Here is a 112775-nt window from a genome sequence, read left to right as displayed (position 1 = left end):
GGAGGTCCGTCGATGACCACGACCGTCGCACCCTCCCCACCGGCCGATACCGTGCGGGCGAGGCCGACCCGAAAGCGCTGGGAGCACCCAGCGTTGGCGGTGTTGCTGCTCGGCACGCTGATCGCCTATCTCATCAATCTGAGCGCCAACGGCTGGGCCAACGACTTCTATGCCGCTGCGGTACAGGCAGGTTCGCAATCGTGGGAGGCGTTCTTCTTCGGCTCCTCCGATGCCGCCAACTCGATCACCGTCGACAAACCACCCGCTTCGCTGTGGGTGATGGAGCTGTCGGTCCGGTTGTTCGGGCTCAACAGCTGGAGCATGCTGGTGCCGCAGGTGCTGCTCGGCGTCGCGAGCGTCGCACTGTTGTGGGCAACGGTCCGCAGGTCGTTCGGACCCGCGGCGGGGTTGATCGCGGGCACGGTGCTCGCGGTGACTCCCGTTGCGGTGCTGATGTTCCGGTTCAACAATCCCGACGCGCTGCTCGTCCTGCTGATGATCGCGGCCGCGTGGGCGATGACACGAGCGGTCGCGGACGGACGGTGGCGATGGTTGCTGCTCACCGGCGCGTTCATCGGATTCGGGTTCCTGGCCAAGCAGTTGCAGGTGCTGTTGGTGGTGCCACCGTTGGCCCTGATGTATCTGATCGCCGGACCCCCGAAGCTGGGAAAGCGGGTCGCGCAATTGTTCGCCGCCGGTGCCGCGATGGTGGCCGGCGCGGGTTGGTGGATAGCGGCGGTGGAGCTGTGGCCGTCGGATTCGCGGCCGTGGATCGGTGGGTCGCAGAACAATTCGATCATCGAGCTCACCCTCGGATACAACGGACTCGGCCGGTTGAACGGCAACGAGACCGGCAGTGTCGGACCCGGCGGGGAACTGCCCGCCGGCGGCAACGGGATGTGGGGAAGCACCGGGATCACCCGGATGTTCGAACCCGCGCAGGGCGGTCAGATCGCGTGGCTGATTCCGGCGGCGTTGCTCGCGCTCGTGATCGGGCTCGCCTTGCGCGCACGCGCGCCGCGCACCGATGCTCGACGGGCCGCGCTGATCCTCTGGGGCGGTTGGCTTCTCGTCACCGGACTGGTGTTCAGCTTCATGGCGGGGATCTTCCACCAGTACTACACGGTGGCCCTCGCGCCCGCCGTCGCGGCGCTGGTCGGGATCGGGGCCGTGCAGATCTGGGGTTCGCGTGATCGGCGGTGGGTGCGGTGCGCGGGCGCAGTGGCCATCGCGCTCACCACGGCGACCGCGTGGATGTTGTTGTCACGCAGCGCTTCCTTCCAGCCGTGGTTGCGCTGGGCGATCCTTGTCGTCGGTGTCATCGCCACCGTCGCGTTCGTGTTCCCGCCGGCTCGCAAGCAGTCGGTGATCGTGGCGCTCGCCGCGGCCTTCATCGGCCTCGCCGGGCCGATCGCCTACTCGGTCGACACCCTCGCGTCCGCGCATTCCGGTGCGATCCCCTCCGCCGGACCCAGTTCCGGCGGGATGCACGGAATGGGAGGACCCGGTATGCGTCCCGGTGGAGACGGCGGCAGGCCCGGCGCCGATGGATCCGCCAGGGACGGTGCCGCACCCGGCGGTGCGGCCACGGGTGCGCCGACCGGCACGCCGCCGGACGGTGGCGCGCAGGGGCAAGATGGCGCGGCTACGCCGAACGGTGCCGCGCAGGGTACGAACGGCGGTGACCAGCGCATGGGTGGCGCGGGTGGATTGCTGGGCGGATCGCGGCCGAGCGACCAGATCGTCACCCTGCTGGAGTCGAACGGCACCGACTACACCTGGGTCGCGGCGGCCGTCGGTTCCAACAGCGCCGCCGGGTATCAGCTGGCCACCGAACTGCCGGTGATGCCGGTCGGCGGGTTCAACGGCAGCGACCCGTCGCCCACCCTCGAACAGTTCCAGCAATACGTGGCCGACGGAAAGATCCACTACTTCGTCGGTGGTGGGCGCGGCGGTCCCGGCGGGAACAGCGCATCGACCAGCTCGGCGATCACCGCCTGGGTGACGGCCAACTACACCGCGACGACAGTCGACGGAGTAACCCTCTACGACCTCACCCAACCGAAGGCGTAGCTGTCTCGCCGTCAGGCCGGGGCCCGGCGGATCACCCCGATCCGCCGGACCCCGGCCTTCGTGTAGCCGCCCATATGTAGGGCCACCCTGTGTCCCATCGCCGCTACTCGACCCTACGTCGGTCGCGTCGGAGAGCGGGCGCAGCGGCCTTTGCGCGAGCCACCCGGGTGAGCAGTGTCAGCGAGCGGCGGGGACCGTGGCGGCGACCCACTCAGCGAAGGACGGACCGGCCAGGGTGGCGTGCGGGGACGGCAGGAGGGTGCCGTTCTCGAATTGCTCGCGGTCGGGGTTGGCGGAGTCGGAGGTTTCGATGATCTGCAACGAATCGCCGCGGGCCCCGACCAGGACAGTGGCCGCACCGGCCATGGTCTCCGGCTGCGGTCCTGCGATCTCCGGGAACGGAATGTCCTCGGCGGCAATCGGATTCGTGGCGAGATCGACCAGCGCCTCGGCTACTGTTCGAGCGGCGACCAGCTGGGTACGCATACCCGGAACGTAGGCGACGGAGCCTTGCGTACCCCACCCGACCATCACCTCGACGAGTTCGTGGAACTGCGCCGCACGCAGGATCTGCACCGGCAGCACACCTTTGAGAAGTTCCTGCTCGTGGGCGAGCTTGGCGGCGTTGTACCCGGCGAGCGAACCGTCGATCCCGATGATGGACACCACGACCAGCCGCTCGACCCCGGCCCGCTCCCCCGCCGCATGCAGGTTCCGCGCGGAAGCGGTGAAGAAGTCGGTCGCCACCTGCTGATCGGCCGAGGGCGTACTCGACGCGTCGATAACGATGTCGACCCCGGTCAACGCCGCGCCGAGACCCGCACCGGTCTCGATGTCGACACCGTCGGCGCGCGAGAAGGCGACAACGTCATACCCACGCTCGGCCAGCACATCCACCACGTGCCGACCCAGCCGCCCGGTTGCCCCCGCCACCGCGATCTTCTTCTGCTCCACCATGATCCACTCCTTCATCGCTTCTTGCGGGTTCACAGAGTCGACGAAGTAGGCGACCGGAGTGTGACATCACCTGGTCACGACGTCTCGAGACTCCCCCGAGGCGCGACCCAGCGGTGATTGAGGTCCACCACCGATGCGACCGTTTCGAAGTCGGAGTCGTAGTGGAACAGGACAAGGCGGTGTTCTATCGCCAACACCGAAGCGAGCAGGTCATGGATGCCGACCGCGCGGTGGCGGCCCGACCGCGCCAATTCGCGCTGGATAGCAAACGCGCTCTGCCAGTGTTCGTCGTTGGTCGGTAGATACTCGAACAGCGCGCGCCGATCCGATCGGAGCTGTTCGTATTCGACAGGATTGCGCGCGCTGTAGAGGATCTCGGCGTCGATAGCGGCACAGGTGGCGACCATTCCCGCGTCGATGAGCGGCACGAGGTGACCGGCAACCTCCGGACGAGGCATTCGCGCGAGTGCGCTGGTGTCGACCAGGTATCGCGCTGTCACCGCCATACGTCGTCGCGCCGATCCTTATCGGCCATCTCTGCCAGCCCCCCGTTGATGAGCCACTCGACATGACGGGCTCGGGCCGCGGTGACCGCTGCCGAGTGCAGGGCCGCGCGCACGGTATCGGAGACGCCGGTAGTCCCGAGCGCGTCCTGCGCGGACTCGAGTAGCTCGTCGTCGATCTCGATCAGGCGTTTGGTCATCGCACAGTCCCTCGATATATATTCCCCCATGCCCGAACTATATACCTCGAAACGACCAGGTCACAAGGGTTCAGTGGGACAGGTTCAGGGCGGTGTGGAGGGTGGCGGCCCACTGGTCGACGATCAGTTTGCGGCGAGCGGAGTCGTCGGTGAGGACGTCGGCGAGGCCGAGTCCGCGAGCCAGGTCGAGGGTGGCCTGGACGAGATGGTGGGTGACCGGGTCGGAGTCGTCGACGCCGAGGGCTTCGATGGCGCGGCGGTGGGAGATGCGGCCGAACCGGGCCTCGAGGGGCAGGATGCGTTCGCGCAGGGCCGGGTCGGCGGCGGCGTGGGTCCAGACCTGGAGCGCGGCTTTGAAGAACGGGGTGGTGTAGGACTCGACGAGCGCGGAGACGACGGCGCGCGTGCGGCCTTCACCCTGGGCGACCGCGTTCACCGTTTCGGCCTCGGCCTTGGCCTGGTCCATCCGGAACTCGAACATGAACTCGAGCGCGGCGGTGATCAGGTCCTCGCGGGTGGGGAAATGGTGCTGGGCGGCGCCGCGCGACACCCCGGCCCGCTCGGCGACCACCGACACGGTGGCGGCTGCCCAGCCGGTTTCGGCCAGGCAGTCGATGGTCGCCTCCAGCAGCCGCTGCCGGGTGGCCCGGCTGCGGTCCTGCTTGGGTTCGTGGGGTGTCGCCATCGGACTATTGTGCCCAGCTGGGCGGACGCTTCTGGAAGAAGGCCGTCATGCCCTCGATCACCTCGGGGGTGCCGAAGAAGCTCGCCGACCGCTCGGCCAGTGCTTCGGCCTCGGTGTCGAACGTAGCCAGCACCGCCGCGTTGACCAGTTTCTTGGACTCGGCCAGTCCCTGCGGCGACCCCTTGCGCAGCTCGCCACTCAGGCGTTTCACCTCGGCGGCGGCGTCCTGCGCGGCCACGGTGACCAGGCCGATCTCCTGCGCGGTCGCGGCGTCGAACTTCTCGCCGGTCAGGAAGTAGCGGCTCGCGGCCCGCTGGTCCAGGCGCGGCACCAGCGTGAGCGAGATCATGAACGGCGCCATCCCGATGCGCACCTCGGTGAGCGCGAAACTGCTGCCAGGCCCCGCCACGACCAGATCGCAGGCCCCGATGATGCCCATGCCGCCGGCCCGGACGTTGCCGTCGATCTGCGCGATCACCGGCTTGGGCGAGGCGAGGATGCCGCGCAGTACGTCGATCATCACGCGGGTGCGTTCGTCGGCGGCCACCGCCGGGTCGGCCGTGCTCGCCTCCTTGAGGTCGGCGCCCGCGCAGAAGGTGTCACCGGTGTGGGCGAGCACGATGCCGCGCACGGCGGGATCGGCGCCCGCGGCGTCGAATCCGGCGAGCAGCTCACGAACGAGCTTGGACGAGAGCGCATTGCGGTTGTGCGGGGAATCGAAGGTTAGCGTGGCGAACCCGTCGACGACCTCGTAGCGGACGAACGGTGTTTCCGTCGCGTCACTCATCGGGACTCCTGTTCATCCGGTAGGGGTGGTCGCCCCGCTTCCGGGGCGACCACCGTTGTGCCTAGTACGAGCGCGGCAGGCCGAGCGAATGCTGGGCGACGAAGTTCAGGATCATCTCCCGGCTGACCGGCGCGATGCGCGAGATACGCGCGGCCTGCAGCATGGCTGCCAGCCCGACCTCACGGGTCAGGCCCGAACCGCCGTGGGTCTGAATCGACTGGTCCAACGCTTTGATGCTGGCTTCCGCGGCCGCGTACTTGGCCATGTTGGCCGCCTCGGCGGCGCCGAACTCGTCGCCGGTGTCGTAGAGCGTCGCGGCCTTCTGCATCATCAGCTTGGCCAGTTCCAGCTCGATCTTCACCTGGGCCAGCGGATGCGAAATACCCTGGTGCGCACCGATGGCCGTCTTCCACACCGTGCGCTCCTTGGCATACTCCACGGCCCGGTCGATGGCGTAGCGGCCGAGGCCGACCGCCATCGCCGCGCCCATGATGCGCTCGGGATTCAGTCCGGCGAACAGCTGGGCGATGGCCGCGTCCTCGGAACCGACGAGGGCGTCGGCGGGCAGGCGCACGTCGTCGAAGAACAGCGTGAACTGGTTGTCCGGCTCGATCACGTCCATCTCCTGGACGTTCTTCACCAGGCCGGGCGCGTCCACCGGCACGATGAACAGCGCGGGCTTGAGCTTGCCGGTCTTGTGGTCCTCGGTCCGCGAGACCACCAGGATGGCCTCGGCCTGATCGACACCGGAGATGAAGATCTTGCGGCCGTTGAGGATCCAGTCGCCGCCGTCGCGGCGGGCGGTGGTGGTGATCTGGTGCGAGTTGGAGCCCGCGTCGGGTTCGGTGATCGCGAAGACCATCTTCGACGAGCCGTCGGCCAGCTTGGTCAGCCAGTTCTGCTTCTGCGCCTCGGTGCCGTACTTGGTGATGATGGTGCCGCAGATGGCAGGCGAGACGACCATCAGCAGCAGCCCGGCGCCCTGCGCCGCCAGCTCCTCCTGCACCAGCGCCAGCTCGTACATGCCCGCGCCACCGCCGCCGTACTCCTCGGGCAGGTTCACGCCGAGGAAGCCGAGCTTGCCCGCCTCGTCCCACAGCTCGGTGAGGGGCTCGTTCTTGCGCGAGAGCGGCAGCACGTAGTCGCGGTAGTTGTACTTGCTCGCCAGCGAGGCGACCGCCGCGCGCAGCGCCTTCTGCTCTTCGGTTTCGATGAAGCTCATGCCTCCACCTCGCTGACGCTCGGCTGCGGCATGCGCTCCGCGCGCTGGCACATGATTCTCTCGCTTCGCTCGTTCATGCCTGCTCCTGCTCTTCTTCCTCGACGACGGCGAGGACGGTTCCGACCTCGACCTGCTGGCCGACGGTCACGTTGAGTGCACTGAGAATGCCGGTCGCCGGGGCCGCGATGGTGTGTTCCATCTTCATCGCCTCCAGCCACAGAATGGGCTGCCCCTGCTTGACGTGGTCGCCTTCGGCGGCACCGAGGCGGATCACGCTGCCGGGCATCGGCGCGAGCAGCGAACCGGCGGCCACCTGCTCCGACGGGTCGGTGAAGCGGGGCAGCCTGCGCACGGCCACCGGGCCGAGCGGGGAGTCGACCGCGACATGATCGCCGTAGCGGGCGATCTCGAATTGCCTACGCACCGAACCACGTTCACCCGGCACACCGAGAATTACCCGATCGGGCGCGACCGAGATGAGCTCGAGACCGTCGTGGCCCTCGACCGCGACACCCGTGCGGGTGAAGCGGTAGCACACCTCGTGGGTGCCGGAGGTGCGGCTTTCGTAAGACTTGGTCTGCGGCAGCGAAGACAGGTTGCGCCAGCCACTCGGGGTGAGTCCGGCCAGGCGCGAGGTGCCCCGATTGGCAGCCGAATCGGCAAGCGCCGCAGCGACAATCGACAATGCCTCGTCGGCCTCCGATACCAGCGGCGCCGAGAGCACGGCCAGGTCGTGGGTGGCGAAGAAGGCGGTGTCGGTGTCGCCGGCGAGGAACGCCGGGTGCCGCAGCACGCGCACGAGCAGGTCACGGTTGGTGACAAGGCCGTGGATCTTGGCGCGCTGGAGCGCGGTGGCGAGCAGATGTGCCGCCTCAGCGCGGGTTTCGGCGTAGGAGATGACCTTGGCGAGCATCGGGTCGTAGTGGACGCCGACCACCGAGTCGTCGACGACACCGGTGTCCAGGCGCACGCCTGGCCGGTCGAGAACCGTGAACTCACCAGCGGTGAAGGGGATCTCGATCTTGTGCACCGGACCGCTCTGCGGCTGCCAGTCGTGCGCGGGGTCCTCCGCGTAGAGGCGCACCTCGATCGAGTGGCCACGCTGGGCGGGCTGGGTCGCGGGCAGTGGCAGACCCGACGCCACCTGCAACTGCAGGCGGACCAGGTCGAGGCCGGTGGTCTGCTCGGTGACCGGATGTTCCACCTGGAGACGGGTGTTCATCTCCAGGAAGAAGAAGTCACCCTTCTCGTCGGCCAGGAACTCGACGGTGCCCGCGCCTTCGTACCCGATCGCCTCGGCCGCCAGACGCGCCGCCTCGAACAGCCGATCGCGCATGCCGTCGATCTTCTCGACGAGCGGCGAGGGCGCTTCCTCGACGACCTTCTGATGACGACGCTGGATCGAGCACTCCCGCTCGCCGACAGCCCACGTCTTGCCGAAGGTGTCCGACATGACCTGGACTTCGATGTGCCTGCCGGTCTCGAGGTAGCGCTCGCAGAACACGGTCGGATCACCGAAGGCCGACTCGGCCTCGCGCCGAGCGCCCGCGATCTGATCCTGCAGTTCGCCCAGCTCGCGCACCACGCGCATACCGCGTCCACCACCACCGGCGGACGCCTTGATCAGCACGGGCAGGTGCGCGTCGGTGACCTCGGCCGGATCGAGCTCGGCGAGGACGGGGACACCGGCGGCGTCCATCATCTTCTTGGACTCGACCTTGGAGCCCATCTGCTCGATCGCCGCGACGGGCGGGCCGATCCAGACCAGACCCGCGTCGAGCACGGCGCGCGCGAATTCGGCGTTCTCGGAGAGGAATCCGTACCCGGGGTGGATCGCGTCGGCACCGGCCGACAGCGCGGCCTCGATGATCAGCTCGCCACGCAGATAGGTCTCGGCCGGAGTGTTGCCGGGCAGCCGGATGGCAGCATCGGCCTCGGAAACATGCGGTGCCGCGGCGTCGGCGTCGGAGTAGACCGCGGTGGTACCGATGCCCATCCGACGGCAGGTGGCGAACACGCGGCGCGCGATCTCACCACGATTGGCAACGAGGACATTCGTAATGGCCATGTTGTCGCGCCTCACATTCGGAAGACGCCGAAGCCCTCGGCGCCCTTGATCGGGGCTGTGTGAATGGCCGACAGAGCCATCCCCAGCACAGTGCGGGTGTCGCGGGGGTCGATGATGCCGTCGTCGAACAACCTGCCCGACAGGAACATCGGCATGGCCTCGGCCTCGATCTGCGCCTCGACCATCGCGGCGAGACCAGCGGCGGCCTCCTCGTCGAACGGCAGGCCCTTGGACTCGGCCGCGCCGCGCTGCACGATGGTGAGCACGCCGCCCAGCTGCGCCCCACCCATGACGGCGGATTTCGCACTCGGCCAGGCGAACAGGAAACGCGGGTTGAACGCGCGCCCGCACATGCCGTAGTGCCCGGCGCCGTAGGAGGCGCCGACCAGCAGCGAGATGTGCGGCACCGTGGAGTTGGCGACCGCGTTGATCATCATCGCGCCGTGCTTGATGATGCCGCCGTGCTCGTACTCCTTGCCGACCATGTAGCCGGTGGTGTTGTGCAGGAACAACAGTGGCGTGTTCTTCTTGTTGGCCAGCTGGATGAACTGGGTGGCCTTCTGCGATTCCTCGGAGAACAGCACGCCGCGCGCGTTGGCGAGGATGCCGATCGGGTAGCCGTTGATCTCGGCCCACCCGGTGACCAGGCTCGAGCCGTAGAGCGGCTTGAACTCGTCGAAGTCGGAACCGTCGACCACGCGGGCGATGACCTCGCGGGGATCGAACGGGATCTTCAGGTCCGAGGGCACGATGCCGAGCAGTTCCTCGGGATCGTAGATCGGCGAGATCACCTCCGCGCGCGGCTCCGGGCCCTGCTTCTTCCAGTTCAGGCGACGAACGATATTGCGGCCGAGGCGGATCGCGTCCTGCTCGTCGGCGGCCATGTAGTCGGCCAGACCGGAGGTGCGGGCGTGCATCTCGGCGCCGCCGAGGGTCTCGTCGTCGGAGTCCTCACCGGTGGCCATCTTCACCAGCGGCGGGCCCGCGAGGAAGACCTTCGCGGCTTCCTTGACCATCACCACGTAGTCGGACATGCCGGGGATATAGGCGCCACCGGCGGTGGAGTTGCCGAAAACCAAGGAGATGGTGGGGATCCCGGCCGCCGAGGCCTGGGTGAGGTCGCGGAACATCGCGCCACCCGGGATGAACACTTCCTTCTGCGTCGGCAGGTCCGCACCACCGGACTCGACCAGCGAGATCACCGGCAGACGATTCTCCCGGACGATGTCGTTGATGCGCAGTGTCTTACGCAGCGTCCACGGGTTCGACGTGCCGCCGCGCACCGTCGGGTCGGGCGCGACGATCATGCACTCGACACCCTCGACAAGGCCGATACCGGCGATCGTCGACGCGCCGACGTGGAAGTCGCTGCCCCACGCGGCGAGCGGGCACAGCTCGAGGAACGGCGAGTCCTCGTCGAGCAGCAGCTCGATGCGCTCACGGGCGGTCAGCTTGCCGCGCTTGTGGTGGCGGGCCACCTTCTCGGGGCCGCCCCCGGCGATGGCCTTGGCGAACTCCGCCTCGACCTCGGTGAGCTTGGTGGACATCGCCTCGGCCGCCGCGGTGTACTCGGGCGAGGCGGTGTCGATGAGGGAACGGAAGGTCGTCACGACTGGTACCCCAATACTTTCGACGCCAGCATGGTCAGGATCTCGTTGGTGCCGCCGCCGATGCCGATGATGCGCACATCGCGGTAGATGCGCTCGACCTCGGCCTCGCGCATGTAGCCCATCCCGCCGTGCAGCTGCACGGCCTGGTTGGCCACCCATTCGGCGGTCTCGACGGCGTTGTTCTTGGCGAAGCACACCTGAGCGATCAGGTTCTCCTCACCGGCGACGTAGCGCTCGACGAGCGCCCGGGTGTACGTGCGCGAGATATCCACGCGCTGCGCCATATCGGTGAGCGTCATCTGCACCTTCTGGCGGCTGATCAGCGGGCGGCCGAAGGTCTCGCGATCGCGGCACCACTGCACGGTGAGGTCGAGCGCGCGCTGGGCCAGCGAATACGCCTGCACCGCGAGGCCCACCCGCTCGCTGACGAACGCGGCGGCGATCTGCGCGAAGCCGCTGTTCTCGGCGCCGACCAGGTTCGACGCCGGAACCCGTACGTCCACGTACGACAGCTCGGCGGTATCCGAGGCCAGCCAGCCCATCTTCTCCAGCTTGCGGCTGACGGTGAAGCCCGGCGTGTCCTTCGGCACCACGATCAGCGAAACACCGGCCGCGCCGGGGCCGCCCGTGCGCACCGCGGTGACGACGAAGTCGGCACGGCAGCCCGAGGTGATGAAGGTCTTGGCGCCGTTGATGATGAAGTCCTCACCGTCGCGCACGGCCGTGGTGGTGAGGTGGCCGACATCGGAACCGCCGCCGGGTTCGGTGATGGCCAGCGAACCGATCAGGTCACCGGCCAGCGTCGGCTTGGCCCACTGGTCGATCTGGGCCTGGTTGCCCGAGGCGATCATGTGCGGCAGCGCGATTCCGCAGGTCAGCAGTGAGGCCCACAGCCCGCCGGACGCTCCGGCGACATGGATCTCCTCGCCCACGATCACCGAGTCGATGGCGTTGCCGCCCTCGCCACCCGCCGATTCCGGGTACTCGATGCCGAGCAGGCCGAGTTCGCCTGCCTTCTTGTGCAGCTCGCGCGGCAGTTCGCCGGCCCGCTCCCAGGCATCGAGGTCGGGCAGGATCTCCCGCTCGACGAACCCGCGCACGGTGGCGCGCAGCTCTTTTCGCTCCGGCGTTTCCCAAACTGAGGTCATGCGAACAGCTCCGTCGGCATATCGATGTGGCGGGAGCGCAGCCATTCGCCGAGCCCCTTGGCCTGCGGGTCGAAACGTGCCTGGTAGGCGACGCCCTTGCCGAGCAGGCCGGAAATGATGAAGTTGACCGCGCGCAGGTTGGGCAGCACGTGGCGGGTGACGGTCAGTTCGGCCGTCTCGGGGAGGAGTTCTCGCAGCTTCTCGACGGTGAGGGTGTGCACGAGCCAGCGCCACTGGTCGTCGGTGCGCACCCACACGCCGATATTGGCGTCACCGCCCTTGTCGCCGCTGCGGGCGAGCGCGATCGTGCCGAGCGGGACTCGACGGGTCTCGGTGGGCGGCAGGGGTGCGGGCAGTTCTGGTTCGGAAACAGGCTCGAGGACAACGGTTTCCGTGGCAGGGGCGATGTCGACGCGGGTACCGTCCGACAGCACGGCGAGATGCGGCACCTCGTGCGCGTCGACGAAGCCCGGGGTGAAGACACCGTAGGGCGAACCGTTTCCGGGCAGCGCGGTGAAGCTGGCGCCCGGGTAGCTCGCGAGCGCCAATTCCACAGCGACACTGGAGAACCCGCGACCGACCTTGTTCGGGTCGGCATCGCGCACCACACAGCGCAGGATCGCGCTGGCCTGCTCTTCGGTCTCGGCGTCGGGGCGATCGAGGCGAGCCAGGGTCCAGGTGAGCTCGGCGGGCTTGTCCGGCAGCCAGGATTCCAGCTGTCGTTGTGCCAGGGCGGCTTTGGCCTCGATATCGAGTCCGGTGAGGATGAACGACATCTCGTTGCGGAAGCCGCCGAGAGTGTTCAGCGAGACCTTGAGCTGTGGCGGCGGGGCCTCACCGGTGACGCCGCTGATCAACACCCGGTCCTTGCCCTCCTGGCTCAGCACGATGCTGTCCAGGCGGGTGGTGACATCGGGTCCGGCGTAGCGCGCGCTCTGGATCTCGTACATGAGCTGGGCTTCGACGGTGTCGACAGTGACCGCGCCACCGGTGCCGTCGTGCTTGGTGATCACGCAGGAGCCGTCGCGCCGGATCTCGGCGATCGGGAAGCCGGGGCGGCCGATGTCACCGAGTTCGGTGAAGAAGGCGAAGTTGCCGCCGGTGGCCTGAGTGCTGCACTCGATCACGTGGCCCGCGACCACGGCACCGGCGAGCGCGTCGTAATCGGTACGGGCCCAACCGAAGTGGGCCGCCGCCGGACCCACGATCACGGAGGCGTCGGTGACCCGGCCGGTGACGACGATGTCGGCGCCGGAGTTCAGGCACTCGACGATGCCCCACGCGCCGAGATAGGCGTTGGCGGTGAGCGGCTGACCCAGGTCGAGCTCGGCGGCCCGCGAGACCAGGTCGTCGCCTTCTACGTGCGCGATCTCGGCATCGAGCCCGAGCTCGGCGGCGACCTTGCGCAACTGCTCGGCCAGCCCGGCCGGATTCAGCCCGCCGGCATTGGTGACGATCTGGACGTTCTTCTCGAGCGCGAGCCCGAGACAGTCCTTGATCTGCTTGACGAAGGTCTTGGCGTAGCCGAGGCTCGGATCCTTCATCCGGTCGCGGCCCAGGATCAGCATGGTGAGTTCGGCGAGGTAGTCGCCGGTCAGCACGTCGAGCTGACCGCCTTCCAGCATCTCGCGCATGGCGCTGAGCCGGTCACCGTAGAACCCGGAACAATTCCCGATCCGGATCAGGTCCGGGTCAGCGGAGAGAGCACTCATGGCACCCAGGATCGCAGCGGTTCAGAAAAAAAGCAAGCATGCGTGCTTGTTAATTCCGTGCAATCGACCAGGCAAGATGGAACCCATGCTGTCCGTCCTCCTCTTCGCCCTCGCCGGATTCCTGCTCGGCGGCGCGTACACGACCTGGAAGAACAACCGCCCGGTGGCGATCGGTTTGATCGTCGCCGCTGTCCTCGCGGGCCTCGGCGCCGCGCTCTGGCTGGAATAGCAAGGCTTTCGCAAGATCAGGGCAAGGCAGGGGCTGTTGGCTTGCCGACATGTTCACTTGGTATGTCGGCCTGCTCGCGCTCAGCGGCCTCGCGATGATCATCATGGCCAACGTCGACAACGGCCGCAGCCAGCTCTCGCGCGCGCTCAACGCGGTGTTCGGCATCGCGTTCCTCGGATACGCGGGGTACTTGTGGTTCGTGTTCGAAGGCGGCGACTACCTGATCTTCTTCCACGCGTTCATCCTGCCGGTGCTGCTCATCATCGACTTCGTTCGTTCGACGAACTGGCAGGCGCTGACCACCAAGCCGACCCCGACCCAGCAGGCGTTCCGCGCCTACTGGAAGGAACAGGATCGGCTGGAGAAGCGCTCAGCCCGACGTGTGTAGCTTGAAGATCCTGACGTCTTCCGGGACGCCGTTCAGCGGCGCCGCCCAGAAGTTGCGCTTGTAGGGTTTGGCGACAACACCCAGCTCATCGAGGGTTTCCGGACGCAACGCGGCCAACGTGATGCTGGATATCATCGTGTTGCCGTTGCCGCCCGCCTCCATCATCCTGGCAGCGATATTGACGTCGACGCCGAGCCAGTCGCCGCCGATCTCCCGGGGCGAGCCGGTGTGCAGACCGACCCGCATCCGCGGGGTGTAGCCGTTGATCTCGACCCCGGCGAGATTGCGCCGGGCCGCCAGCGCGGCGCGCACGGCACGATCGGGCGAGGAGAACACCGCCATCAGACCGTCGCCCATCCGCTTGACCACCTGACCGCCACGCTCGACGATCGGCGGCTCGATGGCCTTGGCGACCTTGCGCAGCAGTTCCAGGGTGCGCTCGTCGCCCACCGACAGCGACCAGCTCGAGAACCCGACCAGGTCGGTGAACACGATGGTCACCTCCTCGGAGCCGCGCCCACGGCCGATCCGCTCCAGCCCCGCCTGCCACACCTGCAGGGCACCGAAACCGATTTCCCTGGCCGCGGTCGGGGCGCCGCCCGCGATCTTGTCCGCCGCCCGGGCCACCGCGCGCGCACCACCGGGTCCTGTCACCGACAGCGGGTCGCCGAAGGCCGGGTCGCCGGGCAGCTGTTGGCGTGCCCTGCGCAGGGCGCCGATCAGGTCCGCCCGCCGGTTGGCCGCTTGCAGCTTCGACGAGATCTGGGCGCGCTTGCGGCTCGCGCGCGCATCGGTGTCGGACTCGGCGGATTCACTCACGATCGGCTCCAACGGGATGGACACGTCCGCGGCGTCGCGCCGCCGCGGATTCACCCCGCCAGAAGGCGTTTCACTCACGCTCAAAGGTTAGCCGATCCGCCTCCCCGAGACTTCCAGCCAGACTCAGGCGCAGGGGGACGAGGTGACGCGGCCGACGGTTCCGCCCGTGGGGCACGTTCGCCCGTGCCAAGTGAGTTACCCATGTCTTCACTGAAGATGCGCGAGCCCCCGGCGTCCGGGCAGCGGACGCCGGGGGCTCATGCAGGGGCGACCTCCCGACAAGGTCGCGGCCCTCGCGGCCCGGGCGATTACGAGGGCGGCCCGGGCTGGCTTTATCAGGCGTCGCGGCGGTTGACCAGCACGAGCGCGCCGGCGAACACGATCGCCACGAACACGGCGAAGTAGATCAGGCTTCCCCACACGCCCCAGTGCCAGTCGCCTGCGTACTCCTCGACGCTCAGGAAACGGTTCGCGTTCTGGAAGGGCAGGAACGGCTTGACGGTGCGGCCGAAGCTGCCGAACGCGCCGAGCAGGTTCTCCAGCAGCAGCGACCACAGCACGATCAGCGAGATCGCCGCGGCCGACTGGCGCACCAGCACACCGACGCCGATGGCGAGCATGACGCACAGGAACGCGTAGATCGGCACGCTGTAGATGGCCCGCCAGTTGCCGTCGAGCACGAGACCGGGGGCGTCGTCACCGGTGATCAGCTTGGCCACGATGAACGCGATGAGCGCGAGCACACCGGTGAGCACGGCCGAGTAGAAGCCGACCAGCGCGGTCTTCGACAGCACGACCTTGGATCGGTTCGGGACCGCGAGGAAGCTGGAGCGGATGACGCCGAAGCGGTATTCGCTGGTCACCGTCAACGCGGCCATGATCATCAAGACCATGACGCCGAAACCGGCGACACCCGACACCGCCACGCTCGGGGTGAGCAACGGCGGGCCCTCGCCGGAATCCCCGGTGGAGTCGGCATTGGTGACCAAGGCGATCAGCACGGCGAGGCCGATGCCGAGCACCACCACGACCGCCGAGCACCACCAGGGCGAGCGGGTGGAGGTGAGTTTGATTCGTTCCGCTGCGAGCACGCCCATCAGAGCGCACCTCCCATCGCCTGTTGATCGAAGCTTTCACCGTGGTACTCCACGGCGCCGCCGGTCATCCGCATGAACGCTTCCTCGAGCGAGGCCTGCTGCGGTGCCAGCTCGTAGAGCGTGACGTTGTTCGTGCCCGCCACCTTGCCGACCTCGTCGGAAGTGACGCCCGCGACGATCAGCGCGGCATCGCCGTCTTCCTTCACGGTCATGCCGTGCGAGGTGAGCAGGCTGCGCAGCTGATCCAGCTGCGGGCTGCGCACGCGCACCGACTGCTCGGAGGCGCGGTCGATGAACTCCTGGGTGGTGCCGTCGAACATCAGCTGACCACGACCGATGACGATGAGCTGCTCGGCGGTCTGCGACATCTCCGAGAGCAGGTGGCTCGACACGAGCACCGTGCGGCCCTCGGCGGCCAGGCGCTGCATGAACCGGCGGATCCACAGGATGCCCTCCGGGTCGAGGCCGTTGACCGGCTCGTCGAACAGCAGCACCTTCGGGTCGCCGAGCAGCGCGCCCGCCAGGCCGAGACGCTGGGACATACCGAGCGAGAATCCGCCCGCGTTCTTGTTCGCCACCTCGGACAGGCCGACCAGGCGCAGGACCTCTTCGACCCGCGACTTCGGGATGTCGTTGGAGGCGGCCAGCCACTCCAGGTGGGCGCGCGCCGAGCGGTTCGGATGCACCCACTTGGCATCCAGCAGCGCGCCGACCTGCGTGAGCGGGCGTTCCAGCTGCTGGTACTGCTTGCCGTCGATGAGCGCGCTGCCCGCCGTCGGCTTGTCCAATCCGAGGATCATCCGCATGGTCGTCGATTTACCGGCACCGTTGGGTCCGAGGAACCCGGTCACCAGTCCTGGTCGGACGGTGAACGTGAGGTCCTGCACCGCGACGGTCTGGCCGAATTGCTTCGTCAGGCCCTTCAGCTCGATCATGCGCCCCAGCTTGCCTCACGATCGCCGTGCCGCGCGTCGCCGAGAAGTAGCGAGTCGGGTCATCCTCGAGGATGACCTTCGACCCTTAGACGGCTGGGGAAGAAGCCTGAGCCCAAAAACGCTTGGGGATACGGCCCGCCTGCCGGGCCAGATAGCCCGCACGCACCGCGGCCGACATGGCCGATGCCATGAGTTCGGGCTCTTTCGCCCTGGTCACGGCGGTAGCGAGCAGGACTGCCGAGCAACCGAGTTCCATGGCGAGAGCGGCGTCGCTGGCGGTGCCGATGCCGGCGTCGAGGATCACGGGGACCCCGGCGGCGGCGACGATCATCTCGATGTTGTGGGGGTTGCCGATACCCAGGCCCGTACCGATCGGGGAGCCGAGCGGCATCACGGCGGCACAGCCCGCTTCTTCGAGGCGGCGGGCGAGGATCGGGTCGTCGGTGGTGTACGGCAGGACCACGAAACCGTCGTCGACGAGCTTCTCGGCGGCGTCGAGGAGCTCGAACGGGTCCGGCAGCAGGGTGCGGTCGTCGGCGACCACCTCGAGCTTGACCCAGTTGGTGTCGAGCGCCTCGCGGGCCAGCTGGGCGGTGAGTACGGCTTCGGCGGCGGTGCGACAGCCCGCGGTGTTGGGCAGCAGGGTGATGTCGAGGCGCTTGAGCAGGTCGAGCACGCCGGTGCCGCCCGCGGCGTCGACCCGGCGCATGGCGACGGTGGTGAGCTCGGTGCCGGAGGCGATCAGTGCCTGTTCGAGGACGGCGAGGTTCTCGGCGCCCCCGGTGCCCATGATCAGGCGGGAGCCGAACTCCTTGTCGGCGATCCACAACGGCGACTCAGCCACCCTGCACCGCCGTGAGCACCTCGATGGTCCAGCCGCGCCCGACCGGCTCGTCCCAGCGCGACTTCGAGAAGACCGCGCCGTCGACCGCCAATGCCACACCCTGGCAGGGCAATTCGAGCTTGGTCAGCAGTTCGCGGACGCTGAGCGGCTCGGGGAACTCGTGGTCGACACCGTTGACGGTGACACCGATCGGGATGGTCGAGGTCATCGAACTCCTCCTTGCGACAGAGATGGCATCTGCGATGCCGGAAAACGTTGAGGTGCAGCGGCGTCGACGACCACGGGGGTCTCGCCGTCGAGCAGTGCGGGCACGACCGCCGCGGTGAGCGCGAGGGTGAGCATGCCGTTGCGGCCGTGACCGGTGGCGGCGACGACCCGGTCGTCGAGGTGGCCGAGCAGGGGCAGATTGTCGGGGGTGCCCGGCCGCGAGCCCGCGTTCGCTTCGGCCAGTTCGTATTCGGCGATGCCGGGCAGGATGGTTTCGGCGTCGGCGATCAGGTCACGGACACCGCCGACTGTGACGGTGGTGTCGAAGCCCGCTTCGTATTGTGTTGCACCGACGACGATTCCGTCTTCGCGGGGAACCAGGTAGACCTGCCTGCCGTGGACCCGGGCGCGGATCACCCTGGTCGGTGGCGGGCTGACGCCGGGCCTGCGACGCAACCGGAGGATTTCACCCTTCACCGGGCGCACCGGCAGGCCGGGCCAGAGCTCGGCGGAGCGGGCGCCCGCCGCGAGAACTATCCGATCATGCGGCAGATCATCCAGCGCGGCAACGGCTTCGGCACGGATCTCGACACCGGCTCCGGCGCAGGCGGATCGGAGCGCACGCAGTACGCGCCGATTGTCGATGGCGGGTTCGGTTTTCGCGTGCAGTCCGGCGCGGACGGTGCGCGCGAGCGCGGGTTCCAGTGCGCGGACACCCGCACGGTCGAGCACCCGCAGATCGTGACCGAAACCGGCCAGCCAGTCCGAGACGGTGCGCAGATCCGTGACATCGGCGCTGTCGAGGGCGACGGTGAGCGTCTCCCCGGCCACGAACATCGATTCACCCGAGACCGCTCGGAGCCGTTCGGCGAAAGCGGGCCACTGCGCCAGCGCGGCCGCGCCGAAGGCGAGCACCCTGTCCTCCCCCGGCCAGCCTTCCGACAGCGGAGCGAGCATCCCACCGGCCACGAAGGAGGCGCCGCGCGCGGGTTCGGGGTCGTAGACGGTGACCGTCCAGCCTGCCTCGGCGGCCCGCCATGCGACGGCAAGTCCGACGGCGCCGCCGCCAACGACCGCCAGAGTTCGCATCACGTTCCACCTGTCTTTTTCGCCTACCGCCCGCCACGGCGTTCGCACTCCAACGGTAGCGCGACTACCGTCGAGAACGTGCAGCCCTCCCATCCGAACCGTTCCGTCCCGCCAAGGGAGCGCCTGTCGAGTGCACTGCTGTATCTGTGCACCGATGCGCGGCGGGAAAAAGGCGATCTGTCCCGCTTCGTCGACGCGGCGCTGGCAGGCGGAGTCGACATCGTGCAGCTCAGGGACAAGGGATCGCCGGGCGAGGCCGAATTCGGGCCGCTCGAGGCTAAGGCCGAGCTCGGTGCGCTCGCCGAGATCAAGGCCGCGACCCGCCGCCACGGCGCCTTGCTCGCGGTGAACGATCGCGCCGATATCGCACTCGCGGCGGGCGCCGATGTGCTGCACCTCGGCCAGGGCGACCTGCCGCCGTCCTACGCGCGACGCGTCCTCGGCCCCGATGTGGTGATCGGCCGCTCCACCCACAACCGCAACCAGGCGAGCCTGGCCGCGATCGACGGCCACCTCGACTACTTCTGCACCGGCCCGATCTGGACCACGCCGACCAAGCCCGGTCGCCAGGCCGCGGGCGTCGACTTCGTCCGCTCGACCGCCGAGTCCCATCCCACACTCCCCTGGTTCGCCATCGGCGGCGTCGACGCGCAACGTCTCCCGGAGGTGCTGGCCGCCGGTGCCCGCCGCGTGGTCGTCGTCCGCGCGATCACCGAAGCCGCCGATCCGGAAGCCGCGGCTCGCGAACTGAAGCAAGCGCTCCTCGCCGCTGACTGAGCGCCACGACAGGCACTGCGGCCGTGTGCCGATGTGCGCGCAGCCTGGTCGACGAGGTGGCGCTCCGGACTCAGGCGAGAACGTCTGCCCTGGTGAGAATCGGGCCTTCGGTGGGCTCACCATCGACAACGACTTCGACGCCGGGGCCGTCGGCCCGCGCGTGCAGCCAGAAGAAGCCCTGGTCGGGCAGTTCGACTGTGCGGGGTAGCGCTTCCGCGAGCTCGGCGTCGGCCTCGAGGCGCACGCGCAACGGCACCGCGCGCAGTTCGATCCAGGCGACGGCGAAGCCGGGATGCAACGGCAGATCGGCGACCTCGTCCTCGGGGACCCAGGCCAGTTCGGCGCTCTCCTTGTTGGCGACCGTGGGCAGCGGCTTGTCGGCGTCGGCGATGACGGTGATGTAGGTCCAGCCGCTCGGGGCGGTCATGGTCAGGCGCTCGGCCCGGACCCGGAGGTCGGCGGCGGCGATGCCCGCTTCCTCCTCGGCCTCCCTGACCGCCGCGTGCTCGGGGGACTCGTGCGAGTCACGCGCCCCACCGGGCAGCGCCCAGGTGCCGCCCTGATGACTCCACGGCGCCCGGTGCTGCAACAGCACCGCGGACCCGCCACCGGGCAGCGGTGCGCGCAGCAGCAGACCCGCCGCACCGAATTTTCCCCAGTGCTTGGCCCCATCGGGGCCCTTGAACCAGCCGTCTCCGTCGCCGCGCATCCCATACTCTTTCCTCCGAGCAGCCGTACAGCAACCGCTGCGGGGGTGTGTGAGGGGCTGCGCTACCCGTAGGCCCACAATAAACTCCGCACAGGTAGGTGTGCACGGACAGCGCCGGGAGGTGAACGATGGTCGAACCGGGGAATCGCAATGCCTCGACGGAGGTGGCGGCCGTCCGTGTTCGCCCGTCATCGCAGGCCACGACGGGTGCGAAGCACTCCGAGACGGCCGGCGCGGCGCCGGTGACACCGCGCTGGGCGCCGCTGCGCCGACCGGCCGCGCCGGTCGACCGGCCGCCCGCGCCCGACGTCAGAGCGTTGCGCGCGCAGTTCCAGCCCGCCCGGTTGCGCAGCTTCGCGCACTCCTCGCCGGGACGGCTCGTCGCCGCCGGACTGGTCCTGATGGTGCTGTGCGTCACCGCGGGCGCGGTGACTTCGACGACCGTGAGCGAGCGTCAGCAAGCTCTCGGCGTCCTGCTCGACGACACCGAACCCGACGCGCATTCGGCCAACCACCTCTACACCTCGCTCTCCATCGCCGACGCCGCCGCGGGCACCGCGTTCATCGCGGGCGGACTCGAACCCCAAGCGGTGCGCGACAGATATACCCAGGCCATCGGTGAAGCCGCCGCCGAACTGGTGACCCAGGCCGGGCACGTCTCCGACGAAGAGGCAGCCGATCCCTCGGGCACCGACCGCCGCCTGCGCACCGGCATCGCGACCGGGCTGCCCGTCTACAGCGGGCTGATCGAGACCGCGCGGGTGAACAATCGCAACGGCTATCCCGTCGGCGCGGCTTATCTGAGCGAGGCATCACATCAGATGCAGACCGGACTGCTGCCGATGGCCGAGGAGCTGGAGGACCACCGCTTCGACGCGGTGACCGCCGCGCAGTACCGGCACGTGCAACCACCGTGGACGGCGATCGTGCTGCTGGTGGTGGCGCTCGGCGCACTGATCTGGGTGCAGGTCGAGCTGGCGCGGCGCTCGCGCCGATTCTTCAATATGGGCTTGCTGGTCGGCACCGGCGCGCTGGCGCTGACCCTGATCTGGACGGTGGCGGCCGGTTCGCTGTCCGCGGTGGCGATGATTCGCTGCCGGGACGAGGGCGCGGTGCCATCGGCGCGATTGGCCGAGAGCCGAATCCTCGTGCAGCAAGCCAGATCAGCGGAAATGGTGAAGCTGGTCCGCCGCGACGCGACCGGCGACTACGACCGCACCTTCGATACGAACGCCGCCCGGCTCAACGAGCTGCTCGCCGGTTACCCCGGGGACGCACCGGCCCGCGACGAGGTGGCGCACGCGCGCGCCGCGCTCACCCGCTGGCAGTCTGCCCATCAGCGGATGAACGACACCCTCGAGCGGGGCGATTTCGTGGGCGCGGCCACCGTCGCGACCGGTCCCAGCGCCGCAGATTCCGCCGCCCAGGTCGACGCACTCGACCGGGCACTGGACAAGGCGGGCGCGGTGACGCGAGACACCCTGCGCGCCAAGGTCTCGCAAGCGATCGACGTGCTGTCGTTCCTCGCCCCCGGCGCGTTCGTGCTCGGCATCGCGGCGGCGGCATGCGTCGCGCTCGGGCTGTGGCCGCGACTGCGGGAGTACCGATGAGGCGCGGCCGGGTTGTCGCGGCGCTGATGCTGGCCGGACTGCTCGCAGGCTGCTCCGAGGGCACCCCCACGCCCGCTGAGCGGGGTGTCTATTCCGAGCCGCCGTTGCCCGCCAAGGCCATTCCGATCGGCACCGACACCCCGGTGCCTCCCACCGGCGGCGAACAGTGCGGCGATCCGACCGCGAGTCTGCGACCGAGCACCGCCGCGGGCCCGACGATCGATGCCATTCGCGCGCGCGGCAGGCTCGTCGTGGGCCTCGACGCGGGCAGCAACCTGTTCAGCTTCCGCGATCCGCTCACCGGTCGCATCGTCGGGTTCGACGCCGACATCGCCCGCGAGATCGCCCGCGACCTGCTCGGCAATCCTGATCTGATCGAATACCGCAGTCTCGCTTCGGAAGAGCGCGAGCGGGCACTGCAGGATCACACGGTCGACCTGATCGCGAAGACGATGACGATCACCTGCGAGCGACGTCAGCGGGTGGCGTTCTCGACGGTGTACCTGCGGGCCGACCAGCGGGTGCTCGCGGTGAAGGGTTCGGGCATCGACGGGCTGGCCGATCTGGCGGGCAAGCGGGTGTGCGTGGTGCGCGGCACCACCTCGCTCGACCACATCCGCCGCGACCAGCCTGCTGCCACGATCCTGACGGTGCCGACCTGGGCCGACTGCCTGGTGGTGCTGCAACAACGCCAGGTCGACGCCGTGAGCACCGACGACTCGATCCTGGCGGGCCTGGCCGCCCAGGACCCCTATACCGAAGTGGTGGGCGGGAGCATCAGCGCCGAGCCGTACGGCATCGGGATCCCCAAGGGCGACGACGACCTGGTGCGTTTCGTCAACTCCACCCTGGACCGCATCCGCAACGACGGCACCTGGACCCGCATCCACCGCCGCTGGCTCGCGACGCTCGGCGAGACGCCGAGCCCGCCCGCACCGAAGTACCAGGACTGACGGCCATGAGCACGAACCCGACCGATGACGGAACAGGGCAATCGACATCCCACGCCGCTGCGCCGGATGACCAGGAACGGCGCGAGCCGACCCAGCTGACCCAGCGCCACCGTCCGGGCACCCTGCCCGGCGGATGGACGCTGCCCGGCGACGACGAGACACGGCCACTGCCCAAGCTCACCGCCGAGGCGGCCGCGGAGTTCGCGGGCAAGCAAGCGAGCAGCCGCGACCAGACCCCGGCGACCGACGCCACCCCGCGTGCCGAGGAGTCCGGCGCCGACCCGCGATCGGGCCACGTTCCCCCTGCCGACTCGGGAACGTCGCAGGACCACCTCGCTACGCAGCGGGCGAGCAGACCCGCGCCGACGGCACACGAATCCGCCGTGTATGTCCCGACCGAAGCGACGCAACGCGCCCCCGAGGCCACGCCGAACGCGGCGGCCGAGGACGCACAGCGCACCCGCGAGACCGCGCCCTACGCGGCGACCGAAATGGCCCATCGCCCCGCCGAAACCGCGCCCTACGCGGCGACCGAAGCGGCACAGCGGGTTCCGGTGAACGCCCCGCACGCGGCGACCGAGGCAGCCCAGCGCGACGATCAGACCGGCGAACGAGCGTCCGATCCCTGGCCGTCTGCGCCACAGACCGGGGTGAGTACCGCGCGGTCGGGGCGCAGTGTGCGGACCGCGCGGTCACGGCCGACGCGGCGGCTCGGCGCCGGGCTGGTGCCGATTCCGACGGTCACCCCGGCGGACCCGCGCGACGCCGTGCTGGCCGATCCGATGGTCTCGGAAGGCCGCCGGTTCTGTTGGCGCTGCGGCAATCCGGTCGGGCGGTCGACGCCGGCGCGAGCCGCTTCGACCAGCGGGGAATGCGAAACCTGCGGGGCAGCTTACGATTTCCGGCCGTCGCTGCACGAGGGCGATATGGTCGCCGGGCAGTACGAGATCCAGGGGTGCATCGCGCACGGCGGTCTCGGCTGGATCTATCTGGCCATCGACCGCAATGTGAGCGATCGGTGGGTGGTACTCAAGGGCCTGCTGCACGCGGGTGACGCCGAGGCGCAGGCCGTCGCGGTGGCCGAGCGCCAGTTCCTGGCCGAGGTGGCGCACCCGAGCATCGTCAAGATCCACAACTTCGTCGAGCACACCGCGGGTGACGGGTCCATCGGCTACATCGTGATGGAGTACGTGGGCGGGCATTCGCTGCGCGACATTCTCGATGCCAGGCCACGGGGCGAGCAGATGCCGCTGGCCGAGGCCATCGCGTATGTGCTGGAAATCCTGCCCGCGCTGGAACATCTGCATTCGATCGGCCTCACCTACAACGACCTCAAGCCCGACAACGTGATGGTCACCGAGGACCAGGTGAAGCTCATCGACCTCGGCGCGGTCGCCACCATCGACGCCTATGGGAACCTGTACGGCACCAAGGGTTTCCAGGCGCCCGAGATCGCCCGCACCGGGCCGACGCCCGCCTCCGACGTCTACACCGTGGGCCGGACGATCGCCGCGCTCACGCTGGCGCTGCCCAGCGAACACGGCCGCTACCTCGACGGCATCCCCGACCCTGCCGACGAACCGCTGCTGGCCCGCTACGAGTTCTTCCACCGATTCCTGCTCACCGCCACCGATCCCGATCCGGCACAGCGCTTTCCGTCGGCGCGGGCGATGTCGGCGCAGCTGGCCGGTGTGTTGCGCGAGATCCTCGCCTACGACACCGGCACGGAACATCCACAGCTGTCCACAGTGTTCAGTCCACAGCGCACCAGCTTCGGGACCGAGGAACTGATCAGCCAGACCGACGCCTATCTCGACGGTGTCGGTCGCTCGCCGCTGCTGGATTCCCGCGATGTGGTGGCCGCACTGCCGATTCCGCTGATCGACCCCGCCGACCCGTCGGCGCCGCTGCTGGCCGCCACCGCCAACCCCGAACCGGAGCGGGTGCTCGAGGCGCTGCACGACTCCCGCGAGCGGGCCGAGGCCGATCCGGACAACGCACCCGAGACCCTGGCGGGCGAATTGCTCTTCGCCGAGGCGCGAGCGCGGCTGGAACTGGGCGAGTCGGCGGCGGTGTTGCACATGCTCGATCGGGTGCCCAGCGAATCCGATTGGCGCACCGACTGGTTCACCGGTCAGGCACATCTGCTCGAACTCGACTACGAGGCCGCCTTCGCGTCGTTCGAGGCGGTGTTGCGGGTGCTGCCGGGCGAGATCGCGCCGAAGCTGGCGTTGGCCGCCACCGCGGAACTCATTCTGCAACACTGGGATTCCGACGCCCCCGAACAGTGGCGAAGCTTCGCCGAACGTTATTACGACACCGTCTGGCGCACCGACAGGGCCGTGGTGAGCGCGGCATTCGGCCTGGCCAGACAGCTGGCGGTGGCCGGGCGAGTCGGCGAAGCGGTCCACGCCCTCGACGATGTGCCCGCCGCGTCCCGCCACTTCACCACCGCTCAGACCACGGCGATCCTGTTGCTGCTCACCAGCTCTCCCGTCGCCGAACTCGACGAGCAGATCCTGCGGCTGGCCGCCTCGCGCGCCCAGTCCATCCCAGCAGGCGAGCACCGCGCCACCCTGATGCGCACGCTGGTCCAGGGCTCGGCATTGGCCTGGCTACAGGCGGGGAACACACCGAAACGTAAGGACGCCAAGCTGTTCGGCCGCGCCTTCACCGAACGCGAACTGCGCGACGGCACCGAATCCGGTCTGCGCTCGCTCGCCCGCAACGCCCCGGACCGGACGCACCGCTACGCCCTCGTCGATCTGGCGAACTCGCTACGACCCAAATCCTGGTTCTGAGCTCAGTGCCCGCCGACCAGCTCGTGGGCCGCGCGGGCAATGGCCAGTTCTTCGTTGGTGGGTACCACCAGCACGGTCACCGGGGCGGACTCCGGCGAAATGCGGCGGATGCCCGGCGCTCTCTTCTCATTGCGGGCCGGGTCGATGTCGATGCCCAGCGCCTGTAGACCCGCCAGCGCGTCGGCGCGCACCGCCGAGCTGTTCTCCCCCACACCGGCGGTGAAGATGATGGTGTCGACGGTGCCGAGTTCCACCAGGTAGGCGCCGAGATAGCGGCGCAAGCGGTGGATGTAGACGTCGTAGGCGAGCTTCGCCTGGGTGTCGCCGCCGTCGATGAGCTGCTGCAATTCGCGGAAGTCGTTGACCCCACTCATGCCTTTGAGGCCGGAACTGCGGTTGAGCAGTTGCTCCACCTGACTCACGTCCAGATCGGCCGCCCGCATGAGATACGGCGTGACGCCGGGATCCAGATCGCCCGGCCTGGTTCCCATCACCAGACCTTCGAGTGGGGTCATCCCCATGGTGGTGTCGATCGCGACGCCCCCTCGGATCGAGGAAGCCGACGCCCCGTTCCCCAGGTGGAAGACGATCTGGTTCAGCTCTTCGGTCGGTTTCCCCAGGTACTCCGCGGCCTTCTCCGACACGTACTGGTGCGAGGTCCCGTGGAAGCCGTACTTGCGAATACCGTGGGCCGCGGCGAGTTTCGCGTCGATCGCGTAGGTCTTGGCGGCGTCGGGCAAGGTGTGGAAGAACCCCGTGTCGAAGACCGCGACCTCGGGAATGCCGGGCAGCAGCTCCCGCGTCGACTCGATACCGACCACGTTGGCGGGATTGTGCAGCGGCGCGAGCACCGACAGTTCGTCGATCGCGTGCAGCACATCGTCGGTGATCAGGGTCGGTTCCCAGAACACCTCGCCGCCGTGCACCACCCGGTGCCCGACCGCGCCGATGCCGATCGTGGTCAGGTCGAGGCCGGTCTCGCGGAACATCTCGAACGCCCGCAGCAGACCGGCTCTGTGGTCGGGTATCGCCCCGTCGTATTCGAGTTCGGCCGTCCCCGCCACGTGCACGATCCTGCCGCCGTGCGACTCGCCGATCTTCTCGACCAGGCCGGATGCCAGCACCTGCGCCGAAACAGCATGCAGCAGTTGATACTTGATCGACGAGGAGCCACTGTTCAGCACCAGCACAAGGTCACTCACTTGCCATCCCCCTGAGCCTGGATGGCGGTGATCGCCACCGTGTTGACGATGTCGGCGACCAGCGCGCCGCGCGAAAGATCGTTCACCGGCTTGCGCAGACCCTGCAACACCGGCCCGATCGCGACCGCGCCCGCGCTGCGCTGCACCGCCTTGTAGGTGTTGTTGCCGGTATTGAGGTCGGGGAAGACGAAAACCGTGGCCTTGCCCGCTACTTCGGAATCCGGCAGCTTGGCGCTCGCGACGGCGGGCTCGATCGCCGCGTCGTACTGGATCGGGCCTTCCACCGGCAGTTCCGGCGCACGCTCACGCACGAGTTCGGTGGCCGCGCGGACCTTGTCGACGTCGGCGCCGGTGCCGGACGCACCGGTCGAGTACGACAGCATCGCCACCCGGGGGTCGATCCCGAACCGGGCCGCCGTGCCCGCCGAGGACACCGCGATATCGGCCAGCTGTTCCGAGGTCGGATCGGGAACCACCGCGCAATCGCCATAGGCGAGAACACGATCGGCCAAGCACATCAGGAACACGCTCGACACCGTGGAGACGCCGGGCACCGTCTTGATGATCTCGAACGAGGGGCGGATCGTGTGCGCGGTGGTGTGCGCGGCGCCGGAGACCATGCCGTCGGCGATCCCCTTGTAGACCATCATGGTGCCGAAATACGAGATGTCGGACATGGTTTCGCGCGCCCGCTCGAGCGTCATGCCCTTGTGCTTGCGCAATTCGGTGTACTCGGCGGCGAACTCGTCGAGGTAGCCCGAGGTGCGCGGCGCCATCACCTGGGCGTCGGCGATATCGACACCCAGCTCGGCGGCGCGGGCCCGTACCGAGGTCTCGTCACCGAGGATGGTGAGGTCGGCGATCTTGCGCTGCAGCACTCGACCGGCCGCACGAATGATGCGGTCGTCATCGCCCTCGGGCAGCACGATGCGTTTGCGGTCGGCGCGGGCGCGTTCGATCAGCCGGTATTCGAACATCTGCGGTGTCACGACAGTCGAGGACGGAACCTGGATGCGCCGCAACAGCTCCGGCGCGTCGACCCGCTGCTCCATCAGCGCGAGCGCGGTGTCGACCTTGCGCGGGCTGCCCGCCCACATCCGGCCGCGGGTGCCGTGCACGGCACTGGCGGTGTCGTAGGTACCCAGCTCGGTGGCCAGGATCGGCAGCCGGGGGTGCAGGCCCTCCATCAGCCGCGCGATGGCCGGATGCGGGCGAAGACCGCCGTTCATGATCACGCCCGCCAGCGACGGGAAGCCTTCTGCCTCATGGGCGTTCACCAGGCTGAGCAGCACGTCGGAGCGGTCGCCCGGGGCGATCACCACCACACCGTCGGAGAGCCGCTCCAGGATGTGTTCGGCGGTCATCCCGCCGACCATGATGCGCAGCGCCTCACGCTGCAGCAATTCCGGGTCGCCACTGTAGATTTCGCCGTCGATCGCCTCGCACAGCTCGCCCATGGTCGGCGCCATCAGCAGCGGCACCTCGGGCAGCGTCCAGGACGGCACGTCGAAACCGGCCAGTGCGGTGGCGATGTCGTCGAGCTCGTCGGGAGCGCACCGATTGGCGACGATCGCGACCAGGTGGGCGTGCTCGGTGGCGAGCTCGGCGGTACACAGTTCGACCAATTGCTTGACCTCGCCGGGCGTACGTTCCGCGCCGCGAACGACCAGCAGGACCGGCGCGCCCAGGTTCACCGCGATCCGGGCGTTGAAGCGCAGCTCGCTCGGGCTGGCGACGTCGGTGTAGTCGCTGCCGACGATCACCACCGCGTCACAAGCCTTGGCGACGTCGTGGAAACGCATCACGATGTCGCTGATCGCGGCCGTGGGGTCGCGGTGGACGTCCTCGTAGGTGACGCCGACGGCCTGCTCGTAGCTGATATCGGCGGTGCTGTGCTCGAGCAGCAGTTCGAGGATGTAGTCGGGTTCGTCGGTGGAACGGGTGATCGGACGGAACACACCGACGCGTGCGGTGGTCGCGCACAGCATGCCGAGGACACCCAGTGCCACCGTAGATTTTCCGGTGTCACCCTCGGGCGAGGCGATGTACACGGTGGACGGCGCTTGTTCGACCATGCTCGCGAGCTTAGTGAATCGGCGGCGATTCAGGGGTTCGGCGGGGTCCGATCGGTCGCGTTATAGTCCGGCCCATGACATCGCAGTTCCCGGATCGCCAGTGGGGCTCCCGCGCCAATCCCCTGTCCCGCGCCGCCACCCGATTCGCCGCGACCAAGCCGGGTTCCTGGCTGATCCGCACCATCACCCCGCTCGACCGCGCCCTGCTCGAGCGCACCGACGCCAAGTACACCGTGCTCGGCCCGATCGGCGCCCCGGTGATCCTGCTCACCACCACCGGCCGCAAGTCCGGCGTCGCGCGCACCCAGCCGCTGCTCTACGTCCACGACGGCGACACCCTGTACGTGGTCGGTTCCAACTTCGGCCAGGCCCACCACCCCGCCTGGACCGGCAACCTGCTCGCCGATCCGGCAGCCACTGTCGCCATCGCCGGCGAACGCATCCCGGTGACCGCCACCCCGGTCACCGACGCGGACAAGGACGCGATCTTCGCCCGCTTCATCGATATCACCGGCGCCTACGCCGCCTACCGCGACCGCACCACCCGCGACCTACGCATGTTCGCCCTGCGCCGGGCGTAAGCGCCGGGTTCGGGCCGGACCCTCTTCGAGAACGTCGAGCGGACTCTCGCGGCCGTCGGAGCGACCTGGACCGACGTCTGCCGCCCGGGCGACCGCACTCGTGAACCGGCAGGACTGACGAGGTGTCCGGTCAGCCCTGCCGGCTCGAGACTCGCCCACGACGTGGCGGTGATCAGACCTTGTCGACTTCGCCGTTCGACAGAGCCTTCTGCAAGGAATTGAAGACCGTCAGGCCCTGACCGACCATGCCGTTGAGCAGCTCGCCCACGCCGTCGGGGCCGTTGAGGACGGTGAGGTTGGCGCCCGCCAGGCCGTGCGAGGCCTGCTTGACGATTTCCGGGAGTTGCTCGATGAGCATCTGGTCCAGCGCGATGCGGTTGTTGGACGCCGCTGCCTCGGCCTGAATACGGGTGCGGTCGGCCTCGGCCACCGCGAGGATGCGGACTCGTTCCGCCTCCGCCTCAGCGGGTTTCACCACTTCGGCCTGGAGTTGCTGTTCGCGCAGTTCCGCGTTCTTGCGGGCCTGCTCGGCCTGGGCGTGCAGCACGGCCTGCCTGGCGATGGCGTCGGCGAGCGGGCCCGCCTGTGCCGCTTCGGCATTGGCCTTGTCGATGTCGCGCTGGTACTGCGCCTTGAGGATCGAGGTCTCACGTTCGTATTCGGCGCGACGGCGCAACGACTCCTGCTCGGCTTCGGCGGAGCGCTGCGCGGCCTGGGCCTGAGCGATCTGGGCATCGCGCTGGACGGCCGCATTGTGCGGTGCCGCAAGGGCATTGATGTAGCCGAGGTTGCCGTCGTCGATGGACTGGATCTGGAACGAGTCGACCCACAGGCCGATATTGCTCATCTCCACCTTGGAGGCGATCAGCACCTCGTCGGCCAGCTTCTGACGTTCGCGGATGATCTCCTCGACAGTCATCGAGCCCACGATCGAGCGCAGATGACCGGAGAAGATCCGCCCGGTCAGCACCGACATCTCCTGCTCCTGTTCGGACAGGAAGCGCTGTGCCGCATTGACGATCGACTGGGTGTCGTTGGCGACCTTGAACTCGATCACCGCACGCACATCGAGCTGGATGGCCTGCTTGGTGACGCAGCGCTCGCGGATCTCGGACTCGAACATGGCCAGTGACAGGTAGCGGACCTTGCGGAACAGCGGCACCACCCAGGTGCCGCGCCCGATGACCACCTTGAACGGGGTGTCGTCCTTGGTCTTGGCGCCACTGACCAGCATGGCTTCGTCGGGATCGGGAACGTGATAGCCCAGCATCGCGGGCCCCTTTCATTCAGAGGGAAGCGGAATCCAGGTGACCACGTCGACCAGGCGACCCGGGTGGACCGCGACGATCAACACGGTGGTCCAGGCGGCGATCGGTTCGTCGGCTCGGGCGAGATAGAGCTCGGTGCCCCCGCGAATCGAGATCAGTACCTCACCCAGTGCGCCCGCCTCCCGAATCGGTGACGTGATGGTGCCCGTCATGCCCTGCACCGAGTCGGTCATCGCGGGTGAACCTCCCTGTCTCGCACCGGATGCCGTCAGCGTACGGAGGGTCGGCTATAAGCCGGTAGCAAAATTCTTATTGACAGTATCCTGTCAAATATGACAGGATACTGTCATGTCGAAGAAAACAGTTCACGCAGCCGTCTACGACACCCTGGCCGACTGGGAAGTGGGGGCCGCGACGGCCCACATCGCCAACGGCAACTGGCACCGGGAGCCCGGAACGTTCGAGGTCGCGACGGTCGGCCTCACCACCGAACCGATCACCACCATGGGACGCCTGCGAGTGACGCCCGACCTGGCCGTCACCGATCTCGACCCGGCCGGTAGCGCGATGCTGATCCTGCCCGGCGCGGATCTGTGGATGGGTGCGGACCTGATCGCGTTCGCGCACAAGGCGAAAGAGTTCGTCGACGCCGGGGTGCCGGTGGCCGCGATCTGCGGCGCGACCTTCGGACTGGCCACGGCGGGACTGCTCGATGATCGCGCGCACACCAGCAACGCGGCGGAATTCCTTGGCTACAGCGGATACTCGGGTGCGCGGCACTACGTCGAGGCGCCCGCGGTCACCGACCGTGACGTGATCACCGCGGACGGTATGTCGCCGTTCGAATTCGCCAGGGAGATCTTCGCGCGGCTCGATCTGTACGAACCGCGGGTACTCGAGGCCTGGTACCAGCTGTACGCGCACAAGGACCCGGCCGGGTACGCCACGCTCGCCGAATACGAAGGGAGCCACGCGGCTTGAACTCCGAACAGGACCTGCTCGACGGCGCCGCCCTCACCGTCTTCCGGCTCAACGGTCAATTCCTGACCATCGGCGACGGCTTGTCCGCGCCGGCCGGGATCTCGGTGGCCTGGTGGCAGGTGATGGCCGCGGTGCAGGACCAGCCGCAGCCGGTAGCCGGGATCGCCCGCGCGATGGGCATCACCCGGCAGAGCGTGCAGCGGATCGCGGACCTGCTGGTCGGCAAGGGCATGTGCGAGTACCGGCCCAACCCCGCGCACAAGCGGGCCAAGCTGGTCGCGATGACCGAGGAAGGCACGGCCACCATCCGTCGCATCGATCCGCAGCACGCGGCCATGGCGCACCGGCTGGCCGAGGCGCTCGGCCCGGCCGAGTTCGCCGCGACGGTCGCGACCCTCACGCGTCTCGCGGCGACCCTCGACACGATCATCGCCGACGAGGACTAGCCACGGCGCACAACGGCCGACGCCCCCATCACCGCACAGGTGATGGGGGCGTCACGTCGGTCCGGGTCAGCCCTGGAGGACGGCCTCGATCTCGAGGGTGAGGGTGATCTTGTCGCCGATCACGGCGCCGCCGTCGGGCAGCGGCATGTCGATGTCGAGGCCGAAGTCGCGGCGCGAGACCACGGTCTTGGCCTCGAAGCCGGCGACCTGACCGTTGCCCATGCCCGGGCTCACGCCGACGAACTCGACCTCGAGGGTGACCGGCTTGGTGTTGCCGCGCACGGTGAACTCGCCGTCGACGACGAAATCGCTGCCCTCGCCACGGAATGCGGTGGACTTGAAGGTCATCAGCGGGAATTCCTCGGCGTGGAAGAAGTCGGCGGTGCGCAGGTGGCCGTCGCGCTGAGCGTTGTCGGTGGTGAGGGAGTCGACGCGGATCTCGGCGTGCGCGGTGGCGGTGCCGTCCTCGGCGATCACGAGCGCGCCGTCGAAGTCGGTGAAGCGGCCACGGACCTTGCTCACCATCAGGTGGCGTACGGAGAAGCCGACGGTCGAGTGGGTGGGGTCGATGGCCCAGGTGCCTGCGGTGAGTCCCTTGGCGATGGCGGTGGTCATGAGTGTGCTCCTTGGGGGTTGGTGTGCATCAGTGATTCGCTGCGAGAAGGTCTTCGAACGGGGTCGTATCGGTGTACGGGTCGGTGGGTCGGGTGGCGGACGTGCCGAGCAGTAGCGCGCCGAATTCGGCTGCGGCGCGGTCGATTCGATTGTTGAGCGCCTGGTCGCCGCCGTTCGCGCCCCAATCTGTCGACGCCGCGTAGACCGCGGTCGGGACGACGATCGAGCGCAGGTAGGCGAACAGCGGGCGCACCGCGTGCTCCAGCGCCAGGGAATGACGCTCGGTGCCGCCGGTCGCGCCGGTGAGCACCGGCATCCCGGCGAGCGAATCCGGTTCCAGCACATCGAAGAAGGTCTTGAACAGGCCGCTGTAGGAGGCGCTGAAGATCGGCGTCACGGCGATCAGGCCATCGGCGGTGACGACCTTGTCGATCGCCGCCCGCAGTGCGGGGGCCGGGAAGCCGGTGAGCAGGTTGTCGGCCAGATCGCGAGCGTGATCGCGCAGGTCGACGAAGTCCACTTCGACCTCGGCGCCTTTCGCGCGCAGCTCGCGTGCTGCCGCGGCGGCCAGTCGATCGGCCAGCAAACGTGTCGACGAAGGCTGCGAAAGCCCTGCCGAGACCACGGCGATACGGGTTGTCATGCGATCACCTCCGTGGTGTGCGGGCCGCCGAATGCGCGGCGCGGTGTGGATGTCACGCGCTGACCTCCGCCATGGTCTTGGCGGCGAGCAGCGAGTCGTGCGTCGGCGCGTCCGGGACGTGCGCCGGGCGTCGAGCCGCGAACTCCTTGCGCAACACCGGGATCACCTCCTCGCCGAGCAGGTCCAGCTGCTCGAGCACCGTCTTCAACGGGAGTCCGGCGTGGTCGACCAGGAACAGCTGGCGCTGGTAGTCGCCGAAGTGCTCGCGGAAGGTGAGCGTCTTCTCGATCACCTGCTCCGGGCTGCCCACGGTGAGCGGGGTCTGCTCGGTGAAATCCTCCAGCGACGGGCCGTGTCCGTAGACGGGCGCGTTGTCGAAGTAGGGCCGGAATTCGCGGACCGCGTCCTGCGAGTTCTTGCGCAGGAACACTTGTCCGCCGAGACCGACGATCGCCTGGTCGGCGCTGCCGTGGCCGTAGTGCTCGTAGCGCCTGCGGTACAGGTCGATCAGCCGCTTGAAATGGTCGGTGGGCCAGAAGATGTGGTTGGCGAAGAAGCCGTCACCGTAGTACGCGGCCTGTTCGGCGATCTCGGGGCTCCGGATCGACCCGTGCCAGACGAACGGCGGCACGTCGTCGAGCGGACGCGGGGTCGAGGTGAACGACTGCAGCGGGGTACGGAACTTGCCTTCCCAGTTCACGACGTCTTCACGCCACAGCCGGTGCAGCAGAGCGTAGTTCTCGATGGCCAGGGGGATGCCGTCGCGGATGTCCTTGCCGAACCACGGATAGACCGGGCCGGTGTTGCCGCGGCCGAGCATCAGGTCGACGCGGCCGTCGGCCAGGTGCTGCAGCATCGCGAAGTCCTCGGCGATCTTGACCGGGTCGTTCGTGGTGATGAGCGTGGTCGAAGTGGACAGCAAGATGTTGTCGGTGCGGCCCGCGATATAGCCGAGCATCGTCGTCGGTGACGACGGCACGAAGGGCCGATTGTGGTGCTCGCCCATCGCGAACACATCGAGGCCCACTTCCTCGGCCTTCTGCGCGATCGCGACCATCGCCTTGATCCGCTCGGCCTCGGTGGGGGTGCGGCCGGTGGTGGGATCGGTGGTCACATCGCCGACGCTGAAGATTCCGAACTGCACGGGCCCTCCTTTGGTTGCCATGGCAACTATAACCACGGCAGGCGGGCACCTATTCCGATGAGATGCGGATCACATGGCTACTCGGCGAACGGGTGGCGCGTGCGGCCGATCAAGTCGGCCACCGAGCCCACCACCATGGTCGGCCGGAACGGATAGGCCTCCACCGAGGACTTCGTCGAGATGCCGGAGGTCACCAGCACCGTGCGCAGACCCGCCTCCAAGCCGGCGATCACGTCGGTGTCCATCCGGTCGCCGATCATCACCGTCGATTGGGAATGCGCGCCGATCTGACGCAGCGCCGAGCGCATCATCAGCGGATTGGGCTTGCCGACGTAGTACGGCTCCTTACCGGTGGCACGGGTGATCAGCGCGGCGACCGAACCGGTGGCGGGCAGCACGCCGTCGCGCGAGGGTCCGGTGGCATCAGGATTGGTGGCGATGAACTTCGCGCCCCTGTCCACCAGCCGGATCGCGGTGGTGATCGCCTCGAAGGAGTACGTCCGGGTCTCGCCGAGGACCACGTAATCGGGGTCGCTGTCGGTGAGCACGTAGCCGATCTCGTGCAGCGCGGTGGTGAGACCGGATTCGCCGACCACGTACGCGGTGCCGTTGGGGCGCTGGTCGTCGAGGAAGGTCGCCGTGGCCAGCGCCGAGGTCCAGATCGACTCCTCGGGGATGTCGAGGCCGGTGTGGCGCAGGCGGGCCTGCAGGTCGCGGGGCGTGCGGATCGAGTTGTTGGTCAGCACGAGGAACGGGATCTCGTTGGCGCGCAGTTCGGCGAGGAACTCGTCGGCGCCGGGGATCAGCTGATCCTCGTGCACCAGCACGCCGTCCATGTCGGTGAGGTACGACAAGATCTGCTCATCCTTGGTGGCCACCAGTTAATTGTCCGCTAAAACTCGGCGTGGTGGGTGACGAAACGGCATGGGCGCGGATGACGGGCTGCGCGCTAGTGTCGTGTTGGCAGGGGTCAACGGACGACAGGAGTGGCTGGAATGGTTGAGCTCAAGCTCGGGTACAAGGCATCGGCAGAGCAGTTCGGGCCACGAGAGCTGGTCGAACTCGGCGTCGCCGCCGAGCAGCACGGTCTCGACAGCGCGACCGTGAGCGACCACTTCCAGCCGTGGCGCCACGACGGCGGGCACGCGCCGTTCTCGCTGGCCTGGCTGGCGGCCGTCGGCGAGCGCACCGAACGCATCCAGCTCGGCACCTCCGTGCTCACCCCGACCTTCCGCTACAACCCGGCGGTGATCGCGCAGGCCTTCGCCACCATGGGCTGCCTGTACCCGGGCCGGGTGATGCTCGGTGTGGGCACCGGTGAAGCGCTCAACGAGATCGCCACCGGTTACAAGGGCGAATGGCCCGACTTCAAGGAGCGTTTCGCCCGCCTGCGGGAAGCGGTGAAGATGATGCGCGAATTGTGGACCGGCGATCGCGTCGATTTCGACGGCGATTACTACCACACCGTGGGCGCCTCCATCTACGACGTTCCCAAGGGCGGCATCCCCGTCTACATCGCCGCGGGCGGCCCGGTGGTCGCCAGGTACGCGGGTCGCGCGGGCGACGGTTTCATCTGCACCTCGGGCAAGGGCATGGACCTCTACACCGAGAAGCTGCTGCCCGCCGTCGCCGAGGGCGCCGAGAAGGTCGACCGCGATGTCGCCGAGATCGACAAGATGATCGAGATCAAGATCTCCTACGACACCGATCCCGAACTGGCACTACAGAACACGCGATTCTGGGCCCCCCTCTCCCTGACCCCCGAACAGAAGCACGACATCACCGACCCCATCGAAATGGAGAAGGCCGCCGACGCCCTCCCGATCGAACAGGTCGCCAAGCGCTGGATCGTCGCCAGCGACCCCGACGAAGCCGTCGCCGCGATCAAGCCCTACCTCGACGCGGGCCTCAACCACCTGGTCTTCCACGCCCCCGGCCAAGACCAGCTCCGCTTCCTCGATCTGTTCAAGCGAGACCTGGCCCCCCGCCTGCGCGCCCTGGGCTGAGACCGGTCGGCTCGAATCCCTGGCCGGGCTCCATTAACGGCGCCCGGCCAGATATCGATCCATGGTCACGAACATCGGATCGACACAAGGAAACGAACCATGGGATTGTGGATCGGTAGCCCCGCGCTGAACGCCACCGAGAACGTCGTCTGGCAGAAACTCGCCAATCGAACGCAAGGCAGCAGGGCCGTCGGCGGACGCCTCCACCTGACCGAAACCCGACTGCTCTTCGTGCCCAATCACCTCGACGCGATCACCGGCGGCAAGCGCTGGGAAGCGCGCCTGACCCAACTGCGCGCCGTCGGGCAGCAGAGCCCGGATGGCGGTCTGTTCAGCGGCGGCCTGCGCACTCGTCTGCGCGTCGACACCGACGCCGGAACCGAGCTTTTCGTCATCGATCCGATCGACGAGGCGATCGCGATTCTGGACGCCGCGAGGACAGATACCCGGAGCTAGCTCAGGGCGGGGGCGGGTGTTCGACTAGCCAAAATTCGGCAGCATCCTGCCGGTTCAGCCCTGCCGGGGCGGCGGGGTGAACACCACACACCAAGTCGGCAGAATATTGCCGGTACTCTACTATTTGAGGTACCCTCACTTAGCCGATGGAAAATTCGGCGGAATTCTGCCGACCAAAGGCTGGCTGCGAATATGTTGCATGCGGTGGGCGCGGCGATTCGGGCGGAGCGGCGCCTCCACCACTTGACGCAGGAGCAGCTTGCCGAGATTGCGGGCACCTCGACCCGAACGGTCCGCGATATCGAGCAGGGGCGAGGTTCACCCAGCATCGGGACGGTCGCCGCGGTGGCCGGCGCGCTGGGGCTGTCCCTGGCGGTCACGCCATGACAGACTTCGAAGCATTGCGCACCGTCAGGAGCGCAGATGTCTATAAAGCCGGTACCCTCGCTGCCTCGATCAACCGGACACGGCAAGGCGGCACCGAATTTCAGTACGCACCAGGGTATTCCGGTGATCCGGTCGCTTCTACTCTGCCGCTCGGCACCGAGCCGGTCACCAGCGGATCGGGATCTGTACCAGCCTTTTTCGCGGGCCTGCTGCCGGAAGGGCACCGCTTGACGGTGCTTCGTCGTGCCGTAAAGACCAGCATCGACGACGAACTCAGCCTGCTACTCGCGGTCGGTGCCGATGTACCGGGTGACGTTCAAGTGTTTCCCGCCGGCGCACAACCTGTCGACGTTCCCGCGCTGGTCGACTGCATGTCAGCCGACGAGCTCGAATTCGACCGCCTCGTAGACGATGTCGATCGACAGGCGATCCCTGGGATCCAGAACAAGGCGAGCGCGTCGATGATCAGCACACCGATTGCCGCGGGCTTCGGTCGATTCATCCTGAAGCTGTCACAGTCGGGATACCCGTATCTGATCGAGAACGAATCCGCGCACCTGGCCGCGGCGCGGGGACTGAAGCTTGATGTTGTCGGGTCGGACCTGGTGCACGACCGATATGGGCAGCCGGGCTTGCTGGTCCGACGGTTCGATCGTGTGCACGAAGGGGATGAATGGCGTCGTCTCGCGTTCGAGGATGCCACCCAGGTCCTCGGGTTGCCGCCGTCGTCGAAATACAACGTCGACGCGGTGCAGGTCGTCGAAGCGCTCGCTGGAATGGTCCGCGCCCCTCTGATCGCAGCACGAAATCTCTACCTGCAGTTCCTGTTCGCGTGGTTGACCGGCAACGGTGACCTGCACGGCAAGAACGTCGGGGTACTTCGAGACACCATGGGACGCTGGAGTATCGCGCCGCTGTACGACATTCCGTGCACTCTCGTCTACGACGACGATTCGATGGCGTTGCCGATCGCCGGACGAACCAGGGGCCTTCGAGCGAAGCACTGGGCCGAGTTCGCCGGACAAGTCGGACTGCCTGCCAAGGCCGCGAAGTCAGCGCAGCAACTCGCGCTCCGCGCCGCCGCGACGGTCGATTTCGACCAGCTCCCGTTCACCGGTTCACCGTTGAACAGGACTCGGCGTGAGCTGCGCTTACGCCGAGGCGATTTGGAGCTTTCGCTCAACTCGTGACAGGGGTGCCAGATCTGACCCTGCCCATTCGTCTCCTGGCGCCTGGCACTTCTCGGGGGCTAACTCAGGGCGTGGTCCAGGTCGCCGAGGAGATCTTGGAGGTCTTCCAGGCCGACCGAGATGCGGACTACCCCGTCGGACAAGCCGATTGAGGCGCGGCCCTCGGGGCCCATGGCTCGGTGGGTGGTGGTGGCGGGGTGGGTGATCATGGTTTTGGCGTCGCCCAGGTTGTTGGAGATGTCGATGATGCGCAGGCGGTTCAAAACCTCGAAGGCTCGCTTCTTGCCGTCGTCGCCGGTGAGGGCGAAGGTGACCACGGTGCCGCCGCCGGTCATCTGCTCCTTCGCCAGTGCGTGTTGCGGATGTGATTCCAGGAAGGGGTATTTCACCCAGTCGACCGAATTCTTGGTCTCCAGGAACTTCGCCACCTGCAGGGCCGACTCGGTGGAGTGGCGCACGCGCAACGGCATGGTTTCCAGGCCCTTGAGCAAGGTCCAGGCGTTGAAGGGGCTCAGGGCCGGGCCGGTGTGGCGCATCAGGGTTTTGACGGGGCCGTCGATGTAGTCCTGGGCGCCGAGGATGGCGCCGCCGAGGACGCGACCCTGGCCGTCGATGTGTTTGGTGCCGGAGTAGACCACCACGTCGGCGCCGAGTTCGAAGCCGCGCTGGAGCAGGGGGGTGGCGAAGACGTTGTCCAGCACCACCTTCGCGCCCGCGGCGTGGGCGAGCTCGGTGACCTTGCGGACATCGACGAGGGTCTGCATCGGGTTGGCGGGGGTCTCGAAGAACACGGCCTGGGTGGGGACGGACAGGGCCTGCTCCCACTGGTCGAGGTCGTCGCCGTCGACGAAGACGGTTTCGATGCCCCAGCGCGGCAGGATCTCGTTACAGACCACGAAACAGGATCCGAACAGGCTGCGGGCGGCGACGAGACGGTCGCCCGCCTTCAGCAGGGCACCGAGCGCGGTGAACACCGCCGACATGCCGGACGCGGTCGCGAAGGCCGCCTCGGCGCCGTCGAGCAGGCGGATGCGCTCCTCGAACATGGCCACGGTCGGGTTGCCGAAGCGGGAGTAGACGAAATGCTCGACGTCGCCGGTGAACGCGGCCTCGGCGGCCTCGGCGCTCTCATAGACGAAACCCGAGGTCAGATACAGCGCCTCGGAGGTCTCGTCGAAGCCGGAACGGCGCAGGCCGCCACGCACGCCGAGCGTGCCGGGACCGACGCCTTCGGGCAGTGGCTTGTCGAACGAACCACCGGTGATCATGCTTTTCTCCTTATGCCTGACGCCACGGCAGGCCGACAGCGCGCCAACCGGTGCTGCCGCGCTGACCGAACGCGTCGGGACCACCTTCGAAACCGTCGAGCACGTTGTAGGACGGCGCCACGCCCGCCGCCGTCGCCAGGTTCGCCGCATGCGCGGAACGCTGGCCGGAGCGACACAGGAACACCACGGGTGCGTCGTCGGGGCGACCGGCGAGTGCCTTCTCGAGCTGCGCGCCGAACTCGGGATTGCGGGTGCCGGTGCCGTCGACCCATTCGATGAAGTGGGCCGGGCGCTCGATGGAACTGGTGTCGGGAATGCCGATGTGTGCCCACTCACCTTCGGTGCGCACGTCGACCAGCACGGCGCCGGGGTGCTCGGTGAGCAGCTCCCACGCCTTCTCAGGGGTGATGTCGCCGGCGTAAGTCATGTCGATCCTCCTGCGTGAATCCGCTCTTGCCGTGCCGGAAATCCCCGAACACACGGCCAGGTCGTCACCCGGAGCACCCCACCGCGGAGGAGGGTTGCCGACCAGCGAGCCGGGGCTTGACGCTGGCACTCATGACCTTGCGATCTGAGATTGCCTCGGCACCGGTCATCGTGTCAAACGATTCAGAACGAGCACACCAGCCACGCGCTGTCCACGCGGGTCAGTTTCCAGTTGCTCGCCGCCGGGTTGCCGTTGACCACGAGCGCCGCGTCGATTTTGGCGCGGTCACCGTTGACGGTGGCGTTCTCGAAACCCTTGCCGTCGATCGTGACAGTGGATTTCGGGCCACCGAGCTGTTCGCCGAGGCCGGAGGTCTCTTCGCTGAAGCCGGGGCAGGCCACGCCCGTCGGCGGACGGAGGTCGCTGCGCGAGCGCGCGTCGATATAGTTGGTGACGGCGGCCGCGAGACGGTCGGCCTCTGTGACATTTTTCTCAGCGGGTGAGAGCAGTCCACCCGCCACGATGGCGATGAGCACGATGATCGCGATCACCGCGGCCGCGACGAACGGGACGATGGAACGCTTGTCGGTCTGATCCACCACTACGGGCTGGTCATCCGAGCCTGTTTGCTCCTCGTTCATGCTGTAATCCTGACAGACCCGCGCGGGCAGCTACACCGCGCGCCGGGTGGCTGCAACGCCGCAGCTAGAATCGCCTTGATTGCGGTCGGCTGCCGACGTCGATGGCAGCTGCCAGTAAGCGGATGTCCGACTTAGCCTAAGCTAAGTTGACGCCGTCAAATCAGTTCTCGACCAAAGGGTGCGCGTAGAAATGACCGAACAGAGTGCAGCGACTCGCCCACTTCGCATTGCGATCGTGGGTGCGGGACCGGCCGGTATCTACGCCGCCGACGCGTTGATGAAGTCCGATGCCGACGTGAGCATCGACCTCTACGAGCGCATGCCCGCGCCCTTCGGCCTGATCCGCTACGGCGTCGCCCCCGACCACCCCCGCATCAAGGGCATCATCACCGCCCTGCACAAGGTCCTCGACAAAGACCAGGTCCGCCTGCTGGGCAACATCGACTACGGCACCGACATCACCCTCGACGACCTGCGCCAGTTCTACGACGCGGTCATCTTCTCCACCGGCGCCAACGCCGACCGCGCCCTGGCCATCCCCGGCATCGACCTCGACGGCTCCTACGGCGCCGCCGACTTCGTGTCCTGGTACGACGGCCACCCCGACGTCCCCCGCTCCTGGCCCCTCGAGGCCGAGAAGGTCGCCGTCCTCGGCGTCGGCAACGTCGCCCTCGACGTCGCCCGCGTACTCGCCAAGACCGGCGACGAACTGCTGCCGACCGAGATCCCGCCGAACGTCTACGAAGGCCTCAAGGCCAACAAGGCCCTCGAGGTCCATGTGTTCGGTCGTCGTGGCCCCGCGCAGGCCAAGTTCACGCCCCTCGAGCTGCGCGAACTCGACCACTCGCCGACGATCGAGGTCATCGTCAACCCCGAGGACATCGACTACGACGAAGGCTCCGAAGCCGCACGCCGTAACTCCAAGCAGGTCGACATGGTCGCCAACACCCTCGAGCAGTGGGCCATCCGCGACCACGGCGACCGCCCGCACAAGCTGTTCCTGCACTTCTTCGAATCGCCCTCGGAGATCCTCGGTGCCGACGGCAAGGTCGTCGGCCTGAAGACCGAACGCACCCAGCTCGACGGCACCGGCAACGTCAAGGGCACCGGCAACTTCACCGACTGGGACATCCAGGCCGTGTACCGCGCCGTGGGCTACCTCTCGCAGAACGTCACCCAGCTGCCGTTCGACGATCAGGCGGGCACGGTGCCCAACGAGGCCGGCCGCGTGATCGCCGACGACACCGCCGAAGGTGACGCCCGATTCATGCCCGCCACCTACGTGACCGGCTGGATCAAGCGCGGCCCGGTCGGCCTCATCGGCCACACCAAGGGCGACGCCAACGAGACCATCGCCTGCCTGCTCGACGACGCCAAGGCCTTCGCCCCCGCGCCGAAGCCCGAGCTCGACGCCGTCACCGAGTTCCTCGAGGGCAAGGGCATCCCGTTCACCACCTGGGCGGGCTGGTACCGCCTCGACGCCCACGAGCGCGCCCTCGGCGAGCCCGAAGGCCGCGAGCGCGTGAAGGTCGTGGAGCGCGAGGACATGCTGCGCGCCTCCGAGCCGAACAAGGCCTGAGTTTTTGGCGCGCTGGCGCGCGCGTGTTCGCGGCCCTGAATGGCCCGCCGATGTGCGGGGTTGGGTGTGCTGTCATGGCAGAACTCGGGGTTTCAGTGGTCCCGTCCTAGTGGGGGCGCGACGTTGAGTGCGCTCACGCCGCAGAGATAAGGCATTCTGTACTGGTGTTCGATGCCCACGTCCACATCATCGATCCGCGGTTTCCGCTGATCGAGAACGAAGGCTATCTCCCCGAGCCCTACGTGATCGATGACTATCGAAAGCGTATGGCGCACTTCGATGTTCGCGGCGGTGCTGTCGTCAGCGCGTCTTTCCAAGGCGCCGATCAGACGTACCTGAAGGCAGCACTGGCCGCGCTCGGTCCCGACTGGGTCGGCGTGACCCGGCTGGATCTCGACGCCACCGACGACGAGATCCTCGAGCTGAACCGGGCAGGCGTACGCGCCCTGCGGTTCAACCTCAAGCGCGCCGCCGCCGACATCACCGAGATGACATTGCAGGCGTTGCGCGCCCACGAACTGGCGGGCTGGCACGTGGAGCTCTACATCGACGGTCAGATGCTGGCCTCTCTGCAACCGGTGATCTCGAAGCTGCCCGCGCTCTCGATCGACCATCTCGGCATGTCCGACGAGGGTCTGCCGTACCTGCTCGACCTGGTGGACCGCGGCGCCAGAGTGAAGGCGACCGGGTTCGGCCGGGTCGAGATGGATGTGGCCGAGACGCTGCGACGCATCCACACCGTCAACCCGGGTGCGCTGATGTTCGGCAGCGATCTGCCCGGCACGCGCGCCGGTAGGCCGTTCGAGGAGCGCGATGTGGACCTGATCTCGCAGGTGGTCGGCTCCGATATCCACGCGGTGCTCGAGGACAATGCCCGGGAGTTCTACCGGCTGCCCGCGGTGCGTCGCCCGGAATCCGAGCCGCTACCCCGCATCGAGAATCCGACTATCCCGATCCCGCGCAATCAGCTCCCCGGCGCGGACGACCGCACCCGCCCGCTGCCGATCATCGAGTAGTCAGCTGATGATCGCGCCGGTGAGCCACACACCGGACGCGATCAGCGCGCCGAACAACTCGACCAGCATCGACAGGCCGACGCCCTTGAGCGCGTGCACCGTCGCGGGCCAGGCCAGGTCGTTGGTCTTCAGGCGGTACAGCTCGGCCAGGTACACACCGAGCACGAAGCCGATGAACAGGCCGACGATCGGGATCACGAAGAAGCCGGCGATGCCGAGCACCGCACCGGCCAGCAGCGCGCGGTTCGACACCCCGGCTTCACGCATCCGCTTGCCCGGCCAGGTGTACTTCACGACGCCGGAGAGCGCCAGCGCGACGGTGGCGATCGCCAGCACCGTCCAGGCCGTCGCACCGCCGGTCATGAACGCCCACACCGCGATCGCCGCGAAAATGAGGATCACCCCCGGCAGAATCGGTACGATCACGCCGACGATGCCGACCAGAATGACAAGGCCGACAACGACCTCACCCCACACGCCCACTACCGGGTCCTCCCGTTGCCGCGCCGAGTCGCGCTCGTGCGAATTCTCGCCCATGCTCTACCCGAGCCGCCACCCCAGCGCTATTGTCAATGTGTCAATACCGTTCGACAACGAACTGAGGTCACCGCGTGAGCACGGAGTCCACCGCCAAGCAGGGGCCCCTTGCGGGCATCAAGGTCATCGAGTTGGCAGGCATCGGGCCGGGCCCGCACGCCGCGCTACTACTGGCCGACCTCGGCGCCGACGTGGTGCGCGTGCAGCGCCCGAACCAGCTGCCCGGCTTCATGGAACGCCCCCAGTGGCGTGGGCGAACGATCGTCGAGGCGAATCTGAAGGACCCCGCCGACGTCGCCAAGATCCTCGACCTGGTCGAGAAGGCCGACGTGCTGCTCGAGGGCTTCCGTCCCGGCGTCACCGAGCGCATGGGCCTCGGACCCGACGAGGCGCTGGCCCGCAACCCGCGCCTGGTGTACGGCCGGATGACCGGCTGGGGCCAGCACGGCCCCCTCGCCGATCGCGCGGGACACGACATCAACTACATCTCGCTGACCGGTGTGCTCAATGCCATCGGGCGCAAGGGCGAGCGGCCGGTGCCGCCGCTGAACATGGTCGGCGACTTCGGTGGCGGCTCGATGTTCCTGGTGTTCGGTGTGCTCGCCGCGCTGGTGGAGCGGCAGAATTCCGGCAAGGGCCAGGTGATCGACGCCGCGATGATCGATGGCGCGCTTGCCCTTTCGCACATGATCTGGGGCATGCGCGGGGTCGGCCTGTGGTCCGACGAGCGCGGCACCAACCTGCTCGATACCGGCATGGCCTTCTACGACACCTATGAGACCTCCGACGGCAAGTACATGGCCGTCGGCGCGATCGAGCCGCAGTTCTACGCCGAACTGCTGGCCGGGCTGGAGATCGACCCGGAAGGTCTGCCGATGCAGATCGACCCGAACGGCCAGGAACAGCTGCGCAAGCTGTTCACCGACAAGTTCCTGACGAAGACCCGCGACGAGTGGGCCGCGATCTTCGACGGCACCGATGCCTGCACCACCCCGGTGCTGACCTTCACCGAGGCCACCGAGAACCCGCACATCGTGGCCCGTACCGGCCTGATCGACATCGACGGTGTGGTCCAGCACGCGCCCGCGCCGCGCTTCTCGCGCACACCGGGCGGCACGCCCACTCCCCCGCCGAACGTCGCGACACCGATCGAAACGGTCTGGGCTGACTGATTTGCCGGCCTGTCGTCGGTAAAGTTTTCCACTATCGACGACAGGCCGAGGTTCCGAACCGTCAGAACCCCACCGAAGGTGCTCGCCGCCCTCATCGCGGTCACCACCTTCGGCGCGGCAGTGCTGTGCTTCATCCTGGCCGAGGGATTGTTCGACACCCGTACCGCGCAGATCGCCGAAAACCATTGCCACAGCGCGGCACCGGTGCCGGTGATGGTGAGCGTGCTGAACGGGCTGGCGACCGGGATGCTGCTGGCCGCCGCCGTCTCACTGCTGTGTTTGCTGGTGCTGCTGTTCCGCTATCCGTCCGAACGTGGCGCTGTCGCGGTGCCGCTGACCGCGGTGGGACTGGTGGCCTCGGTGCTGTTCATGTTCGGGGCGGGGTACGAAACCGTGCGCCCCGAACCGGCTTCCACCGGGCACAACCCGTGCGCGTTCAGTAGCAGGTGAGCGGTTGCAGTGGGTCGGCGGCGCGGGGCGTGAGGGCGTCGTAGGCCGCGGCGATGGATTTGACGGCGATGCGTAGCTCGGCTTCGGGGTGGGTGTACGGCAGCCGGACGAAACGTTCGAACGCGCCCTGGACGCCGAAACGTGGTCCGGCGGCCAGCAATACGCCGTGATTGGGCGCGGTGGCGGCCAGCGCGGTGGAGACCGGGCTGGGCAGCTGGGCCCACACCGACATCCCGCCCGCGCCGACCGTGATGTGCCAGCCGGGGAGGTCTTCGGCGACGGCGTCGAGCAGGGCGGTGCGCTGGGCGCGCAGCTGTTCGCGACGGCGCTCGAGGATGGGTTCGGCGTTCTCGAGCAGGTGGACGGTGGCCAGCTGATCCATCACCGGGGTGCCGAGGTCGACCGTGGAGCGGATGCCGAGCAATTTGGTGATCAGCGGCTGATTGGTTCGGATCCAGCCGACCCGCAGGCCACCCCAGAACGACTTCGACGCCGAACCGATGGTGACGATCTCCGAGCCCTTCGCGAACGCGGCGACCGGCGGGGGCATGGTCCCGTCCGACAGGTTCAGTTCGCCCATCGACTCGTCGACGACGACGGTCATCCTGGTGTCGCGGGCGATGGCGGCCAGTTCGGCGCGGCCCTCGGCGCCGAGCAGCAGTCCGGTGGGGTTGTTGAAGTCGGGAACCAGGTAGGCCAGGGTGGCCGCGGTCTGCCGCGCTGTACTGCGCAGACCTTCGAGATCCCAACCGGCGTCAGGGAATTCGGGGCGTAGTGGGATCGGGATGGGACGGGCGCCGACATCGCGGATGGCTTCGATGGCGTTCGGGTAGGACGGGTGCTCGATCAGGACCCGGGCGCCGGGTGAGGCGAGCACGTTGAGGAGCAGCCGAAGTCCGTGTTGCGCACCGAGGGTCACCAGGATCTGGTCCGGTTCCGTCGGCAGACCGCGCGCGGTGTAGCGGCGGGCCAGTGCTTCGCGCAGCGCGAGGATGCCGACCGGGTCCATACCGTGGGTGCCGAGGTAGGACGGGATTCCTTGCAGCGCGGTCGAATACGCGTCGTGGAGTTCGGGGGACGCGGGCATCGCGGCATAGGTCATGTCGATGGTCGGCAGCTCCGGCTGCGCCATCAGGGCCATGATGCCGCGGCTGGGCTTGGCGCCGTCGTGCTGGATCGCGGGCGGGAGCGCGACAGTGCTGCGAGAACCCTGGCGGCTGATCAGGTAGCCGTGTTCGCGCAGCAGCGAATAAGTGGAGGTGATGGTGGTGCGGCTGACGCCGAGAGTTCCCGCCAGATCGCGCTCGCTGGGCAGGGCCACGCCGAGTGGGGCGCGGCCGTCGTGGATCAGCAGGCGAATGGCTTCGGCCAGGGCCAGGTAGGCGGGCCGGTGCGGGCGGCGTTCGGCATCGCCGTCGGTTTCGGGGTCACGCCACCGGCCGAGGTCGCGAGCCAAGCCTGCTGCGCCGATCACTCTTGTCGCCATAAAGTCCAGTATTCCCTAAGTGGATATTTCTAAGCAAGGCCAGTGGGTGGATTCTTACTGGCATGACCACTTTCCTAGCCCTCACCGTTGCCGTTGCCTTCGGGTTGGCGGTCTACCACTTTTCACCCAAGAAAGGCGAACTACCCTTCTGGCCCTTCCAATATCTGCCGCATGACCGGGCCTTCGGCACCTATGACGAGCAGCGCCTCTACCGAGATCTCGATGCGATGCGCTCACACGAGGTAGGCGACGATGCAGTCCAGTCGCCCCAAACTGGCCTTGAAGTCCAGTCGACAGACCCGCAGCGAGGGTCGCTCGCCGCGTGAGTACGTCTTTGTCGGTGGGTCGGCGCACACTGTGATCATGAGTGACTCGACGCAGACCGAGACGGTGGTCTCGGCACTGTTCGACACCGCTATCGGGCTGTGCGCGATCGCCTGGCACGGTGACGCCGTTGTCCGGTTCCAGCTGCCCGAGGCGAGCGAGGAGGAAACCCTCGCCCGGATCACCCGGCCGTTCGCCGGGGCACCGGTGCCGGAGAGCGCACCGGGGCCCGTGATCGTCGAGGCGATCGCGGGAATTCGCGCCCACCTCGACGGGGCGGTCGACGCACTGCGCTGGATCGAGGTGGACCTGCGGGGTGCGCCGGAATTCCATCGCGCGGTGTACGCGGTGACCCGCGAGATCGACCCGGGTCACACGCTCAGCTACGGCGATATCGCCAGTCGGATCGGAGCTCCCGGCTCTGCGCAGGCCGTCGGACAAGCGCTGGGGCGCAACCCGGTGCCGCTCATCATTCCCTGCCATCGGGTGCTCGCGGCCGATCACGCGCTGCACGGATTCTCGGCGCCGGGCGGGATCGGCACCAAGGCGCGGCTGCTGGAGATCGAACGGACGCCGGGCTTCGGCGAACCGATGTTGTTCTGATCGCCCAACTCGTTCGGCGGAGCACCGATGAATTCCCGCGACGCGTCCCGTCTCAACGAACAAGATCGGACTCGCCCGGCTCGTGCCGGCTGCCGGATCCGTGAAACCCGCGCGGACCTGCGGTCGAGGTGATCGCGTACCGTCGAGCGCGGCGGCCCGTTATCGAGAGGAATTCCCCATGCAGACTGTGACGTCGGCCGACGGCACCACGATCGCCTACGACCGGATCGGTGAGGGGACCGCCGGAACCGTCATCCTGATCGGTGGCGCGTTCAGCTACCGCGCGTTCCCCACGATGGTCGAACTCGCGCAGGCGCTGGCCGACGACTACGGGCTCACGGTGCTCAACTACGACCGGCGCGGGCGCGGTGACAGCACCGACTCCCCCGGCGTGTACGACGCCGCCAACGAGATCGCCGATATCGCGGCGCTGGTCGAGGCCGCGGGTGGGAAAGCGGCGCTGTTCGGCTGGTCCTCCGGTGCCGCGCTGGCGCTGCTGGCAGCGCGGTCCGTGCCCGGCGTCACCGAGGTGGTGGCGTTCGAGCCGCCGTTCGTGGTCGACACGAAAGGCCATGTGCCGCCGAAGAATCTGGAAGCCAAGCTGCACCCGATGATCGCGGCCGGCGATCGCGGTAAAACCGTGCGGTACTACATGACCAAGGCGATGGGGGTGCCGTCGCTCATGGTGGCGGTGATGCGAGTGACGCCCTTCTGGAAGACGCTGACGGCGACGTCGAACTCGACCGCGCACGACTGGGCCGTGATGAAGCCGTACATGCAGGGTAAGAAGCTGGACCGCGCCGACTGGCAGGGTGTCGAGGTGCCGGTGCTCGTGCTCGCGGGCGACCGGACCGCGGCGCTGCTCATCAAGGGTTCGAAGGCCGCCGCCGAGGTGCTCCCGAACGCGGAATTCGCCGAACTTTCCGGCGTGGGTCACAACCCCAAGATCTCGATCCTCGCCCCCGCTGTCGGCGAATTCCTCACCCGCACAAAGTAATCAGGGCGGCGGCGGGTGATCGCGGAAGAACTGGCACGGCTCACCGGTGAGGTAGCCGTCCAGACACGCGAAGTAGACCTGGACGCAGCTGTTACTCGTGCAACCGACGGTATAGAGCATCCCGCGAATGCGTTCGTTGCGCTGCTGCGAGGGGGCGAGAGTCTGGGCGGGCGGCGGCGCCGAACTCACCGGGGAGACGCTGGGCGAGGGAGCCGGCGCGTCCTGGGCGGCGCACCCCGGCAGGACCGCCAGCGCGAGCAGAGCCGCCGCGGCTGACCCACGTCGCAGAGCCATCGTCCACCTCCATCCCGAAACCCTTCTCGACGCTACCCCGGCGGGCAGTCGGACGACGAGGTCGCCCGAGCCGATTCCCACCGGATCGCGGGACTGTGGCCGTGCCGTCGGGGGACGGGTCAGAGGGTCGCGCCGTAACCGCTGCCGAGCACGCCGCCCGCGACGGCACCCGCCGCGGCCGCGGGAACGCCGAGCACGGCGGCACCGGTAGCCGCACCCGCCGCGGCGCCGATGGCGGCGCCCGCACCGGTGCTGGCGGCTGCGATCGGCCACGCCAGGGCGAAGCCTGCGGGGATCGCCGCCAGGGCGCTCGCGCCCGCCGTCGGGACCGCCGCCGCGGCACCGAGAATCGCGGCCGCACCCGCGGTGCCCGCGGCGCCCACCGCGAAGCCGACACCGGCACCGATGCCGGCGCCGATGAGGCCGCCGCCGACCGCGCCGACGGCAGCGGCCGGAACACCCGCGATCGCGGCACCGGCCAGCGCGCCGCCGACGGTCGCCGCGGCGATCTTGTCGGACCGGCTCGGGTTGATGCCGACCGAACGGCCCTGGGTGGCGATCGCGGCTTCGGCGTCGGCCGCGGTGCCGTTCACACCATCGAGGACGTCGTTCGGAACCTCGTCCGGGACCGGGCTGGTGAAGTCACCGATGCGCAGTGTCCGCTCGGGCGGGGCGATCGGCGCCACCGGCTCGACCGGCTCCGGAAGGTGGAGTTCCTCGATGACGATCGGCGGGGCCGGGGTGGTGTACTCCGGCACCGGGCGCGACTCCGGACGCTCGGGCGTGAGATGCCCAAGCGAATCCGGACCGTCGAACTTCGCCAGATCCGAGCGACCGCCTTCGTCGGCGGGCGACTCGGTGGTGACACCCGGCTGCACCGGAACATTCACACCCGGCTGCGGCACCGCGATCGCGACACCCGCACAGGCGACCGCCAACGCCATGGGCACCACCCCGATCACCGGCCGAGCGACCCGCCGCACCGTCGAAGAGTTCACATTCACAGACCGACGGATCACGCCGACACCCACTGACACTCGAGGAGAACGGCACGTCCCCGCGTGCCGCCCCGCGACGATAGCGTTAGCCAGCTGGATGCCACAAATCGATAGCGAGTCCACATAATTCGCGCACGTCGCCCTGAACAGGGCGGATATCCGGAACCCCGCCCAAAAGGAAGGTCCGGTGCCGTAACCGGCACCGGACCTCCGACTGGTTTCCCAGTCTCACATCACGCGAGCACGTCGTGCCGGACGATCGTCTGGTCGCGACCCGGACCCACACCGATGCACGAGATCCGCGCACCCGACAGCTCTTCCAGCCGCAGCACGTACGCCTGGGCGTTGGCGGGCAGCTCCTCGAAGGTGCGGGCCTGGGAGATGTCCTCCCACCAACCCGGCAGCTCCTCGTAGATCGGCTTGGCGTGGTGGAACTCGGTCTGCGTGGTCGGCATCTGCTCGACCCGCTTGCCGTCGATCTCGTACGCCACGCAGATCGGCACCGTATCCAGCCCGGACAGCACGTCCAGCTTGGTGAGGAAGTAATCGGTGACCCCGTTGACGCGCGTGGCGTACCGGCTGATCACCGCGTCGAACCAGCCACAACGCCGCGCACGACCTGTGGTGACACCGACCTCGCCGCCGTTCTTGGCCAGGAACTCACCGAAGTTGTCGAACAGCTCGGTCGGGAACGGGCCGGAGCCGACGCGGGTGGTGTAGCACTTGAGAATGCCGAGCACCGTGTCGATCTTGTTCGGTCCGATACCCGAACCCACCGCCGCGCCACCCGCGGTCGGGTTCGACGAGGTGACGAACGGGTAGGTGCCGTGGTCGACGTCGAGCAGCGTGCCCTGCGAGCCTTCGAGCAGCACGGTGTCGCCGCGCTCGAGCGCCAGGTTCAGCTCGAGCCGGGTGTCGGAGATGCGGTGCTTGAACGATTCGGCCTGCTCGAGCACCTCGTCCACCACCTGCTGCGGGTCGAGCGCGCGGCGGTTGTAGATCTTGACCAGCACCTGGTTCTTGAACTCCAGGGCGGCTTCGACCTTCTGGGTGAGGATCTTCTCGTCGAGCACGTCTGCCACCCGGACGCCGACGCGGGCGACCTTGTCCTGGTAGCAGGGACCGATACCGCGACCGGTGGTGCCGATCTTGCGGTTGCCGAGGAAGCGTTCGGTGACCTTATCGATGGCCACGTGATACGGCATGATCAGGTGCGCGTCAGCGGAGAGCAGCAGGCCGGAGGTGTCGACTCCGCGCTCTTCCAGACCGGCCAGTTCGTCGAGCAGCACGCCCGGGTCGACGACGACACCGTTACCGATGACGTTCTTCACACCGGGGGTGAGGATGCCGGACGGAATCAGGTGCAGCGCGAACTTGTCGCCATTGGGGAGAACCACCGTGTGGCCGGCATTGTTGCCGCCCTGGTATCGGACCACCCACTGCAACCGCTCACCGAGCAGGTCTGTAGCTTTGCCCTTACCCTCGTCGCCCCATTGGGCACCGATGAGGACGATTGCCGGCATTTCGGAGTCTCCTACAGATCGACGGCAGCACACGCGGCACTGCAGCTACCTGCCGTACTGAGGCGGTGGCCGGAGACACAGTCTAGCCGACGCCTGATCAGGTCCCGTCGACCTGCCCCGCCGGAGCGGTTCGACCCCGCCCTACCGCACCTGCCCTGATCGGTTACGGTTACCAGTCGGCAGTGAGTTTGCGTGACCGAGGAGGGTGTACCGCAGTTTGAGTACCCACGTTCTCCGATGCGGTGAAATGCCGGTCCCGATCGCGCTCTCGTCGTTACCCAACACCCAGACCGGGCGGGTCCCCGATGTCGCGGTGATCGACGAGCTGCTTCCGGTGCTGGCCGCCGACAGCCTGCCGCGCCTGATCGTGCTCGGCGCCGATGCCTCGCTCGCGGCCGTGCTCACCCATCTGATGCGCACCGAGCGATTGCACGTCGAAGTCGGTTTCGTCCCGGTCGACACCACCTACGCCTCGCGGGTCTATCAGACCGGAACCGGCAACGGCGCCGCGAAGCGAGCGGTGGAGGGCCGGGCGATCGAGACCCCGCTGATCCGCGACGACACCGGCACCGTGCTGGTCGGCCGCGCGAGCATCACCGGCGTGGACGGCGCGAAGCTCGAGGGCGAAGCCTATGTCGACGACACGCTGCTGTTCACCGGCAAGGTCACCACGATGCTGATCTCGCCGACGATGACCATGCCCGGTGTCCGCGCGCGAGTACGCAAAGGCCTGCGCAAGCGCACCTGGGTGTCCGGCCGCGCCGCCCAGCTCGGGACGCCGGGGGCGGTCGTCACCCGCGACGGGATCACCGCCGAACGCACCGTCCCCCGCTCGACCTTCTATCGATTCGAACAACCCTGGCTCTTGGTGCGATGACCTACTCCTTCCCCTCGGATCGGCGGTCCGGGCACAGCGCGGTCCGGCCGAGCCCGGTTTTCCTGCTGATCGTCCTGATCACCGTGGGCGGCGGTGCACTCGCCTGGGACGCCGACATCGATTCGGTGCGCGCCAAGGTCGGCGTATTCGTGCTCGTGGTGTTCGGCTGGATCATCAGCTTGTGCCTGCACGAGTTCTCCCACGCGTACGTGGCGTGGCGGGCAGGCGATCACGAGGTGGAGGTGCGTGGGTATCTCACGCTGAATCCGCTGAAGTACAGCCACCCCGTGCTGTCGATCGGTCTGCCGCTGGTGTTCATCGCGCTCGGTGGGATCGGGTTGCCCGGCGGCGCGGTGTATGTGGACACGACGCGGTTCAAGACGAGTGTGCAGCGCCTGGTGAGCGCGGTCGGCCCCGCGTCGAACGCGCTGTGTGCGGTGGTGCTGCTGATCGTGATCCGGGCTTTCGGTTCGGTCGCCGAGCATCCCGCGTTCTGGTGCGGGCTCAGCTTCCTGGCGTTTCTGCAGATCACAGCGTTTCTGCTGAACATTCTGCCGGTGCCGGGGCTGGACGGCTACGGGATCATCGAGCCGTCGCTGAGTTACCAGACCCGGCGCTCGCTCGATCAGTTCAAGCCCTACGGCATGTTGATCCTGTTCGCTGTCATCTTCTTCACCCCGCTGAGCCAGGTGTTCTTCAACGGTGTTTACGCATTGTTCGAACTGTCGGGGGTACCTGAGGTGTGGGCCGCCTACGGTGGCCAGTTGACCCGATTCTGGCGTTGATAGCCTCGGGTCAGAATCGACCCTGGAACGGAAATTGCGTATGAGCTCCACCGGATCGTCCGCTGTCCTGTCCGTCGTCATTCCGGCGCTCGACGAAGCAGCGGGCATCACCGCATGCCTCGAGCGCCTCGTCGGCCAGGACACGATCGATGAGATCGTCGTCGTCGACAACGGCAGCACCGACAACACCCGCGAGATCGTCGCCGAACTCGCCGCCCGACATCCCAAGATCGAGCTGATCTCCGAGCCGCAGCCCGGCGTCGCGTTCGCTCGCAACACCGGCTTCGACAAGGCTCGCGGCGACTACCTCGGCCGCATCGACGCCGACACCCTCGTCTCCCCCGACTGGGGCGCCACCGTGCGCGCCCACCTCGACTCCTACTCGGACACCATGGCGGTGACCGGCATCAGCACCTATCACGACTCCCCGATCGGCATCTTCCTCGCGGCCGCGATCGGCGGCCAGGAACGGCTGGGGATGATCAAGACCCAGCCCGTCGGCAATGTGCACGGCGCCAATATGGCGATCCGGCGCTCGGCGTGGGACCAGGTGCGTTCCGCCACCACCACCCGTCGCGACCTGCACGAAGACCTCGACCTGGCGCTGTGCCTGTCGAAGGCGAAGCTGCGGATCGACCAGCTGCCGACGCTGCGGGCCGAGATCTCCGCGCGCCGTCGCAAGACCCCGCCGGACGTGTGGTGGAAGTACCAGTTGCGTGGCCTGCAGACCATCGCCAATCAGGGCTACGCCATCGTGCCGTTCCATCGCGCGGTGATCACCGGCGCCTGGATCATGCACACCTCGCAGTGGCCGATCTACCGGGCGTGGGATTTCGATCGCAAGCGTTTCTCGCTGCGACCGGGGCGCCCGCGTGTTTCGCCCGTCGGCGACTGAAGCTACTCCTCCGGCGTCACATACGGATTGGGCACGGTGGGCGGAAGCAGGGCGATCGCCGAGATGCGCTGCATGCCGCACACCACCATCAGATCCACCACGATCGAGCGCAGCTGCGCGAACACCACATGCGCCGACAATCCCGCCCCGACAACGAGTTCGGGGCGGGCAGCCTTGGCGACGCTGCGCAACGACGTGAGGGCTTCGGCCTGATCGGGCTGCTCGCCCGGATCGGCCAGCATCATCTTGCGGACCACATCGGTGGCATGGCCCAGCTGGTCGACCAGGTCGATCAAGCGCGGATCGAGAACCTCGTCGTCGCGGACCAGGGTGAGCGAACGGCGAAGCAGCACACGGGTATTGCGGACCGCGTTGTCGAGCGGGTCGGCCGCGTTGTGGATGCGTTCCAGACGTTTTCGGGAATTCCAGTACAGCGGTGAGATGCGGCTGATCTCCCGGCCGCCCGCGAGCGCGTCGCGCAGGGCGTCGATCTGGGGCTGGGTGTCGCGCACCGCCGACAGCGAGTCGGACACCTTCGTCGAGTTCTGTTCGAGCAGGCCCTCGGCGCAGGTGATCATCGATTTACTCATCACCGACAGCACGTCGGCAGCGTGTTCGCGGGCGCGGCGCACCGGGTGCAGTGGGATCAGCGCGACCATCACCACCCCGACGAGTCCGCCGATCAAGGCGTCGATCATGCGGTTCGGACCCGCGCCGGGCGCCTGGTTCAAGGTCGAGACCAGCACGGCCGAACCCGCCGCCTGGATGGTCATGAGCGCGCCGCTGCCGAGAAAGACCGACACCGACATGGCGCCGCCGACCACCAGCGCCACCTGCCAGACGCCGGTCCCGACCTGGGCGATGAACAGGTCGCCGATGCCGATGCCGACCGCGACGCCCACCACCAGTTCCACCGACCGGCGCACTCGCGCACCGAACGAGATCCCGATGGAGACCACCGCGGCGGTGGGGGCGAAGAACGGTTCGATGTGGCCGACGAGATTGTGGGCGATGAACCACGCCAGCGCGGCGCCGAGCGCGCACTGGATGATCGGGATCGCCGAGAGCCGCAGGCGCTCGATCGACGCCCGGTACCGGCCGACGGTGCTGACCTTGGCGGCAGCGACAACCGGAGTGGCAACGGCGACGAAAGGCTTGTGTTCGCTCACCTACGACTCGGACCCGACCGCTGGCTCAGTCCAGGCCGAGTTCGTTCGCCGCGCGCGGGTCGCAATCTTCGAGCAGGTCCAGGCAGCGCGCGTACTCTTCGGTCTCGCCGATCGTCTTCGCGGCGCTCGCCAGCGCACCGACGCTGCGCAGGAAGCCCTGGTTGGGTTCGTGACTCCACGGGACGGGGCCGAAGCCCTTCCAGCCGTTGCGCCGCAGCAGGTCGAGGCCGCGGTGGTAGCCGGTGCGGGCGAAGGCGTATGCCGCGACGGTGTCGTGGTTCACCTCGCCGCCGGCGCGCTGCAGAGCGGCTTCCGCGAGCTGGGCCCACGCGATCGATGCGGCCGGGAACTGCGCGGCGACATCGACCGGGTCGGTGCCCGCGGCAATGGCGTCTTCGGCGTCGATCAGTTCGGGAAGGAGGACCGGCTGCGGTCCGAGCAGGTCACCGAAGGAGGTCATGGGTTCATTGTGCACCGAGGCTGTGGCAGTCGCCGACCGGCCCGCCGCTGAGCCGTCGGCGGTCTCCCCCACGCAGCGCCCGTCAAGCGTGCCTTCAGCCTCGCTCCGGGCCTGCCTGTCCTTTCGCCGCGGCCGTGCGCGAGAGACTTGGGACCGCTTCGCCGCTGTGCCTATTAGGCTGAGCGCAGAGTGCAACGTTCGAGCCTGAGCGAGGGGTACAGAGGTGTCCGACCCGACCGACGAGAACAACCCGGCAGCAGAGTCTGCCGGTCCCGGCGCGCCCGGCCAGCGTGACGATTCGTCCGCGTCCCCTCCCGGCGCACCGGAGTCGGTCACCGAGCCGGACCGGGCGACGAGCCCGCCGGTGGGTCCTGATGAGACCGTGGTGATCCGGCGAGGAGATCTGCCGGGTCGGCCCGATGACGGTGCGCGCGTGCAGGACACACGTTCCGGTGGGACGCAGCCCACCGCGGGACCGGGCGATCAGCCCGGTGGTGCTCAGCGCCCGGGTGGTCCCGGCGGATCTCGGGTGCAGGGTGGGTCTGCCCAAGATGGACCGCGCGCACCGCAGGGCAACGCCGCCGGTGGACGACCGGGTGGCACTGCGCCCGGCGCGGGACAGGGCCCCGCGCGACAAGGCACCGTGGCCGGCGGACAACAGTCTTCGGGACCGGGTGCACAGCAGTCCTGGGGCCGTCCAGGGTTCACGCCCGGCGGGGCGCGGCCAGCAGCGGGACAGCCCGGCAATGGTGCTGGTGCTCAACAACCTTTAGGTCGTCCGGGCAATGCGCCTGGTGCACAACCGCATGCGGGTCAGGGCGGGCCACGCGCCGCCGGTCCGGCCGGCGGGCCGGGTTCGCCGCAGGGCGGTGGACCACAAGTGGGACACGGACCGAGCGGTGGACCCCAGGCGAGTTTCGGGCCGAGCGGTCGTCCCGGTTCGCAACAGCCAGGTGGACCGCCGGCGGGCCGCGGGCCGAGTGGCCCGGCCTCGCCGCAAGCAGGTCGCGGGCCGAGTGGCCCGGGTTCCCAGCAAGCAGGTGGACGACCCGCGGGCCGCGGGCCGGGTGGCCTGGGTTCGCCGCAAGCGGGGCGCGGGCCCAGTTCTCAGCAAGGTGGTGGACCGAACGCGGGATACGGACCGGGTGGTGGCCCAGGTTCGCAGCAGGCCGGTGGACCCCGTGTCGAGGGTGGAAATGCCGGTTCGCCCGGTGCTCGGCAGGTGAGCGGGCCGGGCAATGTGAGCGGTGGATCGCAGCCCGCCGGACCGGGTGTCGATTCGCGAGTCGGCGCTCCCGGTGGTGGCTCACCTTCCGCCGGACGGCAAGGGAACGTGCCCTCGGGTTCGAATGGCCGACCAGGTGCGCAAGGGCCGGAACAGGATTCGGCTGACGGTGGCTCGCCGCTGGCAGGATTGTCGAAGGGATTGCCCGGCGAGAGCCGGGGCGACCACGCGAATGTTTCGGGCCCAGCGGCTCGGGACGAGCAGGGATCCGACATCGCCGGACCGGACGCGCCGACGACCGCGATGTCGATTCCCGGACGGAATCCGACGGCGGGGCGCGGGGGTTCGGCGGATGACCGCACCGTGAAAATGGGTGGCGCCCAGTCGAAGTCAGCTCAGGCCGATGTGCCGACTGCCGCGATGAACAGGGCCGATCTGGCAGCGGCGTCGGATGCGGAGTTCGGCGACGACTCCGCGCCGGACGACACCACCACACGTGGCGCGGTTGCCGGAGCAGCGGCGGCAGGTGCTGTCGCCGCAGGTGCCGCAGCGGCGACCGCGAGCGGCGGATCCGACGAGGCGTCGGATGCGCGGGGCTCGACGTCGACCGCCGATGACAGCTCCGGCACGCAGGCGCGGGACGGCGACAGCTCCACGGAAGACGCCGCGACCAAAGCTGATTCGAGTGCGTCCGCCACCGCAGAGCAGCAGGACGACCCGACTGCCGCTGCGAAGACGAACACCGAGGCCAAGTCGGTCACGCCCACCGGGTCCACCGCTTCAAGGCCCGCAAAGACCGCGCCCTCGCCTGCCGAGCAAGCGTCGGACGCCGAGGCAGCAGGCTCCGCAGCCGCACAGCCCGCGGCAACAGGGCCCGCAGCCTCCGACGCCGCAGCCACAGGGTCCGCAGCCACAGGGTCCGCAGCCGCCGGGTCCGCAGCCGCCGGGTCCGCAGCCGCCGGGTCCGCAGCCGCCGGGTCCGCAGCCGCCGGGTCCGCAGCCGCCGGGTCCGCGGCCACAGGGTCCGCGGCCACAGGGTCCGGTGCTGCGGGACAGGGTGACTCGCGGGGCGACAAGCCGGTTGATGTCGACGCGACCGAGAAGTTCCAGACCAGTGGGCCCAAGGACGCAGGCTCCGGATCCGAGGATCGGACCGTGGCGATGCGGACGGTGAGTTCGGCGGATGCGCCGACCACCGCGATGCCGGTGCAGCGGGCGAAGACCGCCGGGCCGGGCGCGACCGACCGGGTGGTGCCACCCGCCGGTGGGCGGCCCGCGATGACGCCGCCGCCGAATACGCCGCGCGGTCCCGCCGGTCCCCGACAGGCCGGTCAGTCCGGGCTCGGCGGTCCTGCCGGTCCCGGACAGCACCCCGCGGGTCCGGGACAGCAGGGACCGGCGGGTCCCGGCCAATACGGACAGGGACCTCAGGGACCCGTACGCGGTCAGCAAGGCCCAGCTCAGCAAGGGCCTGCCGGCTCGCGGCCCGGCGGCCCCGGGCCTGTCGGTCCAGGCCAACAGGGCAGAGGCCAGCACGGGCCCGCCGGTCAGCAAGGATCGGGTCAGCAGGGCCCTGCGGCGCCCGGCGAGCAAGGACCCGCCGGTCCCAAGCAGTTCGGGCCCGCTGCGGCCGGTCTGTCGGGACTCGCGGCCGCGGGCAACCAGTCCCCTGGTGGCGCCGCCCCGACCGATTCCGACCAGCAGGGAATCGAGGAGACTCAGCCGTCGCCGCCGCGCGGGCCGGGTGTGCCACAGCGGACAGGGGGATCGGCGCCTTCGCCCGCGGATATCCAGCCGACTCGACCGGCCCAGCAGTTGGCCGAGGGTCAGCGGCAGGTGGCGCCGCCGCAGCGGGTCGGGGTCGAGCAGGGCGAGAAGGCCGGTGCGCCCGGCGCCGAGCGGTCGAAGAAGTGGCTGCTGGCTGCCGGTGGCGCCGCGGTGCTGGTCGTCGCCTTGATCGCGACGGTAGTGGCACTCATGAGCGGTGCGGACGATTCGCCCGAAGGACAGGTGAAGGCGGTGATCGGGGACTACACCGACGCGCTGCGCAGCGGTGACCTGGAGGACCTGCGGGCGAGCACATGTGGCGAGCTGCACACGTTCTATCAGGGCATCACTCCCGAGCAGTTCAAGGGCGTGCACGAGGTCTCGACCGAGCGCGGTTCCATTCCGGTCGTGGACAGCGTGGACGCGGTCCGGATCACCGGTGACACCGCCCTGGCCCAGGCCACGGTGTACACCACGGCGGATCCGACGAAGCGGACCGCGCGCACGTTCGACCTGCAGCGCACCGACGGTAGCTGGAAGGTGTGCGACCCCGCGGGCACTCCCTGATCGTGCGTCGACCCGTCGTAGTGGGCACTTCTGCCTGCTATGACGGGTCACACATAACTGGTGATCCAGATGGGTGAACAAGTAAAGTTTTCCGGATCATGAGCAGGGAACAGACAGTGGAGCAGCCGGACATCGATGCTGTGGTCCCGGATGCGACGCTGGTCGGTCAGCGCTTCGCGTTCCGCGATCACTACGAAGTCGGCCGCGAGAAGATCCGGGAATTCGCTCGCGCGGTGCAGAATCTGCACCCCGCCCATCAGCAGGAAGTCGACGCGCGCAAGCTCGGCTACGACGGGGTGATCGCCCCGCCGACCTTCGCGTCGGTGATCGGCATGACCGCCACCCGCGCCCTGCTCGACAGCGTGCTCACCGAGTACGACCTGTCGCAGGTGCTGCAGACCGACCAGGTCTTCGAGCTGTTCCACCCGATGCTGGCGGGCGACCGGATCAGCACCGAGATCGAGATCGAGTCGATCCGCCAGTTCGGCGACAACGACTTCATCAACGTCGGCTTCAAGCTGCGCAACCAGCACGACCAGGTCGCCGTGCAGGGCACCACCACGATCGTGGCCCGCCGCGGCATCGAGGTCGACCCTAATATCGTCGAGGCCGTCGAGAACATCAGCATGCACCCGCGCCCCGACACCATCGGCGGTGTCGGCGCGGGCGATCTCCTGATCCGCCACACCGGCATTGCCCCCGCGCTCCCCCCGCGCGAAACCGTCGCGGTCAACACCACCCCCGAATTCGACTCTCTGACAAAGGGAACCGAACTTCCCCCCGCCACCGCCCGCCTGACCCGCGGCGACCTGGCCAACTACGCGGGCGTCTCCGGCGACCCCAACCCGATCCACTTCAGCGACCGCGCCGCCGAACTGGCCGGACTCCCCACCGTGGTCGCGCACGGCCTGCTCACCATGGGCCTGGCCGCGCAGTACCTGACCGACTGGCTGGGCGACCCGACCGCCATCGAGAAGCTGAGCGTGCGCTTCTCGGGATTCGTTCCGGTTCCCCCGGCCGAGGCGGGCGTCATCGAATTCTCCGGAAAGATCAAGTCGATCGATCCCGATCGCCGCGCGGCAACCGTGCTGCTGAGCGGAGTCTCCGAGGGCCGCAAGCTCTTCGGCCGAGCCGCAGCCGAAATCCGCCTGACGTAGTACCTGCCACCCCAGGTCGGCCACGACCGCACTACCGTGGCGGACCTGGGACTACTTCACCGCGATGAACACCAGAACAGTTCCGCCGATACGGATTACGTCCCCATCGGCCAGCAGTGCCCCGTTGTCGATCGGCACCTCGTTGACATAAACCCCGTTGGCCGAGTGCAGATCCTTGATCAGCAGCCCGGCACGGCTGGGCATGATGTGCGCGTGATACCGGCTCGCCTTCGGATCATCGAGAACGAGTTCGTTGTCCGTCATCCGGCCGATCCTGATCCCCCCATGGGGAATCGGCAGCGTGCGCCCATCGGCGAACCGCAGATTGCCGTTGCGAATCGACTGCGGCACTTCGGTGACCGTCTCGGTCATCGCCGCGGCCACCTGATCAGATCGCCTGGACGCCAGCACATTCAACGGCTCCTGGCGCAGCACCTGCCGCTCCAGCTCGATCAGCGCGGCCCCCGGGTCGATTCCCAGCTCCTCGGCCAGCACGCTGCGCACCCGGCGGCACGCCTCCAGCGCGTCCGCCTGCCGCCCGGACAGATACAGCGCGGTGATCAACTGCCCCCACAGCGGCTCACGCAGCGGATGCTCGTTGGTCATCGACACCAACTCGCCGATCACCGAAGACGCCCGGCCACAGGCGATTTCCGCGTCGACGCGCGCGGAGACGGCGAGTAGCCGCTCCTCGTTCATCGCGGTGGCGAACCCGTCGGCGAATTGCAATCCGGCCAGGTCGGCCAGCGCCCGCCCGGTCCATTCCCGCAGTGCCGCACCGAAAAGGTTGGCGGCACCCGGGTGGTCACCGACATCCAAACACCGCGAACCCGCTTCGCGCGCGCTCTCGAAACGTCCGAGATCGCACGCGGTATCGGGGATTTCGAGCCGATAGCCCGCGCCCTCGGTCCGCAGCACCTGCGCGGAGTCGATCCCCGCGTTGCGCAGCGCTTTACGGATGTTCGACACGAACACCTGCAGGCTGGCCGCGTATGAATCCGGCGGATCCTCGTTCCAGACCATCTCGGCGAGCACAGCAGAAGACACCGCGCGCCGCCGATTGACGGTGAGCGCGGCAAGGAGAGCGCGCGGCTTGGGCCCGCCGACCGCTACCGGCTCGCCGCCGACGAGCAGTCGAACGGGCCCGAGCACACGGACATCAAGACTCATGAGCTCGGGCCCCGTTGGTTGGTACGAAAATCAGAAACTGCTCACGGAGCGTCCGGCCGACTTCAGGTCGTTGCAGGCCTCGGTCACGCGCGCGGCCATCGAGGTCTCGGCCTTCTTCAGGTAGCTGCGCGGGTCGTAGACCTTCTTGTTGCCGACCTCACCGTCGATCTTCAGCACACCGTCGTAGTTGGCGAGCATGTGACCGGCGACCGGGCGGGTGAAGGCGTACTGGGTGTCGGTGTCGACGTTCATCTTCACCACGCCGTAGCGCAGCGAGTCCTCGATCTCGGACTTCAGCGAGCCCGAACCACCGTGGAACACGAAGTCGAACGGCTGCGCACCGGACTCGAGGCCCAGCTTCTCGGCCGCGACGCGCTGGCCCTCGGCCAGCACCTCGGGCTTGAGCACCACGTTGCCCGGCTTGTACACACCGTGCACGTTGCCGAAGGTGGCGGCCAGCAGGTACTGCCCGTTCTCGCCCGCGCCGAGCGCGGCGATGGTCTTCTCGAAGTCCTCGGGCGAGGTGTAGAGCTTGTCGTTGATCTCGGCCTCGACGCCGTCTTCCTCGCCGCCGACCACACCGATCTCGACCTCGAGGATGATGTTGGCCGACTTGCAGGCCTTCAGCAGCTCCTGGGCGATCTCGAGGTTCTCGTCGATCGGGATGGCCGATCCGTCCCACATGTGCGACTGGAACAGCGGGTTCAGACCGGCGTTCACGCGGTCCTGCGAGATCGCGATCAGCGGACGCACGTAGGTGTCCAGCTTGTCCTTGGGGCAGTGGTCGGTGTGCAGCGCGATCGTCACGTCGTACTTCGCGGCGACGATGTGCGCGAACTCGGCCAGTGCCACCGCGCCGGTGACCATGTCCTTCACGCCGAGACCGGAGCCGAACTCGGCACCACCGGTGGAGAACTGGATGATGCCGTCACTGCCCGCGTCGGCGAAGCCCTTGATGGCGGCGTTGATCGTCTCCGACGACGTGCAGTTGATAGCCGGGAACGCGAACGAGTGCGCCTTGGCCCGGCCGAGCATCTCGGCGTAGACCTCCGGGGTCGCGATAGGCACAGCAGTGACCTCCGTCTTGTGGGGAGCAAAAACCAATTCTGTCAGGCCACACCCTAAATTAGGAAGGCGAACGCGAGATCACCCGGTGGGGCGAGGTTCACCCGCAGGGCACTCATGTCACAGATCGGACCGGTACTGTGGGGGCCGTGACTTTGCTGGCGGTATCCGATGCGGTGACGAACAACCTTGCGTTGACCCAGTTGCTGGACCCGATGTATCTGCTCCAGGAAACCTGGCTCAAGAACGCGGTGCTACCGGCCATCCTGGCGATTGTGTTCATCGAGACGGGTCTGCTGTTCCCGTTGCTGCCCGGTGACTCGCTGCTGTTCACCGGCGGCATGCTCGCGGCGCAGCCGGGCTCGACCCTCTCGATCTGGGTGCTCGTGCCGTTGGTGATTCTCACAGCCTTCGCCGGCGACCAGTGTGCGTATTGGATCGGCCGCAAGATCGGTCCGGCCATCTTCAAGAAGGAAGACAGCCGCTTCTTCAAGAAGCACTACGTCACCGAGACGCACGAGTTCTTCGAGAAGCACGGCCCCAAGACCATCATCCTGGCCAGGTTCGTGCCGATCGTGCGCACGTTCATGCCGGTGCTGGCCGGTGTGTCGAAGATGAGCTACCGCAAGTACGTGGCGTTCGACATCGTCGGCGCGGTGCTGTGGGGTGGCGGCGTCACGATCCTCGGCTACTTCCTCGGCAACGTGCCCTTCATCCGCGATCACATCGAGGGAATCTTCCTGCTGATCGTGTTCGTCTCGATCCTGCCCGCGATCATCACGGTCGGTAAGAAGGTGCTCGAGCGCCGCAACGCACCGGCCGCGCCGGCGCAGAGCGGCGAGCTGGCTGCTTCGACGAACGAGACGCACTGATCCCTGTGACCGCAGTACCGTCGACCCTCGCTATGGGCAGCTTCGATCCGCTGATCTCAGCAGGCCCCGCTGTGGTCTGCACGGTGGTGCTAGTTTTCGTCTTTCTCGAATGCGCGTTCATCATCGGGCTGTTCCTGCCCGGTGATTCCATGCTGATCACCGCGGGCATCGTGCTCGCCTCGCACGCCAATGGCGAGGCGCAGGTCTGGGCATTGTCGGTGGGCACCATGCTCGCCGCGATCGCGGGTAATCAGGTGGGTTATGTCGTCGGGGCGCGGACCGGGCATCGCCTGGTCGCGCGCAAGAACGGCCGATATATCAACACCAAGAATCTGGCCAAGGTCACCGATCTGCTCGAACGGCACGGGTTCCTCGCGGTGCTGGTGGCCCGCTGGATTCCGTGGGTGCGCACGCTGTGCCCGATGGTCGCGGGTGCGGCCGGGATGGATCATCGGCGCTACACCGTGGCCAGCACGCTCGGCGCGATCATCTGGGCGCCCGTGCTGTTGTTGATCGGGTACTACGCGGGCGAGTTCCTCGAGCAGGTTCCGTGGCTGATGCCCGCGGTGATCGGCACGCTGATCGTCGGTCTGATCGTCGGCACTGTTCTCGGTATCCGGCACTATCGCCAGGAGATGGCGAGGCCGGTCGAGGATTACGACCTCGAGCCGAGCGTCGCGGTCGAGTCCGAGCGCTGAGCTACAGCCCGGCCGCGGTGACCTGGTAGGCCGCTTCCATCAACATCCAGCCGGACAGCTGCACGGACAGGTCGCGTTCGGGCACCGCCGAGGCCGTCACCGAACCGCCCGCGGTGAATCTGCCCGCGCCCGCGGTGCCGCCCGGCAGCCTGGCCGGTTTGCTCCAGTCGAATCCGAACAGCGGCTCGCCTTCGAACTCGAGCCGATTGGCCCAGGCGGCGGTGGCCGAGGCTTTGACGATGGCCGCGGCGGTGCGCCGATCGGTTTCGGCCTGCTTGCCCTCGCCGGGCAACATCAGGGCGACCACCGCCAGGTAGCGCGCCAGGACGCCGTTGAACAGCCCACCGTCACCGCCGCCGCCACCGTTGATCACCAGGCGGGTGGTCATGTGTTCTTCCACCGCGGCCAGCAAGCCGCTGACTCGTTCGATGTGACGTTCGTCGTCGTCGGTGTGCACGGCCAGCTCGGTTTCCAGACCGAGCACGACTCCCTGGCAGTAGCTGAACACCGGGCGTTCGACCTCGCCCGAGGGTAGGTGGATCCCGTCGAGGATCAGGCCGGATTCGGGGTCGCGGAGGGTGGTGTCGAGCCAGTCGGCCATCTCTCGCGCGCGCTCCACCCGGCCGAGGCGTAAGAGCGCGATGCCGGCCGGGCCGTTGGCGGGGGCGTTGAAGAAGTCCGATTTGATCCGCCACGGAATACCGCCGCCGACCTCGGGTTCCCAGGCGCCATAGAGCTTCTGCTCGAGGGCGATCAGGCCGCTGCGCGCCGAGGTGAGTTCCTGCGTGCGCTCGGCGCGTTCCAGGGCAATGGCCAGCCAGGCCATGTCGTCGTAGTAACGATTGGTCCAGCCAGTGATGTTGCGTAGCCGGATGCCGCGGGCGATCGCGCCGATGCGCCTGCGGCGGGCGGGGGTGGGGACACGATTGGCGGCGTCGACCGCGACGTCGAGCAGGTGTGCCTGCCACCAGTAGTGCCAGCCCGCGAAGGCTCGTTCACGACGAGTCGCCGGCCAGCCGACAACACCCAATTCCGTTCCGGGACAACCCCACAGCGTCCGCAGGTGCCGCGAGACGATCGCGGACTCGGCCATGTCGGCACGCTCGGACCACAACGCCGGGGTGGGCACGGATCCGGCGCGATCAGAGGGCTGGGGGCGCCGGCCGCTGCGCGAGGTCATGGCTCCATGGTGCCAGGTGGTACCGACATTCCGTGCCCATTCCGTTACCAGGCCGCAGACAGGTCGGCGTGTTGGCGGATCCAGGCGTGCATGGCGATGCCCGCGGCGACACCGGCGTTGATGCTGCGGGTCGAGCCGAACTGGGCGATCGAAACGGTCAGGGCCGCTGCGTTTTTCGCGTCGTCGCTGACCCCGGGGCCCTCCTGGCCGAACAGCAGCAGGCAGTCGCGTGGCAGTTCGGCGGTCTCGAGCGGGACCGCGCCGGGCACATTGTCGACGGCGACCACCGTCAAACCCTCGCGCGCGGCGAATTCACGCAGCTCGGCGAGGTCGCTGTGGTGGACGAGGTGCTGGTAGCGGTCGGTGACCATGGCGCCACGCCGGTTCCAGCGCCGTCTGCCGACGATGTGCACCGCGGCGGCGGCGAAGGCGTTGGCGGTACGAACCACGGTGCCGATGTTGGCGTCGTGGCCGAAGTTCTCGATGGCCACATGGAAGGGGAAACGGCGGGCGTCGATGTCGGCGACGATCGCCTCGCGGGTCCAATAGCGGTAGGCGTCGACGACGTTGCGGCGGTCGCCCTCGGCCAGCAGAACAGGGTCGTAGCGCGCGCCGGTGGGGACGGGGGTGTCGTATTCCTGCTCCCACGGACCGAGGCCGTGCGGGTGCTCGCCCCACTCGGTCGGGCCCGCGACCTCTGCTTCATTCACCCGGCAATGCTAGGCGGGGGCTCGCTACGACGAGGAATCGGCCATCGCGCCGACGATCATCAGCACCACGGCGACACCGACGATCAGGACGGTGAAGGCCAGCAAGCACGTACCGACGATGCCGAGGATGTACCCGGCGTATACCTGCGTGCGACCACCGATCTGCCCACCGGAGCCATCGATTTCAGCGAGCACGCCGCGACCCTTGAGCCAGGCGAACGGAGCGCAGAGTCCGCACAGCGACATGCCGAGCACACCGAGGACGAGGACCGTGGTGGCCTGCGGATGCTCGGGCGGCGGGCCGTAATAGCCCTGGGGATAGCCCTGCGGGTAGCCCTGGGGCCCGTTGTCCGGGTAACTCATGACCGAAGCGTAATCGCGACCGCCCCGAATCGCCGTTTATCCTGGAGGGACAGAGTCTTTTCGGTGGTGAGCGTGATGGATCATGCGCGAGTGTCGCGGGCGCTGATCGGCGTCGTGGCGGGGTATCTGATCGCGCTCGCGGTGTGGTTGGGGTGGCTGGCTCCGCACGCGCCGCCGGGCACCGCACCGTTTCAGGTGATGATCATGGTCGGGCTGTTCGGTTCGGCGTGCGGGATCGCGATGACGTGGGCTTCGATGCCGACACGGGCGGATCGGCGGTTGCTCAGGCACGGGCTCGAGGGGTGGGCGCGCATCGACGGGGTGCATCCGCTGAGCCTGACCGATCACGCGAGTGAGCTCACCGAGTTCGATGTGGAGCTCACCGTGCCCGGCTCCGAGAGTTACCACGGGACGATCGTGGTGGACGTGATGCCGGTACACAAGCCCAGAATGGTTGTCGGACAGACAGTTCCGATTCGGGTGGACCCGCAGGACCGGGATCGGATCATCCTGGCGCTGTGAGCGGCGCGTGTCCGTTCGACCGCGCCGGGTCGTCGGCGGGCGCGGGGATGTTCGACGGCGCGGGCGACGGGAGGCCGACGATCGGGCGACCGCGGCGGAGGGTGCGCTGCCAGCGCAGGGGGTCGAAGACGGCCGGGTCGGTCTCCTCGATGAACGAGCGGATCAGTGCGACGAAGCGGTCGGGATCGAAATGATGCGGGAAATGGCCTGCGCCCGCGAAGATTTCGATACGACTGCCGGGGAAGGCACGATGTGCGCGATCCGCGTGACCAGACGGGATGACGGTGTCGCGGGTGCCGCCGACGACCAGGGTGGGCAGGTGGGCGGCGAGATAGCCGCGGTCGAGCATGGTGATCGTCTGGCCGCGGCGGTCGGCGGCCGCGCGGATGGTGCGCAGGAAGGCGTTGCGAGCGCCGGAGTCGGAGAGGTGGCCGTAGAGGCGGAGCACGTATTCGGCGTCGGGACCGAGGCCGAGGCCACCCAGCGCGGTGACGATCGGCACCGCGGCCGTCACCGCGGTGCGGACCGGCCAGCTGGTGATCGCCATCAGCGCCGGGCCCGCGCCTGCCAGTGTCGCGAGCCGGAACGCGGGGTGCACCCCCGCACCCATTCCCGCCGGGCACACCAGTGCGATCCGCTCCACCTTCTCCGGAAACTGGTAGGCGAACTGCATCGCGACACCGCCGCCGAGCGAGTGCCCGACGACGGTGATCCGCTCGATGCCGAGGATGCTGAGCAGATCGCGCATGCCGTTGGCGTAGGCCGCCACGGCGTAATCGCCGCGCGGTTTGTCCGATTCGCCGTGGCCCAGCAGGTCAGGTGCGATCACGGTGTAGTGCTCGGCGAGCGCGTCGAAGACCGGCGCCCATGTCCCCGAGCTGTCGGTGATGCCGTGGATGAGCAGCAGCGGCGGACCGGTTCCGGCCATCCGGAACGCCCGGCGATACCCGTGCACCTCGATGAACTGCGCTTCCCCACTCATCTACGAAGCGTGCGCGCGAGGTGTTGCGCCCCGACGACACCTGAGTTAGCGCCGTGTGACACCGAGTATCACGAACTCACCGGCGAGCGGGGAGTGCGGAGCGCCGAGACGCTCCAGGTGCGAGATCCTACGTCCGGCCCAGATCACGGGGAGGCGGGACAGTGAGCAGGTATTGCGCGGAGGCGTACGTCGCCAGGATGACGCCCTCGGTGATCCGGCGGGTGCGGTCGTCGCGGGCGAAGAGGCGGCGCACGACGATCAGCGCATCCGAGATCGTGAACAGCAGGGCCCCGACGCCGTAGCGACTGCGCGGGTCGGAGTTCGGAATGTTCAGGCCCGCGATGTTTTTCGCATCCGGGGCGAGAGCCGGGTCCGAAGCGAGGGTCGCGGCCGTGCCCAATGTCGCGCCGTAGGCGGTGAGCGGCAGAACGAGGTTCGGGGCTTTGGCGCGCAGCAAGCCCGCCGCGCCGACCCAGGCCACCACACGCGGGAGGGCGATCTCGGGGCGCGGCCGGGCACCGCGCTTCCACCACAGCAGGGAGTAGCCGGTTTGCATGACCGCGAAGGACGACGCGCCCGCGATGAGGCGGCGGTCGTCGTCGGGGTCGAGCAGCAGCACATCGCCGACCGTCGCGGCGGCCAGCGAGCCGAGCAGGAGCCGGCGTTCGGCCGGATCGAGATCGACGCCGCTGGTCACCGTGTCGGCGGCGAGCAGCGGCATCAACAGCGGCTTGGCGACCCATTGCAGGCGGTCGCGACCGGTGACGGCACCGAACACAGTGACCGCCGCCGCCCCCAGATAAGCGGCGCGCAACCCTCGCATGTCAGAAGCTCGGTTCCTTCGGGGCGGGCGGCAGGGTCACTACCTGGCCCGCGTAACTCAGACCCGCGCCGAAGCCGAGCAGCAGCGCGAGCTGACCACCCTTCGCCTTGCCGGTGACCAGCATTTCCTCGATCGCCAGTGGCACCGAGGCAGCGGAGGTGTTGCCGGTGTTCTCGATGTCGTTGGCGATCGGGACACTCTCGGCCAGGCCGAGGTTCTTCTTCATCAGCTCGTTGATCCGGGCGTTGGCCTGATGCGGGACGAAGACCTCGATGTCCTCCTTGGCCACGCCGGAGGTCTCAAGCGCCGCGGAGAGCGCGCGCGGCAGCGTGACCGCGGCCCACCGGAAGACCTTCGGGCCCTCCATGTGCAGCGACATCCGGCCGACGGCCTCGACCGCCGGATCGGTGCCCTGCAGGGCCTGCGCCTTGTTCATGTACTCCAGGAAATCGACGTCCTGGGCGATGGCTTCAGCGTTCTCACCGTCGCTGCCCCAGACCGTCGGGGAGATGCCGTTGTCCTCGGCCGGGCCGACGACCACAGCGCCCGCGCCGTCACCGAAGATCATCGCGGTGCCGCGGTCGGTGGGGTCGAGGCCGACGGTCATCGTCTCGGCGCCGATCACCAGCACATAGTCGAACGAGCCCGCGCGGATCAGGTCGGCGGCGACACCGAGTCCGTAACAGAAGCCACCGCAGCCGGACGTTAAATCGAAGGCGGCGACCCCGTTGAGCCCGAGGTCGAAAGCCACCGAGGGAGCGCCGTGCGGGGTGAGCTTGAGCCAGCTCGAGGTGCACAGGACGACCGCGCCGATCTTGGATCGATCGATCGGGGTGTTGTTCAGCGCACGCTCACCGGCGGCCGCGGCGATCGACCGGATCGTCTCGTCGCCACTGATCCAGCGCCGGTTGTGGATACCGGTGCGCTCGAAGATCCAGTCGGGCGTCGAGTCGAGGGTCTCGCACACTTCGGCGTTGGTGACGATGCGCTGCGGACGGTAGGCACCGATCCCGAGCATCGCAACGTTGTCGCGACCTTTGTTTACTGCAATGCTCACCACAGGTGACTCACACGTCCTTCAGACTTTCCGGACAGACCACGTCGTCGTCCGGGTTCGGCGTTGTTCAGGCTATCCCAGGGCGAGATCGTCGAGACCGAGGATGGATCGATATTCCAGCCCCTCCTCGGCAATCACCTGGTCAGCACCGGTTTCCCGGTCGACAACGGTGGCAACGCCGACCACGATCGCGCCCGCGTCGCGCAGTGCGCGCACCGCGGTGAGCGGCGAGTTGCCGGTGGTGGTGGTGTCCTCGACGACGAGCACGCGCTTGCCGACGATGTTGGGGCCCTCGATCTGGCGCTGCATGCCGTGCGCCTTGGCGGCCTTACGGACCACGAAGGCGTCGATCGGACGGCCCGGCGCGTGCATCACGGCCATCGCGACCGGATCGGCGCCCATGGTGAGCCCGCCGACAGCGTCGAAGTCCCAGTCGGCGACGAGCTCACGCAGCAGCGTGCCGATCAGCGGCGCCGCCTGGTGATGCAGGGTCGCGCGGCGCAGGTCGACGTAGTAGTCGGCTTCCTTGCCCGAGGACAGCGTCACCTTGCCGTGCACGACCGCGAGCTCGCGCACGAGGGCGGCCAGCTGGTCGCGATCGGCCTTCGTGAGCGCCTGACGTGCTTGGTCGATCATCTAAGTCATGTCCTTCCGCGTGCGTTGAAGAGTCCGCGATTCATGCGGGCCACCAGGGTGCGCGGGACGAAGCCCGCTACCGCGGTGAGCACCTTGTACTGCACGCCGGGCACGCTGATCACCCGGCCGGAGTCCAGATCCTGCAGGCACCCGTCGACGACCTGGTCGACGTCGAGCCACAGGCGCTCGGGCAGCGAACTCATCTCGATGCCCGCGCGCTCGTGGAACTCGGTGCGCACGAATCCGGGGCACAGCGCTTGGATGCGGACACCGGTGCCCACCAATCCACCCGCTAAACCCTCCGTGAAGGATACGACGTAGGCCTTGGAGGCCGAGTAGGTCGACCCCCGTCCGGGGATCAACCCGGCCACACTCGCCACATTCACGATCGAACCCGCGCCCGCCGCGACCATCGGCGGCAGGGCCGCCCTGGTGAGTTGCAGGACCGAGGTGACGTTGACGTCGAGCTGGGCCTGCAGCTCCGCGGGCTCGAGGGTCCAGAACTCACCCGAATGCGCGAAACCCGCGTTGTTCACGAGGAATTCGATGCCTTGGGCGGCTCTGGCCGCGACGCGAGCACGATCGTCGTCATCGGCCAGGTCGGCGACGACGACTTCGGCCGACGTGGCGAAACGGCGGGCAACATCGTCGGCGAGTGCGCGCAGGCGTTCCTCGTTCCTGGCGACGAGGACCAGGTCGTAGCCGAGGGCGGCGAGACGGTGGGCGAAACCCCGCCCGATGCCGGACGTCGGTCCGGTGATCATCGCGACGGGGCGGTGCACGCCGGGCAGACGTGAAGGACTATCAGACATCGCTGGTCGATTCCGGTCGACGGGGTGCCGCGACGACTACCGCGGCAGGTGGATCACTTCGGAACAGGGCCCTGGTAAGGGCGGAAACCGGGGTGGAACGGTCCGCCCGGCTGACCCGATTCCGCGTCGTCGAGCGATGGCTCGGTGCGCGGACGCGGCTCGGGGACGACGGCCAGCGACGGGCGCTTCGGCGGTTCGCCCAGCGGGCGGCGGCCGGGCGCGGGCTGGTCTTCGAACTCGGGGTCGTCGAGATCGGGGTCGTAGTCGGCGGGCAGGGCGGGGGCGCGGCCGCCGATCGGGGCGCGATCGTCGACGTCGCGGGTCGCGGCGCCACGCGCCGCGGAGGGCGCGTCGACTTCGGGGAAGCGGGCGCCACGATAGGGCTCGTCGTCATCGGGCAGGCGGGCCGCGGAGCCACGGGGGGCGAAGGGCTCGTCATCGGAGTCGAGTTCGTCGGGGCCCGGGAAACGGGCGCGGCCACGTTCTTCCACATCGGCGTATTCCGCACGGCCCGCGGCGAATTCGCGATCGTCGTCTTCGTCGTCGTACTCGGGGCGGAAACCGGGTGCGAGATTGGCACTCGACCGCGGCCGGGTGAACTCGTTCGGCTCGGCCACCGGAGGCAGCACGTGCAGCAGGCCGGACAGTCGGAGCACCACGTCGATGGCGGTCTCCCAGTCCTTGGATCCGCTGCCGACGGGGAGCATGCCGAGGGTCCAGTTGCCCTCACTCCACAGCATCTGCACGGTGTCGGACAGCGACTCGATGAAGCCGACCATCCGCTGATCCACCGCGTGGCGCGCGATCTCGGGGTCGGTGGCGAACACGACCCGGTCGCCGATGGCACCGAGCAGTTCCAGATCGTGGTCCTTCGGCGGCGCGGCGGTCTTGAGCCGCATGTCGACATCGATCTCGGAGCCGATCTGGCGTCGCACGGCCACCAGGGTCGCGGCGTCCTCCAGGTCGAAGAGCACGAACTTCTCGCCCTTGCGAATACCGGAGACCACGTCGACCGCCGAGAGATAGCCGAGCTTGGCCAGCGCGCCACGTCGCCACGTCGAGGCGAGCGCGGGCTCCACCGACACGTAGGTGTAGCCCTGGGACTTCGCCCACACCTGTCTCGCGTGTCCGGTGCGCTGCCGCTGGACCCGATCGAAATACAACAGGACGACCGCACCCACGAGTGCGATCGCTGCTAACCCGAACCACATAGCCGTCATCGTCGCCTAGCCTATCCAGCCGTCGCCGTGATTGCCCGGTAGCACCGGGGATTCGACGCGCGGGTCGCTCATCGGGGGCCGCCCGGCAACGCCGTACTGATAATGATCTTGGCGTGGATCGACCCGTCTGGGTTCTTGTCGCCCTGCACCATAACCATGTCGCCCACGGGAAGCTCGCTCGCCTTCGTGCTGGTCAGCGAGATCACCTGGGTGGCATCGTCGATCAGCACCCGCACATCGGATCCACCGAGGGTGCTCATGGTGATCTCGGTACCGGTATTGGCGGTGATACTGCCCATGGTGGCGCCGAGATCTTCGCCGCCGCCGAGACCGGGCAAGCCGGGGAGCCCGCTCGCGCTCGGCGGAGAGCCCGGCGTGGTTTGTTTCGGTGTCGGCGGGACGAGCAGCTGGCTCGTCGTCGGCGCCGATGCGGTGTTGGCGCCCGAGTCGTTACCGCTGAGGACCAGACCGGCGAGCACCCCGCCGACCGCGATCAACGCCAGTACGCCCAAGCCGAGCGCGATCCACAAACCGATGTGACGTTTGGGAGGTTCCTCCTGGTCACCGTCCTGCGGCCGCGGTGGATACCCCGGCGGCGGCGCGGCGGGATAGCCCTGGCCATACCCGGGCGGCGGCGCCTGGTAACCCTGGTCGTACCCCGGCGGCGCCTGCTGCGGCGGGGGTTGAGCTGCCGGATAACCACTTTCGTAGTCACCCCATTGCGCGTCGTGCGGCGGCAACGCCTGCGTCGGGTTCGACGGTTGCCCCCACTCGTCGAACGAATTGCCTCCGTACGGCGTGGTCGAGTCGGTGCCCGGCGAACCCAGCCGTTCGGTCGGCGAATCCTCCGGGCGTTGCCCCCACGGATCGTTCGGGTTCGTCATGGGCTCCAGGGTAGGACAGCCCGGTGCGTTTGGGAGGTCCCTACGCACCGGGCTGTGAACAAATCACGGGCTGTGGACAACTTCGCGCTCTACGACGAGCTTGTCGGTGGCGTCGTCCACACTCACCTTCACCGTGTCGCCGTCGGCGACCGAACCGGACAGGAGTTCCTTGGCCAGGCTGTCGCCGATGGCCTGCTGGATCAGCCTGCGCAGCGGTCGCGCGCCGTAGGCCGGGTCGTAGCCGCGCACCGCCAGCCACTGCTTGGCCTCCTCGGTGACATCGAGGGTCAGCCTGCGCTGCGAGAGCCGTTTCTGCAGCTGACGCAGGTTGATGTCGACAATCGACTCCAGTTGCTTGGCGTCGAGCGCGTGGAACATCACCACGTCGTCGAGCCGGTTGATGAACTCCGGCTTGAACGCGCGCCGCACCGCCTCCATCACCTGATCGCGGTCGCCACCGGCGCCGAGATTGGAGGTGAGAATGAGGATCGTATTGCGGAAGTCGACCGTGCGCCCCTGGCTGTCGGTGAGCCTGCCTTCGTCGAGAACTTGCAGCAAAATGTCGAAGACGTCCGGGTGCGCCTTCTCGATCTCGTCGAACAGCACCACCGAATACGGTCGCCTGCGCACCGCTTCGGTGAGCTGGCCGCCCTGGTCGTAGCCGACATATCCGGGCGGCGCGCCGACGAGGCGAGCCACCGAGTGCTTCTCGCTGTACTCGCTCATGTCGATGCGGACCATGGCGCGTTCGTCGGCGAACAGGAAGTCGGCCAGCGACTTCGCCAGCTCCGTCTTGCCGACACCGGTCGGGCCGACGAACAGGAACGAGCCCGTCGGGCGATTCGGATCAGCGACGCCGGCGCGCGCCCTACGGACCGCGTCCGACACGGCCTGCACCGCTTCCTCCTGCCCCACGACGCGCCCCGCGACCTCGCTTTCCATCCGCAGCAACTTGGCGGTCTCGCCCTCGAGCATGCGCCCGACCGGCACCCCTGTCCACGCCGAGACGACGTCGGCGATGTCGTCGGGAGTGACCTCCTCGTTGAGCATCATCTCGCCGCTGGCGGCGGTGCCACTGGCGGCTTCGGCGGCGGCGAGTTCCTTCTCCAGCGCCGGGATCTTGCCGTAGCGCAGCTCGGCGGCCTTGCCCAGATCGCCGTCACGCTCGGCCCGCTCGGACTCCCCGCGCAGCGCCTCGAGCTGCTCCTTGACCCCGCGCACCGAGTCGATCGCGTTCTTCTCGTTCTGCCAGCGCGTGGTGAGCTGGCCAAGCTTCTCCCGGTCGTCGGCGAGTTCCTGACGCAGCTTCTCCAGGCGCTGCTTCGACGCGGCGTCGGTCTCCTTCTCGAGCGCCACCTCCTCGATCTCGAGGCGGCGCACCGCCCGTTCCACCTCGTCGATCTCGACCGGCCGCGAGTCGATTTCCATGCGCAGCCGCGAAGCCGATTCGTCGATCAGGTCGATCGCCTTGTCGGGCAGGAATCGTGAGGTGATGTAGCGGTCCGAGAGCGTCGCCGCCGCCACCAGCGCGGAGTCGGTGATCCGCACGCCGTGGTGCACCTCGTAGCGCTCCTTGATGCCGCGCAGGATGCCGATGGTGTCGGCCACCGACGGCTCGCCGACCAGCACCTGCTGGAATCGCCGTTCGAGCGCGGCGTCCTTCTCGATGTACTTGCGGTACTCGTCGAGGGTGGTCGCGCCGACCAGGCGCAGCTCGCCGCGGGCCAGCAGCGGCTTGATCATGTTGCCCGCGTCCATCGCCGAGTCGCCGGTGCCGCCCGCGCCGACGATGGTGTGCAGCTCGTCGATGAAGGTGATGATCTCGCCCGCGCTGTTCTTGATGTCGTCGAGCACGGCCTTGAGCCGCTCCTCGAATTCACCGCGATACTTCGCGCCCGCCACCATCGCACCGAGGTCGAGCGAGACAACCTTCTTGTTGCGCAACGACTCCGGCACATCGCCTTCGATGATGCGCCGCGCCAGACCTTCGACGATGGCGGTCTTGCCGACGCCGGGTTCGCCGATGAGGACAGGGTTGTTCTTGGTGCGCCTGCTCAGCACCTGGACCACGCGACGGATCTCGGTATCGCGCCCGATGACCGGATCGAGTTTGCCCGCGCGGGCCGCTTCGGTGAGGTCGGTGGAGTACTTCTCCAGAGCCTGGTAGCTGGCTTCCGGGTCGGGGCTGGTGACGCGGGCGCTGCCGCGGACCGTGGCGAACGCGTCGCGCAATGCCTCCGGGGTGGCGCCGTGCTTGCGCAGCAGCTTCGCCACGTCGGAATCGCCGTCGGCCAGTCCGACCAGCAGGTTCTCGGTGGAGACGTACTCGTCGCCGAGTTCGGTGGCCAGTCGCTGAGCGGCCGTGATCGCGGCCAGGGACTCCCGGCCGAGCTGGGGTGTGGTGGTGGCGCCGGTGGCCCGCGGCAGTTTGTCGGCGATGTCGCCCGCCTCGCGTTCGACGGTCGCCGGGTCGACACCGATGGCTTTGAGCAGCGGTGCGGCGATGCCGTCGGTCTGGTCGAGCAACGCCACCAGCAAGTGCGCCGGACGGATCTCCGGATTGCCTGCGGCGGAAGCGGCCTGCAGAGCGGCGGTCAGCGCCGCCTGCGTCTTGGTGGTGGGATTGAACGAGTCCACGAATCTCCTTGTGTGTGTCCGGTATCGACTTGTTCAACGCTCACAAAGTTGAGTCTGTTCCGCTCAACTCTAAAAATTTTCACGGACTTCGAATCCGCGCTTCACGGTACGCCGCGACACCACCGAAGACGACCAATCACCGCATGTCGAACGGCTATCCGCCTAGGATTGCGATGCCCGGCTCACCCCCGATGCGAGGAGTTCACCCCCATGCGCGCGATCGTGGTTCAGAAGTTCGGCGCCACACCCGAGCTCGCCGATGTCCCGGTTCCCGACGCGGGTCCCGGTGAGGTTCAAGTGGCGCTCGACGCGGCCGGGGTCAACCCGTTCGACCTGAAAATGGCCGACGGCATCCTGGAGGGCAAGATGCCCACCGACTTCCCGATGATCCTCGGCGTCGACGGCGCGGGCACCGTCTCGGCGATCGGCACGGGCGTCACCAAGTTCAAGGTCGGCGACAAGGTGGTCGGCAAATTCCTGACCGCGCCGGCGGGACACGGCAGTTGGGCGCAGTACGCCACGGTCCCCGAGGACGCGACCCTCGTCCCCATCCCCGACGGCGTCACCACGGTGGCCGCGGCGGCGCTGCCGGTCGCCGGGGTGACGGCCCAGGATCTGGTGGACGCCGCGCATATCCAGCCCGGCCAGACGGTACTGATCGTGGGCGCGACCGGCGGTGTGGGTTCCTTCCTCGTCCAGCTCGCCAATATCGCCGGCGGCCATGTGATCGCGACCGCCCGCGGCGACGCCACCGACCAGGTCGCGCGCCTCGGCGCCGCCGAGACCGTCGACTACACCCAGATCCGCCCCGCCGACCCGAATGTCGTCGACCCCGACCCGGCCACCCGCCAGGACTCGAGCATCACCGACGCCGTCCGGTTCACCCACCCCGACGGCATCGACGTCCTGTTCGACCTGGTCAGCTCCGCGGGCGATTTCGCCTCGCACGCCACGCTCGTCCGGCGCGGCGGACACGCCTACTCTACGATCTGGGCAGCCGACGAAGCCGTGCTGCGCGACCGCGACATCACCGGCGGGAACTTCGAATCCAAAGGCCGCTCACCGGAATTGAGCCGCCTGCTTTCTCGCGTGGCCGCCGGTGATGTGGTTGTTCCGGTGCAGATGACAGTGCCACTGGAGGCTGCTCCTGCCGTGCTCGGTCAGGGCAGTGCACGCGGAAAGACCGTCCTCGCCATCTGATTCCCGGCCGATAGGGTCGTCGTCATGTCTGACGTGACTTTGGCGAACCTGCTCGACGATGCTGCTCTGTACTCCTTCGAGCATCAACTGCATCTCGGCCGCGCCGGGACCGCAGTCCTGGTTGTGGGCGTGGGGTAACCCGGCCGACTACCCGGATTCGGCCACCGGGCTCGCGCAGTCCGTGCGCGATTTCGGAATCCGTTATGGGATAAGCGAACTCGCCGATGCGGAGGTGCCGTTCGTCCGACATCTCCGACTTCGCTTCCGGCCACTATCTGGATCCTCCAAATAGTGGCCGGGAGCTGCTGTTGCCAGCCGGCAGGGTTGTGCGGGTCGAGAGTGTGACCCCGCACGTGTTGCCGGACGGAACGACGGGCTACGTTATCGAGCTCCAGGTCGTCGGATCAGCGTGGCCGACGAGCACGGCGACGCCATGACTAGTAACCAGGAACAGTAGGAGAGGTACATGACGTCGGAGGAGATGGTGCCAGCTCGGGTGCGGGACATCTTCGTCACAACTCTGAAACCGGGGACGACCCACATCGCCGCACTCCCGGATCCACTGCCGATGGGGATCGGGATCGGGTTGATCGCACCAGAAGGGTCGTCCCGCGAGCGGATCGTCGTCCGCGCCGAGCACGACGAGACCGGCTACTTCCTCGACTTCTACAAAGAGGGTAACGACGGGGAAACCTCCTCTCACTACCGGATTCGTGAGGATGGCTCGGTTACGCCGCTGGAGAATCTCATCTTGGTGCACCGGCACTTCGACGATCCCGAACAGGCCCGGCAGGAGCGGGAGCGCGTCGGCGCCCACAACAAGCGGGTCAGGGAGATCCTTCGGGCGAAGGATTTATTCTTCTGAATCAGAGGATCCGCACATTCATGACCGCAGAAGCAGTGATACCCGGTCCGGTGCAGGACACGTGAATCGGCCCCCGGGTTGTGCAACGCATACGAGCCACCGACGCACCTTCGCCGGCTCGATATCCGGCCGATTCGCTGCCAGGTTGAACGTCATTTCGTCGAGCGTTCTCCGCGCCGGTTTCGCCCGTGACCTGAATGATCTGGTCGGTTGGATAGCTCGCCAGGTAGTCCCCTGACGCGGCGCAACGCACGATCGGCTACCTCAGCATCGATCTCGCCCGGCTCGATCCGCTCGGCTCGGATTCCAGCCATGATTACCTCCTCTCTAGAGCGTGCCCCGTTCAATGGAGGAGGTAGGTGCCGGTGCGGGCCTTGGTGGCTGTGGTGGTGAGGATGGTGGCGAGGGTGGATTGGATTCGGGTGGGGGTGGTGGGTTTGGCGATGAAGGTGGTTTCGCCGTAGAAGACGTAGCGGCCGTCGCCGGGGATGTCGTGGAGTTGGAAGTCGTCGCGGCCTTCGGTGTGGCGGTTGTCGACGCTGCCGTGGGCGTAGACGCCGATGTGGGTGAGGGTGGTGGTGGGTTTGGCCAGGAAGGATTCGAGTTGTTCCCGGGGGGTGGGGTTCCAGCGGTCGCGGACGTGCGGGCGAGGGGCCGCGAGTTCTGCCGCGGTGACCCGGATTTCGCGGCCCTTGCCGGGCGCGACTTTGGGGAGGGTGGACAGGACGGCGGCGGCCAGGGCGTCGGGGTCGCAAAGGTGGAGGGTGATGTCGCCGGGGTTGGTCTCGTCGCCGGGAGCTTGGACGGCGAGGGAGGCGTAGGTGTCGCGGGTGCCGCCGTGGGCCCGGATCGTTTTGACGCCCTTGGACGCTCCCGCCACTTCGACGCGGGCGTGCGGGGCGAGCAGGGCGGCCATGGCGCGGTCGAGATCACTGTCGAACTCGGCCATCAAGTTCTCCGCGGCCTTGCTGCGCAGACGCAGGACCTCGGCGTGGGTGTCGACGTCGGTATGGCGGTGATGCAAGGGGTACGGGAGGACGTCGCGGCCCGCGGCTTCCCACAGGGTGCGGAAATCTAACGCGGTGAAATGCCAGGTACGCACGGGAGATCTACTCTGTTCCATCAGGATTGGCGACTAGTCGGCGCCGATGACCGGCGGGACCATCTTGGGCAGGGTGTCCAGACCGGTGAGTTCGTCACCGTTCTCCTGAGTGATGAGGTAGTCGGGGATTCCCTTGGTCGATTCGTCGTCCTTGCCGCCGCCCTTGCCCGCTCCGGGGCTCATCATGCCGGGCATGCCGGAACGGCCCGCTGTGCCCGTGCCGGTTCCACGGCCCCCGGCGCCGCCGGCAGACGTCGGACTGCCGGCCACCGCACCACCCGGCGTTCCCGCGCCCGGTGTGCCCGCACCCGGCGACCCACCGCCGGGCGAGCCCGCACCACTCGGTGATCCGGACGGCGAGCCCGAACCGGGGACGGTCGCGCTCGGGGTGGTCGAGGCGGGAGTCGTCGAGCCCGGCTCCGTCGACTCGGGAGTGGTCGATTCGGGAGTGGTCGAATCGTCGGTCGAGTCGTCGGTGTCGTCCGGGTCGGTGGTGGGAGTGGTCGACGCCGGAGTGGTGGGCTGCGTCGTCGTGGACTGGGTGGTCGGCTGCGTTGTCGAACCCTGCGTCGTGGATTGTGTTGTGCTGACCTTTGTTTCGGGTTGGCCGCCGCCGTCTTCGATGGTCTTCGGGATGGGGATCACCGGGACCTTGTTGTCGGATTCGTAAATCACAGGGGCGTAGACGGTTTGGAGGATACGAACGGCTTCGACGCGCGCGTTCTCTTGCGCGACATCGTCATTGCGCCACCCACGTCCGGTGAGCAGGGCGCCGACATTGTCGAGACCGCTGCGGTGCTCGGGCTCGTGGGGGACGAGACGTTTTGTCGGCTCGAGGCCGGTGCGGAGTTCGTCCAGTTTGGTGCTGGTGAGCGCGGCGGCGGTGGTGACCTTTTTTCCCGTGGTGTCGTATGCCGCAACTGTCTGCGCGGCCGCGCTCGCTGCGGAACCTGCCCAGACGTCGGGGGACATGCCGCGGGCGATCTGCTTGCGGAACTCGTCGAGGGATGTGCTGTTGCGCGTAGAGATTTCGTTCCAGGCGCCGATCAGGCCGTTTACGGCGTCGAGATCGATCTTGTCGACCCGATCGCGTAGCTCCGCGACGGTCCCAGGGAAAGCATCGTTCTTCGCCACCATTGAGGGGCGGTAATCACCGTCGAACCCGAGGTCGCCTGCCTTCCGCCGGTTGCCGTCTCGCTGAGCGTTGTACCGGTTCTGGATGTCAGCGATTTCTGAACTGTCGAGTTCGCCGTCGTCACCGGAGAACGGCGACATGACGAAGTCGCGGAGGTTGCCGAGTAGGTCGATGCCGCCGATGCTCTGCATGCCGGTCAATTCAGCTCACCTGCCCCGTGACGTAGTCGAGGGCATTGGCGTTTTCGATGTCTTTGCCTGCAATGCGTTTGAAGGAGATGGAGAAGACCTCACGCAGCTGTTGCACAGCCTCGATGTCTTTCCTCACCACAGCATCGATCGAGTTCTGGTCGCCAGTCGCCTGAAGGAGGAACTTCTTCTCGAGATCTTTGCCGATCTGGAAGTCACCGAACCCGGTGACGCTCTGGACCCGACGGGTGACAACCAGGATCTCTTGCAGATCGGCAAGTCGGTCGTCGCACGCCTTGAACATGTGGAAAGCCGCAGCTTCGTCGTTCAGATAGACCTCGCCCGCCTTGGCTTGCGCAAGCAACGCGCTGTATGCGGTGTTCTCACTCATGAACCCTCCCCGGTTCAGTTCGGAAAGATCGGAACAAGCACTTCGCCCACGCGCTCGAGGTACATGCAGGGGTCATCCAGCCCCGTCTTCAGCGCCGAGTTGAAGATCTGCAATTGGACGACGCCCCGATTTGCGGGGAAGACCACGTCACAACCGAGATCCTTCGACGCACCCGCGACCTTGAACTCGCGTCCCGCACGGCCCGCGATAGTCACGTCCCGGAAGTCGACATTGCCTGGCTTCTGCTCGAACTCGTTTACAGCCTTGTCCGTCGTGTAAACGGTGATCGAATAATCGGGTCCACCCCATCCACAGATCTCCCACCCCGACTGCGGAACCCCCGCGACACCCTTCTCCTCCGTAGCCGGATCAACCCCAGCCTCACTCAACGCAGCATCCGAAATCTCCGTGCACGGATTCCACAACACCGGTTTGGCCGTGGTCGTCGCCCCCTTCGACGTCGACTCCCCCGAGTCGCACCCGACCAGCCCGACAACCGCCAAACCGGCAACCACCATCGCCGTACCTGCGCGTTTCATCCCCACCCCTTCCGGCCGAGTACTGCCTTGACCAGGCACATTAGCACGGTCAACCGACCAGAGCCGGGGCCGCGTAGGTTGTCGGAGCATGAGCGAACTTCGACTTTCGGCGCCGTTCGACGGGCGTAGTCCCGAGGGCAAACCGGTGGTGAACCGGTCGGCGGTGGACTCCGATATCCAGGATCGGGTGCTGTCCTACCTCGAGCACGCGCCGGTGATTCTGAGCGCCCGCGGCCACGACGCCGACGAGTTCGACCCCACCCGGCGCGACGTGCCGTTGAACTTCCACACCGACGGCACGTTCGTCTGGCCGGGCGCTGTTCCCTACTACCTGCGCAAGTACGGGCTGCCGCCGGAGGCCGCGCTGGTCCAGCACATCGTGGGCAAGGGGTTCGAGATCGGGGAGGTCGACGAAGGGGCACGGCAGGCGGCGGTGCGGAGGGTCACCGGCTGACGCGGTTTCAGCTCAGGCTGCGTGGCAGCGCTTCCAGGCCGGGGCCACGCAGGTTCGCCACGGCGGCCGACCTGCCGGTCATCAGCAGCAGGAGGTCGAGGATGGGGCCGTGTACCGGAGTGCCTGCGCCCGTTGACCATTCGATGTCGTCGGCGGCGAGGTGCAGGCCGCGGAGGTGACGTTTCGCCCAGAAGGGCCAGCCCATCGTCCACACCCGCTGTGCCGCGACAGCGGCCGCGCGCGGGGTCACGTCGATGGTGCGGCCGAGTGGGCGGGCGATGTCCTGGGCGTGGACGATCACGTCGAAGAAGATGTTGCGGTAGTTGGTCACGGCAGGCAATCGGCGCGATGCCGCGTGGGCGCGGATCTCGCCGGCCAGGTCGGGGCGATCCGAACAGCGCACCGCGGCGTCGTGATTCATTCGGTGGAAGCGGCCGCCCGCGCGGATTCCCATCCGGATCATCGCGGCCGGGCCGGGTGGCTGCGGCGCCATCGCCAGATGCGCGGCCACGTCGCGCACCCGCCAGCCCGCGCACAGCGACGGCGACTCCCATTCGGCCGGGGTCAGGTCGTCGAGTAGGTCGGCTACGGCACGGCGCTGCTGTTCGATGACCTGCCACTGCTGCTCACGATCCATGATCGACCTCCGGATTTAGTCAGCCTATCTGACCAATATAGTCAGATACACTGACCGAAACAAGGAGGAGAGCGTGGACGAACCGAACCTGGGCCTACTCCTGTTCGTCCCCTACCGCGAGATGGAACGCCGGGTGTTCGCGGCGCTCACCGCGGGCGGTCACGCCGATCTCACCCCGGCCAAGGCCCGCCTGGTCGCGCGGATCGGTACCAACGGTTCCCGTCTCACCGACCTCGCCGCCCAGGCCCAGGTCACCAAACAGACCGCGAGCACCCTCGCCGACCAGCTGGTCCGCGCCGGCTACCTCGAGCGCGTCCCCGATCCCACCGACGGCCGCGCCCGCCTTCTCCGCCTCACCCCCACCGGTCGGGCCGCCGCCGACCTCGCCAACCGCACCGCCGATGAGGTTCAGGCCGAATGGATCTCCCACCTGGGCAAACGAGCCGCTGCCGAGCTACGGAAAACGCTCACCGTGCTCCGGGAAGTCACCGACCCTTACGCGTGAAGCAGGCCGGCGAGTCGGAGCCTTCCGCTGTTCCGCGCGCAGCACAACGGGCCGAGTTACGCGCTACCAGCTTCGACGCACCGCCGCCTTGGAACCGGTCACCAAGCTGTTCGCCGGGACGTCGTCAGCGACGACCGCACCCGCGGCGATCACGGCGTCGCGACCGATGCTGACGCCGGGCAGAATCATCGCGCCCGCGCCGATCCACACGTTGTCCGCCACGTCGATCGGCGCACCGGTGAGGAATCGGCGCCGTTCCTCCGGATCGACGGGATGGCCCATGGTGATGAAGGTGGCCTTCGGGCCGACCATCACGCCCCGGCCCAACCGGATTCCGGCGTAGTCGAGGAACGTGCAGCCCTGATTGATGAACACGCGCTCGGCCAGGTCCAGGTTCAGTCCGTGATCGGTATAGAACGGCGGGTAGACCGTGAGACCCGCCGGGAGCGGGCGGCCGAGGATCTCCCCCAGCAGCGCCGCCTTTCCGGCCTCGTCGTCGAAGGGCAAACCGTTGAGACGGGAAGTCAACGCGCTGACCTGCAGAACTCGCTCGTGCATCGCCGTGAACTCGGCCCCCAGAACCCGTTCACCCCTGGCCAGAAGTTCGGGATCGTGAATCTCCATGAAGTTGTCGCTCGCCATCCCTCGATTCTCACGCACCTGCGCGCACGACCCGCAAGATCACCGACGCGTATCGATGATGGGGAGATCATGCTGATCGGCGACGGGGGGTTTACGATCCGTGCGGCTGGGAACGGCGTGACGAGCATCCCTGCACCGAGACGACGGTTTCGGGGGATACTGGGGAGGGCGGCACCGACGGGTGAGCCACATTGCGGCAATTGCAGAGAAATGGAGCTTGACGACGTGGATGCGCGTTCGCTTGCGCTGGTCCGCGCCGATTTCCGCGGGGTGTCGGAGACACCCGGTGGGTCCGAGCGGCTGATCAGCGCTTTCTACGGTCACCTGTTCGCGCAGGATCCGAGGTTGCGTGAGCTGTTTCCGCCTGCCATGGACATGCAGGCCAAGCGGATCACGACGGCGGTGCAGTTCGTCCTCGACCATCTCGAGGACTTCGAACGCGCGCAACGCTTCCTCGAGCAACTTGCCCGCGACCATCGCAAATACGGGGTCGAAGCCGACCACTACGACATGGCCGGACGCGCGCTGCTCGCGGCACTGCGAACCTTTCACGGCAATCGCTGGACCAGAGAGCTCGACGAGGGCTGGCGTGACATCACGCTGCTGATCTCGGCGTCGATGGCGATCGGCGCCAACGAGGACACCTCGCAGCCGTACTGGGACGCGACCGTGGTGGGTCACCGTCGAGTCCTCGACGATCTGGCGATCGTGCGATTACAGGCCGACGGGCCCATACCGTTCAAGGCCGGACAGTATGTGCCGGTCGCGGTGCCGCAGCGGCCGAATATGTGGCGCTACTTCTCCCCCGCCATCCCCGCGAACCCGTATGGCGAGATCGAATTCCATGTGCGGCGGATCAGTGGCGGCTGGGTGAGTCCGGCGATCGTCAACGACACCAAGGTCGGGGACCGGTGGAAGATCGCCGGACCGCTCGGTGGGTTGCACGTGGACCGGGAGTCGGGCCGCGACGTGCTGATGATCGGCTCCGGCACGGGCATCGCGCCGTTGCGCGCGCAGCTGATCGAGATGAGCCAGCGCGGGATCAATCCGCGCGTGCACTTCTTCATCGGCGGGCGCTATCCCGGCGACCTCTACGACGTGGACAACATGTGGCAGCTCTCGCAGTCCAACCCGTGGCTGACCGTGGTGCCGGTCTGCGAGGAACACACCAATCCCTGGTGGTATCCCCAGGATTCGGGTGAGACGCCGATGGGCATGCCGCGCCGCCTGGTCGGTAATCTGGGAGCGGTGGTGACCAGCTTCGGCGCGTGGTCGGACCGTCAGATCCAGATCGCGGGATCGCCGTCGATGATCGCCAACACCCGTTACGCGCTCCAGCGGGCCGGTACACCGACCGAGATCATCGCCGCCGACCCCGTCTGAACCCGCCCGCGACATCGCGAAAGAGGCTGATGAGCAACGCTTTTCCTGACCCCGCCTGGACGGCGACCGTCGTCGGTCACCACCGCTTGCGCCACGACCTCGCCGTGATCCGGCTGATCGGCGATTTCGTGCCGTTCGAAGCGGGCGGTTCGGTGGAGGTCGAGGTGCCGCAGCATCCGGGCGTGCGGCGGCGGTTCTCCCCCGCGCTGCCGCCCTCGCTGGACGGCAAGCTCGAGTTCCATGTGCGCACGGTGCCCGGTGGGTGGTGTTCGAGTTCCATCGTCACCGACACCAAACCCGGTGATCAGTGGCGAATCAACGCGCCCCACGGGGTTCTCGCGGTCGATCCCGACGCTGTCGAGGTGGTGATGATCGCCGGCGGTACCGGGCTTGCGCCGATGCGCGCCCAGATCCTGGACCTGGCCCGTCGCGACACTCCGCCGCGCACCTATCTGTTCTTCGGTGGCCGCTCGCCCCGCGACCTCTACGCCAACGACATGTTGTTCCTGCTGTCGGGCGAATTGCCATGGCTTTCCGTCATTCCGGTTGTCGAGAGCCCGGATGACCCCGCGGTACGCGATGAATGGCACGAACAGACCCGCTCCGATGTGGGTTTCAGCCCCGAGGAAATGCTCCACGGCACCCTCGCCGATGTCGCCGCCGCGCACGGCCCCTTCACCAAGCACCAGGTCCTGGTCTGCGGTTCGCCCGCGATGGTCCGCACCACCGTCGACCGCCTGATCGAAGCGGGAACCCCCCCGGCCAACATCATCTCCGAAGGCGCCTGAGCATCGCCTGCCAGCCGATGCCATCTCGAGACCGGCTGGTCGGCGGCACCCCGCAACGCGCCGTCCGCTACGAACCCATCGCGCCCTGGGGGGCGAAGGTGATTTCACCTGCCTCCTCCTCTTCCTGGTGCCGAAATCAGTAGCGGTTACTCTCCGGTAGGCTACAAGGAGCCTGCGTTCGCGCAGATGGGCGTGGAAGGCTCGAGGGGGAATGATGGTGGGGGACGATCCGTTCAATCTGTCAGTCGTACCTGACGAGGTAAAAGCCCTGGGGCGACTGGCTTTCCAGATCGCGTCAGAGTGCCAAAGCGGCTACAGGTCGCTGGCGACCGACGCGCGGATAACGATCGATAGATGGAAGGGCAACAACGCCACAGCCTTCACAGCTGGGTGGGAGGAGTTCCACTCCGGTGCCGACCAGGTGTGGGACGCGCTGTTCGAGCTAGCCGAAAAACTAGGGATCACCGCCGAGACGCTCGTCGCGACCGACCAGTCGAACGCCTCCGGGCTCAGCTCATTAGACCTCCCCTGACCGGCCCCCGGATTTCGAAGCAGGACGCTCGATGACTGACGACACACCCGCCTTCTCTGTCGATCTCGACCAACTCGAACAACTGACTGCTCGTATGCGGGGATACTTGGCCGCCGTCGCCGATGTGCTGAGCGCACTCGATGCCAAGGCCAACGAAGTCGACGACAACTGGTCAGGAGCGGTAGCCACTGCCTACAACGAAGCGCACACGGAGTGGCGAGCCGGAGTCACTGACATGCAGGAGGGTTTGGCCGCGCTGGAATCGGCCGCGACGATCGCGCACCAGAGCTACACCGAGGCTGGCACCACGACGCTGAAGATTCTGGGCGTATGACGGTCCTCGAGGTCGATCCCAAGGTCTACTACCAGGCCGCGACCAACTGCTTCGACGCCGCGGCCGCCTTGTTCAGCAGCTTTACACCGGTCTTCAGCGAACTCGGTGGTTACGGCATGATGGCCGGAAAAGACGAAGACGGTCGAGCATGGGCGAGTTCGTACGACAGATCAGCCCAAGACGCCGTCTCGTTCTTCACACAGACGTATCAAACTCTGCGCGCCTACGGCACCGCACTCAACGACGTCGGCTTCGAGCACGCCAAATCCGACGCCACGATCCACCGCACGTCCCAGCCGGAACGACCGGCAGACGCCGCATCGACCGCCACTCTGGGGCCCTACCGACTGCCTGCATCAGCGGCAGGCGGAATCCCCGAAGGTCTCGCACAAACCGCCATCGACGTCCTCGACGCGATCAACTGCCCGCTCCCCGACGGCAATACCGACACCCTCGCCAGAGCCGCCGACGCCTGGGACCGGCTCGGCAAGGTGTATGTGAATACCAACGCCAAAGACAAGATCACGATCTCTGTGAATCTATTCGACGGTGTCACTTCCGACGATGCCAAACAGGTCCGCTTCGACCTGAAAACGATCGAAGCCTCCATCAGCGAGTTACTCAACCTGTGCAACCAGCTCAGTAAAGCCTGCTCAGATTATCGAGATTCCATAATTGAGCTGCGTCAACAGATTAAGGGATTTATCGAATCGATCGTCAAAGAAGCAGCACTCAACTTTGCAATTACAATCGCCGCATCCTGTCTTACCGCCGGTATCGGCGGCTTGATCGCTGGCGCTAAGGCGGTCGAGTCGGCGCGGAAATGGGCGGGCATAATACAAGATGCCGTAACGGCATGGCGAGCACGAAAATTAGTTCAGCTCAAAGGATTAGCGGACGACGTTGTAGCTGCGGCGCAGAAGGCATGGAAGGCCGCCGAGAGTCTATTCAATCGGCTCGCAAATCCGTTTGGGAACACCCAGCGCAGCAAACGGCTGTTTTCTCGAATAGGGGCCCGAACTAATCAGGAAGTCCTGGATAGCGGCGATCACCTGCCGATGACTCCGGAGTACATACAGCAGATCGCCAGGCAGGCAGGGGTCGATCTGGATGGTGTCGAAATAATTGTAGCAAAGGCGCCGGACGACGTCCGGTACTATGACTCGATGGGCGCGAGCGCGAGTACTCATGAAAACTCGGTCAATCTTGCCCCAAGCGCCTTTGCGGACGAAGAGTCGCTAGTTCGAAATTTGATACACGAGAGAGCGCACGTCGAACAATTTCGCGACGGGCGAACCGGAAGCAGCGCTACCAAGCAATTGGAGGACGAAGCATACGCTGCCGATGAAGCTGGGTGGGAAAAATACAAGAATCAGCGAGGTATAGGGTGACAGAATTTCGCGTTGTTGGAGTATTTCCAGTCAGCTTCTGGCCGGATCCATTTCTAATCGGGATTCCCACTGGGGAAATACGAGTTGGAGACCAAGCGTTGCTGCATCGAAAAGGTGAAGCGCCCTATGTGGGCACCGTTCGACGAATCGAGTTTCATAGACCGTCGCCTGAACAGCTGTCCATCTCTATTTCCGGCCCGCTGGCCCGAGAAGTAAAGGAAGGCGATGACATCTCGATCTCATCAGATTGCCAATCCGACTAGGCTTATCGGCTGCCGTCGAAGCATCTATCGATAACAGCGATAGTCGCCGTCGCTGCTGTGGTGCTTGCGGAGTACCTCACCGGACTCGCCGACCAGACCGACCCGGCGAAACAAGCGAGCGCGCGAGCGTTCCTCGCCGAGTTCCGCGCCATCGTGCCCAGCAATCGTGACGACGACGCGATCGCTGAACACCACGCGGTACTACTTCTCCTACGTCCGGGCCGTAGGCACACCACATGGTGCGCACAACCTGATCATCGCGGCCACTGCGCGGGCTACCGGTCGGACGGAAATCACTACCCACCGGCGCGCCAGGTTCAGCGAGCTTCCGGAAGTCGAAGCCCGCTGGTGGCTGACTCTCAGAACAAGGGGTCGTGGCGGATCGACTGGGCCTGGGTGCCTGCCGCCATGAGGCGGAACTTGGTGGTCTGGACCATCGAGGGGGAGCCGACGATCTGGACGTCGCGGTCTGCCCACGGTCCGTAGCTGGCGACGACCTTGCCGATTTGACCGGTCATGCGGGGTTCCAGGCCGGGTAGATCCGGCTGGGGTTCGCCGGAGTCGTAGTACCACCAGGGGTTTTCGTCACTCTCGGTGACGGGGGTGACGGTGAGCCATTTGTTGGCGATGGCGAGTTGGCTCAGGACTTGGAGGTCGTAGAGATCGCAGGGGTGGTGGCCGCCGACGAACAGGTGGACCTTCGGGTTGACCCGGCGCTGGGCCATCGCCATGATCTGCGCGCGCAGGGGGGCGATGCCGGTGCCACAACCGACCATCAGCATCTTGCGTTTGGTGTTGCGCGGCACGCCCAGGCCGCCGAGAGGCGAGCCGAGCGCCCACTGATCACCGACGGCGGTGTGCGCGACCATGGCGGGGCTGACCCAGCCGCCGAGCACGCCGCGAACGTGGAACTCGATCTCGCCGTTGGGATTGGCCGGGTTCGCGGGTGAGAGATAGCGCCACATCCGCGGCCGCGAGGGAATCTGCACGCTGAGATACTGACCGGCGGCGTACTGCATCGGCACGTCGAGCTGGACCCGGACGATCGAGAGATTGCGCAGCACCTCGCGATGTTCGACGACGGTGCCCGTCCAGGTAGCCGGGGTGGTCTCCTTGTCGGCGGCGCTGATCATCGCGCCGCTGATGGTGGCCAGACCTTCGTCCCATGCGCTGGCGACCTCGTCGGTCCACATCTCCGCACCGGCGAACAACCGCATGGCGGATTTCAGCGAGTTGGCCACGGCCACATAGTGCGCCGGTTGCACGCCGTATTTGCGATGGTCGCGCCCGAGCTGGGCCAGGAACGGCAGCAGCTTGTCGGGCTCCTCCAGCCGGTCGAGGGCGTAGGAGATCGCCGTGACGAGTCGGTCGCGCTGGGAATCCATGGCAGCCGGGAAGTAGTCGCGGACACCGGGGTAGTCCGTGAAGAGGATCGAGTAGAACGACCTCGACAGCTTCTCGGGCCCACCTTCTTCCGCAGCAACCGCCTTGAACGTAGTACGGATCAAAGCGACAGTCCGCGAATCCATATGTGTCACAACCTCGTTTCGCCATCGAACGCTAGCCGCGCCGGCGAGTGACGGGCTGGGAGGACACTCGTCAGCAGCCGATGCGAGAAGTCTAGGCGAGGTTTGCCAGCTTAGGAATCGTACTCTTAAACATCACGCATGTAATTCGCGAAATACCAGGCGGTTCCCAGTAGTTTCTCATGAAAACATACCTGAAGCCCGTTAATTGAGGGTGAACAGCCGCTCACGATTCTCGAAACCACCGGGCGTATCAGGCAATTGGTGACCAATGGCCCTGGTAGAGCGACCCTTCCGCAACGTCGCCCGCAGGTGGCGATCCGACGCGCCGAGCCATGACACGCGGGGTCGGCGCACCGGAGTGGCTGGTCGCGGGCAGCGAATTGCCTTCCGATTGATCCGAATTCAGCATCCGGGCAGCAAACTTTTGGACGTCCACGGTGATAAATCCCCACCTCAGCGCGCCGCGACGCTACTTCCGATCAGCAAGATCACGAATAAGTGAGTTGCTGGAGAGTCACCAGCCGGTCGCCGGGGGTTGACCGGAGACGAACGAGCCCCCGGCTCGCATCCACCACAGCGGATGGGCGAACCGGAGGCTCGTCGAATCGAAGACGACTCAGCGCCGATGCCGTGGCTGCCACACCACGAGCGCGGTACTGCGTGCGGGCGGCGACAGATCGGGCCGGTAGCCCGCCCGCAACCGCTCCATCTCCGCGCTCATCTCCTCGACGCGCTGCTGCAACGCCTCCACCTGATTGGTGAGCTCGATGATGCGCTTGATGCCGGCGAGATTGACGCCCTCGTCCTGCGACAGGCGCTGCACCTCACGCAGCACCTCGACGTCGCGGGCCGAATAACGGCGTCCGCCACCCGAGGTCCGTTGCGGGGTGACCAAACCCAGCCGGTCGTAGGTACGCAGCGTCTGCGCGTGCATCCCCGCCAGCTGAGCCGCCACCGAGATCATGAAGAACTCGGCACGCGCGGTCGCACCCGAAACAGACTTCGGATCATCGGACATCATCAAGCACCCGCCCATCCTGCACGCGGTTCGAAGCCACTGGCCTTCTCCGCCTCCTGATAGCGCTTGAGCGCATCGGTGGCGTCAGAGTCGAGCGATTGCGGCACCGCGACCTTCACCGTGACCAGCAGGTCACCGGCGCCGCCCGCCGCGCCGCGCTTGGGCACGCCACGACCACGGACTCGCAGGATACGCCCGTCGGCGGTACCCGCGGGCACCTTCACACCGACCCGGCCGTCCAGCGTCGGCACGGAAACTGTTGTCCCCAGAACCAATTCGCTGTAGCTCACCGGGAGCACCAGGGTGAGGTCGTCGCCTTGACGGCCGAAGACCTTGTCCTGGCTGACGTGCACGGTGACATACAGGTCGCCCGAAGGCGCACCGCGCAGACCCGCCTCGCCCTGACCGGCCAGCCGGATCTTCTGACCGTCACTGACGCCCGGTGGGATCCGGACGGTGATGGTGCGGGTGCGGTTCTGGATACCGGTGCCCGAGCAGTCGGTGCACGGGTCGTCGATGATCGACCCGGTGCCGCGGCAGTCGTCGCAGGGCTCGCTGAAACCGAACGCGCCCTGATTGCGGCTGACCACGCCCGCACCGTTGCAGTGCGGGCACACGCGCGGGCTGGTGCCCGGCTTGGCACCGCTGCCGTGACAGGTGGTGCACGGCGAGGGACTCGTCATCCGCAGCGGAACGGTGACGCCCTGGGCGGCCTCACGGAAACCCAGGGTCGTCTCGGTCTCCACGTCGGAGCCGCGGCGCGGACGAGCCGCCGCCCGGCCACCGCCGCCACCCCGGTTGAACAGCCCGCCCAGCAGATCGCCGAGCCCGCCGTCGCCCGCGGCGCCGGTACCACCGGCCTGACCGAAGATGTCACCGATGTTGAAGTCCTGCGAGAAGCCGCCGCCGGCACCGGGATTGAACCCGCCGCCGCCGTAGGCTCGTCCGCCACCGCCGCCGCCCGCGAACATGCGGCGCGTCTCGTCGTACTCCTTGCGCTTGGCAGGATCCGACAACACCGCATTGGCTTCGCTCACGGACTTGAACCGCTCCTCGGCCTTGGTGTCACCCGGGTTGGAGTCCGGGTGCAGGTCGCGGGCGAGCTTGCGGTATGCCTTCTTGATCTCGTCCTGCGAGGCGCCGGAGGAGACACCCAGCTCCTTGTAGAAGTCCTTTTCGATCCACTCCCGTTGGCTCACCGGGCATCTCCTCCTTTCGCGTTCTTATTGACTGTCGCCGGCATCCGGATCCGATGCCCCCGCGGCCTCGGCATCGGTTACCCCGACCAGCGCGTGCCGAAGCACCCGGTCGCCGAACCGATAGCCCTTGCGCATGACGATGCCGATCACCGGGTCGGCGCCCGAACCCTCGTGCTGCACGGCCTCGTGCAGCGTGGGGTCGAACGGGTCACCGGTGGCACCGAATTCGACCAGACCCTGCTTGGTGAGCGCGGTCTCGAGCTTGTCGGCGACGGACTTCAGCGGGCCGGAATCGAGGTCGCCGTGCGCCCTCGCCCGATCCAGATCGTCCAGCACCGCGAGCAATTCGGTGACCACCGACGCCTTGGCGGCGTCGATGTTGGCCTGACGGTCACGCTCGACGCGGCGGCGGTAGTTCGCGTATTCCGCGGTCAACCGCTGCAGGTCGGCCGTGCGCTCGGCCAGCTCGTCGTGCTCCGGCTCGACAACTTCGGCGTCGAGGGCGGAGTCCGCCGTGGCGGCCTCCGCGTTCTCGTCCGCAGTGTCGTCCAGGATTTCCTCGACCAACTCCTGCTCCGAGGAGTTCGCCTCGGTCACTTCTTGTCCGTGTCGACCGGCTCGTCCACGACCTCCGCGTCGACGACCTGATCGTCATCGGCCTGGCTGGGGCCCGCGCCGTTGCCGGACTGCGCGTCGGCGGCGGCACTGGCCTCGTAGATCGCCTGGCCCAGGGCCTGCGACTCGGTGGCCAGCTTCTCCACGGCCGACTTCACCGCGGAGATATCGGTGCCCTCGAGCGCCTGCTTGGCCTCGGCGACCGCGTTCTCCACCTTCGCCAGCTGATCGGCGGAGACCTGTGCGCCACCTTCGCTCAGCTTCTGCTCGTTGATGAACTTCTCGGTCTGGTGCACCAGCGACTCGGCCTGGTTGCGGGTCTCGGCCTCTTCACGGCGCGCCTTGTCGTCGGCGGCGTGCGCCTCGGCGTCGGCGACCATGCGGTCGATCTCTTCCTTGGACAGACCGGAGCCGTCCTGGATCTTGATCTTGTTTTCCTTGCCGGTGCCCTTGTCCTTCGCGGTGACGTGCACGATGCCGTTGGCATCGATGTCGAAGGTGACCTCGATCTGCGGCACGCCGCGCGGGGCCGGGGGCAGGCCGGTGAGCTCGAAGGAGCCCAGCAGCTTGTTGTGCGAGGCGATCTCGCGCTCACCCTGGAACACCTGGATCTGCACCGAAGGCTGGTTGTCGTCAGCGGTGGTGAAGGTTTCCGAGCGCTTGGTGGGGATGGTGGTGTTGCGCTCGATGAGCTTGGTCATCACGCCACCCTTGGTCTCGATGCCAAGGCTCAGCGGGGTGACGTCGAGGAGCAGAACGTCCTTGACCTCGCCCTTGAGGACACCGGCCTGCAGCGCGGCGCCGACGGCGACGACCTCGTCCGGGTTCACGCCCTTGTTGGGCTCACGGCCGCCGGTCAGTTCCTTGACCAGCTCGGAGACGGCGGGCATCCGGGTGGAGCCACCGACGAGCACGACGTGGTCGATGTCGGCCACGTTCAGGCCCGAGTCCTTGATCACGGACTGGAACGGCGCGCGGGTGCGATCCAGCAGATCAGAGGTGATCTTCTGGAACTCCGAGCGGGTGAGCTGCTCGTCGAGGAACAGCGGGTTCTTGTCCGCGTCGACGGTGATGTAGGGCAGGTTGATCGAGGTGCTCTGGCCCGAGGACAGTTCGATCTTGGCCTTCTCGGCAGCCTCGCGCAGACGCTGCATGGCCATCTTGTCCTTGGTCAGGTCGATGCCCGAGGACGCCTTGAACTTGTCGACCAGCCAGGTCACGACGCGCTCGTCCCAGTCGTCGCCACCGAGGTGGTTGTCACCGGAGGTCGCGCGGACCTCGACGACGCCCTCGCCGATTTCCAGCAGCGAGACGTCGAAGGTGCCGCCACCGAGGTCGAAGACCAGGATGGTCTGCTCTTTGTCGCCCTTGTCCAGGCCGTACGCGAGCGCGGCCGCGGTGGGCTCGTTGACGATGCGCAGCACGTTGAGACCGGCGATCTGGCCGGCTTCCTTGGTGGCCTGACGCTGGGCGTCTTCGAAGTAGGCCGGGACGGTGATCACGGCGTCGGTGATCTCCTCGCCCAGGTAGGCCTCGGCGTCGCGCTTCAGCTTCATCAGCGTGCGCGCGGAGATCTCCTGCGGCGTGTACTTCTTGTCGTCGATCTCGACGTTCCAGTCGGTGCCGATGTGGCGTTTGACCGAGCGGATGGTGCGGTCGACGTTGGTGACCGCCTGGTTCTTCGCGGGCTGACCGACGAGAACCTCGCCGTTCTTCGCGAAGGCGACGATCGAGGGGGTGGTGCGCGAGCCTTCCGAGTTCGCGACGACGACCGGCTCGCCGCCTTCGAGCACGGCGACGACGGAGTTCGTGGTCCCGAGGTCGATTCCGACCGCACGAGCCATAGTGGTTTCCTCCTGTTTGACGTTCGGTTATTGCAACGCTGAGCGCAGTGGGCTCAATCCTGCCTTCGAGATCCACCGTGAGTCAACCCGAAGTTGAGTCAGGTCCGCTCATGTTGTTGATCAGCACAACCAGTAGCTGCGGCGATTCATTCCCGCCACCCGAAAAAATTTCCCGACCCCCGAGCCATTCTTGCCACGGGTGCGCTCAACTGCAGCCCCTGATGCGCGATCGTGACGGTCCGGAGACCATCGGCGGGCTATCGGGTGAGGCCGGGATGGATGCCGGGGCGAAGGCCGTTGCCCTCGGCGGTGCGGCGCAGGAGATCAAGGAAGACCGCGCGGTCTTCGGGAGGCAGGGGAGACAGGAGTTCAGCGTCCAGCTCGGCTACCCGCTGCTCGGCTTCGGCTAGGAGAGCATGGGCGGCGGGCAGGAGGTGGAGGGCGTGCGCGCGCCGATCGCTGGGGTGGCGGCGGCGTTCCACGAGGTTGCGTTTCTCCAGGTCGTCCACCAGGCCGACCATGACATTGCGGTGGATCTCCAACGCCTCGCCGAGCTCCTGCTGAGTGCGGCCGTCGTGGGCGCTCAGGAGTTTCAGCATGCCGAAGTGGCGGGGCTTGATGCCCAGCGGCGCCAGTAGATCGCTGAAGCGATAGGCCGTATGGAAGCCCAGTTGGCCGAGGAGGAATCCGGCGTGGGTCGACAGCTGCGTCGGGTCGGTCACACCCCTACGATACGCCGATTAACGCACCATTCATGATTGCCCTATTGATTGATAATCACTCGAGGTGCATAGTTTGAGAGGTCCCCTACTCGAAGAGAGACTCTCGTGACTACCTCCCCCACTCCCCCCGCCCCGGATCCGCGGCGCTGGATCGCGTTCGCGGTGGTGCTGGCCGCCGGCTTCATGGATCTACTCGACGTGACCATCGTCAATGTGGCCGTACCGAGCATCCGGAACGACCTGCACGCCGAGTACTCGCAGCTCGAATGGATCATCGCCGCTTACGTTCTCGCCTTCGCCGCGGTGCTGATCACCGGCGGACGGCTCGGCGACATCTACGGTCGCAAACGCGTGTTCCTCACCGGCATGGCCGGTTTCACGATCGCCTCGGCGGCGTGCGGGCTGGCCACCGATCCCACCGTGCTCATCGGCTCCCGCTTCGCGCAGGGTGCGATGGGAGCGCTGATGGTGCCCCAGATCCTGGCCATCATTCAGACGACCTTCCCGAAAGAGGAGCGGGCCAAAGCGATTGCCGTCTACAGCGGTGTCGGCGGGTCGGCCTCAGCGGTCGGTCTCGCGCTAGGCGGAGTGCTGGTGCAGGCCGACCTGTTCGGGTTGGCCTGGCGGCCGATCTTCCTGGTGAACATTCCGGTCGGCATCGCGGGGTTCATCGCGGCGTGGTTCGTGATGAGCGATTCGAAGTCGGCCAGACCGCCCCGGCTGGACCCGGTCGGGATGGCACTGGCGGTATCCGCTGTACTGCTGCTGGTCTACCCGTTGACCGAGGGACGTCGACTCGACTGGCCCGCATGGACTTTCGTGATGATGGGTGTGGCTCTCGCGGTGTTCGCCGGGTTCCTGTTCTACGAGCGCGGCCTAGCACGGAAGGGACGTTCGCCGCTGGTCGATCTCGGGCTGTTCCGGTCGCGGCCGTTCGCGATCGGGCTGGGGACCTGGTTGCTCTTCTGGATCGCCATGGGTGGGTTCTTCCTGGTGTGGACGTTGTTCATGCAGGGCGGACTCGGGTGGTCGCCGTTGCGGGCCGGGCTCACCTCGGCACTGTTCGCGGTGGGTGCCGGTGTGGGAGCCGGTCTTTCGGTCGGCGTGCTGGCCGCAAGGTACGGGCGGCGGGTGTTGATGGTCGGGGCGCTGGTGAATGCGACGGGGTTCGCGCTCTACGGCGCGATGGGTGTGCGATACGGGAGCGAGTTCACTTCCTGGCAGATGGCGCTGCCGCTGGTGATCACCGGTGCGGGGTTCGGGATGGTGGTGGCGCCGACGCTGGACCTGCTGCTCGGGCAGGTGCCGGTACGGGAGGCGGGGTCGGCTTCCGGGCTGCTGAACACGGGGCAGCAGTTGGGGACCGCGCTGGGCGTCGCGTTGGTCGGCGTGCTGTTCTTCACCGCGCTCGACCGGGATTCCGATCTCGGAGTGGCCGCCGTGACGCCCGAGATCCGGGCCGAGCTGGCGCTCGAGGGAATGCCGATACAGGTCCAGGATCAGATCCTGGCCGGGTTCGCGGCATGCGTGCACGATCGGTCGGCGGAGGATGATCCGGCCGTGACACCCGCTAGTTGTCAGTCGAATTCTGGTGGCGACTCGGCGGTTTCGCGCGTACTCGCCGAGGCAGGGACCGAGGCCAACGCGGTGAACTTCGCTGAGACGTTCCGGTACACGCTGTTCTACGGCGCCGGGATGCTACTGGTGGTGTGTCTCGGATTCTTCGCACTGCCGAAGGAGGCCAAGCTGGAACAGCGCGTACTCGATGATGATCCGGAAATCGTCACAGTATGAAACACGAAGGGTGGAAGCACATGTACACCGTTGATCTGCTGACCGTCGGGCGCGGGCGCGAAGTTGTCGATACCGCGCTCGGCTATGTGGGCGGGCTCGGATACCGCGTCCTCGGGTCGACCACCGACGAGGAGGCGCTCGCGATCCTCGAGCGTGAACGAGTTCGCCTGCTGGTGATCGGAGGTGGAGTCGAAGCCGAGTCCCGGAAGGAGTTGACGGCCGCGGCCCAAGAGCACGGCGCCACCGTGATCCAGGCGGAGCGGGCCGGGCGCGGGATCGAGCAGTACCTCGCGGAGGAGGTTGTGCCGGCCCTGGGTGAGTGATCGGCCTCCCGCCTGATCGTTGCCCTGATTATTCGGGGCAACGATAGGGGTGCGAACAATCCTGTCGGACACTAGTTTCGGAAGTATGCGTGCATCGATGGGCAAGGTTCAGTGGAAACGGGCGTTCGGCGGAGTGGCCGTGATCGCCGCCCTGGCCGGAGGCGGGATGGTCGCGTCCGCCGGGAGCGCCGTGGCCGACAGCGGCGTTGCCGTTGCCGATGACGGATGCACGTTCTCGTCGGTCGGGGGGTCGTGCAGCGATCCGGGGCCGGTGGGGCACGCATTGATCGCGGTTCGGGAGTTCGCGAAGAGCCTGGGGTACGGGACCGGAAGTTCCTCGGGGACCGCTTACTTCATCTGACCGGCTAGGCGGTCCGCGGCGGAGGGAGTTCAGCCAGTATTCCCTCAGCGCTGCGGGCCGCGGCTCGGCAGGCGGTGGCGGTCGATCGGTCGGCGAGAGGATGGGCCGCGCGGGCCCGCCAGGTACGGACGGCGGCGAAAGCCGTGGCACGCAGGGAATCCGGGTCGGATTCCGCGGGCAGTCCGAGGCGTAGATGCGCCGCCACGCCCGCGCCGCCGAGCATGCGGTACAGGTCGGCGAGTACCGGTGGCGGCAACGGCAATTCGTCGGTACGCAGGCGCCCGAGCAGTCGGAGTTCGGTGAAACCGTGCACATCGGCGAGCCGAGCACGCACGCGGGGCCGCAGGCGATCGGCTTCGGTACCGGGGTAGGCGGCCAGGATCCGGTCCAGCGTGCTCAGCGCCGAATGGGCCTTCAATTCCTCAGCGCGCTGGCCGAATTGGACCTCCAACACCGAACGCAGTTCTTCGATGCCGCTGCGAGCCGCCAATTCCGCTGCCAGCGCGGAAGAATCGCGGGCACCGAGCCGAATCAGCATGGTGGCCATGCGAATACCGAACAGGCCGAAACGATCAACGAGCTGCGCGCGCAGTTCCGGGGCGACCGGCAGCGTGATGTCGGCGCGAGCGAATCGGTCCGCCGAGAGCAACGCGATCCCGAGGTCCTCCGCGGGCACTGTGGACAGCGCCTCGAACGCCGCGAACTCCGGCTGTCGCAGGGTCGCCGCGGCGAAAGCGAGCAGCCCCGCCACCGGAATCACCGACTGGCACAGGCCGGTTCGCTCCAGCTCGTCCGCGAACCGGGCGGCGACATCGCGGGCCGAATGCAGCGCGTCGATGCGACCGGAGCCGATCTCGTCGGCGCGCGACACCACCCCGATCACACCGAGCGGCCCCGCACCACCGGCGCCCGCACCGATCTGCTCGAGAAAGCGCACGTCGGCGGCATCGAGACGGCGCAACAGGTAGACGACGGCGTCGGCGCCGGACACCGACAGCGGCGCGGCTCGCGCATCGTCCTCGACATCGGCGGGAGTGAGCAGCCGTGCGGTGCGCAGCGACACCTCACGCGACAGCGACGACGTGCCAGGGGTGTCGATGATCGTGGTCTGCGACAACGCGGCCGACGGCCACCCGACCTCGAGATGGTCCACCGCACGGGGACCGCGCGCATCCCAGCTCAGACCGTTCAGGTCGAAGGTCAGTCCGTGCGCGCCACTGCCGCGTCGCACGATCACATTCGCGCGCGATCCGTCCACCGCGTGCGCGGTGACCGTGGGGGTTGCGGCGTCGCGGTACCAGGTGACGACGCGGGTGCACTCGGTGGCGTCGGTCGGGGCGACGGCCTGGCCGACCAGCGCGTTCAGCAACGTCGACTTGCCCGCCTTGATCGAACCGGCCAGCGCCACCCGCAGCGGCTCACGCAAGCGGTATTCGCATTCGGCCAGCAGCGTGCGCGCGTACTCGTCGCGCCCGAACGCCCGCGCCGCCGCGCCGATCAGCTCGTGCGCTTCGGCCAGGATCCTCGGTGTGGTCCGGTCGCCGGGCGCGGCGGTGTCGAAACGGTGGGTCACCCAGATACCGTACCGTCGGCCCGTCTCAGTTCGATCTGCATCGATTCCGCGTAGCGGCGCAGCTCGGCCACCGCGTGCAGCTGGCGTTCCAGCACGACGGTGCGCTCGGCGCGGTGTGTGGCAGCCATCGCCGCCGCCTCCTGTGCGGCCCGCAGGGAAGCGTCGATCGACCGCAGGCTGCGCTCGGCCACCCCGGCGAAGTGGTCGCGCAGCGCACGGTGGATGCGGTGCAGCCGGTCCTTGGTGTCCTTGGCCGCCTGGAACGCCACGTCGTCGAGGAATCGGCGCACCTCACCGTTGGCCTCGACGCGGCGTCGCGCCAGCCGGGCGGACTTGTCGTCGCGATAGGCCTTGCCGCCCACGATCAGGCCCGCGCCGAGCGAGATCGGGTTCAGCATCGCCAGGCCGGCGAAGGTCGTGGCGAGCCCGATCATCAGCACGCCGCCGTAGGAGCCGCGCATACCGACCAGAACCTTGCTCGTGAAGCCGATATCCGGCTCGAGATCGGCCAGGGAACCCGAACTGGCCAGGCCGCTCTCATCGTCCATCCCGGAGTGCACCTCCGGCAGATCGACCGCGCCGACCTCGGCGAAATGGCCCGCGATCCGTTCGGCGAGCAGCTCGGCTCGGCGGTGGGTCAGCAGGAGATTGTCGCCGAGGGCGGTGTCGACGGAGCCGGTCAGCCATTCCGTGATCGCGCCCCAATGCCTGCCCGGGTCGTTCTCGTCGATCCACTCCTGGCCCGTACGGGCGATACCGCGCAGCCGGTCGCGCAGGTCGTGATCCACATCGCCGACGAGGTCGGTGATGCCGTCGGTGAGGGTCTGCTGCCAGCTCGCGGTGCGCCGCTGCAACTCCTCGGCGGCCGCACGCGCCGACTGCAATTCGTTGACCGCCGCCGCGCCACCGGCCGGATCGCGCAGCGCGACCAGCTCGCTGCCCAGCGCCAGCGCCAGATGCTCCGCCGCCGAATGTAATTCACGAGCCACCGCCTGCCGCGTGACCGCCTGATCACGGGCGACGACCCGATCGCGTAGGAAACCGAACAGCACGCCGAAACCGGACTCCAGGCCCAGCTGCGCGTCCTGCAAGCGCAGGGCGTGCGCACGCAGCAGCGCCGATACCGGGATCAGGGCGACATCGGCTTCCGCGCGCGTCAGATGGGCCCGGTCGGCCTCCAGCACCTGCCGCCAGTGTGGGTAGAGGTCGGTCTTGGTGAGCAGAACGGCGACCGCGGGACACATTTCGCGGATCTGCCGGACGAACGTGAGTTCGGGTTCGGTGAGCTCGGTGGAGGCATCGGAGAGCACGAGTACGGCGTCGGCGGCCGCCGCCAGGCTGAGCACGCCCGCGGCGCAAGCACTTCCGTGGCCGCCGACACCGGGGGTATCGATCAGGACGATGCCGTCGGCCAGCAGCTGACTGGGCAGCTCGGCTTCGATCCGCACGACCTGTCTGCCCTGTGCCAGTGGGGTGCGGGTATCGACGGCGCCGATCTCGTCGAACGGGATCTCGACCCGCGATTCGTCGGTACCCGGCGCGGTGAGCACCAGATACGCCCGCTGCTGCGCGCCGTAGGACAGCTGCAGGGGCAACACGGTGGTCGCGTCGTCGCCGACCCGGCACACATCCAGCCCGAGCAGTGCGTTCACGAACCTGCTCTTGCCCTGACCGAGCTGACCGGTGACGACGATCCGGTGCCGCGGGTCGCGCACCCGCACGGCCACCTTCTCCAGACGTCCGACCAGGTCGTCACGGCCCGCGGCGTGGGCCGCCGCGACGGTGTCGGCCAACACCGTCGTCAGCGGCACCACGTTCTGTGCGAGAACTGTCATCCCTTCGCCCGTTTCGCTCAGTGGAACAGTCCGTCGGTGTGCACGTCGGCACCGGTGTCGGCGACGGTGCTCGATTCACCGAACAGCGACGCCTCGCCACCACCGAGGCCGGAACCGTGCAGGCCCGAACCGAACGCACTCGATACGTCGACGCCGGACCAGGTGTCGGCCGCGGTGGTGACCGCGCCCTGCGTCGTCGCACCGGCGGTGCCGGAAGTGTCGATCTGGGTGGTCGAGGTCGACGTGGTCTGACCGGAGAGGCCGCCGGCCGCGGCGGTGCCGCCCTGCGCCGCGCCGTCGACGGCGGAGGTGAAGCCGCCGGTCACCTGGGTGCCGCCGGTGATCGCGCCCGACAGTCCCGCATCGCCGAGGCCGCCGAGGCCGGTCTCGAGGCCGGTTCCCGTTTCGGCGCCGCCGGTCGCGGATCCTGTCAGGCCGGTCTCCACGGCACCGGTCAACCCGGTCTGGGCGCCGCCGACTGCGGAACCCGCGAGCCCAGCGCCCGCGCCGGCGACACCGGTCAGGCCCGCTTGGGCGCCACCGGCCAGATCGACACCGGACCCGACGGCGCCGTTCACTCCTGCCTGCGCACCCGAGGCGAGAGAACCGGTCACGTCGGCGCCGGCAGTCGTCGCGGTCTCGAGACCGGTGCTCAGCCCGATACCCGACGTGGTGGACAGCGCTGATTCCACTCCGGTCGTGATCTGTCCGGTGCCGCCGCCGGTGAGTAGTTCGTCGACACCGAACCCGGTCCCCGCCCCACCCGTGAAGCCACCGGTCAGATCCGTACCCGCCGACACTGCGCCACCCAACCCGGTTTCGAGACCGGTGCCCAGGTCCGCGCCCGCGCCGACCACACCGTCGAGACCAGTGATCGCCGACGTGGTGGCGACCGCGCCCAGCCCGCCGGCGGCCTGCGCCCCCACGTTGGCTGCGGCGCCGAGCCCACCGGCAGCCTGCGCGCCCGCGTTGGCGACAGCGCCGACGCCGGCCCCGAGACCTCCCGCGGCCGTGGTCGCACCGCTCAGACCGGCATCGAGGCCACCGCCGAGACCAGCGGCGACATCGACCGCGCCATCCAAGTCGGCGGCGATATCGCCACCCACGGCCAACGCCCCGTCGAGACCGGCGCCCGCACCGACCGCACTCGACAACGCGCCACCGAGACCGGCACCGGCCGCGCCGGTCAGCTCGCCACCGAGACCGACTCCGGTACCCACCGCACCGTCGAGACCAGCGGCAAGATCCGCGCCCGCGCCTGCCGCACCCGTGAGCACACCGCCCAGACCCACACCCGCACCGGCCGCGCCGCCCAGCGCAGCATCCAGCCCGGTCTCGAGTTCGGCCCCCGCCCCGACCACGCCCGTGAGCGCCTCACCGAGACCAGCGCCCGCGCCGACCGTCCCGGCCAGGCTGCCGCCGAGACCAGCGGCCAGGTCCGTTCCCGCGCCGACCGCACCCGACAGGGCACCGTCGAGACCGGTGCCGATTCCACCGGTCAGCGTGGTGTCGAGACCCGCACCGAGATCCGCGCCGACACCGGCCGCACCCCCCAGCGCGCCACCGACTCCAGCCGCGCCATTCAGCGCACCACCGAGACCGGCGGCAAGATCGCCACCCACGTCGACCGCACCACCGAGACCAGCAGCCAAGTCACCACCAACACCCAGCGCACCATTCAGTGCGCCACCAAGACCGGCGGCAAGATCGCCACCCACGTCGACCGCACCACCGAGACCAGCAGCCAAGTCACCACCAACACCCAGCGCACCGTTCACAGCACCACCGAGACCAGCGGCCAAATCACCACCAACACCCAGTGCACCATTCACAGCACCACCGAGGTTCGCACCGAGGTCGAGGGCGCTGTCGATCGCGCCGTTCAGGCCGAGGCCCGCGCCGAGGGCACCGGTCACACCGGCGGCCAGGTCGGCGCCGAGGCCGGCGTTCACATCGACGTTCGCGCCGGTGACGGCGTCGAGTGCCACATCGAGGCCGGCGCCTACCTGGGCGGCGGCGTCGGCGACTACCGAGGCCACAGCGCCGAGGCCGACGTCGAGACCGAGGTCGAGTTCGGCATCGGCCGCCGCGGCCGCCGTGACGGCGGCGGCAGCGGTGGCCGTGCCTGCCAGGGCCGCGCTCGTGCTCGCCGCGGCGCCCGCGGCTACGATCGCCTGCAACTGGGAGCCGCCGCTGACCAGCGCGGATTCCGCCACCATCGGGGCGACGGCGGAAATGTCCTCCGGGGTCACCACGAGGCCTGCCTCAGCCAGCGCGAGGCACGGGTTGGCGCAGTAACCGGCGGCGGCCTCGGGGTCGCGCAGCAGATTGAGGATGAACTCCAGAATCGCGTTCGGTGTCATCGAGATCAGCTCCTCCAGATCATGGGCGGTGATGCCCGATCTGTTTGTCGTTGGAATGTCTTTCACGCTAGGCGGGCCCGTCGTTACAGGTAACGGGGCGAATACCTAGTCCCGCCGGGCGTGCCCCATTAGGGGCCGACCACCGATTAGGGGAATTTCCCCGTACTTGCCCCATCGCAGGTAACAGCTGTCCCCTAGCAACCGACAGATCGAGTGGGACGCTGCCATCGGCGATCTCGCTGTACATCAAGCGTTTACCGGCCCACCGGAAGTCCTGCGAACGGGGTTGTCCAATGACAGAGCGTCTGGCGCTCGGCATCACTGTCGGAGCGGCGAATTCGGCCGCCGCGGCCACGACAGCCGACGGGACCGGTGCCACCGTTCTCACCCATCGCAGCGCACTGATGCTCGGCGCCGACGGATCGGTGAGCTTCGCCGACACCGCGCGCCACCATCGCGGAGTTGTCGTCGACGACTACGTGTCCAGGGTCGGCGATCCGGTGGATCTGCTGGCAGAGGACGGTTCCGCCCACGACGCAGCCGATTTGGTCGCTGCCGCGACCCGTGCGCTGATCGCCGAACTCTCCGGTGTCGCCACCGATGTGCCTACCACCGTCGCGTGCTACCCGGCATGGTGGCCGGAGCACACCGTCGAGGCCGCCAGGTCCGCGCTCGCACGCGCCGGCCTGCCCGAAGTGACGCTGGTGCCCGAGCCGCTGGCCGCGGTGCGCCGATACGAGATCGAGTACGGACAGCTCGAAGACGGCGCGCTGGTCGTGTACGACCTCGGCGCGAGCGGCTCGACCGTGTCGGTCCTGCGCACCGGCGAGCAGGCCGGACTGCTCGGCACCCCGGTGCACAGCACCGCGATCGCCGGTTCCGAATTCGATCTACTGACCATGCGCTACGTGCTGGCAAATGTTCTGAACGGAAACGACATCGATCCATTCGATCCCGTTGTCGAAGAAGAATTGTCGGCATTGCGAGAGCGCTGCGGAATTGCGAAAGAAGAACTCTCCAGAATTACCGCCACGGCGATTCCGGTCGGCATGCTCAACCCCTCGATCCACACCGAACAGGTCCGGTTGACCCGGGGCGAACTCGAAGATCTGCTGCGCCCGATCCTGCTCGACTCGATGAGCCTGCTCCAGGACGCGGTGCGCCGCGCCGAACTCACCCTCGGCGATGTCGGCCGGGTGCTGCTCACCGGTGCCGGTGGCGCGATTCCGCTGGTCGCCGAGCTGATCTCCACCGAATTCGGCCTGCCGGTGATCGCCTGCGCCGACCCGGCGACCTGCACGGCACGCGGCGCGGCCGAGATCGCCCTCGACGTCGCCGCGATCAGCGTGCCCACCGAGGCCATCCCGGTGGTGCCGGTAGCACCGGCAGCGGCTGCGGCGGCACCGGCCGTCGAGGGACTCGCGCTGCCACCGTCCGAGCCGGTACGGACCAAGATGTTCACGGCCAAACGCTCGGCGATCGTCGCGGCGGCGGCCTTGACCATGGCCGCGCTCGCCACCGGCACCCTCGCCCTCGGTGGCGCCACCCAGTTCTCACCCACCGGCCCCGCCGAGACCACCGTCGGCCCTTCGGTCCCCGGCGCCCCCGCGGCGACCGGCGCCGGCGGCGCGGCCGGGACGGCGAATGCCACGAACTCCGTGGTCACCGACCCGGCCAAGCCGGGCGCGGTCGGTACAACAGCGCCATCGGGTGCGATCCCGGTCGGCACGACCGACGCCGGAGCACCTGGCGGCACGCCCGCGGCGGGAACTCCGGCACCCGCCGGAACACCCACCGGTGGAGCACCCGCCGACGGAACACCGGCGGCCGCGGGCCAGCCAGGCCCCGCCGAGCAGCAACCGGCCCAGGCGCCGCCCGCAGGGCAGTCCCCGGCGCCCGCCCCGGCGCCGGCGCCTGCCCCCGCGCCGGCACCCGCACCCGCCCCGGCTCCGGCGCCCGCACCGACCCGGCCGCAGGTCCCCACTGTCAAGGTCGACCCCGGCGGCCTGCTCGACGACGTGGGCGGCGCGGTCGGCGAAACCCTCGAATCGGGTACGCAACTGCCCGGCAAGGTCCTCGGAGGAAATGGTGGCTGAGATCGCCCACGACACCTTCCCGAATGCCCGCTCCGTTTTCCGCGATCTCGACAACGCCGACCAGCAGACAGTGCTGCTCTTGATCCGTGGCCGAGCCGGGACCGGAAAAACGTTCCTGCTCGACGCCGTTCGCGCACGCCTGCGTCGCCGCGGCATACCGGTGGTCGAATCCGCCGCCGACGATGTCGAGAACGGGGTTCCCGACCGGGCAGTGCTCGTCGCCGACAATGTCCACAGCTACAGCGACGCCGAGCTTCGCGCGCTCTGCGAGGCCATCGAAACCGGGCAACGCTCGGTCGTGCTGACCACCCAGCCTCGGCCACACGATCCCCAGCTGCGCGCGCTGGCCGACGCGGTGGCGCGCAACGGCCGCACGGTGGATCTGCGAGCGCTGGGAAGCGCGCACATCACCTCGTTCGCCAGGGAACTCGGCGTGGCTGTGTCCCAGCCGCTCGCGGCGCGTATCCATCAGCTGACGGCGGGCATCCCCGGCGGTGTCGTCGCGGCGTTGAAGGGCGCCCACGCCGCGTCGCTGGAGACCTGCGAGGCAGCGGTCGACGAAGCCGTCACCGTCTGGACGCGGACACTGCTGGAAGCGGTCGAACCCGAGTTGCTCGAAACGCTGGTCATCGCGGCGACCGGAACCGGGCTGGACGCGACAGAACTCACCGAGGTGCTCGGTGTCGACACCGCCACCGCCCACGACCTGATCGACCGGGCCAGGTCGGGTGCCCTGGTCACCGATGCCGACCTGCTCCTCGCGCCCGCCGTCGGTCCGCTGCGGACGCTGCTCGGCGATCGCCGCTATGTCGATGTGCAGCGCAGGCTGCTCACCGCGCGCCTCGACGCGGGTCTGCTCCGCGATCGCACCGCGCTGATCCTGGCCGAGTCCGGCGTCGTCGATGCCCGGCTCGCCGAGTTCCTCTGCCGCACAGCCGAGAAATCCGACGAGGCGACCCGCTGCTACGCGGCGGCGGCCGCGGCGGGCGCGGCGGCGGAGTCGATCGCGCTGCGCTGGGCCGAGGCCGCCGCGCACGCGGGTGATACCGACACCGCGCTACGCCTGGCCGAACCGCTGCTGACCGCCGAGAACGTCGCACGCGCCGACCTGGTCGCCGCGGTACGCATCTGCGCGAGCGTGCTCATCCGCCGAGGACTGGTGAGTCGCGCGGCCGGACTGTACAACTGGCTCGGACCCGACCGGATCGGCGCCGACTGGGCGCCCGCGGCGATAGTCCTCACCCTGGCCGGTGAACAGGCCGGCGCCGCGCGGATGTCCGAAGCGGCACAGCACTGGCCGCCGACCGAGGCCGACGCGGGCGCTCGGCTGATCGCGGGCGCGCTCGACGAATCGCTCGACCCGCACGGAACCGGAACGGCCGCGGCGATTTCGGCCCTGATCCAGGCGGGCAACACCGACACCGGCGACGATCGCTATCTGCCCTGCTCCGCGGTCTCGATCGCCACGCTGCTGTGCCTCGGCAGCGGCGAGCCCCGTCGCGCCGGCGACGCGCTGCGCCGGGCGGCGGGCATGGGCGGTGGCCGGCAGCTTCCGGTGCTGACGGCCTGGACCGCACTGCTCGGCGGCGACGAACGCCGTGCCGCGAGCACCCTCGCCGAAATCGACATCCCCGCCCTCGCGCCCCGCGATCAACTCCTCGCCCATGCCCTGGCTGTGGGACTGGCCCGTCGCGGCGGCGATCACGCCGCCCTGGCTCGCGCGTGGCACGCGGCCTGCCCACTGTTCGACGAGCTGGAAGCCGACCTGTTGAGCCTGTTGCCGATCGGCGAACTGTGGCTGGCCGGCATCCGCCTGGGCGACGCGCGCCGGATCGAACCGCTCGTCGATGCCGCCAGGGCGCTGGTCCGCAAAGTGGGCCGCGCACCCGCCTGGACCAATTCCTTCCACTGGTACGGCGTGCAGGCCGCGCTGGCCGACGAGTCGCCCCGGGCGCTGCTGCCCCACGCCCACGCGCTGAAGACGGCGGCGGAAGCGGGTGACCGGCAGGCCACCGTGCTGGCCGATGCCGGGCGCACCTGGGTGCTCGTGCTGCGCGGGCAGGTCGCCGCGGCCGATGTGGAGGCCGCGGTCTCGGCACTGGCCGAGCTCGGGCTCACCTGGGATGCCGCCCGCCTGGCCAGCGAGGCCGCCCTCGCGGCGAGCGACTCGACCACCGCCACCGCCTTGCTCAAGCTCGCGCGTTCGGTGCGCACGCAAGCCCAGCCGGTCGAGCCGCTGCGACCGACCGCACAACCGCAGCCGCCCGCAGCCGGTCCCGTGCCGCTGACCGGCGAGTCCGGCGCGCTGAGCGACCGCGAACGCGAGGTGGCCGAGCTGGTCCTGCTCGGTCTGACCTATCGCGAGATCGGCGCGAGGCTGTACATTTCCGCGAAGACCGTAGAGCATCACGTCGCGCGGATCCGACGTCGAATAGGCGCGCGCTCACGATCGGAATTACTGTCAATGCTGCGCGCGATGGGACACGGCCAACTGCTGGTGTGACTCGCGCGGACGATGTCGACGCCGAAGTGAGGGGTGTTCCGCCGATGGCCACTGGGGTCGGCCTGCGTATCGCCGATGACGAATGCATCGCCGCGGTGGTCACCGAGGACGGCACGGTTCAGGTGATCGAGCGTGCTTCGGTTCTGCACATGTCCGACGACGGTGACGCCGCCCTCGGCGGACCGGCTCCCACCGGGCATGCCCACTCGATCGCCGGTTTCGTGCGCGCGATCGGGGATCCGGCCGGTGTCGATGTCGACGGCGGCGAGGCATATCGCGCCGAAGACCTCCTCGCGACGGCGATGTTCTGCCTGATCGATCTCACCACCGAGCACCTCAGCGGCCCGGCCGAGTTCTACGCCACCCATCCCGCGGCCTGGTCGACCGAGGTCGTGCGCGGCGTGCGCGAGGCTTTGGACTATCTGGGCTTGAAGTCGGTGGCCCTGCTCGGCGAGGACGAGCTGCCCCAGCCCGCGGACGGCGCCGATCCCGGCAAAACCTTCGCCAACGCCGCCGCCCAGGCCGCGCTGGTCGCGGTGCTGGCGACCCCGGCCGGCTCGACCCCGCCCGACCCGATCGTCACCGAGAACGCCATGGTCGCCACCGATGTGATGCCCGCGCTGCCGCCGCCCTCGGTGACCGCGCAGGCGTACTCGGCGGCGCTGCCGGTCTCGCCGCTGCCGACGAAGGCGATGGCGCCGATCGCGCCCGCCCCGATCGCGGAGCCCGCGGTGGTGCCCGCCCGCGAACCCGCGCGCAGCAAGACCCCGCTGCTGATCGCCGCGGCCGCGCTCATCGGCCTGCTGCTCGGCGGGGTCGCGGTCTCGGTCCTGATCCGCGATTCCGAAACCGTCCCACCGCCGACGATTTCCGACGCCAGCCCGGAAACGCTGTCACCGACCTCGGCGCCCGCGCCGCCTCCGCCGCCGGTCGTCGAGTCGACCACGCCCCCGCCGGTCACCACGACCGACGAACCGGTGCCGACGACCACCGAGGCGCCGCCGACGACCACCCCGGAGCCGACCACCACACCGCCGACGACCACACCGAGCCCCACCACCACCCGGCCCCGGTCTCCCTTCGGGACCTACCCGCCCGGCTATCTCCCGGCGCCCCTGACCATCCCGGGGCAGCGCTGAATCCAGCAGCCGGACGGTAACCGCGCCAGCTGGGCGAGCGTGCCCTAGAGTGATGCGCTGACCGACATGATCGCCGCCGGCGGTGTTCTCGGTCACTGGTTGTCGACGAAGGGATTTCATGCGCAAGTTGGTGGCGCGTCGCGCCGCGGTCAAGGCAGCCTCCGCCGGGTTCGCCGCGACTGTTCTTCTCGCACCCCTGCTCGGATCCGGCATCGCGTCATCGGAACCTGCTGCGCCACTACAACTTTCGGCCGATGCGTTACCCGGCGAATTGGTGACGGCACTGTCGCGTGACCTCGGGATGACCCCCACCGAGTACCTCGATCGTGCCGCGCGCGCCCAGCAGTTGCGCGACTACGCGACCGACTTCCGTGCCGCGAACCCCGACACCTTCGCCGGTGCCTGGCTCACGCCCGAGGGCAAGGCCGTCGTCGCCACCACCGATGCCGAGGCGGGCAAGCTCGTCACCGCCGCCGGCTACCAGACCCATCTCGCGCCGATCTCGGCCGGAGGGCTGGAAGGCGCGCTGGTGCAGCTGAGTCGGTGGGTCGCGAGCCTGCCGCCCGCGATCTCCGCGCCGATCAGCTCGATCGCGATCGACGCGCTCAACAGCCAGCTCGTACTCAACGTGGCCAACACCGGCACCGGCCACATGCTCAACCTGCCCACCCTGATCGCCACCATCAAGGTGGTGCTCTCGCCCGGCGGCGGCGGTCCGGTGGAGTACAAGCCGATGGGCGGCGACACCTACATCACCGCGACCAAGGACCTGCACGACGCCGACCTGCGCGGAGTCGACGTCTGCTCGTTCGGGTTCAACAGCACCGACGCCGCGGGCAACGCGCTCAATATCTCCGCGGGCCACTGCAACCCCAACGTCGACAACGGCGGCACGGCCTCGGTCTACGTCCCGAACGTGCGCGACATCCCCAACAGTCCCGAAGTCGGCACCTTCGCCCGCGCGGTGCTCGGCGGCCCCGCCTCGCTGGACTACTCGGTGATCAAGCTCAACGAGCGGGCGGTGAACGCGGGCATGGACCAGCCTCGCGTGCGCGGCGCCGAGGGCACCACCCTGACGGTCACCGGCACCGCCGAACCCGTCACCGGCGCACCGGTCTGCAAGACCGGCCAGTCCTCCACCTTCACCTGCGGGTTCGTCTCGGCCGATCACGTCGAGACCCAGCTGTTCACCGAGGCGGGCGTCAGCAAGACGATCCGCGGCTTCGCCAGCACCGCCTGCACCCTCGGCGGCGACAGCGGCGGCGCCATCGTGTCCGGCACGCTCGCCCTCGGCATCACCAGCGGCTCGAACGCCTCCGGTGCGCCCAACTGCACCGAGGCCAACACCCAGCTCGCCCCCTACGGCGGCACCGCGTCGCTCGGCGTCCCGATCCGGCCCATCCTGGCCGACATCGAGGCGACATCGGGCGGCGGCCTCGGCAGCGGAATCATGGTGCGCACCAAGCCCAACGCGGGCTGAGCGGGGACAAATCACCGACCGGACCGGGTGAGCGAAATCTCTTGCCCGGTCCGAGTAGGCATAAGTCGCTCGAGCCCATATAGTTCGGACCATGCTCCTGCCACGTATGGGTCGTACCCCGTCCGCGCGAAGCTCGAGAAGAGCTCGGAAATCGATAATCGCCGCTTCGGCGGCGTTTCTGCTGTTCGGCCCCACGATGGCGGTTGCCGACGCGCAGCCCGCGCCCGCGGATCTGCCCGCCCAGCTCATCGAGGCGGTCACCCGGGATCTGAAGATCTCCCCTGACGAATACCTGCGCCGCGCCGATGTCGCGCAGCAGGTCGCCGCGTTCTCCACCACCGCGCAGCGTCAGTTCCCGCAGGTCTTCGCCGGTTCCTGGCTGAGCGACCAGGGCAACGCCGTCGTCGCGCTGTCGCACGGCCCCGGCGCCGACCAGGCCCGGGAAGCCGCCCAGTCGGCCGGTTTCGAGGTCCGCAACGTCGCCAAGAGCGAGTCCACCCTGCGCGGCGAGAAGACCGCCTTCGAGAACTGGCTCGCCGCCGCACCGCCGGAGATCTCCGCGCTGGTGCGTGGTGTCGTCGTCGACACCGTGAACAACTCCATCGCCGTCCGCGTGCAGCAGGCCGGGCTCCCGCTGCCCAGCTTCATCGACCCCTCCCGCGTCATCGTCACCGCACCGCCGGTGGCCGGCGAGCGCGTCGACCTGACCGCCACCCCCGTCGCCGGTGACGGCAACGGTGCCCTGGCAGGCGGCGACGGCTACGCCTCCGTGATCGGCCGCAGCTCGCTGCGCTGCTCGCTCGGCTTCAACGGCACCGACCGCTCGGGCAACGTCGTCAACATCTCGGCGGGCCACTGCAACCCCGACATCGAGTCGGCGGGCACCGGTAACGCCGCCGCCGTGTACGAGGTCAACGGCGACCGGGCGGGCGCTCAGCTCGGCACCTTCCAGAAGTCGGTGCTCGGCGAGCAGGACTACTCGATCATCCGCGTCAACGACAACGCGCGCGCCCGCTTCGAGAACAACCTGGTCCGCATCCCCGGGCAGGCCCCCATCGCCGTCGACGGCGTGGCCACCCCCGTGGTCGGCGCCCCCGTCTGCAAGTCCGGTGCCCGCACCGGCTTCAGCTGCGGCGTGATCAACGGTGTCGACCAGACCGTCCAGGTCGGCGACCGCCAGCTCACCCAGAGCTTCTCGGCCAACATCTGCGCCCTCCCCGGCGACTCCGGCGGCGCCATCGTCACCGGCCGCCTGGCCCTCGGCATCTCCAGCGCCTCCTCGGTCGCGGATTTCCCGATCTGCGAGATCCCGAACATCATCGGCGCCATCACCGGCGACACCCCCCAGCTGTTCGCCCAGCCCCTGACCGTCGTCCTCTCGGACAACCCCGGTCTGTCGGTCCGCACCAACTGATCACCACCATGTAGGCACAGAGCAGCCCCAAAAAGGCCGGTAGCACTCCCGCTACCGGCCTTTTGGCTGTCTGCCCCACCTCCCCCCTCCCGAGTCTTCAGCGTGTCGTCCGGTAGCTCGACCGCCAGCCCTCGGCCTCCATCCAAAGACCGCCGCACTACCGCACCCCCAGCCACACCCTCCCCCCAGAAGCGGCCGCAATACCGCACCAGCCTTACCGTGCACCCCAGGTCCGCCATGACCGCCCTCCCAACCCCGCGCCCGCGACCCCTAGGGAGCGGCGGCCACGAAGTGGCCGGTCCGCGGCCGGGTCGCCGGTCAGGCGCCGCGGAGATGCGACGAAGGAGCGATTC

The 112775-nt window shown here is 68.0% G+C and carries 113 protein-coding genes and 1 riboswitch (1 of these 114 running past the window's edge); of the genes, 49 read left to right on the top strand and 64 right to left on the bottom strand.

The window, feature by feature from the left end:
- Both ACWF99_RS21675 and ACWF99_RS21670 read left to right on the top strand, forming a co-directional pair.
- A protein-coding gene (locus ACWF99_RS21675) for a glycosyltransferase (RefSeq protein ID WP_452537228.1) crosses the window boundary here: on the top strand, positions 1 to 16 show its 3' portion. The gene continues 1280 nt to the left of window position 1, outside the view; the window shows 16 of its 1296 coding nt (coding positions 1281-1296); its start codon lies off the left edge, out of view; it ends in the stop codon at positions 14 to 16.
- Positions 13 to 2073: a glycosyltransferase family 39 protein gene (locus ACWF99_RS21670; RefSeq protein ID WP_452537227.1), complete on the top strand. Its 2061-nt coding sequence runs from the start codon at positions 13 to 15 to the stop codon at positions 2071 to 2073. Before ACWF99_RS21675 ends, ACWF99_RS21670 begins: the two co-directional genes overlap by 4 nt.
- Positions 2074 to 2250: 177 nt before the next feature.
- Here ACWF99_RS21670 and ACWF99_RS21665 read toward each other — a convergent pair whose 3' ends face one another.
- The 10 genes from ACWF99_RS21665 to ACWF99_RS21620 all read right to left on the bottom strand — a co-directional run bounded on the left by ACWF99_RS21665 (position 2251) and on the right by ACWF99_RS21620 (position 12965).
- The gene (locus ACWF99_RS21665) at positions 2251 to 3030 is read right to left on the bottom strand and encodes an SDR family oxidoreductase (protein WP_452537226.1); all 780 of its coding nucleotides are present in this window, start codon (positions 3028 to 3030) and stop codon (positions 2251 to 2253) included.
- Positions 3031 to 3104: 74 nt separating this feature from the next.
- Positions 3105 to 3536 carry a PIN domain-containing protein gene (locus ACWF99_RS21660; RefSeq protein WP_378633721.1) on the bottom strand — a complete coding sequence of 144 codons (432 nt, stop codon included), beginning with the start codon at positions 3534 to 3536 and terminating at the stop codon, positions 3105 to 3107.
- Entirely contained in the window at positions 3527 to 3733 is a 207-nt protein-coding gene (locus tag ACWF99_RS21655; RefSeq protein ID WP_358104280.1) for a DUF2191 domain-containing protein, read from the bottom strand. Before ACWF99_RS21655 ends, ACWF99_RS21660 begins: the two co-directional genes overlap by 10 nt.
- A 70-nt stretch (positions 3734 to 3803) precedes the next feature.
- Positions 3804 to 4418, bottom strand: a complete 615-nt coding sequence (locus ACWF99_RS21650; protein WP_101465384.1) for a TetR/AcrR family transcriptional regulator — start codon at positions 4416 to 4418, stop codon at positions 3804 to 3806.
- A gap of 4 nt (positions 4419 to 4422) precedes the next feature.
- Complete coding sequence (locus ACWF99_RS21645) at positions 4423 to 5205, bottom strand: enoyl-CoA hydratase family protein (RefSeq protein WP_452537225.1); 783 nt, start codon at positions 5203 to 5205, stop codon at positions 4423 to 4425.
- A 61-nt stretch (positions 5206 to 5266) separates the two neighbouring features.
- Positions 5267 to 6427, bottom strand: a complete 1161-nt coding sequence (locus ACWF99_RS21640; RefSeq protein WP_378633713.1) for an acyl-CoA dehydrogenase family protein — start codon at positions 6425 to 6427, stop codon at positions 5267 to 5269.
- 73 nt (positions 6428 to 6500) lie between these two features.
- Positions 6501 to 8495 carry an acetyl/propionyl/methylcrotonyl-CoA carboxylase subunit alpha gene (locus tag ACWF99_RS21635; RefSeq protein ID WP_452537224.1) on the bottom strand — a complete coding sequence of 665 codons (1995 nt, stop codon included), beginning with the start codon at positions 8493 to 8495 and terminating at the stop codon, positions 6501 to 6503.
- Between the two features lie 11 nt (positions 8496 to 8506).
- Positions 8507 to 10105 carry an acyl-CoA carboxylase subunit beta gene (locus tag ACWF99_RS21630; RefSeq protein ID WP_358061506.1) on the bottom strand — a complete coding sequence of 533 codons (1599 nt, stop codon included), beginning with the start codon at positions 10103 to 10105 and terminating at the stop codon, positions 8507 to 8509.
- Complete coding sequence (locus ACWF99_RS21625) at positions 10102 to 11253, bottom strand: acyl-CoA dehydrogenase family protein (protein WP_378633707.1); 1152 nt, start codon at positions 11251 to 11253, stop codon at positions 10102 to 10104. The genes ACWF99_RS21630 and ACWF99_RS21625 overlap by 4 nt, the downstream gene beginning before the upstream one ends.
- Positions 11250 to 12965 (bottom strand): acyclic terpene utilization AtuA family protein, encoded by a 1716-nt coding sequence (locus ACWF99_RS21620; RefSeq protein WP_452537223.1) that lies wholly within the window; start codon positions 12963 to 12965, stop codon positions 11250 to 11252. The genes ACWF99_RS21625 and ACWF99_RS21620 overlap by 4 nt, the downstream gene beginning before the upstream one ends.
- Before the next feature lie 85 nt (positions 12966 to 13050).
- Here ACWF99_RS21620 and ACWF99_RS21615 point away from each other — a divergent pair, with 85 nt between their 5' ends.
- The gene (locus ACWF99_RS21615) at positions 13051 to 13194 is read left to right on the top strand and encodes a hypothetical protein (protein WP_378633702.1); all 144 of its coding nucleotides are present in this window, start codon (positions 13051 to 13053) and stop codon (positions 13192 to 13194) included.
- A 49-nt stretch (positions 13195 to 13243) separates the two neighbouring features.
- Positions 13244 to 13582, top strand: coding sequence for a hypothetical protein (locus tag ACWF99_RS21610; RefSeq protein ID WP_378633699.1), 339 nt, complete (start codon positions 13244 to 13246; stop codon positions 13580 to 13582).
- On the opposite strand, the gene ACWF99_RS21605 is transcribed toward ACWF99_RS21610, so the two are convergent.
- From ACWF99_RS21605 to thiO, 6 genes are all read right to left on the bottom strand, one after another.
- Entirely contained in the window at positions 13565 to 14419 is an 855-nt protein-coding gene (locus ACWF99_RS21605; RefSeq protein WP_452537359.1) for an adenylate/guanylate cyclase domain-containing protein, read from the bottom strand. The genes ACWF99_RS21610 and ACWF99_RS21605 overlap by 18 nt on opposite strands.
- 317 nt (positions 14420 to 14736) lie before the next feature.
- On the bottom strand, positions 14737 to 15498 hold the full coding sequence (locus tag ACWF99_RS21600; protein ID WP_378633697.1) for an ABC transporter permease: 762 nt from the start codon (positions 15496 to 15498) through the stop codon (positions 14737 to 14739).
- Positions 15498 to 16433, bottom strand: coding sequence for an ABC transporter ATP-binding protein (locus ACWF99_RS21595; RefSeq protein ID WP_378633694.1), 936 nt, complete (start codon positions 16431 to 16433; stop codon positions 15498 to 15500). Before ACWF99_RS21595 ends, ACWF99_RS21600 begins: the two co-directional genes overlap by 1 nt.
- 85 nt (positions 16434 to 16518) lie before the next feature.
- The gene (gene thiG, locus ACWF99_RS21590; protein ID WP_452537222.1) at positions 16519 to 17277 is read right to left on the bottom strand and encodes a thiazole synthase; all 759 of its coding nucleotides are present in this window, start codon (positions 17275 to 17277) and stop codon (positions 16519 to 16521) included.
- Complete coding sequence (gene thiS / locus ACWF99_RS21585) at positions 17270 to 17485, bottom strand: sulfur carrier protein ThiS (protein ID WP_378633691.1); 216 nt, start codon at positions 17483 to 17485, stop codon at positions 17270 to 17272. The genes thiG and thiS overlap by 8 nt, the downstream gene beginning before the upstream one ends.
- The gene (thiO, locus tag ACWF99_RS21580) at positions 17482 to 18573 is read right to left on the bottom strand and encodes a glycine oxidase ThiO (protein WP_452537221.1); all 1092 of its coding nucleotides are present in this window, start codon (positions 18571 to 18573) and stop codon (positions 17482 to 17484) included. Before thiO ends, thiS begins: the two co-directional genes overlap by 4 nt.
- Before the next feature lie 78 nt (positions 18574 to 18651).
- On the opposite strand from thiO, the gene thiE reads away from it, so the two are divergent.
- Positions 18652 to 19350, top strand: coding sequence for a thiamine phosphate synthase (thiE, locus tag ACWF99_RS21575; RefSeq protein ID WP_378633686.1), 699 nt, complete (start codon positions 18652 to 18654; stop codon positions 19348 to 19350).
- Between the two features lie 70 nt (positions 19351 to 19420).
- Here thiE and ACWF99_RS21570 read toward each other — a convergent pair whose 3' ends face one another.
- Complete coding sequence (locus tag ACWF99_RS21570; RefSeq protein ID WP_378633683.1) at positions 19421 to 20059, bottom strand: NUDIX domain-containing protein; 639 nt, start codon at positions 20057 to 20059, stop codon at positions 19421 to 19423.
- Between the two features lie 128 nt (positions 20060 to 20187).
- On the opposite strand from ACWF99_RS21570, the gene ACWF99_RS21565 reads away from it, so the two are divergent.
- The 3 genes from ACWF99_RS21565 (at position 20188) to ACWF99_RS21555 (ending at position 25423) form a co-directional block, all read left to right on the top strand.
- Positions 20188 to 21669 (top strand): hypothetical protein, encoded by a 1482-nt coding sequence (locus ACWF99_RS21565; RefSeq protein ID WP_378655823.1) that lies wholly within the window; start codon positions 20188 to 20190, stop codon positions 21667 to 21669.
- Positions 21666 to 22622, top strand: coding sequence for a glutamate ABC transporter substrate-binding protein (locus ACWF99_RS21560; protein ID WP_378633678.1), 957 nt, complete (start codon positions 21666 to 21668; stop codon positions 22620 to 22622). Before ACWF99_RS21565 ends, ACWF99_RS21560 begins: the two co-directional genes overlap by 4 nt.
- A gap of 491 nt (positions 22623 to 23113) precedes the next feature.
- A complete protein-coding gene (locus ACWF99_RS21555) occupies positions 23114 to 25423 on the top strand; it encodes a tetratricopeptide repeat protein (RefSeq protein ID WP_452537358.1) in 2310 nt (769 codons plus the stop codon).
- A 2-nt stretch (positions 25424 to 25425) separates the two neighbouring features.
- Here the strand turns inward: ACWF99_RS21555 and ACWF99_RS21550 are convergent, their stop codons facing one another.
- Together ACWF99_RS21550 and pta are read right to left on the bottom strand one after the other, a co-directional pair.
- Positions 25426 to 26625: an acetate kinase gene (locus tag ACWF99_RS21550; protein WP_452537220.1), complete on the bottom strand. Its 1200-nt coding sequence runs from the start codon at positions 26623 to 26625 to the stop codon at positions 25426 to 25428.
- Entirely contained in the window at positions 26622 to 28700 is a 2079-nt protein-coding gene (gene pta, locus ACWF99_RS21545; RefSeq protein WP_452537219.1) for a phosphate acetyltransferase, read from the bottom strand. Before pta ends, ACWF99_RS21550 begins: the two co-directional genes overlap by 4 nt.
- Positions 28701 to 28774: 74 nt before the next feature.
- Here pta and ACWF99_RS21540 point away from each other — a divergent pair, with 74 nt between their 5' ends.
- The gene (locus ACWF99_RS21540; RefSeq protein WP_452537218.1) at positions 28775 to 29281 is read left to right on the top strand and encodes a nitroreductase/quinone reductase family protein; all 507 of its coding nucleotides are present in this window, start codon (positions 28775 to 28777) and stop codon (positions 29279 to 29281) included.
- Positions 29282 to 29453: 172 nt separating this feature from the next.
- Here ACWF99_RS21540 and ACWF99_RS21535 read toward each other — a convergent pair whose 3' ends face one another.
- Both ACWF99_RS21535 and ACWF99_RS21530 read right to left on the bottom strand, forming a co-directional pair.
- A complete protein-coding gene (locus ACWF99_RS21535; RefSeq protein ID WP_452537217.1) occupies positions 29454 to 30551 on the bottom strand; it encodes an SPFH domain-containing protein in 1098 nt (365 codons plus the stop codon).
- Between the two features lie 12 nt (positions 30552 to 30563).
- Positions 30564 to 30782 carry a hypothetical protein gene (locus ACWF99_RS21530; RefSeq protein WP_378633666.1) on the bottom strand — a complete coding sequence of 73 codons (219 nt, stop codon included), beginning with the start codon at positions 30780 to 30782 and terminating at the stop codon, positions 30564 to 30566.
- Between the two features lie 115 nt (positions 30783 to 30897).
- Between ACWF99_RS21530 and ACWF99_RS21525 the strand changes: the two genes are divergently transcribed.
- Both ACWF99_RS21525 and ACWF99_RS21520 read left to right on the top strand, forming a co-directional pair.
- Complete coding sequence (locus tag ACWF99_RS21525; protein ID WP_452537216.1) at positions 30898 to 31530, top strand: DJ-1/PfpI family protein; 633 nt, start codon at positions 30898 to 30900, stop codon at positions 31528 to 31530.
- A complete protein-coding gene (locus ACWF99_RS21520) occupies positions 31527 to 31976 on the top strand; it encodes a MarR family winged helix-turn-helix transcriptional regulator (protein ID WP_452537215.1) in 450 nt (149 codons plus the stop codon). Before ACWF99_RS21525 ends, ACWF99_RS21520 begins: the two co-directional genes overlap by 4 nt.
- Before the next feature lie 66 nt (positions 31977 to 32042).
- On the opposite strand, the gene ACWF99_RS21515 is transcribed toward ACWF99_RS21520, so the two are convergent.
- The 4 genes from ACWF99_RS21515 to ACWF99_RS21500 all read right to left on the bottom strand — a co-directional run bounded on the left by ACWF99_RS21515 (position 32043) and on the right by ACWF99_RS21500 (position 35214).
- A complete protein-coding gene (locus ACWF99_RS21515; protein ID WP_378633658.1) occupies positions 32043 to 32591 on the bottom strand; it encodes a YceI family protein in 549 nt (182 codons plus the stop codon).
- Between the two features lie 28 nt (positions 32592 to 32619).
- Positions 32620 to 33234: an FMN reductase gene (locus ACWF99_RS21510; RefSeq protein WP_452537214.1), complete on the bottom strand. Its 615-nt coding sequence runs from the start codon at positions 33232 to 33234 to the stop codon at positions 32620 to 32622.
- 52 nt (positions 33235 to 33286) lie between these two features.
- Positions 33287 to 34378, bottom strand: coding sequence for an LLM class flavin-dependent oxidoreductase (locus ACWF99_RS21505; protein WP_378655837.1), 1092 nt, complete (start codon positions 34376 to 34378; stop codon positions 33287 to 33289).
- A gap of 77 nt (positions 34379 to 34455) precedes the next feature.
- The gene (locus tag ACWF99_RS21500) at positions 34456 to 35214 is read right to left on the bottom strand and encodes an HAD-IIA family hydrolase (RefSeq protein ID WP_378634471.1); all 759 of its coding nucleotides are present in this window, start codon (positions 35212 to 35214) and stop codon (positions 34456 to 34458) included.
- Positions 35215 to 35373: 159 nt separating this feature from the next.
- Between ACWF99_RS21500 and fgd the strand changes: the two genes are divergently transcribed.
- The 4 genes from fgd to ACWF99_RS21480 all read left to right on the top strand — a co-directional run bounded on the left by fgd (position 35374) and on the right by ACWF99_RS21480 (position 38417).
- Positions 35374 to 36384, top strand: coding sequence for a glucose-6-phosphate dehydrogenase (coenzyme-F420) (gene fgd / locus ACWF99_RS21495; protein WP_378633650.1), 1011 nt, complete (start codon positions 35374 to 35376; stop codon positions 36382 to 36384).
- 99 nt (positions 36385 to 36483) lie between these two features.
- Positions 36484 to 36840 carry a hypothetical protein gene (locus tag ACWF99_RS21490; RefSeq protein WP_378655840.1) on the top strand — a complete coding sequence of 119 codons (357 nt, stop codon included), beginning with the start codon at positions 36484 to 36486 and terminating at the stop codon, positions 36838 to 36840.
- A 192-nt stretch (positions 36841 to 37032) separates the two neighbouring features.
- A complete protein-coding gene (locus ACWF99_RS21485; RefSeq protein ID WP_378655843.1) occupies positions 37033 to 37227 on the top strand; it encodes a helix-turn-helix transcriptional regulator in 195 nt (64 codons plus the stop codon).
- Complete coding sequence (locus ACWF99_RS21480; RefSeq protein ID WP_378655845.1) at positions 37224 to 38417, top strand: type II toxin-antitoxin system HipA family toxin; 1194 nt, start codon at positions 37224 to 37226, stop codon at positions 38415 to 38417. Before ACWF99_RS21485 ends, ACWF99_RS21480 begins: the two co-directional genes overlap by 4 nt.
- Positions 38418 to 38476: 59 nt before the next feature.
- Here ACWF99_RS21480 and ACWF99_RS21475 read toward each other — a convergent pair whose 3' ends face one another.
- The 3 genes from ACWF99_RS21475 to ACWF99_RS21465 all read right to left on the bottom strand — a co-directional run bounded on the left by ACWF99_RS21475 (position 38477) and on the right by ACWF99_RS21465 (position 40753).
- Complete coding sequence (locus ACWF99_RS21475) at positions 38477 to 39685, bottom strand: O-succinylhomoserine sulfhydrylase (RefSeq protein WP_378655847.1); 1209 nt, start codon at positions 39683 to 39685, stop codon at positions 38477 to 38479.
- A 10-nt stretch (positions 39686 to 39695) separates the two neighbouring features.
- The gene (locus ACWF99_RS21470; protein ID WP_452537213.1) at positions 39696 to 40112 is read right to left on the bottom strand and encodes a rhodanese-like domain-containing protein; all 417 of its coding nucleotides are present in this window, start codon (positions 40110 to 40112) and stop codon (positions 39696 to 39698) included.
- Positions 40113 to 40129: 17 nt separating this feature from the next.
- Positions 40130 to 40249: riboswitch (SAM riboswitch) on the bottom strand.
- 45 nt (positions 40250 to 40294) lie between these two features.
- The gene (locus tag ACWF99_RS21465) at positions 40295 to 40753 is read right to left on the bottom strand and encodes an Rv0361 family membrane protein (protein WP_452537212.1); all 459 of its coding nucleotides are present in this window, start codon (positions 40751 to 40753) and stop codon (positions 40295 to 40297) included.
- Between the two features lie 190 nt (positions 40754 to 40943).
- Between ACWF99_RS21465 and ACWF99_RS21460 the strand changes: the two genes are divergently transcribed.
- Positions 40944 to 42332, top strand: a complete 1389-nt coding sequence (locus ACWF99_RS21460) for an FAD-dependent oxidoreductase (protein ID WP_378633637.1) — start codon at positions 40944 to 40946, stop codon at positions 42330 to 42332.
- 164 nt (positions 42333 to 42496) lie between these two features.
- Positions 42497 to 43348: an amidohydrolase family protein gene (locus ACWF99_RS21455; protein WP_378655858.1), complete on the top strand. Its 852-nt coding sequence runs from the start codon at positions 42497 to 42499 to the stop codon at positions 43346 to 43348.
- Here the strand turns inward: ACWF99_RS21455 and ACWF99_RS21450 are convergent, their stop codons facing one another.
- Complete coding sequence (locus ACWF99_RS21450; RefSeq protein WP_378634468.1) at positions 43349 to 43831, bottom strand: DUF456 domain-containing protein; 483 nt, start codon at positions 43829 to 43831, stop codon at positions 43349 to 43351. It abuts the gene before it with no gap.
- A 128-nt stretch (positions 43832 to 43959) separates the two neighbouring features.
- On the opposite strand from ACWF99_RS21450, the gene ACWF99_RS21445 reads away from it, so the two are divergent.
- Together ACWF99_RS21445 and ACWF99_RS21440 are read left to right on the top strand one after the other, a co-directional pair.
- Positions 43960 to 45057, top strand: a complete 1098-nt coding sequence (locus ACWF99_RS21445; protein ID WP_378633631.1) for a CaiB/BaiF CoA transferase family protein — start codon at positions 43960 to 43962, stop codon at positions 45055 to 45057.
- Positions 45058 to 45135: 78 nt separating this feature from the next.
- On the top strand, positions 45136 to 45507 hold the full coding sequence (locus ACWF99_RS21440) for a hypothetical protein (RefSeq protein ID WP_378655860.1): 372 nt from the start codon (positions 45136 to 45138) through the stop codon (positions 45505 to 45507).
- Here the strand turns inward: ACWF99_RS21440 and yczR are convergent.
- A complete protein-coding gene (yczR, locus tag ACWF99_RS21435) occupies positions 45494 to 46993 on the bottom strand; it encodes a MocR-like transcription factor YczR (protein WP_378633625.1) in 1500 nt (499 codons plus the stop codon). The genes ACWF99_RS21440 and yczR overlap by 14 nt on opposite strands.
- Positions 46994 to 47055: 62 nt before the next feature.
- Here yczR and ACWF99_RS21430 point away from each other — a divergent pair, with 62 nt between their 5' ends.
- The 3 genes from ACWF99_RS21430 to ACWF99_RS21420 all read left to right on the top strand — a co-directional run bounded on the left by ACWF99_RS21430 (position 47056) and on the right by ACWF99_RS21420 (position 48917).
- A complete protein-coding gene (locus ACWF99_RS21430; RefSeq protein WP_452537211.1) occupies positions 47056 to 47319 on the top strand; it encodes a hypothetical protein in 264 nt (87 codons plus the stop codon).
- A gap of 37 nt (positions 47320 to 47356) precedes the next feature.
- Positions 47357 to 47920, top strand: a complete 564-nt coding sequence (locus ACWF99_RS21425) for a methylated-DNA--[protein]-cysteine S-methyltransferase (protein WP_452537210.1) — start codon at positions 47357 to 47359, stop codon at positions 47918 to 47920.
- Positions 47921 to 48098: 178 nt separating this feature from the next.
- Positions 48099 to 48917 (top strand): alpha/beta fold hydrolase, encoded by an 819-nt coding sequence (locus ACWF99_RS21420; protein ID WP_452537209.1) that lies wholly within the window; start codon positions 48099 to 48101, stop codon positions 48915 to 48917.
- Here the strand turns inward: ACWF99_RS21420 and ACWF99_RS21415 are convergent, their stop codons facing one another.
- From ACWF99_RS21415 to ACWF99_RS21405, 3 genes are all read right to left on the bottom strand, one after another.
- The gene (locus ACWF99_RS21415) at positions 48918 to 49211 is read right to left on the bottom strand and encodes a hypothetical protein (RefSeq protein ID WP_378633615.1); all 294 of its coding nucleotides are present in this window, start codon (positions 49209 to 49211) and stop codon (positions 48918 to 48920) included. It abuts the gene before it with no gap.
- Between the two features lie 119 nt (positions 49212 to 49330).
- Positions 49331 to 50209 (bottom strand): hypothetical protein, encoded by an 879-nt coding sequence (locus ACWF99_RS21410; protein ID WP_452537208.1) that lies wholly within the window; start codon positions 50207 to 50209, stop codon positions 49331 to 49333.
- 233 nt (positions 50210 to 50442) lie between these two features.
- On the bottom strand, positions 50443 to 51732 hold the full coding sequence (locus tag ACWF99_RS21405; RefSeq protein ID WP_452537207.1) for an adenylosuccinate synthase: 1290 nt from the start codon (positions 51730 to 51732) through the stop codon (positions 50443 to 50445).
- A 247-nt stretch (positions 51733 to 51979) separates the two neighbouring features.
- Here ACWF99_RS21405 and ACWF99_RS21400 point away from each other — a divergent pair, with 247 nt between their 5' ends.
- From ACWF99_RS21400 to ACWF99_RS21390, 3 genes are read left to right on the top strand one after another with little or no spacing between them, the layout of a single operon-like run.
- Positions 51980 to 52609 (top strand): hypothetical protein, encoded by a 630-nt coding sequence (locus ACWF99_RS21400; RefSeq protein ID WP_378633606.1) that lies wholly within the window; start codon positions 51980 to 51982, stop codon positions 52607 to 52609.
- On the top strand, positions 52606 to 53394 hold the full coding sequence (locus tag ACWF99_RS21395; RefSeq protein WP_378655872.1) for a site-2 protease family protein: 789 nt from the start codon (positions 52606 to 52608) through the stop codon (positions 53392 to 53394). Before ACWF99_RS21400 ends, ACWF99_RS21395 begins: the two co-directional genes overlap by 4 nt.
- Before the next feature lie 40 nt (positions 53395 to 53434).
- On the top strand, positions 53435 to 54289 hold the full coding sequence (locus tag ACWF99_RS21390; protein ID WP_378633601.1) for a glycosyltransferase family 2 protein: 855 nt from the start codon (positions 53435 to 53437) through the stop codon (positions 54287 to 54289).
- Between the two features lie 2 nt (positions 54290 to 54291).
- On the opposite strand, the gene ACWF99_RS21385 is transcribed toward ACWF99_RS21390, so the two are convergent.
- Together ACWF99_RS21385 and ACWF99_RS21380 are read right to left on the bottom strand one after the other, a co-directional pair.
- On the bottom strand, positions 54292 to 55458 hold the full coding sequence (locus ACWF99_RS21385; protein WP_378633598.1) for an FUSC family protein: 1167 nt from the start codon (positions 55456 to 55458) through the stop codon (positions 54292 to 54294).
- Positions 55459 to 55483: 25 nt separating this feature from the next.
- The gene (locus ACWF99_RS21380; RefSeq protein WP_378633595.1) at positions 55484 to 55918 is read right to left on the bottom strand and encodes a DUF3151 domain-containing protein; all 435 of its coding nucleotides are present in this window, start codon (positions 55916 to 55918) and stop codon (positions 55484 to 55486) included.
- 899 nt (positions 55919 to 56817) lie between these two features.
- Here ACWF99_RS21380 and ACWF99_RS21375 point away from each other — a divergent pair.
- The 3 genes from ACWF99_RS21375 to ACWF99_RS21365 all read left to right on the top strand — a co-directional run bounded on the left by ACWF99_RS21375 (position 56818) and on the right by ACWF99_RS21365 (position 60634).
- Positions 56818 to 57144, top strand: coding sequence for a hypothetical protein (locus tag ACWF99_RS21375; protein WP_452537206.1), 327 nt, complete (start codon positions 56818 to 56820; stop codon positions 57142 to 57144).
- Positions 57145 to 57563: 419 nt separating this feature from the next.
- The gene (locus tag ACWF99_RS21370) at positions 57564 to 59477 is read left to right on the top strand and encodes an Rv0361 family membrane protein (RefSeq protein WP_452537205.1); all 1914 of its coding nucleotides are present in this window, start codon (positions 57564 to 57566) and stop codon (positions 59475 to 59477) included.
- 98 nt (positions 59478 to 59575) lie between these two features.
- Positions 59576 to 60634: a fused (3R)-hydroxyacyl-ACP dehydratase subunits HadA/HadB gene (locus ACWF99_RS21365; protein ID WP_378633588.1), complete on the top strand. Its 1059-nt coding sequence runs from the start codon at positions 59576 to 59578 to the stop codon at positions 60632 to 60634.
- A gap of 51 nt (positions 60635 to 60685) precedes the next feature.
- Here ACWF99_RS21365 and ACWF99_RS21360 read toward each other — a convergent pair whose 3' ends face one another.
- Entirely contained in the window at positions 60686 to 61804 is a 1119-nt protein-coding gene (locus ACWF99_RS21360) for a BTAD domain-containing putative transcriptional regulator (protein WP_101465335.1), read from the bottom strand.
- A 30-nt stretch (positions 61805 to 61834) separates the two neighbouring features.
- Positions 61835 to 62872 carry a class II fructose-bisphosphate aldolase gene (fbaA, locus tag ACWF99_RS21355; protein WP_378633585.1) on the bottom strand — a complete coding sequence of 346 codons (1038 nt, stop codon included), beginning with the start codon at positions 62870 to 62872 and terminating at the stop codon, positions 61835 to 61837.
- Between the two features lie 212 nt (positions 62873 to 63084).
- On the opposite strand from fbaA, the gene ACWF99_RS21350 reads away from it, so the two are divergent.
- A complete protein-coding gene (locus ACWF99_RS21350) occupies positions 63085 to 63741 on the top strand; it encodes a DedA family protein (protein ID WP_378634467.1) in 657 nt (218 codons plus the stop codon).
- A 32-nt stretch (positions 63742 to 63773) separates the two neighbouring features.
- Positions 63774 to 64439, top strand: a complete 666-nt coding sequence (locus tag ACWF99_RS21345) for a DedA family protein (RefSeq protein ID WP_378634465.1) — start codon at positions 63774 to 63776, stop codon at positions 64437 to 64439.
- A 1-nt stretch (position 64440) separates the two neighbouring features.
- Here ACWF99_RS21345 and ACWF99_RS21340 read toward each other — a convergent pair whose 3' ends face one another.
- The 3 genes from ACWF99_RS21340 to ACWF99_RS21330 all read right to left on the bottom strand — a co-directional run bounded on the left by ACWF99_RS21340 (position 64441) and on the right by ACWF99_RS21330 (position 66692).
- Positions 64441 to 65532, bottom strand: coding sequence for a glycoside hydrolase family 76 protein (locus ACWF99_RS21340; RefSeq protein WP_452537357.1), 1092 nt, complete (start codon positions 65530 to 65532; stop codon positions 64441 to 64443).
- Positions 65533 to 65663: 131 nt separating this feature from the next.
- Entirely contained in the window at positions 65664 to 66329 is a 666-nt protein-coding gene (locus ACWF99_RS21335; protein ID WP_452537204.1) for a TrmH family RNA methyltransferase, read from the bottom strand.
- A 24-nt stretch (positions 66330 to 66353) separates the two neighbouring features.
- Positions 66354 to 66692, bottom strand: coding sequence for a DUF4190 domain-containing protein (locus ACWF99_RS21330; protein ID WP_378633580.1), 339 nt, complete (start codon positions 66690 to 66692; stop codon positions 66354 to 66356).
- A 75-nt stretch (positions 66693 to 66767) separates the two neighbouring features.
- Here ACWF99_RS21330 and ACWF99_RS21325 point away from each other — a divergent pair, with 75 nt between their 5' ends.
- Positions 66768 to 67214, top strand: coding sequence for a hypothetical protein (locus ACWF99_RS21325; protein ID WP_378633578.1), 447 nt, complete (start codon positions 66768 to 66770; stop codon positions 67212 to 67214).
- Here the strand turns inward: ACWF99_RS21325 and ACWF99_RS21320 are convergent.
- The 8 genes from ACWF99_RS21320 to clpB form a co-directional block, all read right to left on the bottom strand.
- Positions 67198 to 68196, bottom strand: a complete 999-nt coding sequence (locus ACWF99_RS21320; protein ID WP_452537203.1) for an alpha/beta fold hydrolase — start codon at positions 68194 to 68196, stop codon at positions 67198 to 67200. The two genes, ACWF99_RS21325 and ACWF99_RS21320, sit on opposite strands and share 17 nt — an antisense overlap.
- Before the next feature lie 127 nt (positions 68197 to 68323).
- A complete protein-coding gene (locus ACWF99_RS21315) occupies positions 68324 to 69019 on the bottom strand; it encodes a lysoplasmalogenase family protein (protein WP_378633573.1) in 696 nt (231 codons plus the stop codon).
- A 1-nt stretch (position 69020) separates the two neighbouring features.
- The gene (locus ACWF99_RS21310) at positions 69021 to 70079 is read right to left on the bottom strand and encodes a beta-ketoacyl-ACP synthase 3 (RefSeq protein ID WP_378633570.1); all 1059 of its coding nucleotides are present in this window, start codon (positions 70077 to 70079) and stop codon (positions 69021 to 69023) included.
- A 69-nt stretch (positions 70080 to 70148) separates the two neighbouring features.
- Positions 70149 to 70712 (bottom strand): orotate phosphoribosyltransferase, encoded by a 564-nt coding sequence (gene pyrE, locus ACWF99_RS21305; RefSeq protein WP_358061648.1) that lies wholly within the window; start codon positions 70710 to 70712, stop codon positions 70149 to 70151.
- Positions 70713 to 70717: 5 nt separating this feature from the next.
- Positions 70718 to 71524, bottom strand: coding sequence for an SDR family NAD(P)-dependent oxidoreductase (locus ACWF99_RS21300; protein ID WP_378633568.1), 807 nt, complete (start codon positions 71522 to 71524; stop codon positions 70718 to 70720).
- Positions 71525 to 71577: 53 nt separating this feature from the next.
- A complete protein-coding gene (locus ACWF99_RS21295) occupies positions 71578 to 72744 on the bottom strand; it encodes a hypothetical protein (protein WP_452537202.1) in 1167 nt (388 codons plus the stop codon).
- A gap of 68 nt (positions 72745 to 72812) precedes the next feature.
- The gene (locus tag ACWF99_RS21290) at positions 72813 to 73628 is read right to left on the bottom strand and encodes a DUF5666 domain-containing protein (RefSeq protein WP_452537201.1); all 816 of its coding nucleotides are present in this window, start codon (positions 73626 to 73628) and stop codon (positions 72813 to 72815) included.
- A gap of 63 nt (positions 73629 to 73691) precedes the next feature.
- A complete protein-coding gene (gene clpB / locus ACWF99_RS21285) occupies positions 73692 to 76265 on the bottom strand; it encodes an ATP-dependent chaperone ClpB (RefSeq protein ID WP_452537200.1) in 2574 nt (857 codons plus the stop codon).
- 210 nt (positions 76266 to 76475) lie between these two features.
- Between clpB and ACWF99_RS21280 the strand changes: the two genes are divergently transcribed.
- The 3 genes from ACWF99_RS21280 to ACWF99_RS21270 all read left to right on the top strand — a co-directional run bounded on the left by ACWF99_RS21280 (position 76476) and on the right by ACWF99_RS21270 (position 78330).
- Positions 76476 to 77465 (top strand): NADP-dependent oxidoreductase, encoded by a 990-nt coding sequence (locus ACWF99_RS21280; protein ID WP_452537199.1) that lies wholly within the window; start codon positions 76476 to 76478, stop codon positions 77463 to 77465.
- 121 nt (positions 77466 to 77586) lie between these two features.
- On the top strand, positions 77587 to 77757 hold the full coding sequence (locus ACWF99_RS21275; protein ID WP_452537356.1) for a DUF6882 domain-containing protein: 171 nt from the start codon (positions 77587 to 77589) through the stop codon (positions 77755 to 77757).
- Positions 77758 to 77931: 174 nt separating this feature from the next.
- Positions 77932 to 78330, top strand: coding sequence for a hypothetical protein (locus tag ACWF99_RS21270; protein ID WP_452537198.1), 399 nt, complete (start codon positions 77932 to 77934; stop codon positions 78328 to 78330).
- 343 nt (positions 78331 to 78673) lie between these two features.
- Here the strand turns inward: ACWF99_RS21270 and ACWF99_RS21265 are convergent, their stop codons facing one another.
- Genes ACWF99_RS21265 through ACWF99_RS21250 form a run of 4 tightly spaced genes read right to left on the bottom strand, consistent with a single transcriptional unit; the run spans position 78674 to position 81685 of the window.
- The gene (locus ACWF99_RS21265) at positions 78674 to 79432 is read right to left on the bottom strand and encodes an ESX secretion-associated protein EspG (protein ID WP_452537197.1); all 759 of its coding nucleotides are present in this window, start codon (positions 79430 to 79432) and stop codon (positions 78674 to 78676) included.
- Positions 79433 to 79465: 33 nt separating this feature from the next.
- The gene (locus tag ACWF99_RS21260) at positions 79466 to 80767 is read right to left on the bottom strand and encodes a hypothetical protein (protein WP_452537196.1); all 1302 of its coding nucleotides are present in this window, start codon (positions 80765 to 80767) and stop codon (positions 79466 to 79468) included.
- A 1-nt stretch (position 80768) separates the two neighbouring features.
- Positions 80769 to 81146: a hypothetical protein gene (locus ACWF99_RS21255; protein WP_452537195.1), complete on the bottom strand. Its 378-nt coding sequence runs from the start codon at positions 81144 to 81146 to the stop codon at positions 80769 to 80771.
- A 14-nt stretch (positions 81147 to 81160) separates the two neighbouring features.
- Positions 81161 to 81685, bottom strand: a complete 525-nt coding sequence (locus tag ACWF99_RS21250) for a DUF3558 domain-containing protein (RefSeq protein ID WP_452537194.1) — start codon at positions 81683 to 81685, stop codon at positions 81161 to 81163.
- 88 nt (positions 81686 to 81773) lie between these two features.
- Here ACWF99_RS21250 and ACWF99_RS21245 point away from each other — a divergent pair, with 88 nt between their 5' ends.
- Positions 81774 to 82139: a hypothetical protein gene (locus ACWF99_RS21245; protein ID WP_378633544.1), complete on the top strand. Its 366-nt coding sequence runs from the start codon at positions 81774 to 81776 to the stop codon at positions 82137 to 82139.
- Positions 82140 to 82146: 7 nt separating this feature from the next.
- On the opposite strand, the gene ACWF99_RS21240 is transcribed toward ACWF99_RS21245, so the two are convergent.
- Positions 82147 to 82776, bottom strand: coding sequence for a maleylpyruvate isomerase family mycothiol-dependent enzyme (locus ACWF99_RS21240; protein WP_452537193.1), 630 nt, complete (start codon positions 82774 to 82776; stop codon positions 82147 to 82149).
- 121 nt (positions 82777 to 82897) lie between these two features.
- On the opposite strand from ACWF99_RS21240, the gene ACWF99_RS21235 reads away from it, so the two are divergent.
- Positions 82898 to 83281 carry a MarR family winged helix-turn-helix transcriptional regulator gene (locus ACWF99_RS21235; RefSeq protein ID WP_378634461.1) on the top strand — a complete coding sequence of 128 codons (384 nt, stop codon included), beginning with the start codon at positions 82898 to 82900 and terminating at the stop codon, positions 83279 to 83281.
- 63 nt (positions 83282 to 83344) lie between these two features.
- Here the strand turns inward: ACWF99_RS21235 and ACWF99_RS21230 are convergent, their stop codons facing one another.
- Positions 83345 to 83923: a DapH/DapD/GlmU-related protein gene (locus ACWF99_RS21230; RefSeq protein WP_452537192.1), complete on the bottom strand. Its 579-nt coding sequence runs from the start codon at positions 83921 to 83923 to the stop codon at positions 83345 to 83347.
- 225 nt (positions 83924 to 84148) lie between these two features.
- Here ACWF99_RS21230 and ACWF99_RS21225 point away from each other — a divergent pair, with 225 nt between their 5' ends.
- The 5 genes from ACWF99_RS21225 (at position 84149) to ACWF99_RS21205 (ending at position 88351) form a co-directional block, all read left to right on the top strand.
- The gene (locus ACWF99_RS21225; protein ID WP_378633538.1) at positions 84149 to 85306 is read left to right on the top strand and encodes an FAD-binding oxidoreductase; all 1158 of its coding nucleotides are present in this window, start codon (positions 84149 to 84151) and stop codon (positions 85304 to 85306) included.
- A gap of 29 nt (positions 85307 to 85335) precedes the next feature.
- On the top strand, positions 85336 to 86094 hold the full coding sequence (locus ACWF99_RS21220) for an FAD-binding oxidoreductase (protein WP_378633535.1): 759 nt from the start codon (positions 85336 to 85338) through the stop codon (positions 86092 to 86094).
- A gap of 211 nt (positions 86095 to 86305) precedes the next feature.
- Entirely contained in the window at positions 86306 to 86626 is a 321-nt protein-coding gene (locus ACWF99_RS21215) for a WXG100 family type VII secretion target (protein WP_452537191.1), read from the top strand.
- Positions 86627 to 86657: 31 nt separating this feature from the next.
- Complete coding sequence (locus ACWF99_RS21210; protein ID WP_452537190.1) at positions 86658 to 86960, top strand: WXG100 family type VII secretion target; 303 nt, start codon at positions 86658 to 86660, stop codon at positions 86958 to 86960.
- Positions 86957 to 88351 (top strand): WXG100-like domain-containing protein, encoded by a 1395-nt coding sequence (locus ACWF99_RS21205; protein WP_452537189.1) that lies wholly within the window; start codon positions 86957 to 86959, stop codon positions 88349 to 88351. Before ACWF99_RS21210 ends, ACWF99_RS21205 begins: the two co-directional genes overlap by 4 nt.
- A gap of 287 nt (positions 88352 to 88638) precedes the next feature.
- On the opposite strand, the gene ACWF99_RS21200 is transcribed toward ACWF99_RS21205, so the two are convergent.
- The 7 genes from ACWF99_RS21200 to ACWF99_RS21170 form a co-directional block, all read right to left on the bottom strand.
- Positions 88639 to 88809: a hypothetical protein gene (locus ACWF99_RS21200; protein ID WP_452537188.1), complete on the bottom strand. Its 171-nt coding sequence runs from the start codon at positions 88807 to 88809 to the stop codon at positions 88639 to 88641.
- 164 nt (positions 88810 to 88973) lie between these two features.
- Entirely contained in the window at positions 88974 to 90143 is a 1170-nt protein-coding gene (locus ACWF99_RS21195) for an FAD-binding oxidoreductase (RefSeq protein ID WP_378633533.1), read from the bottom strand.
- 616 nt (positions 90144 to 90759) lie between these two features.
- Entirely contained in the window at positions 90760 to 91161 is a 402-nt protein-coding gene (locus tag ACWF99_RS21190) for a heat shock protein transcriptional repressor HspR (RefSeq protein ID WP_378633530.1), read from the bottom strand.
- A gap of 2 nt (positions 91162 to 91163) precedes the next feature.
- Positions 91164 to 92360, bottom strand: coding sequence for a molecular chaperone DnaJ (gene dnaJ, locus ACWF99_RS21185; RefSeq protein WP_378633528.1), 1197 nt, complete (start codon positions 92358 to 92360; stop codon positions 91164 to 91166).
- A 24-nt stretch (positions 92361 to 92384) separates the two neighbouring features.
- The gene (gene grpE, locus ACWF99_RS21180; RefSeq protein ID WP_378633525.1) at positions 92385 to 92957 is read right to left on the bottom strand and encodes a nucleotide exchange factor GrpE; all 573 of its coding nucleotides are present in this window, start codon (positions 92955 to 92957) and stop codon (positions 92385 to 92387) included.
- Positions 92954 to 94819, bottom strand: a complete 1866-nt coding sequence (gene dnaK, locus ACWF99_RS21175; RefSeq protein WP_378633522.1) for a molecular chaperone DnaK — start codon at positions 94817 to 94819, stop codon at positions 92954 to 92956. The genes grpE and dnaK overlap by 4 nt, the downstream gene beginning before the upstream one ends.
- 257 nt (positions 94820 to 95076) lie before the next feature.
- Positions 95077 to 95541, bottom strand: coding sequence for a MarR family winged helix-turn-helix transcriptional regulator (locus tag ACWF99_RS21170; RefSeq protein ID WP_378633519.1), 465 nt, complete (start codon positions 95539 to 95541; stop codon positions 95077 to 95079).
- Positions 95542 to 95646: 105 nt separating this feature from the next.
- Here ACWF99_RS21170 and ACWF99_RS21165 point away from each other — a divergent pair, with 105 nt between their 5' ends.
- The 3 genes from ACWF99_RS21165 to ACWF99_RS21155 all read left to right on the top strand — a co-directional run bounded on the left by ACWF99_RS21165 (position 95647) and on the right by ACWF99_RS21155 (position 98019).
- Positions 95647 to 97335, top strand: coding sequence for an MFS transporter (locus tag ACWF99_RS21165; protein WP_452537187.1), 1689 nt, complete (start codon positions 95647 to 95649; stop codon positions 97333 to 97335).
- Positions 97332 to 97658, top strand: a complete 327-nt coding sequence (locus ACWF99_RS21160) for a hypothetical protein (RefSeq protein WP_452537186.1) — start codon at positions 97332 to 97334, stop codon at positions 97656 to 97658. The genes ACWF99_RS21165 and ACWF99_RS21160 overlap by 4 nt, the downstream gene beginning before the upstream one ends.
- An 85-nt stretch (positions 97659 to 97743) precedes the next feature.
- Positions 97744 to 98019: a hypothetical protein gene (locus ACWF99_RS21155; protein WP_378633511.1), complete on the top strand. Its 276-nt coding sequence runs from the start codon at positions 97744 to 97746 to the stop codon at positions 98017 to 98019.
- 4 nt (positions 98020 to 98023) lie between these two features.
- On the opposite strand, the gene ACWF99_RS21150 is transcribed toward ACWF99_RS21155, so the two are convergent.
- The 3 genes from ACWF99_RS21150 to ACWF99_RS21140 are packed head-to-tail and all read right to left on the bottom strand — an operon-like array spanning position 98024 to position 103790.
- Positions 98024 to 99592: a dynamin family protein gene (locus ACWF99_RS21150; RefSeq protein ID WP_452537185.1), complete on the bottom strand. Its 1569-nt coding sequence runs from the start codon at positions 99590 to 99592 to the stop codon at positions 98024 to 98026.
- Complete coding sequence (locus ACWF99_RS21145; protein ID WP_452537184.1) at positions 99589 to 101427, bottom strand: dynamin family protein; 1839 nt, start codon at positions 101425 to 101427, stop codon at positions 99589 to 99591. Before ACWF99_RS21145 ends, ACWF99_RS21150 begins: the two co-directional genes overlap by 4 nt.
- 17 nt (positions 101428 to 101444) lie before the next feature.
- Positions 101445 to 103790 carry an IniB N-terminal domain-containing protein gene (locus ACWF99_RS21140; RefSeq protein WP_452537183.1) on the bottom strand — a complete coding sequence of 782 codons (2346 nt, stop codon included), beginning with the start codon at positions 103788 to 103790 and terminating at the stop codon, positions 101445 to 101447.
- A gap of 293 nt (positions 103791 to 104083) precedes the next feature.
- On the opposite strand from ACWF99_RS21140, the gene ACWF99_RS21135 reads away from it, so the two are divergent.
- The 5 genes from ACWF99_RS21135 to ACWF99_RS21115 all read left to right on the top strand — a co-directional run bounded on the left by ACWF99_RS21135 (position 104084) and on the right by ACWF99_RS21115 (position 112422).
- The gene (locus tag ACWF99_RS21135; RefSeq protein WP_452537182.1) at positions 104084 to 105886 is read left to right on the top strand and encodes an Hsp70 family protein; all 1803 of its coding nucleotides are present in this window, start codon (positions 104084 to 104086) and stop codon (positions 105884 to 105886) included.
- A complete protein-coding gene (locus ACWF99_RS21130) occupies positions 105879 to 108389 on the top strand; it encodes a LuxR C-terminal-related transcriptional regulator (protein ID WP_452537181.1) in 2511 nt (836 codons plus the stop codon). Before ACWF99_RS21135 ends, ACWF99_RS21130 begins: the two co-directional genes overlap by 8 nt.
- Before the next feature lie 44 nt (positions 108390 to 108433).
- Positions 108434 to 109528 carry a hypothetical protein gene (locus tag ACWF99_RS21125; RefSeq protein WP_378633497.1) on the top strand — a complete coding sequence of 365 codons (1095 nt, stop codon included), beginning with the start codon at positions 108434 to 108436 and terminating at the stop codon, positions 109526 to 109528.
- 118 nt (positions 109529 to 109646) lie between these two features.
- On the top strand, positions 109647 to 111008 hold the full coding sequence (locus tag ACWF99_RS21120; protein ID WP_378655947.1) for a S1 family peptidase: 1362 nt from the start codon (positions 109647 to 109649) through the stop codon (positions 111006 to 111008).
- A 91-nt stretch (positions 111009 to 111099) separates the two neighbouring features.
- Complete coding sequence (locus ACWF99_RS21115) at positions 111100 to 112422, top strand: S1 family peptidase (protein ID WP_378655950.1); 1323 nt, start codon at positions 111100 to 111102, stop codon at positions 112420 to 112422.
- Positions 112423 to 112775: the final 353 nt, after the last annotated feature.

It is taken from the genome of Nocardia sp. NPDC055002 (genome assembly GCF_053608825.1).
The sequence above is the reverse complement of the archived record's forward strand: the minus strand, read 5'-3'. Positions and strand labels throughout refer to the sequence as shown.

Coding starts and splice junctions, on each gene's coding strand:
- ACWF99_RS21565 (WP_378655823.1), top strand. CDS start 20,188: ATGGTCGAACCGGGGAATCGCAATGCCTCGACGGAGGTGGCGGCCGTC.
- ACWF99_RS21205 (WP_452537189.1), top strand. CDS start 86,957: ATGACGGTCCTCGAGGTCGATCCCAAGGTCTACTACCAGGCCGCGACC.
- ACWF99_RS21635 (WP_452537224.1), bottom strand. CDS start 8,495: ATGGCCATTACGAATGTCCTCGTTGCCAATCGTGGTGAGATCGCGCGC.
- ACWF99_RS21490 (WP_378655840.1), top strand. CDS start 36,484: ATGGGATTGTGGATCGGTAGCCCCGCGCTGAACGCCACCGAGAACGTC.
- ACWF99_RS21380 (WP_378633595.1), bottom strand. CDS start 55,918: ATGACCTCCTTCGGTGACCTGCTCGGACCGCAGCCGGTCCTCCTTCCC.
- ACWF99_RS21465 (WP_452537212.1), bottom strand. CDS start 40,753: ATGAACGAGGAGCAAACAGGCTCGGATGACCAGCCCGTAGTGGTGGAT.
- ACWF99_RS21235 (WP_378634461.1), top strand. CDS start 82,898: ATGGAACGCCGGGTGTTCGCGGCGCTCACCGCGGGCGGTCACGCCGAT.
- ACWF99_RS21655 (WP_358104280.1), bottom strand. CDS start 3,733: ATGACCAAACGCCTGATCGAGATCGACGACGAGCTACTCGAGTCCGCG.
- ACWF99_RS21325 (WP_378633578.1), top strand. CDS start 66,768: ATGGATCATGCGCGAGTGTCGCGGGCGCTGATCGGCGTCGTGGCGGGG.
- ACWF99_RS21525 (WP_452537216.1), top strand. CDS start 30,898: ATGTCGAAGAAAACAGTTCACGCAGCCGTCTACGACACCCTGGCCGAC.
- ACWF99_RS21360 (WP_101465335.1), bottom strand. CDS start 61,804: ATGAGTCTTGATGTCCGTGTGCTCGGGCCCGTTCGACTGCTCGTCGGC.
- ACWF99_RS21295 (WP_452537202.1), bottom strand. CDS start 72,744: ATGACGGCTATGTGGTTCGGGTTAGCAGCGATCGCACTCGTGGGTGCG.
- ACWF99_RS21415 (WP_378633615.1), bottom strand. CDS start 49,211: ATGGCTCTGCGACGTGGGTCAGCCGCGGCGGCTCTGCTCGCGCTGGCG.
- ACWF99_RS21485 (WP_378655843.1), top strand. CDS start 37,033: ATGTTGCATGCGGTGGGCGCGGCGATTCGGGCGGAGCGGCGCCTCCAC.
- ACWF99_RS21405 (WP_452537207.1), bottom strand. CDS start 51,732: ATGCCGGCAATCGTCCTCATCGGTGCCCAATGGGGCGACGAGGGTAAG.
- ACWF99_RS21555 (WP_452537358.1), top strand. CDS start 23,114: ATGGCCCATCGCCCCGCCGAAACCGCGCCCTACGCGGCGACCGAAGCG.
- ACWF99_RS21530 (WP_378633666.1), bottom strand. CDS start 30,782: ATGACCGACTCGGTGCAGGGCATGACGGGCACCATCACGTCACCGATT.
- ACWF99_RS21320 (WP_452537203.1), bottom strand. CDS start 68,196: ATGAGTGGGGAAGCGCAGTTCATCGAGGTGCACGGGTATCGCCGGGCG.
- ACWF99_RS21600 (WP_378633697.1), bottom strand. CDS start 15,498: ATGGGCGTGCTCGCAGCGGAACGAATCAAACTCACCTCCACCCGCTCG.
- ACWF99_RS21570 (WP_378633683.1), bottom strand. CDS start 20,059: ATGCGCGGCGACGGAGACGGCTGGTTCAAGGGCCCCGATGGGGCCAAG.
- ACWF99_RS21140 (WP_452537183.1), bottom strand. CDS start 103,790: ATGACACCGAACGCGATTCTGGAGTTCATCCTCAATCTGCTGCGCGAC.
- ACWF99_RS21625 (WP_378633707.1), bottom strand. CDS start 11,253: ATGACCTCAGTTTGGGAAACGCCGGAGCGAAAAGAGCTGCGCGCCACC.
- ACWF99_RS21300 (WP_378633568.1), bottom strand. CDS start 71,524: ATGTCTGATAGTCCTTCACGTCTGCCCGGCGTGCACCGCCCCGTCGCG.
- ACWF99_RS21430 (WP_452537211.1), top strand. CDS start 47,056: ATGACCACTTTCCTAGCCCTCACCGTTGCCGTTGCCTTCGGGTTGGCG.
- ACWF99_RS21340 (WP_452537357.1), bottom strand. CDS start 65,532: ATGGCCGAGTCCGCGATCGTCTCGCGGCACCTGCGGACGCTGTGGGGT.
- pta (WP_452537219.1), bottom strand. CDS start 28,700: ATGGTCGAACAAGCGCCGTCCACCGTGTACATCGCCTCGCCCGAGGGT.
- ACWF99_RS21645 (WP_452537225.1), bottom strand. CDS start 5,205: ATGAGTGACGCGACGGAAACACCGTTCGTCCGCTACGAGGTCGTCGAC.
- ACWF99_RS21660 (WP_378633721.1), bottom strand. CDS start 3,536: ATGGCGGTGACAGCGCGATACCTGGTCGACACCAGCGCACTCGCGCGA.
- ACWF99_RS21370 (WP_452537205.1), top strand. CDS start 57,564: ATGAACAGGGCCGATCTGGCAGCGGCGTCGGATGCGGAGTTCGGCGAC.
- ACWF99_RS21395 (WP_378655872.1), top strand. CDS start 52,606: ATGACCTACTCCTTCCCCTCGGATCGGCGGTCCGGGCACAGCGCGGTC.
- ACWF99_RS21160 (WP_452537186.1), top strand. CDS start 97,332: ATGAAACACGAAGGGTGGAAGCACATGTACACCGTTGATCTGCTGACC.
- ACWF99_RS21270 (WP_452537198.1), top strand. CDS start 77,932: ATGACGTCGGAGGAGATGGTGCCAGCTCGGGTGCGGGACATCTTCGTC.
- ACWF99_RS21475 (WP_378655847.1), bottom strand. CDS start 39,685: ATGATCACCGGTGGTTCGTTCGACAAGCCACTGCCCGAAGGCGTCGGT.
- ACWF99_RS21230 (WP_452537192.1), bottom strand. CDS start 83,923: ATGGCGAGCGACAACTTCATGGAGATTCACGATCCCGAACTTCTGGCC.
- thiO (WP_452537221.1), bottom strand. CDS start 18,573: ATGCGAACTCTGGCGGTCGTTGGCGGCGGCGCCGTCGGACTTGCCGTC.
- ACWF99_RS21220 (WP_378633535.1), top strand. CDS start 85,336: ATGAGCAACGCTTTTCCTGACCCCGCCTGGACGGCGACCGTCGTCGGT.
- dnaK (WP_378633522.1), bottom strand. CDS start 94,819: ATGGCTCGTGCGGTCGGAATCGACCTCGGGACCACGAACTCCGTCGTC.
- ACWF99_RS21245 (WP_378633544.1), top strand. CDS start 81,774: ATGAGCGAACTTCGACTTTCGGCGCCGTTCGACGGGCGTAGTCCCGAG.
- ACWF99_RS21500 (WP_378634471.1), bottom strand. CDS start 35,214: ATGGACGGCGTGCTGGTGCACGAGGATCAGCTGATCCCCGGCGCCGAC.
- ACWF99_RS21255 (WP_452537195.1), bottom strand. CDS start 81,146: ATGAGTGAGAACACCGCATACAGCGCGTTGCTTGCGCAAGCCAAGGCG.
- ACWF99_RS21125 (WP_378633497.1), top strand. CDS start 108,434: ATGGCCACTGGGGTCGGCCTGCGTATCGCCGATGACGAATGCATCGCC.
- fgd (WP_378633650.1), top strand. CDS start 35,374: ATGGTTGAGCTCAAGCTCGGGTACAAGGCATCGGCAGAGCAGTTCGGG.
- ACWF99_RS21120 (WP_378655947.1), top strand. CDS start 109,647: ATGCGCAAGTTGGTGGCGCGTCGCGCCGCGGTCAAGGCAGCCTCCGCC.
- ACWF99_RS21115 (WP_378655950.1), top strand. CDS start 111,100: ATGCTCCTGCCACGTATGGGTCGTACCCCGTCCGCGCGAAGCTCGAGA.
- ACWF99_RS21515 (WP_378633658.1), bottom strand. CDS start 32,591: ATGACCACCGCCATCGCCAAGGGACTCACCGCAGGCACCTGGGCCATC.
- ACWF99_RS21480 (WP_378655845.1), top strand. CDS start 37,224: ATGACAGACTTCGAAGCATTGCGCACCGTCAGGAGCGCAGATGTCTAT.
- ACWF99_RS21290 (WP_452537201.1), bottom strand. CDS start 73,628: ATGACGAACCCGAACGATCCGTGGGGGCAACGCCCGGAGGATTCGCCG.
- ACWF99_RS21595 (WP_378633694.1), bottom strand. CDS start 16,433: ATGATCGAGCTGAAGGGCCTGACGAAGCAATTCGGCCAGACCGTCGCG.
- ACWF99_RS21315 (WP_378633573.1), bottom strand. CDS start 69,019: ATGCGAGGGTTGCGCGCCGCTTATCTGGGGGCGGCGGCGGTCACTGTG.
- thiS (WP_378633691.1), bottom strand. CDS start 17,485: ATGACCTCGACCATCCCGATCGGTGTCACCGTCAACGGTGTCGACCAC.
- pyrE (WP_358061648.1), bottom strand. CDS start 70,712: ATGATCGACCAAGCACGTCAGGCGCTCACGAAGGCCGATCGCGACCAG.
- ACWF99_RS21210 (WP_452537190.1), top strand. CDS start 86,658: ATGACTGACGACACACCCGCCTTCTCTGTCGATCTCGACCAACTCGAA.
- ACWF99_RS21250 (WP_452537194.1), bottom strand. CDS start 81,685: ATGAAACGCGCAGGTACGGCGATGGTGGTTGCCGGTTTGGCGGTTGTC.
- ACWF99_RS21390 (WP_378633601.1), top strand. CDS start 53,435: ATGAGCTCCACCGGATCGTCCGCTGTCCTGTCCGTCGTCATTCCGGCG.
- ACWF99_RS21350 (WP_378634467.1), top strand. CDS start 63,085: ATGTATCTGCTCCAGGAAACCTGGCTCAAGAACGCGGTGCTACCGGCC.
- ACWF99_RS21240 (WP_452537193.1), bottom strand. CDS start 82,776: ATGGATCGTGAGCAGCAGTGGCAGGTCATCGAACAGCAGCGCCGTGCC.
- ACWF99_RS21215 (WP_452537191.1), top strand. CDS start 86,306: ATGATGGTGGGGGACGATCCGTTCAATCTGTCAGTCGTACCTGACGAG.
- ACWF99_RS21650 (WP_101465384.1), bottom strand. CDS start 4,418: ATGGCGACACCCCACGAACCCAAGCAGGACCGCAGCCGGGCCACCCGG.
- ACWF99_RS21145 (WP_452537184.1), bottom strand. CDS start 101,427: ATGACAGTTCTCGCACAGAACGTGGTGCCGCTGACGACGGTGTTGGCC.
- ACWF99_RS21620 (WP_452537223.1), bottom strand. CDS start 12,965: ATGAGTGCTCTCTCCGCTGACCCGGACCTGATCCGGATCGGGAATTGT.
- ACWF99_RS21365 (WP_378633588.1), top strand. CDS start 59,576: ATGAGCAGGGAACAGACAGTGGAGCAGCCGGACATCGATGCTGTGGTC.
- ACWF99_RS21420 (WP_452537209.1), top strand. CDS start 48,099: ATGCAGACTGTGACGTCGGCCGACGGCACCACGATCGCCTACGACCGG.
- ACWF99_RS21640 (WP_378633713.1), bottom strand. CDS start 6,427: ATGAGCTTCATCGAAACCGAAGAGCAGAAGGCGCTGCGCGCGGCGGTC.
- ACWF99_RS21535 (WP_452537217.1), bottom strand. CDS start 30,551: ATGCTGGGCTATCACGTTCCCGATCCCGACGAAGCCATGCTGGTCAGT.
- ACWF99_RS21460 (WP_378633637.1), top strand. CDS start 40,944: ATGACCGAACAGAGTGCAGCGACTCGCCCACTTCGCATTGCGATCGTG.
- ACWF99_RS21560 (WP_378633678.1), top strand. CDS start 21,666: ATGAGGCGCGGCCGGGTTGTCGCGGCGCTGATGCTGGCCGGACTGCTC.
- ACWF99_RS21670 (WP_452537227.1), top strand. CDS start 13: ATGACCACGACCGTCGCACCCTCCCCACCGGCCGATACCGTGCGGGCG.
- ACWF99_RS21510 (WP_452537214.1), bottom strand. CDS start 33,234: ATGACAACCCGTATCGCCGTGGTCTCGGCAGGGCTTTCGCAGCCTTCG.
- ACWF99_RS21615 (WP_378633702.1), top strand. CDS start 13,051: ATGCTGTCCGTCCTCCTCTTCGCCCTCGCCGGATTCCTGCTCGGCGGC.
- ACWF99_RS21665 (WP_452537226.1), bottom strand. CDS start 3,030: ATGGTGGAGCAGAAGAAGATCGCGGTGGCGGGGGCAACCGGGCGGCTG.
- ACWF99_RS21470 (WP_452537213.1), bottom strand. CDS start 40,112: ATGACTTACGCCGGCGACATCACCCCTGAGAAGGCGTGGGAGCTGCTC.
- ACWF99_RS21280 (WP_452537199.1), top strand. CDS start 76,476: ATGCGCGCGATCGTGGTTCAGAAGTTCGGCGCCACACCCGAGCTCGCC.
- ACWF99_RS21345 (WP_378634465.1), top strand. CDS start 63,774: ATGGGCAGCTTCGATCCGCTGATCTCAGCAGGCCCCGCTGTGGTCTGC.
- ACWF99_RS21610 (WP_378633699.1), top strand. CDS start 13,244: ATGTTCACTTGGTATGTCGGCCTGCTCGCGCTCAGCGGCCTCGCGATG.
- ACWF99_RS21195 (WP_378633533.1), bottom strand. CDS start 90,143: ATGGATTCGCGGACTGTCGCTTTGATCCGTACTACGTTCAAGGCGGTT.
- yczR (WP_378633625.1), bottom strand. CDS start 46,993: ATGGCGACAAGAGTGATCGGCGCAGCAGGCTTGGCTCGCGACCTCGGC.
- ACWF99_RS21330 (WP_378633580.1), bottom strand. CDS start 66,692: ATGAGTTACCCGGACAACGGGCCCCAGGGCTACCCGCAGGGCTATCCC.
- ACWF99_RS21190 (WP_378633530.1), bottom strand. CDS start 91,161: ATGTCCGATGATCCGAAGTCTGTTTCGGGTGCGACCGCGCGTGCCGAG.
- ACWF99_RS21425 (WP_452537210.1), top strand. CDS start 47,357: ATGAGTGACTCGACGCAGACCGAGACGGTGGTCTCGGCACTGTTCGAC.
- ACWF99_RS21155 (WP_378633511.1), top strand. CDS start 97,744: ATGCGTGCATCGATGGGCAAGGTTCAGTGGAAACGGGCGTTCGGCGGA.
- ACWF99_RS21135 (WP_452537182.1), top strand. CDS start 104,084: ATGACAGAGCGTCTGGCGCTCGGCATCACTGTCGGAGCGGCGAATTCG.
- ACWF99_RS21400 (WP_378633606.1), top strand. CDS start 51,980: ATGCCGGTCCCGATCGCGCTCTCGTCGTTACCCAACACCCAGACCGGG.
- ACWF99_RS21540 (WP_452537218.1), top strand. CDS start 28,775: ATGACATCGCAGTTCCCGGATCGCCAGTGGGGCTCCCGCGCCAATCCC.